The following is a 115,343-nucleotide window of genomic DNA, read 5'->3' as shown; positions in this document are numbered from 1 at the left end:
ATGGCTATGGGGGCTGCAGATATCGTTCCGGGTGTTTCGGGGGGGACGATTGCCCTGATTACAGGGATTTATGAGGAACTGTTAAGCAGCCTTAAAGGCTTAACACCTGCAAAGTTGCTTGTTCTCTTCAAAGAGGGGCCCGCTGCTTTTTGGCAAAGTATCAACGGTAACTTTTTACTGGCCCTATTTGTGGGTATTTTAATCAGTATTAAAACCTTTGCATCAGTCGTATCGTGGTGTTTGGAGCATCAGCCTCTTTTGGTATGGGGTGGGTTTTCAGGCTTGATTGTAGCTTCGCTCTATACGCTTTTTAGGCAGCAAGCTCGTTGGGCATGGATGCAATGGCTGCTGTTCTCTCTTGGTGCGGCCATGGTTGTCGCTTTGGCGTTAGTTAAATCTACGGAACTGCCTGGTCATTGGTGGATCTTATTTTTTGGTGGTTTTATTGCCATTAGTGCAATGATTCTACCAGGGGTTTCAGGTAGCTTTATATTGTTATTACTGGGTCTTTACCCCGTCGCACTAGAAGCTGTAGAAAACCTACAGTGGCTGTCTTTGTTTTCTTTTGCCGGGGGCTGCATAGCGGGTTTACTTATTTTTTCACGCTTTTTAAGCTGGCTTTTACTGCGCTGGTATCAGAATACCTTGGCTGTGATGTTAGGCTTTTTGTTGGGGTCACTGTATGTGACTTGGCCATGGAAGCAGGTCTTGGAGTCCATCATAGATCGTCACGGTGAGCCAAGGGCTATAAGCTTGGCAAATGTTAGCCCGTATGAGTATACAGCTCTTACCGGAGAGCCTAATCAATGGCCTTTGGTCGCCTTAGCTTTTGCTTTAGGCTTTGTTCTTGTTGTCGCAATTGAGCGCCTATCATTGGTGCGGAAATAGAATTGCCAGTGCCCTGTTTTTGACGTTGTCTCGGAAAAGCGCACATTTTTCATAAAAAATGTGCGCTTTTTTGTAATAAATGTAGATAAATTAGCAATGACTTTTGGGATGAATATTCCATGTAGTTCTAAGGTTCATAGATGTTGGCGATAATAAATGCTCGCATTAGGTAGAGAAATTCTAAGGCCGTTGTATGAAAAAGATATGGCTGTTTAATATATTGATCGCTTCCTGCGTATTTATGGGCTGTAGTTCAAAGCCTGTAATGGCGCCAGTTGTAGATAGGTCACAACCTCCTAGCTCTAAGATTAAACATCATGTTGTAGCGCAAGGTGACACTCTTTACTCGATTGCTTGGCGCTATGGTTTGGATTACCACGCTCTTGCCAAAGCCAATAATATAGGGGCCTCGTACACGATTTACCCGGGTCAACGCCTTAGCCTAAGTGGGGCCAAAAGTGTCGTTACGAAAAGCAATGCAACTAAAAGTAAAGTGGGTGTTAATAGTTCAAAAAGTAATACTAAAGTGCCACCTAAGAGCACTTCGACTCGTTTAAAAAATAAAGCGACGGGGAGTAAAAAACACACAGAATCTAAGGTTTATTCAAAACCTAGTTCTTGGCAGTGGCCGGCTCAAGGGCGAGTGGTCACTCGCTTTAACGCAAAAAGTGGCCTCAAAAAAGGTATTGATATCGCTTCGAATTTGAGAGAGCCTGTTCGTGCGGCTTCTTCGGGGACGGTTGTATATTCTGGGGAGGGGCTGCGAGGCTACGGCAAATTACTCATCATAAAACACAGTGATAAGTACTTAAGTGCTTATGCTCATAATCACCGATTATTGGTGAAAGAGGGGCAAGCTGTGAAGAAGGGGGAGAAAATAGCCGAAATGGGATCGACGGGTACAGATACAGTAAAGCTGCATTTTGAGATTCGTTATGACGGGAAACCTGTTGACCCCATTGCCTACTTGCCGCCGAGATAAGTACAGGAAGTGCTAAAGATCTGCTGGCGCTGCCGAAAAGCCTTATAAGGGGTGACCGGAAGCAAAGGTTTAACTCGGTGGGGGAAGAGATAGGAAGTGCAATCTCTTGGTTCACAACTAATAGCGGCCTAGAAGGGTACGCAATAAAACCAAACAAGAGGTACGGATCATGGCAGTTCAAGAGCTTGATACAGTATTTACCGACAATGCCAAAGCAGTAATTTCCTCCAAAACTCAAGCTAGTGTGGGGATGGATAAAACCCCACCAGCTAATGAAGCGCCAAAACGAAAGCGGACGCAGCGCGCTAATGTTATCGAAAGTGATATTGAAGATACAAATGAGCGCAGCTTAGATGCGACCCAACTCTACTTAAATGAAATTGGTTACTCACCATTATTAAGCGCTGAAGAAGAAGTTTATTTTGCGCGTAAGGCTCTTAAGGGCTGTGAAGCATCGCGTAAGCGAATGATTGAAAGTAATTTACGTCTGGTTGTAAAAATTTCACGTCGTTATATCAATCGAGGCTTGGCCTTATTAGATCTAATTGAAGAGGGTAACTTAGGCCTTATCCGTGCTGTAGAAAAGTTTGATCCGGAGCGTGGTTTTCGTTTTTCTACCTATGCAACATGGTGGATACGTCAGACCATCGAGCGTGGCATCATGAATCAAACGCGAACTATTCGCTTGCCTATTCATGTTGTAAAAGAATTAAATGTTTATTTACGTGCTTCACGTGAATTGAGTCAAAAGCTAGATCATGAACCAACCGCCGAAGAAATAGCTAACTTACTCGAACGCCCAGTGGCGGATGTTGAAAAAATGCTTGCCTTAAACGAGCGTGTTTCATCAATGGATTCTCCAATAGGGCCTTCTTCCGATAAGACTTTAGTTGATACGGTTCCTGATCAGCATGTAACAAACCCCTCGTCCATTTTGCAAGATAAGGACTTAACCGCAAGCTTAGATAAATGGTTGGATGATCTTAGTGAAAAACAACGTGAAGTGATTGCCCGTCGCTTTGGCCTTCGTGGCTATGAAACCAGTACTCTAGAAGAGGTTGGGCGAGAGATAGGTCTTACTCGTGAGCGTGTTCGCCAAATTCAAGTTGAAGCTTTACGTCGTATGAGAGATTTACTTGAAGCTCAAGGGCTAGATGCTACTGCATTATTTGGTATTGAATAAATGTGAGTGATCTAGTAGGTGTAAAAAAAGCCGCTAATGCGGCTTTTTTCGTTATATGGCAAAGCCTATTTTTCGAGGTACTGAAGCTTGCCTTCGACACCATCCCACTCCGCGTGGTCTTCTGGTGCGTCTTTTTTCTCTGTAATATTAGGCCAAACCTCAGCCAGCTCGGCATTCAACTCTAAGAAAGCTTCTTGATCTTCAGGTAGTTCATCTTCTGAGAAAATGGCGTCTACTGGGCACTCTGGCTCGCACAGTGCGCAATCAATACACTCGTCTGGGTGAATGACGAGGAAGTTTGGGCCTTCATAGAAACAGTCAACAGGGCAAACTTCAACACAGTCTGTGTGCTTACACTTGATACAGTTGTCACCGACTACAAAAGTCATTTTTCTACCTCTCGATCAATTTGAGGCGCGCATTTTATAGGATAAGGCGCGCTTTGTAACTAGGGCTCTAGGAATAAGCGTCATCGACAAGACTGATATAGTAAAAATTACTACCAGTCGCCAGTTACTAGGCGCTTTAAACGGTATAGCTCATCGAGAGCTGCACGAGGGCTCAAGCTATCTGGGTCTAATGTTTTTAATGCCTGCTCGGCAGGGCTGGGTTCTGGGCTAGCAAAGAGGTCAGCCTGCAAGGTTTGCGTGTTTGTTGAACTACTAACGGAAGGGCTGGCGGTTTGTGGCTGCGTATTCTCAGATGGTTGTGTTTCTAAGATACGTAGCTGTTGCTGTGCTGCACTTAAAATGGAACTTGGGATGCCTGCAAGCTTGGCAACTTGTAAGCCAAAACTTTTGCTAGCAGGCCCGCTTTTTATATTGTGAAGAAAAACAATATCATCACCGTGCTCGGTGGCATCTAGGTGAACATTGGCAACACCTTGAAGCTCGGTTGCCAAAGCGGTTAGTTCAAAATAGTGGGTGGCAAAAAGGGTGTAGGCTTTAATGCTATGGGCTAAGTGCTCGACGCAGGCCCAGGCTAGAGAAAGGCCGTCATAGGTACTTGTGCCTCGGCCAATTTCATCCATTAAAACCAAGCTTTGTTCGGTGGCATTATTAAGAATGTTGGCTGTTTCGGTCATCTCAACCATAAAGGTGGAGCGTCCGCCAGCTAGGTCATCAGAAGAGCCAATGCGAGTGAAGATTCTATCTACTAGTGGTATTGTCGCTGTGCTTGCAGGCACGCAGGCCCCTATTTGCGCAAGCAGTACAATCACCGCTGCTTGACGCATATAGGTCGATTTACCACCCATGTTGGGACCGGTAATGATGAGCATTTTTTGTGAATCATTGAGCTCAAGGTCATTTGGAACAAATGGCGCGTCTAAGACCTTTTCAACCACAGGGTGGCGACCTTCTTGAATATTTAGATCCCCCTCTTCAATGAGGTCGGGTCTGCAGTGGTTTAACGTTGCGGCGCGCTCTCCGAGACAGCAGAGTACATCGAGGTTGGCGACTGCGTCTGCACTGGTTTGCAAGGGCAGTAATTCACAGGCAAGCTTGTTAATAAGTTCTTCGTAGAGGGCTTTTTCTCGACTTAGCGCACGACTTTTAGCTGATAAGGCTTTATCTTCAAATACTTTTAATTCAGGAGTGATAAATCGCTCTGCGTTTTTGAGCGTTTGCCGGCGAATGTACTCTGTTGGCGCGTCAGCGGCTTGAGATTTGCTAATCTCGATAAAATAACCGTGCACACGGTTATAACCCACTTTGAGTGTGCTCAAGCCTGTGCGGGCTTTTTCCTCTTCTTCAAGTTTAACGAGGTAGTCCCCAGCGTTGGTGCTAATCGCTCTGAGTTCATCAAGCTCTTCATCGTAACCCTCAGCAATCACACCGCCGTCCCGAATTACAACGGGTGGGTTCTCAATAAGGGCACTCTCTAATAATGTTTGTAGTTTGGGGAATTCAGAAATACTTACAGCAAGATTTTTTAATAGCGGTGCTTGGTTTTGTGCAAGTAGCTGTTGCAGTTGAGGATAACTGCTGATGGAGCTGCACAGGCGGCTTAAGTCTCGGGGACGGGCAGAGCGCAGAGCAACGCGTCCAAGAATGCGTTCAAGGTCACCGATTAGCTTTAACTCATCACGTAGCTCGTCGGTATTAAGGGCTGACTTTAACTCATTGACGGCGTCTAAGCGTAAATTAAGTTCATCTAAGTTACGTAAGGGGCTGTTTAACCAGCGTCTTAAGGTTCTAGCGCCCATTGCTGTGTTACAGCTGTTCATGACATCAAAGAGGCTGTTTTCTTCAGTTCCTTGAGTGTTTTGATCAATCTCTAAGTTCTTACGGGTTGCGGCATCAAGTTGTACGTTGTGCTCAGGGTGGCTACGTTTGAGCGTGTTGACGTGGCTTAGCTCGGTGCGTTGAGTTTCATGGGCATAACTTAGTAGGCAACCTGCAGCAGATATTGCGCTTTGAAGTTGCTCACAACCGAAGCCTGCTAAGTCTTTTGTGCCAAAGTGACGGCAAAGTTCTCGTTCAGCAGTTTCAAAGTCGAAGTCCCAAGGGGGGCGAGCACGCATACCCGGTCGCTCTTGAAGTAGCGCTTTTTCATTGAGGTCTTCAGGTAGTAATAGTTCAGCAGGATTTAAGCGCGCTATTTGATCAAGCAACTGCTCTGAGCTTTCAACTTCAAAAACACTGAACTTCCCACTGCTCATATCCAAGCTTGCTAGGCCGTAGTGCTCACTGGTACGACAGGCTGCAACTAACAGGTTATCTCGCCTAGCATCGAGTAGAGCCTCATCACTAACGGTACCGGGTGTGACGATGCGCATTACTTTGCGTTCAACAGGCCCTTTGCTTGTTGCCGGATCGCCAACCTGCTCACAGATTGCAACTGACAAACCATATTTAACCAGTTTGGCTAAATAGCCCTCTGCAGCATGATGTGGCACACCACACATAGGAATTGGTTCACCACCGCTTTTTCCTCTTGCGGTTAAGGTGACATCTAATAGCTGAGCCGCGCGCTTTGCATCCTCGTAAAACAGCTCATAAAAATCCCCCATACGATAGAATACGATTTCATTCGGGTGTTCGGCTTTGATGCGGAAGTATTGTTGCATCATCGGTGTGTGTTGCTTCAAGGATGACCCGTCTAAGTCACTGTTTTTGCTCTTCTTATTTGTTAAATTGCTCATAAAATCAATAGTTTAGCTTTCTCTATGCTCTCGTTAGAGCTGTCTCAGGGCGTCTCAGCGAGTCTCAGGGGGTGTCACTGAATCTCACACTCTGGTATAGCTTCTGGTATAGCTTGAGCGTAAGAAGGTGGACAAATACCAGTCAAAATAACGTTGAATACTGGCCGATATATGAGCACTCGCAAGCAAATAGAAGTGATTCTTATTTCTATTTGCTGTCTAATTTTGAGGGCATTATATCAATGAAAACGATGAAGACAGCTTTAAACTCATCAATTGTCAAGAAACATAAAATTGGCGTACTTTCAGACAAATCACCACATGTTGGCTTGCGTCTCGTAGCAAACAAAAATGGCACAAAATCGTGGTTGTACAGATACCGTACACCTCACCCAGAAAATCGCCTTAAGCAGATGAAGCTCGGAGACTACCCGGCAATGAGTCTCGCAGAAGCAAGAGCAGAGCACGCGAAGCAGCGAGCAATAAGAAATAAAGAAGGAGATCCTGTAAAGCTCGCTCAAGAAGCCGAACGACAAGCGCAGGAGGCCAAGTTAAAAGAGAGTATGGCCAGCTACAAAGTAAGCCACCTGATACAGCATTATTTGGATGAACATATTGCCTCGCACAGACGGGAAAAAGGGCGCTTAGAATGTGCGCGCATGCTGAATGCGGATGTAGTTGATCATATTGGCGAGATGAAGGTGATGGAAGTGAAACGCCGCCATGTCCATGAGCTAGTGCAAAGGGTCGCAGCACGCGCCCCCAGAATCGCTACGATGGTAAAGGTTGAGCTAAATGGAGCCTTTGAGCTAGCTATATCAGCAGGCCGTGTAAGCGAGGACTTTGTAAATCCTACCTTCGGCGTTAAAACCCCCAAACATAAAGCGCGTACCCGCGTATTCTCGGATAAAGAAATCACTCGTTTTCTGAACTGGCTACCAGATTCAAAATTCACCCCCACCTGCAAGAATGTGTTGATGATCATGCTTTTGAGTGGGTGTCGTGGGGGTGAAGTCGTGTCGATGCGTTGGAAGGATGTGGATCTTAAACAAAGGGAATGGTACTTGCCCAAGACCAAGAACGGCTTATCTCATCGCGTTTATCTCTCGAAGCAACTAGTGGCACTCATCGAAGCGATACCCTCCAATGATACTGAATACCTGTTTCCGTCCCCTTTGCCCAAAAAGCACATACGCCAGCACGCCATTGTATGGCAGCTATCGAACCATCGCGATGGCTGTGGGCTAGACCACTGGACCAGTCATGACTTACGTCGAACAATGGGAACGGGTATTGCTCGTTTGGGTTGCTCCCGTGTCGTGCAAGACCGCATTTTGAACCACGTAGATGGCAGTGTTTCAGGTATCTACGACCGTTATTCATACGATCAGGAGGCCTCAGAATGGTGGCAGAAGTGGGCCGATCATTTAGATAGCTTGCAGTAACTAACGGCTCGTGAGGGCCTTTTTACTTACGATTATCCTCTTATTTATAGTGGTCTATTCTTTAATCAATATCTTTGAAAGCTATTGCCATCCCGGCGAAGGGGGTGAGTGAGCTAATAGTATTGGATAATTAAATGCCACTGAATGACCTTCAATGCCGACGCCATAAATATACCGACCCATCTACAACTAAGGGTCTGGTAAATGTGTTGGTTGATGAACCGCCATTTGATGGGCTTAGGTTAAAGGCCAACAAAAACGGTAGTAGAACATGGATTTACCGTTACCGAACAAAGCCACCCGAGTGCAAGCTTAAACAGATGAAGTTGGGCGCATATCCCCAAATGACTTTGAGTGAGGCAAGAGAAGAGATTCAAAAACAAAAGAGTGTGCGCTTTACACATGGCGACCCAGTCATATACAAAAAGGAGTGTAACCTTCAGGCCAAATTAGAACAGCAGCGAAAAGAACAAGAAATGATGCCGTTAGGTCAGTTAGTTGAGAAATACCTGACCATAGAGATTTTGAACAAAGACATTAAGGATAAAACGGAAAAAGAAATTCGCCGTATGCTGAGCATGCCGGAGCTTGATGCATTAAAAGCACAAAATGTTATCGCGATTCAGCGAGTTAACTTGTATGAAATGCTTGTTGATCTCATGAATACACGCACCCCCGGCATGGCCGAGAGAGTCCGTCAGCGTTTAAAAGATGTTTTTGAATTCGGCTTAAATAGCGGATACCTCCCCAATGATTTTCAGATACCCATTCCAACCAAGCAGCTTGCTAAAATAAGTAACAAAAGAGAGCGTGTGTTATCAGATCAAGAAATCAAGCTGTTACTTGCTTGGCTACCAGATTCCAAACTGCCAGAAACTGCACAAACAGTAATTATGATTGCTTTACTAACAGGGTGTCGTAGCGGTGAGATTGTGGCGGCACGTTGGCAGGATATCTGTTTTGACAGCGGTGAGTGGATTATTTTAGATACTAAAAATAAACGCTCTCACAAGGTGTTTTTATCAGATCAAGTGAAAGCTATATTTCAAGGTGTTTCGGAAAGTAAAAGTCCGTGGGTATTTCCATCAAGCTCTAAGTCTGGTCATTTAGGCCAAAAAGCAGTGGGCGATCCAATAGGTAAATTTCGTGATGAGTTGGGGCTACCTCATTGGTCCATTCATGATTTACGTAGAACATTTGCTACGGGAGTGGCTTCGCTTGGTGCGGAGCGGACTGTAGTTAGGCGATTGTTAAATCACACCGGTGGTAGTGTGTCTGATATTTATGACCGGCATTCATACGATGTAGAAGCTAAAAGATATTGGAAAATCTGGGGTGATTATTTGGGATGCTTTTATGAGTAATCTGTGTCGGGTTTACACACCTAGTTTATATTTGGGGTTAGCTTAGTAATTACTGGCTCCCTTTACCTATATATTTCTGGTATGTCAGATTGGGTCGCGTTTAATACTGTTAAAAAAATTTTAATCGTCAAAATCTTCAAAGTTATCATTTGGATCATGCTCAGATCCATAACCTAATTCGATATTTAAATCTGCCTCTTCGTAGAATGCACTTTCCCCCACTTTTAGAAGGTTAATATCTCTACCAAGTAATCGATAAAAACGTTCAAATGTTTTGGGTTTGGTGGAATCTATTGAGCGCTGGTAGTCGGCATATGATGAATCATATTTTTCAAGTGTGAGTCGTAAAGCTCTTAGATGTTTTTTGTCGGAGTGAAATGGGTACTTGCTGTTGAATTCCCTTGTGTCGATACATTTTGAAATAATATCTAACAACGTTTCGAAAGTGATTGTTTTATCAAAAGTCTCTCGTGAAAGTTTTCTGCACTGCTTCTTTAGGTTGTCCAGAAAACTATCCCTTTGGACTATTTGATCTATCAAGAATAATGTTATTTGAACGTTGTTGTTTTTTGTTTCACTGTCGTCATGGAGAGCTCTCCTAAGAGTCTTTAGTATCTTTGATTCAGGTTTATGTGTGGTTTCGGAAGTTTTCTTTTTTTTACTACCCTTTTTATTGCGAGAGATTTGTTGATGTATTTTGTCTTTTATCGCTATCCATTGTGCTTTGCTCTCTAATTTAGGCCTGAGAAAATGAACAAAATTGACGACTTTCGAGTGTATTAGGCTTATCTCGGTATCAGTAGCAAAATCCTCAGCATCATGAATTAGCTTAAATAGTCGGTCGAATTCTTTGCTGTCTTTTGGGTTTGTGTCTAGGTCTATATAGCTTTTTATGCTGTTAAGCAGTTCTTTTAGTTCAGAAAGTCCCGCCCCAGGGAATTTCGCTTTGCGCTCTCCCATTTTTGTTTCCTCTGATTTAGCGTAAGTCTTGTAGTTAGACTAGCGCAAAAAGTATTTTTTAGCTGACTTAAGCTGACAAAAAATTCCGTACCGGATTTTAGGCTGACCAATGCTGACGATGCTAGTGTTTATTAAGTTGTTGATAATTAAGGGTTTTAAAAAAAATAAATATATTTTTAGTCTTAGTTTGAGTGAAAAGTGTGGGAACTAAATGAATCCACAAGAAATTGGCAGATCGATGAGTTCAAGCTCTACCAGGTATATCACATTGTCAGAAGTATCCGATTTGACAACGCTCTCTAGAGCGACGGTCTACCGCCTCATCAAGGCTGGAGAATTTCCATATGGATTTAAGTTGACAGAAAATCGAGTGGTATACGATTTGGAAGAAGTGCATGACTGGGTTAGAAGTCGGAGACAGGAATCATAGCAAATGGTGAATCGAATGAATTTTAGAGACCTCAAAAAACAAAGTAAGACTGGACCATTATTGCCTGAAGGGTTTGAGCCCGAATGCTGGGCGGAAAAAAGGAAAGAGGAGATGGTGAAACTATTATATGCGGGTATGGATCCAGCATGTAGGGAACTAGCAGGAAGGCTCGAGATGTGTGGTTATGATGAGCCCTGTATAAGCCCCGCCTGCCCTGAGTGCATGAGGCGGAAAAGGATTTGGTTTATTGAGCAATTTATGAGACTAACCAATGACAAAAATTGGGTGTTTGTAACAGTAATATTTTATCCGGATGTAATGGATACGGAAGATCTAACCACTCTTGATCCTCGGAAGTTTTTTAACCGAATTCGGAAGCAATTTGAAAAGTGCGATATAAAGGGGAGGGCTTTAGGCGGGTTTGAAATGGACTTTCATCAGGAGTCGAAAAAGTGGATGCCGCATGTGCATTTTGTTCTGGAGTGTACGGACGAGAAAAAACTAGATAAATTTAAAGGTCTGTACCGAAAGTCAAAATACTTAAACACTCGGTCTGGGGTTGTAAATCGCCCAGTGCTTATTAAGCCCCTAGGTAATAGATTGAACCTTTCGGGCTATCTAGTTAAACACGAGTGGTCTCGAGTTGAACATTATGTTTTTAATGGGAAAAGAATTTCAAAGAAGAAATTCTTGCCTGATGTCCTTAGGAGAGAGTCCTTGATAACTAGGGACTGGTTGGGTCTTGCGAAGATGATGTTTTTATATCGGCTTAGAAGGTGCGAAGGAAAGCTGAAGAAAAATTCAACGACTTAAACAGCATGTTTTATTATATCTATACCGAATGGATAGAAATATTAGCTTTATAAGGGTGTTTTTTACTATTGTATTTACAACACTACTCAATTGTATATATCGATAAATTTGCAAGTAACCAAATCAATCAATAATTGGGTGATCTAGGTGATCTAGGTGATCCAATTCTTCACGAGTACTTATTATGAGCGACAATTTTTTAGTGAAAGTTAAATATCAAGGAACTTCATTGAATGGCGAAGTATCTGCTATTACGATACTTGAAGTGAAATCCGGAAATAAAACGTCGGCAGAGGTGCCGATACGAACCAAAGATATGCTGGAATCTAAGCCCTTACGTAATCTGCTGATTGATAATGGAATGCCCGCAGCAGAAGGTGTTGGAGGGAAATGGAAGCGCACACATGAACGTTTGATTAAGAGTGATCTTGATAATCTAATGGTATTAGATCGACCAGGCTTCCATCAGTCAAATTATGTAGATACATCACAAAATGCATTTGGCTTAGCCCATAAAAAACGGATGTATATTTCTGGCGACAGAGTGGAGCGTCTACACGAGTATAGTCAAGGCGAATTTCAGGAGTGGTCTGACAATGTTGCAAGGTATGCTAAATATAGCTCCCGACTTACGTTAGCACTATGTGCCGGGTTTTCTGGATTTACTTCGGAGCTACTGGGGGTTGAGAGTGGCGGAATTCATTTTTATGGAAATTCCTCTATTGGCAAGTCAACATGTTTACGTGTGGTAGCATCAATATTTGGCCCAAAAAAACGGGTTAATTCTTGGTTTGCAACTGAAACCGGCGTGGAGGAAATGTGTTTTTCCCACAATAACTCCACATTGATATTGGACGAATTTAAGCTTTTAGATAGAGATCCAAAAATAGCTGCCCAGAAAGCAACGGCAATAACGTACCTGATTTCGGAGGGCGGAGCAAAGAAGAGAGCGAGGTCGTACTCTGACTCAAGTTCCTCATGGAATTTATCGTTGGTGAGTGCTGGGGAATTAAGTTTGGGTGAAGGTGCCGTGTCAGGTGGAACGAAAAGGCTGCCGGGAGAAGGTGTTAGGTTTTTGGATATCCCTGCACAGTCGAGTGAAGAGCACGGAATCTTCGATTGCTTGCCAAAGGGATATAATAGTTCAGCTTCATTGGTTGAAAAAATCAGTCGAGGGACAGAGAAATATTTCGGTACCGCTCGTTTTAAGTTTTTAACTAGCCTATGTGACCAGCTAAAAAATGATAAAAGGAAATTGATCGGAGAAATGAAGTCCGATATGAAATTCTTTTTAGAAAAGGCGAATCCTAATACTGGGTGTGAACGAAGAGCGGCTAAAAGGTTTGCTTTACAGTATGCCTCGGGAAGTTTGGCTGCTAAGTTTAAAGTATTACCGTTTTCAAAAAAGGAAATATTGGACCAGATCCTAAAAGTTTACATGGACTACAAAAATGCTATCCCTGTATCTGAATCAGAGGTTTTAGAGGGGAAAATTCGAAATTTAAAAAAGGCAATCAAGTCCGCAAAAACGGTGGTTGTTGATAAGGTTAGGGATGTCGAAAAACGAAAGGATATGTTTGAGAAAGGAGTCATATTGTTAAAACACACCAGAAAAGGGAGGGCGGTGATTCTCGTGAGTAAGGTGTTTTTCGATAATGCTGTAGGTGGCAAGGGCGATAGTGCAAGTATTTTGAAGAAATTGGCTGCGGGTGATATCTTGATTAAATCTTCAGACGGAAAAAATTCGCTCAATGTTCCAGCCAAATTCAAAAAAATAGACCCTGCACTGAAATGCTTCTGTTTTGATAGAGAAAATTTAGCGTAATGGGATTGAGGAGCAGGTTTACTCCTGCTCCAATTTTGTATTTATATATGACCAATAAATCAACTCTACATCCTCAGCCGCGCGATGTTGTCGATACCTACCTGAATCTGCAAGTTGTGTTTTGGTATCGTCAAACTTGGTGTGTTGATCTGGCTCTAGCAAGTCGTAAAGCGATAGTATGTGAAAAAGCTGCGGCTCGTTTGCTGCGTGGTAGAGGGTGTTGATCCAGTCTGAATCCCACTGTGCGGCGTCGCTGTATATAAGGCCGTCCGTTTGGCTTAAGAATGCATTTAGCTCGCTTGCCACTTGCGAGGGTGGCAGGCCTGATGATGTTAGCTCGGAGCGGGATATTCCATGCAGGCTTTCTGCGGTATCGCACCAGTAGGTCCAGTTTGGTTCTGGACGTATCAGCCAAGATTTGGTTGCGCCATTTACCCTTGCGGCCACTTCAATTGGGTAAGAGTCGAAGTGTAAGCCGCTAGCTTCTAGGTCGATTATCGCAATATCACTCATAAGAAGAACATAAACTCTTTGGGTGCGAAGATGTTTCTCTTTTCAAATATTGGGTTGCTTGGCTCGTCCTCCCAAAAAGACTGCTCTTCAGGTTTAATGACTGAGAAAGGATCGCTTAAAGCTGGAACATTACTACACCACACTGGTGCCGTTTCCGCTGTGTTTCTCGGCGGTGCTGTCCATAGTTCAACCATACGCTCAATGATACATGCTTTAAGTGCGCGGCGTAGTTCAGAGTCATCAGAAGGTGTTGAAGCTGTGTCTAGCGACCAGCCCCTACGCCAAACATACTGAACCATGTCTAAAAAGGCTATCTCGTCGTAGGCGATTAGCTTATCTGTCATGTTGTCTAAAACGCTATCAAGATTTTCCATACGCTTCCTCCCATAGTTGATTGAAACGCTTCTCAAATAGAGCATCTGCAATCGTTGGTACGAATGGCTTGTACTTAACGGTCTTTTGATAGATCGCTGCTTTATCCTTTGGCTTAATCTCTTTTAGAAAGTGGATCGCGTCATTCTTATCTCTTGGCCCACGAAATGCCGTAATCTTATGTGCTAGCATCTCATGCCAATCGGCTGCTTTGAGGATTAAGTGAGAATGCCTAAATACGATGTTATTAGATTTTGACTGTAGGCCGATAAAACTAACGCTATCGTTAAACCATTTATCACGAGGGCCGTGTTCCAAGCCGAACTCAGCGCCCACTTGGTCTACTAGTTCTTTTAATATCTTTACAGCGCTTGGGTTGTTGGGGAATAGCACGTCTACATCATGAGTCATTTGCCGTGAGCCGTGAAATAAAACACTCACTATCCCTCCGCAGCAAATTAGCTCAAGGCGCTGGTTCTTCTGCTTTAGCAAGTCGCCAAGCTTGTTTAGCGCCTTGATAATAACGGGCTTGGTTATCTGCTTTCCTGATTCGCCGTAATACATATCTGTCCCCTTTAAATATAGAAGCCGCACATTTTCATTGTGAGGCTCAGTTACTTTGATCTTGCTGTATGTGATCCAGTGGTAGGGTCTCTGGTTCGTGCCGATGAGGTGTGATAAAGGGTAGAAGCTCACTTGGATTTGTTAAAATAAGCGGGTTTTTTTCAATCTGAATGAGTTGGTCTGTTGTTAGCACGGTAGAAACGACCTTAGTTTGCCCGTCAACACAAGCCTTAACAACAATAAGTGATCCAATACGGGTTGCAGCTTCTGGTATATCTTTGACTGCGTTAATGAATGCAGCAACAGCTTCCATATTGTTCTTGTTAACTTCTGACTGCAACTTCTCAATGGACGCCAGCTCAATGGCTTTTTGCCCCCTCTCATATATAGCTTTAAGCTCGTCAGAGTCTTTAACACTTGAAAATAGACTGATCCCTTTTCTGATCCACGACCCTTTATGAAATTCGCCTTTATTCCTTATCTCAAAGCCAAGTATTGATGCGAACTTTAAGTACGCATCAAAGGCGCTTTGCGCGGCTTGAAAATCATCAGTGTTAAAATACAGGTACCCCGGTACTTCAACCCCATCTTTCATACTTGTTTGATTTGTTGCGCTTCCTCGTATGATTGCTTCAAAATCGTCACAGAGTTTGTCAACGAGGTCTTCGGTTTCTTTAAAAAAGAAATTTCCAACTTTGCTTCTAAAGAGTGCTCTATACCGTCGGTAGATTTTTGAAAAATCATCGTAAATTTCATTTTCTGAAACATGAGATTTTATTTTAACAATTAGGCGCTTGCCTTCTGGTGACTCACTCACGTAGCTAAAAAAACTAGTAACCTTTGACTCAAAGTCTTTAATTAGTTCTGAAATCTTTTCTTCTTGTTCGTTTCTTGCTGCGATAATATCGAGAATGTCGTACTGTCCTCCAACTCCTGCTGGTTTGCCTGTTGCCACTTCAGTTGGTTTTTTCTTCTTGGCTACTGTCGCTTCAGCCTCAACTTCAACTATACCGATTTGATTGTCAAAATAGACTTCAATTGGATCCTTAATATCTTCACTACGGTGAAGCATGTTATACAGCGTGTTAAATTTTCGCCAAAAGAATAGAAAGCTTGATTCGCTATATTTGGCATCCAAGGATATTACAAATTCAATGCGATTGAGTATGGTGAAGTATTGTGCTGCTTTAGCTTTGGTGTCTGCAGTACGCTGAGGGTTCGCCTCAATGTATTTTTTAAGACTGCTTTCAAAGTCAAGGTATGACTTCGGCTGATCTCGTTTGACAGGGTCCCTATATATTCCCATAAACACATTGAAAAACTTATCGTACGTATCAGACTTGTTGAGCTCAGTAAGGAGAATATCGAGAACCTTTTTATCTCCGAAAGGATCAAAGTCGCTGACGACAACATCAGAGAAATGCTCAAACGCATCTTTGATGTTCTGAACGTTTACATTGTTATAAGAGAAATCAACAATTTTACAGTCGTTTTTATACTTGGCTGTTCTGTTAACACGTGAAATCGTTTGTATGGCGCTAATACCACGAATTTCTTTATCCAAAAACAGCGTATGCAGTTTTTTCTCGTCAAACCCTGTCTGAAGCTTCGCGACAACAATGATTAAGCCATTTTTCTTTAGGGCAAAGTTCTCCAATACTTTTTCTTCAGATAGGCCTTCGTTTAATCCCGTAGCACTTTGCTCGTCCTGATTGCTCGAGTAGACAATATGAATTGGAGCCTCTGCATACTTCTCATATTTTGGAAGCTTAACCAACTCGTTAAAATATTTAGTGACGGCTTCCTTGTAAGCGATGGCCGATTTAATGGAATATACGGCAAGCATGGCTTTACCTGTACCACGTATTTGGCGGTAAACATCTTTTACCAGAAGGTCGGCAACATACTTGGATATTGCGTCAATACGTTCTCGGTTCTCATAGATCTGCTTTTTCTGCGCATCTTTAAATTCCTTCTCCGTGAAACCTTCGAGTGGATTTGAAGGCAAATCAAATAGCATTTTAGATGCCACAGGCACAATGTTTTTAAGCGGGTTGAGGATGAAGCCATCTTCTATCGCTTCTTTCATGGTGAAACTATCAAATGGCCGCCACAGCTTTTCGCTTTCTGCATAGCCGCTAAATTCACCAAAGCGTGCCAGCGTGTGATCATCCGGTGTAGCGGTGAAACCGACAATTAAGTTCTTCTTAGTCGCCTTTCCAGTATAAGCTTCACCATCAAATGGGCTTTGCAGTTCATCAAAAATACTGACCATTTCTTCATGCTGGTCACCGCTGTTAGATCGATGTATCTCATCGATAAGAAAAACGATACGCATTTTGGCAAGCTTTGCTAAAACACTCGCATCCATCATCTCTTTAACAGCGCCGAACTTCTGTAAGTTAACAATCACAATTCGGTTGTCAGATGCTAAAGCATTTTGAAAGGTTTTCTTGTTTGTAGCTTCAACCACCAAACGCTTATCAATATTCATGTTCAGCATTAGTGAGTCTATCTGGCTACGCAGCTGCAATCGGTCAACGACTATCATGACCTTGTCGTACACGTACTGCATATTGCCATTTTCGTCTGGGCGGCGAAGGTCTTTTAGTTGTAGTGCCGACCAACCGATAATATTTGACTTACCAAAGCCTGCTGCATATTGCATTAATAACGAATAAACGTTTTTGTTATTCGAATAGGCTTTACGCTTTTGGAGAAGCTCTGCTTTTTTAGCCTCACTAACACCAACTAGTTGCTTTTCAAGGAGATTGTCAAAATAATTAGGGTCTTGCTCATGGTCTAAAAATTCATCAATCTTAGCCATGATTTTATCTGTACCAAACTTCTGTTTTGGCCTCGGCGAAATTAAGAATCCCGGCTCATTCTTAACCTCTTTAATGCCTTTTTTGACGTGAACGTCGCGTTCAATAAAGTTGTAGTATAGGATTTCTTTCTCAACCATGAACTTACTATAAAGAGCATTGAATAACTCTTTTAGCTTGGACTTTTTATCAGCATCCGGTTTAAGTAGAGGATATAGTTTAAATACGCTATGCGCCTTTTTTTCTATCTCTTCTCTGTCAAACTTGCCTTCACGACAAGTTGTGAGTATTTCATCAAAATAGTCTGCAATGGTGCGAATAACGTATGTTTCACCAATATCTGTTGTGGTGATATGTATAGCTTTTTCGAAGACCTTTAAGAAGTCTTTGCGCAGCGCAAGCTTTTCATTCTCACTCAACATATCATTACTGTCGATATGCTGATGATAGGCTTTTACCGCTTCAAAGTAGTCTTTTATCACCTTGCCGCGCCCGTTTTTACTGGCACTTTGACTAGTATAATTGCTTTTTAATTCGCTATAGCCAAGGTAAATACCATTTACAAAAAGCACGATGTCCGGGCGAAATGAGAATATTTGCTCGCCCTGAAATTTAAACTTATAAGGTAGTTCCTGTACAACAGAAAAGATATTCTGTTCAAACAGCTTGTTCCCATGAATCACACTATCACTGGGATAGAATAAATGAAGCTTGACGCCTTGCAAAGTGATGGACTTATTCGCATTAATAAACAATGCCATATTTCGGCTACTGCCGATTCGTTCATGAATCAGCTCGATTAATTCCTTTAGAAGTAGGCGGTTGTCACCTTTATACTTCTTTAGCAGCGTGCCGTAAGCCTTCTTGTTGAGGTCAGTTTCGCTTATAAAAGCCTCTAGATCTTCCTCTATCACTAAAGAGCAGGTTACTGTATTGGCTTTGACCTCATTGTAGCCAAGGTCATTGCAGAAGAAAGGGATTAAGAACTTGTCTTGCAGGTGAAGTTCATTCATGGGTTGCTCTCCTGGGGCTCTATTTTTATTTTTCCAGTTACAACCTCACTAACCACAGACAGCCGGAGCTCTTTCAGCTTTTCAAGCTTGCTAGTAATAGACTTAACAATGGAATCGATTGTTTTAACTTTATCGTCAAGATAAGTAGCAATTTCTATTTGTTCTTTTATTGGAGGGGCGGCAAGCTTAAATCTACTAACTTGAGGCCCTGTCACTCCCCAAAAGTTATCTTTCAACCCTGTTAAACAGGATTTAAATTGTGATGAGAATGAATGGGATCTTATATAAAAATGCAAAAACAGCGAGTTGACTTTGTCGTTACCTGAAATGCATAAAAGCTTATTGACGTAGCAAACTTCTCTTTTAACATAACTAATTTTTCTACCCGCACTACCACCTTCAATGCATAACAAAGTTGAATGTTTAGGTGCTTTTCTGTATTGGTGCTCAGTGCTAGGGATGTAGACACCGTTATCAATATTTAAAAAGCATGTTAATAAGTCTATATCTTTAGTAGATACATAGGGAATACTTTCAGGGTCTTTGACTGAATATAATTGTTTCAATTCGTCGTTGAGACTATTACCGGTTGCCATTTGGGCAACATCTTTAAGTCTCATTATGTTCCAACCTTCTGGAATTTCTTCAATCCATTCTTCATTAGTTGCTTTCATCGGTTTGGCCAAATTTAAGCCATATCGAATAGCGTCATTTATTAGTCGCTGCTTAAGTCTTCCATAAGCTTCAGACTTTTCATTGAGTAAACTTATTTCGGTGTCAATTTTTTTAGTAAAAGAGTCTAGATAGTCGGCTATCGCAGACTGTTCCTTGTAACTAGGAAGTGCTGTTTGGATTTGAAAAAAATCTTTAGGGTATAGCCGCAACCTAGAAGACACAATTCCCTTGGAATTTCGAGTCATCTCAGAGATAGCGTTAGGGATTCTATACAGATAATCAAAATATTTTGAATTATATGGGATGTCTTCCCTAGGGGCATAAACTCCATAAGCCGGACTACAAATACCATCTTGTTGAGTTGTACCAAGTGCCCCCATCCACGCCCACATAGTGTTGATTACTAAGTCGCCTTTCTTGCATTGTTTATAGCCTTCCATTGTTTCAGCCATAAACATGTTAACCTTCTTTTCAGATCTTTTGGTGACGCCGGTAATATGAGATACCGTAAGTAATGTTTCAGTTCCAGTGCTGCTTAAGCTGCCTCGTTCTTTAAAAATATCTTTGTTTCGAGTAAGGGTCCAGTTTGAGGGTGTTTCGCCAATCCAGTCCACACCTGATTGTTTGTAAGATGCATACCTCCCAAAAATTTTAGCTTTCATTAAATCATCCTCTTTTCGAGTTCGCTTAATGAGTCATTTAGCTGAGAAATTTCATTTAATATTTCAGTGGCTGATCGCAAGGGTTCGGACTTGTAAAATATCTTATTAAAGTTAAGTTCAACACCAATTGTGTTCTCTCCATATTTAAATGGCTTTTTAATGTATCGCGACATAAATTCTTCAATCGCAGAGAAATTTTCTTGTTCATCTTCGTGGTATGGGATTATTTCAAAGTCTTTTTGAAAGCTGGGTGTTAACTCAACACTTATAATTATGCGATTTGGTTGTTTTTTTGTTGCTTTTTTGAAGCTAGCCTTAATCACTATTTTTCCGCATCCAAGCGTTTCTTCAACTCCCTCTTTGTTATCAGACATATGTTTTTTAACTATAGAATTCTGATTAACATCAAAATAGTACTGAGCTCCTTCGGTACTAATAATTAGCTGCTGGTCTAAATAGTCTATTTGCGATATTTGTGCTTTTAACTCTTCGGTATAATAATCTAATAACGAAGCGTATTTAGCGATGTCGTATTCTGTTATGGTGAAATTGGATAATTCAAGGCTGCCGCATGTAATTGAGGTTGGTTCTAGTTTAATAGATTTGACTCTCTCTAGCTCGCCGGCTTTGTTGTTTTTAAGAGGAAGATTGCTTTCAAAGCTCAACCCACTTTTATCTGTATCTGTAAGTGTGATTGACTGCTTGTTAAAATAGAAAAAGGTTTTATCAAAAATCTTTGAATATTCGTAGTCTTCATATAATGAAAGTGTATTGACTATTTCATAGCGATGATTTTTGTCAATGTATTTTCGTTTAGAGCCTTTATTTCTATTTAGCGCACTAAATTTTTCAGCTGCATTAATCATCATTATTCTATTTTTCTGATTTGGATGTTTGTTTTTATTAAGTATCCAAAGGTATGTGTAAATAGCGGTGTTAAAGAACTCATCTGTTGGCAGTTGGATTATTGCTTCAACAATATCAGTATCTAACATCCATTTGCGGATGTTGCTTTCAGCTGAGCCAGCATCACCGCTAAATAGTGTTGAGCCATTGTGAACAACAACACCTATGCCATTTGAATCCAGCTTGGAGATTAAGTGCTGCATAAAGAGCAACTGGCCATCAGAGATTGATGGTAAGAATTTGAAACGTTCTGTTTTGTCGTTTTGAATGTCTTTAGCGTAACCAGACCAGCTCACTCCATAAGGTGGGTTAGCAATAACCACATCGAACTCTTCGTTGTCGAATTTATCGTCAACTAAAGTGTTGCCATGTTCGATTTTTGAATCAGGGCGAAAACGACTTTCGATCTTTGCTAGTGCGTAGAGCGCGTCATTCCAATCTTGCCCATAGGTTTGCGTTAAACGCTTAAACTTTTTATTTATGCGATCTTCAACGCCAAATAACATATTGCCGCCACCGCAGGTACAGTCATAAATTTTAAGAAGCTTGTCGGATTCTTCTATTTTCGAAGCGACAATATCACTGATAAGTGCAATTACATCATCTGGGGTGTACTGCTCCCCAGCTGTCTCTGCTGAGATATCAGCCCATTTACGTTTGATATGCTCTTCTAATGTGGTGATCTCAGAGTTATTAAAAGGCTTGAGGTCAATTTCAGCCCAAAGTTTGGTATAGCCAAGCAATACCTTTTTTGCTTTGAGTTTGGCTATCACACCTCGAATATCGAGAAACTTCTCGCCTTCAACGGCATCTACGCCAAGCAGGTCTTTCGTTTCACCATCAAAGCCATGAAGGTAGGCATCGAAGTCGATATCAAAAGATTTGTCGTTTTTACAAATATCGGATAACGATTGGTTTTTCTCAAAAATGAAGACGTTGTAGCCTTGGCCTTTATCTTTGATGAGATCATAGAGATCTTCTTGTTGAATCTCTTTAAATGCTTCTTCGCCTATTTCAGCTTTCAATTCATCAAACATTCGAATGAGCCGGCTCTCGATCATAACTAAGGCAAAGAATGGCATCATAAATGATGGCCATTCGGATTCTTTGATACCACTGCCACGGAGTAAGTCAGCTGTCGCCCAGATTTTTGATTCGTATTGTAGGATATTCATTTATTCTTCTCTTTATAGTTCTTGTAGGTCTATGCCGGGTGCGATTTTTAGGTTATCTACACCATATAGCGCTTGACGGTTACGTAGCCATAAGTGGTACTCATCGCCTTTGAGTGTGCCTTCTTTTGTGCAATCGATATTCCAGCGACGCAACAGGTATCCCGCTACAGCAGCGCGTATATTCAGGTTTAATACACCTTCTTGCATTCCGTAGTCGACCTCAATCGTTTCTTTGTGTTCGAGGTTTGGGTGGGCAATTATTTCAAGCTCGACAATGCGGTTCCATTGGATATCTAAATCTTTAGATTCGTGTTCGCTAGGTGTGAGTTGCTGCGGGGCGGCTGGGTTGCTTATTCGTGTAATCACTAAATCCATAAACTGCTCACGGCGGCGGTCGAAGGCTCTTACATGCCACCTTAAGCCGTTATCCACTAAACAGAAGGGTACGATCTCGCGCTCGGTATATCCGCTTCTCACCGAACGGTATTGAATAGCAAGGGCTTCTTTGTTGTAGATCGCTCTAGAAAGCCGAGCGAGGACATCAACATCAGGCTTATTGAGCTGTGAAGGCGTCTCACAAGGAACATAAGGCTTGGGGTTGTTCACAATATCCCCACCGAACCCTTTCGATAGTGCTGACAATATTTGGTCGGCGCGGTAGTCGAATAGTGGTTTGAATGCTTCAGTCGTTTTATAGAGCTTTGCTTTCGTATCGTATTCTAGGTTCTGTTCGGCTCTTTTTTTATAGTCTGTCAAATCCCGAGTGGCGGCGGCTTCCGCAATACCAAAGCGTGCCATTAGGTCGAGCCTGCCCACGTTACCTAGGAAATAAAGCCTGAAATCTATATGAGCAAGGCGCTCTTGTTTTGGCTGACTTATTTTGTCCACCCATTGTTCCCCTTAGCGATAATTCTTCTTTGAGGTGGATGATACCTTGGATTCGCGCATGCATTCAAATAAGACTGTTGTCATAATCAAAAAGATGATGGTATGCTGCATTAAAGATCGCTGTAGTGGGTCTGTATGGTTTTAAGTGTTCTGTTTTGAATGAGGATAAAAGTCATGGCTACTAACCCCCCAACAGGTGATGGCCACCGTAAAGGTGCCGTCCGAGATCGCTCTCAAACTAAAACACCGTCAGGTCATTACGTTAAGCGTGATGCGAATACCGGCCGGTTTATGGATGTGAAGACATCAAGTAAAAGCCCCTTTAAGGGCGTAAGGAAGGAGAAATAGTATGGCTAATGGCCCTACACACCAGCTTATTGGCGGTCTTACCGCCCTGGCTGTGATGACTGCTGACAAAGAAGAAAATCGAACAGTTTTACATCATCCATTAGTCGCATTGGCATGCGGGGCCTTGCTTGGGAAGTTGCCTGATGTGATTGAACCTGCGAATAACCCTCATCATCGGCAATTCTTTCATGGTTGTCTTTTTCTTACAGGGGTGGGCTATGGCGTAAAGCAGGTATGGGATATGAAACCGCAGACAGAAGTAGGGCGTTTAGCACGTGCCGCTGGGTTAATTGTAGGTGGGGCTTATATAAGTCATTTGCTGGCTGACGCCGTTACGCCTCGTTCACTTCCATTGATTGGCAAGTTGTAGCGAGGAATGAAGATGCGTTTAGCTGCTAAGCCAGCCCGAGGGATTAAGCAGACTACACAAAGTATGTTGTGGGGTGTGGCTGCGGGGCGTTGTGAATTTAGTGGTTGTAACAAGGTGCTCTGGCGTAATGAGGCGACGAACATTGAGGCAAACATAGCCCAGAAAGCGCATATATGGTCTTTTAGTGATGATGGGCCAAGAGGAAATGAGGGGATAGATGCTTCTCAGATAAATAGTATTGATAACTTGATGCTGGTTTGTCACGGCTGTCATACGTTAATCGATAACGACAAAAAAGGTGATGTGTTTTCAGTTGATACTTTGATGACGATGAAGAAGTCACACGAGCAGAGGGTTGAGCTTGTAACATCAATAGATGAGTGCAAACAGTCACAAGTGGTATTGTTCGGCGCAAATATCGGTGAGCATGGTACGGCGCTAAACTTTAATGACGCAGCCTTAGCGATGATGCCTGATCACTACCCCTCAAGTAAAACCCCCATCGAATTAAGCCTTAAGAATAGTCAGTTTTCGGACGACGAAGAAAACTATTGGTTAATCGAATCGCAGAGCTTAGAAAAGAGTTTCGGCAGTTTAGTACGACCAGAGTTGCAGTCAGGGCGATGTAAGCATTTGTCAGTTTTTGCACTAGCGCCTCAACCACTGCTAATCAAGTTCGGTAGCCTTTTGACTGATATTCCTGACGTTAAATTGTTTCAGAGGCACCGCGAACCCCAAACATGGAAATGGAAGCCCAGTGCCAGCCCATTGATTCTTGATGTTATTCCTCCTAGCGATGAATCTAAAACGGTAGCGCTTAATATTTCTCTGAGCGCATCAATTTCAAATGATCGAATTTATAACGTGTTGGGGCGCAAAGTTTCTATTTGGTGTTTGACAGTGGCGGTTCCAAATAGAGATTTGATTTGCACCGAAAGTCACCTTAAGGATCTGCGCGAGAGGCTGAGGTTATTACTTGATGAGATCAAGAAAAAGCACGGCAATGATTGCGTTTTACATGTATTCCCCGCGATGCCTGTTACCGCAGCAATTGAATTGGGGCGAGTCCATATGCCCAAGTCTGACATAAGAATGCAGATTTATGATCAAAACTGGAAAACAAACGGGTTTGTTAAGACCCTAAATATTAGTTAGGAGTTGAACATGCCCTTTGATGTAAATGATTCAAATCGATACCTAGAGCGGTTGGCTGAAGAGCTAGACATATCGCCTAGTAAGTATAAGCAATCCGTAGAGCGCTATAAGGCTGTTGGAACGTGGTTAGACGGTGGCGATTATGGCGGCGGGATTACGCTAACAATCTATGTTCAAGGGTCGTTTAGATTGGGGACTGTTGTTAGGCCTTACCGAAACCAAAAGGAGCAAGACTATGATATTGATCTTGTATCCGAATTTTCGATTCTTAAAAGTGAAACCAGCCCGGAATATATTAAGTCGATTGTCGGTGATCGTTTAAAAGCGAATGAAACGTATCGAGGGATGCTAGATGATGAAGGTAAGCGGTGTTGGACGCTGCTCTATGCCGAGCAAGATGGTGTAGGGTTCCACTTAGATGTTCTTCCTGCTGCCCTAGAATCTCAGAATACAAGCTGTATAGCGATCACGAATAAATGTGAAGATGAGTACTCATGGTTCTCTAGTAACCCAAAGGGTTATGCAGATTGGTTTGCAGAGAGAAATAAAGTTGCGTTTAACACCGTTTATTTGCGACAAAAAAGAGCTATCGCATTAAATTTTCGTGATTCGTATGCGAGTATCGAAGATGTGCCCGATTTGCTCGTTAGAACACCGTTGCAGCGAGTGGTTCAAATCCTTAAGCGCCATCGCGATATTCGATTTAGTGAGGCAAAAAATGAAGGTGCAGCGCCAATATCTATGATCATTACAACGCTGTCGGCACACTTATATAACAATGAAGAGGATGTTTTAAGTGCGTTGACCAATATAGTATCAGGATTAAATTCGCATAATGTTTTGTTGCGAGGCGAGACTCTTGCAAACTCAGATTTGTCTGAACAAGGCTTAATAAAACGGCTGAGTGACGGCACTTGGTATATCGGCAATCCCACTAACCCTGACGAAAACTTTGCTGATCGCTGGCATGAAGATGACAATGCGAGAGCTAAAGAATTTTTCCGATGGGTGTCTTGGTTACAAGAAGATTTCGTAGATTCTAGGCAGGGTGATGGCGTTGCGTTTAAGCGAAATATGGGGCGAACATTTGGTGCCGGTAGTGTTGATAGATTATGGCCAAGAACGCCTAAAGTAGTTAAGCCAAAGCCTAGAACTGTTAAATTAGATCAAGCACCAAAGCCTTGGAAGAAAAACTAGTTTGTTAGATGACGATATTGCTACCTTGCTGAGTGAGTATGAAGGGCTAGAGGAAATTAAACGATCGCCATTTGGTGTGACGCTTGCAGGAATGCTTTCGTTTGATGCTGCGCCCGACTCACACGAGCTGATAAGTGATTGCTTTGAAATAGAAGTATTTATCCCAAGTGAGTATCCAGAAAAAATGCCATTGGTGTGGGATGCTGGCGCTCGTATACGTGGTGATTTCGAACATATTAATAGCGATGGCAGTTTTTGTTTGGCTGTACCCGTTGAAGAGCGAATCATCTTTGATCAAAGTCCCTCGTTACTTGGTTTTATAGATAATCTTGTTGTCCCATTTTTATACGGTTACTCTTACTGGGAAAAAAACGCCGAGATGCCTTTTGATGAAAGGAGTCACGGCGCTAAGGGGCTCTTGGAGTATTATTTGGATCTTTATTCGTCTAGCGATAAGGTGGCTGTGCTAAAAGGTGTTTATGGCTTGGTGAAAGTGGGTTATAAGCCGCATGAGAAATGCCCATGCGGCAGTGGTAGGAAGGTATTGCGATGTCATAAGGAGCAGTCGAAGGCGATTGCTAAATCTCAATACAAGGAAAAAATAGCGGCAGAAATGTACCTTATTCTCGACGACCTGACTAAGCGATCTTATTGAGTTGGTCGAGTAGCTTGTGATGCCCTTTAAATAGGTTTCTCCATTCGCTTAATGTTTTTACCCTTGGGTCAAAATGCTTAGTGTCTTCTAGCGCTGATAGAAGCGCTTGCTTTGTTTCTTCGCTAGTTGTGGTGCTCAACAGTCCTCGCCGGTACGACCTTTCGATATGTGATCGACCCCAAACAAAACTGTTCAAATTGACCAAATGGAAGTCGAAGTTATTAAATGTCTTAAAAGCGTCTCGGGAAAAATCGCGGGTTGTTGTCATTTTGGGTTTGATAACGGATCGAATTTTGGTGTTTTTGTCATGCTTATTTAGTCCCTCAACAATATATGCAGAGTAGTTATGTTTGGGGTGTTTTAAGGAATGGGGGCAGAAGTCACTTTCGCTTTGAGGGTAATAGTCTTGGCCCAACTTTAAGAGTAACGTTTCCGGGAATATCAAGCCCGAAAAGGATGACTCTATCGTAACTCCGTAAAGCGTAGGTGTTTTTAGCCACTGAGTATGATTGTGTTTCATAACGCTGAGCAACAGCTCCATAGCATGTTGTATTGATTTACTGCTCGTATAGGGAGTAGTGAAAGTTGCTTTGAGGTTTGGCTTGTTTGTTGAGGTGTTAATGCTCAAGTCAATCTGATATTTACCGTCAGCGTAGTTCTTAATTGCTAAAAAACGACGGCTTGATATTTTTCTTAATACTCGTCGGTTAGCGCGATGTGTTTCTAGCAGGTGGTTTTGTATTTCTTTGAGGTGTGTGGGATTGATTTGATATTTATATGATTGGCTGTGAAGCTTTTGGTTGGAAGGGCGCATAAGTAATCTCCAAGGTTGTTTAATTTTCTTGGAGTAAATTAGTATTTAGATTTGATCTAATATCTTTCTATCGATATCCGATTCGTCTACTTGGAATCCGTGATAAACCTCTCTGTCGGTATGAGTTTTTTTGAAACGATATATTTTATTACTACTTTTGTGTCGTGCTATATAGTCATTATTTTTGTCTTGGATACCTGTTAGTAGTAAATGTTGTGCTTGCTCCTCGTTTAGAGGCATTGGAGCAACTGGTACACCTCGATCTTTGTCAATATATGCTTCTTTTCGATGTTTTGGGTTTGCCTCGTGGCGGGGAAGTAGTTCAACCAATCGGTCGGTGTTGTTAATGTTTTTAATTTTTCTGCTATTTTTCTGATGCTGAAGAATAAGGTCTTTCTCTGAAAATACGGGCTCAAAATGAAAACTCAGCAAGTTTTCAGCGGACGTTGCGAGGTCGCTATGGACGTCACCTTGCTCACACTTATCTACGCTCGTAGTGGCCGTAGTTACTTTAACCTCAGCGCCGTCCTCGTAGCTGAGTTTCTTTGCGCTTTGTCGAGTAACCGAATACCAGCGTGTAGCTAAATCTCTCAGTTTTCCATTTTTACTAAACCTAGAGATGGTGGTGGTTGATTGTTCGCCTGGAATTAGTTCATTTGTCTCGACTCTTTCATCGAGGTAGATCTGAATACGACGAGCTTGAATTGCTGGCGACATATAGCTAATAGACTCAAGCAAGGATCTGACTAAATCTGCCGCTTCTTTAGTGGTGGAGCATTGCCCTTTGACTGAAAGCGGATTTATATATATGTTCAAGAACCGTTCCTTTTTATTCACTCTCTTATAGTTTGGATAAATCGCTTTCAATTTGATCGAAAAAACCATCGGGCCACTGATCCATATAACCATCTTCGTCACAGTTTATCGACGTGACTCTAGCTGTTGTTCCATCGATAGGTTTATTGAAAAAATGGGTTTTTAGTTGAGTATGTGGCAAGTATCCCTTCGCAATCGCTAATCTAATCCCATTAACTACATGATCACTGTGTGTTTCGATAAATATTTGTTTGCCGAATGAAGCCATAATCGCCAGAAATACTCCGATTCGGGACTGACTGAATGGGTGCAGGTGAGCTTCAGGATTTTCTACAATCATAATGGAGTCTTTTGCTAGCATTAAGGCACCAGTGATGATTGGTAACGTATAGGTTAAGCCAAAACCAATATGGGTCGCTCTTACCGCAGTTCTTGTTTTCTCTGTGTCGCGAATAAACTTTAAAGTTGAACTGTCTGTATCGTTTTGCTTTTGGACAAGAAAACATGCCCCTGGAATAACCCATTTGAGGGCGCTGTTAGTCATTAAATCTAATCGGCCGCCGGAGTCTTTTAATTCTTGTTCAAGGTCTAAACCCTCAAGATCTTTTGCCGCCTCTATCAGCTTTGTAGCTACTTCCGTCCAGTCGGGCGCGATGTAAACATTACTTTCCGCATCTGCAAGTAAAGCTGCGGTATATTCGCCATGCTTACCCAGCTTTCCCGCTAATATTTTTTCTGTCGGCGGAAGGCCGTACGTGACTTTGGGCGAGGCACGTTCAGCATTTAAGTAGATGAACTGATCGCCAAGAAGAGGGGTTAAGTTTTGATTTTCTAGCGTTAGGTCATCAGATGGTGTATCTCTATCGAACACTCGGGCTTGAGTTGCGTCTTCTTTATCTCTGTTGTGCTTAAAGCGTATTTTGGATGAATTTATAGATATATCAATTGTGTGTTTGGAATCGGGGTGCAGCACGTCAGTGGCTAGGCCTCCTTCATAGAGAGGCCCACTTAATTTGAGGTTGTCAATTGATTGGCCTTGGCTTGATTGACGCAGCAGTAATAGTGTTTGCAAAAAGCTGGACTTTCCTGAAGCGTTTGCTCCAACGAAGATGTTTAGATTATCTACGTTCAAAGGGGTGTTTTTTAGGCACTTATAACCACTTACGCAAATTTTATTGATCACTGAGTACACTCTTTAAGTAGCTTTTTTATTTCTCCAAATCGTTTTTCGACTGCCCTATAGCTGGATGTGCTAGAGCTAATTGATTTTACAAAGTCGTAATCTATATTGAGTAGGAGACGAAACGATTTTTTTATTTTTTCCTTATTGTTAACTAAACTGTTGACATCATAATCTTGCACGGATACGGTCCATACTTCAAATAAAGCTTTGTTGATAGGGCCTCTTCGGCCGCCTTCTTCAGAATACTTTCGAAATGCATACTTTCCAAAAATTGCCCAAACTTTTTGAATTGATTCAATAAACGTATTTTCAATTTTTTTGAGATCGTTATTGTTCATAGAGTTCATTTCCTCCATCGCATGAATGAGAAAGGCATCCATTTCGCCGTGATACTTGTATACGTCGACTCCTAGCATGGAAAAAGATAGTGCTCTGAGTATTAATTCTCGATCTGCCATTCTGAGGTTAGGAATTGAGCCACATGTAGTTTTTTCAAACTCTCGTCGTTTAGACAGTGTTTGAAGCAGTTTGGTGGAGTTGCCCTGATTTAGAGCGTGGCGAACTTCTTGTGGGGTTAGTTGTAACCCTCCAGTATTTACTCTGGAAAATATCGTGTACTTTGCGAGTGTAGGCGTACCGGGCATCAAATTGTAAAATATTAAATTGGTATCATCTTCAATCAGAACTTGATAATTCTGGGGTAGGTCGTCAAATTTCATACCATCTAGGTCTGGTAGAAACTCTAAGTCTCTAAGCGCAAAGTTTTGCTTGGTACAAAACGCATCCAGTGTAGATAAGCGCTGCAATCCGTCTACGACGGTCCAGTTAACTTGGTCTGTAGCATCTAAATAGAACGCAGGGAGTGGAATTCGTATCAGCATGGATTCAATGAGTCTGCTTTTTTTAGTCTCGTCCCATACAAACGCTCTTTGGAACTCTGGGTTAAGGTTGATCTCTCCTTTTTTGATCTTCCTCAGGGCTTGAAAGACGCTCAGAGTTTTAGATTCCATTTTTAGCTTGCTAACCTCATAAGGGTGAGTAAGCGTGGAGTTTGGTGATTGCTCTAAATCGTGTTCAAAAATCAGATTGCTTTCAGGTTCTATCGATTGGCTTTCGCTTATTTCATGTAGCCATTCCTGCCCCTCTTTTGTTATGCGGTAATGGTTATTAACAGAATCGATGAATGGGGATTTAGCAATTTCATGACAAATTGCTTTTACAAGGGCGTCATCATCGAACTCGTTAGTAGCCCAGATTTTGAAACGATTGGAGGATGCAAGTGGGTTGGTTTTGATAAATCCCAAGGCCCTATATAAGTAACCTTCTTCTATGACGGAGGGAGTTGCGCTTGATTCCAAAGTTTTATTCTCTTTTTTAGTTGATGCCATAGTGATAAGTGATTATACGGCTTTTCGTTGCAATTTTCCTCTGGTTATGTATGTGACTTTCATTTTAGGTAAGTATATTGAAGGATATAGTCGAGACGGAGGCCCAAGGATTTCAAACGGATGAATATATTGAGTTGATATTGTACTTGGCACTATTGGAATGCGTAGAAGGTGGCTATAGCGGGAGTTTTACTGCGTTTCTAGGTGTCGAGAATCGACTTCTACAAGGTGACGATGGTTTGAGCACTTTCGGGTGAGACCACTTAAGACACTGATTTAGCCCCCTAAATCGCTCAGAATCGACCTGTTAGAACCAGTTGTACAACCAGTCAAAGCATGTGTTCAACGCTAGTGAGGGGCTTTTGAGAGCTTATTGCTCGGTTTTCTAAGAGGGGCTTTCAAGGCTAGCCATATCGTATAAAAACAGGCTTTTAGTGGTATAGCCTGCGGTATAGCTTCCAGATATGATGGGCGTAAGAAGTCAGTAAAATCAGTGCCTACAGAGCGATTAAATACTGTTGCATCATGGGAGTGTGTTTAGCGTTTTTACTAGAGTCAGTCATCGGTCGCGGTGCTGTTAATTGAAGTTGTAGGGGCGAGTTTTAAGGCGCGCGAAGCATAGCACTATCGACGATAAGGCTCTAGATTGTTGCAGCGAGGGAGTGGGTCTTTTTATGAGTCTGAGGTGTCTAATTACAGCGTTGTGTTTAGCATCGGGGTGCGTCTAGCTTTGGTCTTATTGGGCTTTTTCTAGCGCTTCATAGCGACTATTTAGTTTTTCTTGAACTCCTTTGGCATCGTTCATTAGTTTGTGAATGGTTTCTGGGTTGTACGGATTAGCGATAGGGGCCGTTTGCGCTTGTGGGCTTGCAGGTGTTTCTTCTTTAACGGCTACTTCAACGCTCTGAATAATATTCTGCTGTGGGTCTACTTCTAACACAGTCGCCTCTACGTTTTCAGTCGGCGCTTCAGAGCTGTAGTGAGTTGTTCCATCTTTATCAATCCACTTATAAGCTTTTTGTTTGCTCATCTTGGGCAAGCTCTTTGTGCTCGGTAGTTCAAACTCGCTAGAATTCAGAACGTTTGTGATTAATTCACTGTTAAAAGGGCTTTTTCCTGTCTTTATATAAAGTATGTAGTTGGATATGCCTATAGTAATCAGCAGCATGACGACAACTTTAAAAATAAGCCCTTTCATCTTTTATTCCTTGTATTGTTAGTCTCTATTTTAGAGGAACTAATAATAAAGATCTTGTTTTTATCGCTCATTGATTTTCTGTTTTGCATTGCCTATCGTGCTGCTCATGAATGAACGTATATCTGAGTTAAGTAAAAAATTAGGTGCAGCCCTAGACAGGGATGCTAGGTGTATTACCGCTGCTGAGTCATGTACGGGTGGATTAATTGCCGCAGCCATAACAGAGGTTGCGGGTAGTTCTAGCTGGTTTGAGCAGGGCTTTGTTACATACAGTAATCAGGCTAAGCAGGCGATGTTGCAAGTTTCTGCTGTTGAAATAAGTCATTCTGGTGCGGTTAGTGAACCTGTCGTTAGGGCCATGTTGTCTGGAGCCATTAAAGTCAGTGGTGCGGACCTAGGTGTGGCAGTTAGTGGTATTGCAGGACCAGGTGGTGGTACTGAAGCAAAGCCGGTAGGAACGGTTTGGTTGGCATGGGGCAGTGAGCTAGAGCTATATAGTAAGTGCTTTCTATTTAAAGGTGATAGGGCCTCCGTCAGAGAGCAGGCTTGTGAAATGGCTCTGGGCTTATGCTTAGAATATCTGCAAGCACACAGTAAAAGTACTGTATAAAATACTAGTACATGGTTGCATGTACAGTGTTTTTGTCTTAAGCTGTATATAAATCGAAAACGAGCTTCAAAAAGGTATAGAACAAATGGATGGCAATAAAGAAAAAGCTTTAGCTGCGGCCTTAGCCCAAATCGATAGGCAGTTTGGTAAAGGTACCGTCATGCGTCTAGGCGACAAGGAAAGTGTTGCGATTCCAAGCATTTCAACTGGCTCATTAGGTTTGGATGTTGCTCTTGGAATAGGTGGTTTACCTAAAGGACGGATTGTTGAAATCTATGGCCCTGAATCTTCCGGTAAAACGACCCTAACCTTACAAGTTATTGCTGAGGCTCAAAAGGCTGGCGGTACCTGTGCTTTTGTTGATGCTGAGCATGCGCTCGACCCAATTTATGCTGCAAAACTCGGTGTTAACGTAGAAGATCTTATTATTTCTCAACCGGATACCGGTGAGCAGGCTTTAGAAGTAGCCGATATGTTGGTTCGATCTGGTGCGGTAGATGTATTGGTAGTCGACTCTGTCGCAGCCTTGACGCCTAAAGCCGAAATTGAAGGTGAAATGGGTGATCACCATGTTGGTTTGCATTCTTGCGCGTTACCCCTTGCAGCTTAAAACTATCATATAGCGAAAGCTAAATGACTTCTAGTAGAATTATATAGTATTCATTAGTGATTTATTGAATGCAATGAGAAGAGACAGAATATTATGGACGCGAATAAAGAAAAAGCACTGGCAGCAGCACTGGCTCAAATTGATCGTCAGTTTGGTAAAGGCGCGGTGATGAAACTGGGCGATAACACCGGTATGCAAGTTGAGACTGTTAGTACGGGTAGTCTTGGTTTGGATATTGCTCTGGGAGCTGGTGGTCTGCCTTACGGTCGAATTTGTGAAATATATGGTCCAGAATCATCCGGTAAAACTACATTAACATTATCTGTTATTGCGCAAGCTCAGAGGGAGGGTAAAACGTGTGCGTTTGTCGATGCTGAGCATGCGTTGGATCCTGTGTACGCAGAAAAACTAGGGCTTGACGTTGATAATCTCATAGTATCTCAGCCTGATACTGGTGAGCAGGCAATGGAAATCGTTGACATGTTGACGCGTTCAGGAGCGGTAGATGTAATAGTTGTGGATTCGGTTGCGGCCTTGGTTCCTAAGGCTGAGATTGAAGGTGAGATGGGAGATTCTCATATGGGGCTCCAGGCTCGTCTCCTTAGTCAGGGTATGAGGAAGCTTACCGGTAATGTTAAACAAAATAATGTACTCTTGGTTTTTATTAACCAAATTCGTATGAAGATTGGGGTAATGTTTGGAAATCCAGAAACCACTACAGGAGGTAATGCACTTAAGTTTTATTCATCTGTTCGCTTGGATATTCGTCGTATTGGCTCGGTGAAAGAAGGTGATGAGGTAGTAGGTAATGAGACTCGGGTAAAAGTGGTTAAGAATAAAGTTGCCCCTCCTTTTAAGCAGACCGAGTTTCAAATTCTGTATGGGAAAGGTATTTACCATATGGGAGAGGTTATTGATCTGGGTGTTAAGCAAGGATTCATTGATAAAGCTGGAGCTTGGTATTCATACAATGGAGATAAAATTGGTCAAGGTAAAGCGAATGCAGCTAAATTCCTAGAAGATAACCCAGATATTGCATCTGAAGTTGAAAAACGTATTCGCGAAAAACTATTGTCTTTCGCCACTCCTGAAGCGAATGAAAAATCTGACGAAACGCTAGCTCCTGTTAAGTAATGTAAGCTAGAAATGGATGGGTTAGAAAATAAGCAGCTAATGAGGGAGATTCGGTTAGCTGCTATGACTTTATTGGCGCGGCGAGAGCAAGCGTATAAAGAGCTAGTTGTTAAACTGTTAAAAAAGTTTGATGACCTCGTTCAAATCGAACAGCAGCTTGATTACTTGGTGAGTGAAGGTCTGCAAAGTGATCAGCGCTTTGTTGAGATGTATATCCAGTCGAAGGTGGTCAAGTTGCAAGGTCCAATGCGCATTAGAAATGAATTGTTATCTAAAGGCGTATCAGATAATTTAGTTGATGACGGACTCAGGGAAGCCGATGTTGATTGGTTTGATGTTGCAAGGCGGCTTGTGGCGAGGAAGTACGGCGAACATTCAGTATCCGACATAGGTGCAAAAGAAAAAGCTAAGCGTATAAGGTTCTTGCAATATAGAGGGTTTTCAATGGATGAAATTGTAGCTGTGCTCAATAATTCTGATTAGTGGATTGAGTTTTATTGTAAGCAGCTTAGGAGTATAGTCTGGTAACTTTTCTCTTGAATCTTATGAATGTGCCTCGTGTTTCCTAGCTTGCCAAAATTTTCAGTGATAGCTGAACCAGATAAGTGGAATTTATTATAGAAACTGATGCATATATTGATCTGTAATGGGTTCTTTAAAGATGCTCAAAAACAATTGTTGATATAGCTGACTTCCTGTAGTTCCGTCTACAAAACTTCTTAATAGAAGCTCCTCTTGATGAATAACCTTGAAGATAGTTTAGCGCCCTTTGAGACACTGCCTTCAAAATATCTGATGGATCGTCTGAGGCCGATAAGAGTCTTAATTCATGGTTTTCCATGCTTTGACATGCGCGCCAAAGGAGCATAAGTGTCTCTCTAGGTTCGCATTCGGCCATAATTGCGAGAATTTCTTCTGGGGGCTCCAAATTTATCGCGTCGTATAGATTGCTAAAGCTGTCCATCTTGTCAAAAATAAACTCAATACTTTCGTGAACTTGAATGGTTTCTTTAAGATTGTCTAAACGTTCCTTGTCGTTAGAATCTAAAAACTCTTTTAATGTATTGAGCATTTCCCGAAACCTCTGATTAGAGTTTTCGTTTAACAAGGTAACGCTCTTTAAGGTGGTCAGGTTGGTACCGTTAAGGACTTTAACCTTTCTATTATCTTTCGTATGTATCAATATTGCCCCGCACTCAATCAAACTGTTGAGCATAGAAATTTTGAGAGATTGAGTGGGCGCTATTCTCTTTTTTAAAACATCTTGGGCGCTAAATGTGGTTTTATCTATAGGTAATTCAGAATAAAGCGCCACCAGGTAAAGTAACTGGGTGAATTGAAGTTCCATTGGATATAAGTTGTACGCTAGTGGGTGATATATGACGTGGTAATATAACACTCACAAGGTGATATTTCCTCCTTTTAAGGAGGTTTCATGGACTCTCGCTTAAGAGCTTTGGGCGCAAATATCCGAAAAATTCGTGAAGATAGTGGTGTATCCCAAGAGTTACTGGCCAACTCATCCGGTATCGAGCGTTCTCATATGGGGAAAATCGAGCGAGGCACGATGAATTTAACAGTAAATACCTTGTTTAAAATCGCCGATACACTAGGGGTGAGTGTGGTCGACGTATTGTATGGGGTTTGATCTAGATTCTCTTATTTTTACTGTTGATAGCTTAATATCCAACCTGGCTCAAATTTTTTATAGTATTCCGTCTTGCTGGGTAAATATGGTTCTGTTGGATGATTAATAGATAATTGATTTTCTGTACAAGATAGCAATAAAAATTTAACCGTGGTTAAAAAAGATAATAGTAAGAATAAGTAAAGCTTCGAAGAAGCTCTTTGGGGTAGCACAAAGAAATTACGCGCCGCAGTCGAGTCGAGCGAATACAAGCATGTTGTATTGAGCTTAATCTACCTTAAATTAATTTCCGATAAATTCAAACTTTCACATTAGAAATTGATTCCTGAAGGCATGGGGGCCTATACCAAAATGCAGGAGCTCTACACCAAAGGTAGCGTGTTCTACCTGCCAGAAGGTGCTTGGTGGAATACGTTGCTTATCTACGCCAAGCAATATGATATTGCCCTGCGTATCGATACCGCACAATATGCTGTAGAAAATAACAACAAATCCTTGGCTGGTACGCTGCCAGATAGCTATTGTTCTCGAGTAGGGTCGGAAGTAAACATTTTCAAGATGGGAGAAAGGTTACGCTCAATATGGCTGCGTTTGTTTTCTCGGATGGCTCTCCCTGTGCTGTCTACTAATTCCAAATCATTAAAGGGGGCGGAGGGATTGTTTATTAGCCAATCACCTATAATGGAGTGATTGGTGCTGCGCCTGCACATAAGGTTGGCTTACTGAATGATTTCCAGTAAAGACCGGATTTGGTCTACCGATGTTGGTTTGTTTCGGACAAGGTGCTTGGCTTTAAATCCAAACTCAATGGGTCCTTTGTAGTCAGCTTCATAGGTATCACCAATAAAAAGTGTCTTATTTCGACAGATGCCTGATTGGTCTTCAATCCATTGATAGATTCCGAACTCTGGTTTTATAAGTCCGACTTCGTAGCTTAGGAAAATAAGCGCATTTAAGTTGGGAAGTAATACATTCAACGCTTTTCCGTAGGGTTGTGCTAAGTTGGAGCAGATGGCAATCTTTTTTCCTTGATCTTGAAGTGCGGTAAGCGTCTCAGAGACATCATCGAAAAGAGATAGTCCCTCAAGCTCGAGCCCTACAAGTTGACTAAATTCATTTAACTGTTCCTTACTTGGTAATATATCTAGCGCAGCAAAGATGTCTTCAATACGACCACCGGTAGTCATCAAGATGCGAGCATCGTCTGCACGAGGTTTTCGGCCACCGTCTTTTGCTGCTCGAAGAATTTGGTCAAAGGGATGGTGCCGGACACTGTATTGAAAAAGGGTGCCAAATAAGTCGAAGACAACGAGTTCAATTTGATCATTCATGTAGCTATTCTACGGCATGAAGTGATACTCAACTAGAGGTATGCTTCGGTCGAGCGATTTTGGCGTCTTGGAGAAGGCTCTCGTAAAACCTTGAGATCGGGGTCATAAAACTACTTAGGTTGAGGTCGTAAAACTAGAGAGCGAGCTTAAAACCGTCTCTTCGATAAAAAACATCAATGGCACTTAGCCGAAACTATCAACCATACTCTCCGGAATACTTCGCGACCGGGCCAAGATTTAGCAATATTGAGGTCCGTGGTCGTTCATACCGCGCAATTCAAAACTTTTGAGCCACTTGAAGAACTTTGAACAAAGCATAAATAAGATCAGCGTCATCATTTACCGAGAGCTTCATGACACCTTCCTTAACGGCGCTATACACGTTTTCTTTTCGATCTAATCGCGAATTTTCTGAATTTCCAGCAGTTTCTTCCTGTATGAATTTCATACACTCCAGGAGGGTTTCTGCTTTTGGCCTTACAGCCCCACTTGCATAGCGTGAAACCAAGCTTGGATCTTTATTTAACCTATCGGCAAGACCTTTTTTCCCCTGCCCAAGCGCAGCAATGGCTTGATTAACAATTTTCGCGCTCTCTTCATGATGTACCGGACTCAATTATCCAACCTCAAAAATGCATTTTATGCATTCTATTATTGCACAGGATGCACTATAATGGGAATATTAGAATTTTCGCGTGCCAACCTTAAAACTGTTTGAGTTTAGTGAGGAAGGGACATTTTCGTTGGAGACCTACAATGGCTCGTTCAGACTTAGTGGTGAACCTAGTAAAAACCGGCATGAGCGGGGACTTACCCCTGTTTGTGAAAACGGCAGAAGCTATTGCTGAGGAAGCGCGCAGCCGTAACCACTACCACTTTGCCGACAAGCTCGTTTCGCTGATTAATGAAACCAAAAGTGAAGCGAAACAGCCAAGCAACAGCAACTCCAGCCTTCAAAATGCATTTTATGAGGTTTATACAGAAAAAACGCTTGCCGACCTCATCGTGCCTGATCACGTATTTAAGGCTTGCAATGAACTTATTGAAGAACACCAGCGAAGAGACCTACTGCGATCCTACAACTTAGAACCGCGCCACCGCATTCTCCTTTCTGGCCCTCCTGGTAACGGGAAAACGACGTTGGCCGAAGCCATTGCGAATCAGATGATGCTTCCCCTTTTTATTGTGAAATACGAAGGGATCATCAGCCGCTACCTTGGAGAAACATCAAGCCAGCTAGACAAACTGTTTGATCACGTGAAGTCTCGCCGATGCATACTGTTTTTTGATGAATTTGACGCAATCAGCAAAGAGAGAGGCGATGAAAACGATAACGGCGAAATCAAGCGCGTTGTTAACAGCCTTTTAAAGCAAATCGATAATCTACCAAGTCATGTCATTGTAATCGGCGCTACAAATCATGAGTCCATGCTAGACAAAGCGATGTGGCGACGTTTTCAAATTCAACTTACCCTTCCTCAACCTACTCGCGCCATGGCCATTCGCTGGTTTGAGGCATTTGTTGAGCGAGTTGGGCACCCTTTCGGATACGCTGCATCAACGCTTGCAGATAAATTGAAGGGGCTTAGTTTCGCAGAACTTCAAGAATTCGCGCTAGATGTGCAGCGCCAATACGTATTAGGACTACCTGAAAGCGAGAAGAGAATAAAAAACATTACGAAAGAACGACTTGAATTCTGGCAACACCGCATGCATGTTAAGGATTAATATCCAACAAAAAATTCACCCTTAGGGAATCTTCTGCCTATGGAACTGCGGCCTCACCTTACCTTCGCCCCACCCAAATCAGTATCCGAATTAGACCCCTTAAGTGGGCGCCCGCCGCGATTCAATACCCCCTCTGGCACCGATCAATTCCGCCTTTTCAAACCCAAAATCCAGCAACTACAAACTCATTTCGCCGAGCATATCTCCCTGTGCGAGAGCATTGAGGGCTTAAGCCCAGAAAAAGTTCTGGTTCTTGAGCTCGCAGGCAGCGTCAAGGACTTCGCCAATGCGCTCAGTAAAGTTCAGGGGTTTGAATATATGACCCACTGGCTAACCGAGGACCATGCCGATGAGGAGAAGATTTACGTCGGCAGGGAAAACGCCAGAAAGCCCGTCGAATGTGAAATTTACCTCACGATGAGCAACCAGGAGGGCTTAAAGCAATTGCTTACGCACTGGCAAAAAGCCACGGGGCCCGACGCAATGGATCGCGGCCTAGCACCTCTACGCCATGCACTAAAGCAACTCAACAATGTCCGGTTTTGGGATACTGAAGACAGAATCAAAAAAACCGGTATCCTCGAAGATTGGCAATACCGTATTGAAGATACCGAATCGTACGGTTCGGAAACAGTCCCATTTGAAATCGAACTATGGTTTCGTCCAACCAAAGCCGCACGACATCACGCAGAACAGAGCCTTAAAACACTAATTGAAACTCAAGGGGGAAAAATAACCAGCGCATTTGTCCATACAGGCATCGCCTATCACGCGCTACGAGGTGAATTACCGATTGAACGAGTTAAAAGTGTGATCGAAAAAGGGGCTGTCCACCTTCAGCTAATGCGATGCGACGACGTCATGTTTTTCAGACCTCTGGGCCAATGCGGCTTCTCGCTTCCTGATGATGGAAGTGAGTATTTAGTCGAAGAAACATCACCAGGCGCGGAACCCTTAGCTTCCAATTCTCCTGTTGTAGCGCTATTTGACGGTCTCCCTCTGGAAAACCATGCTTCGATAGCTGGAAGAATTATTATCGAAGATCTTGACGACTATTCCGAACTATATCAAACACCAGGGGAGCAGCTTCACGGAACAGCCATGGCATCACTAATTATTCATGGCGATAAAAATGCCCAAGAGCGACCTCTCGACTCCCCCCTTTATGCACTACCCATACTTGCTCCCGGAAACCCTGGCTTGGATGGGAAACGCCTAGAATGCATCCCCGAGGGAGTATTACCGTTAGACTTGATACATCGCGCAGTGAAACGCCTGTTTGAAGGAGACGGTGACTCACCACCGACAGCACCCGATGTAAAAGCAATCAACTTATCGGTTTGCGACCCTAGACAACTTTTTGATAGAAATATGAGCCCATGGGCCCGAATGTTAGATTGGTTGTCACATCGCTATAACGTTCTTTTCATCGTAAGCGCAGGGAATCACTCCGACGATATCGACCTAGAAACCAACCATGAAGATTTTCAGGCGCTAGATCCTTCAGAAAGGGAGAAAGTGATAGTTGAAGCCCTCGATAAAAACCGTTGGTCACGCAGACTTATGTCGCCAGCGGAATCAGTTAACGCCTTAACGGTGAAAGCTGCACACCATGACCACAGCGAAGACAACAGTATTCCAAACATTATCGACCCCTTCAGTACGAATGGGATGTTTTCACCAATAAACCCAATCTCATTAGGCAAGGCAAATAGCATTAAGCCGGAGATAATGGCATCCGGTGGTCGGGTCACCTACCGAAATACCTCTTACCACGACAAAGACCCGATGACCTTGAGTGTCATAAATACACCAAAATCATTTGGCCCAGGGCACAAAGTTGCCACCCCAGGAAACAACCCTGGAGACATCAACGGGTATGCCTTTAGCTATGGCACCAGTAATGCGGCAGCACTCACCACCAGACGCATTGCCATGCTGCATGAAACAATTAACTCAATGAGAGAATTTCAAGAGGATGATGCACTAAACCACGCTCCAGAAGCACTGATACTAAAAGCACTCGTCACACATGGTGCGGAGCTATCGAATGACGCCCAAGAGGTTTGCGAAAACGCCCTTAAAACGGTTAAAAACAGCCGCACGTACAAGGGGAATGAAAGCCAATTATTCGGTTACGGGCAGATAAACGAACAACGAATTCACGCCTGCACAACCAACCAAGCAACACTTATACATACAGGAAAAGTAAAACTCGATGACGCCGACATCTACAGTTTCCCTCTACCTGAATGCCTCTCTGCGGTAGAAGAAGGTAGAAGAATGATTATCACCCTGGCGTGGTTCTCCCCCATAAATCCAATGCATAGCGAATACCGACAAGCCCAGCTTTGGGTTTCCGACCCCAAGCAATCCAGCCCTCTCGATTTTGATACTCGTGATTATTATCACCACCATCAAAAGAAAGGGACGGTTTATCATGATGTGATTCGAGGCGATAAGGCGAGCCCCTTTTTGTCTGGTGATGAGATTCAGCTCAAAGTTAACTGCAAAGCGCGAGCAGGAGGAAAAAAATTGGTTATTCCGTATGCCTTGGTAGTCACGCTAGATTCAAGCAATATCGAGCTGCCCATTTATGAAGAAGTTAAATCGATCCTTGAACAACATGTAGAGCAAAAGGCTACGGAGAAAATTTCTCTATAATAATTCGAATACGAAACGCTACCAACGGTAAAGGAGTCATCGTGAACACCTACCCAAAGAGAGTTGCCAACAACATCCTCCCGCTATCTATAGCCGGAAACTTGCCCGAAGCGTTTCAGGAGTGGTATTTCACCGACAACATGGAAGACCATTTGATAGCAAAGGAAGACTGTGAGCTTTGCGATCAGGAAAAGCTACGCTACCACTTTGAAATCGAAAACAGGAATACACGAAAGCGCCTCTGGGTCGGATCCAGCTGCATCGTAAAATTCCAGGTCCAGGTATTCGATGACGCGGGTAAAGTGCTTGATAAAAAAGGCGCAGAGAAAAAGCTAAATGAGCTACAAAGAAAAATGTGCTATGAGTCTTGTATCAACGCACTTAAAAAACTTGCTCAAGCGGAATCTAACGAGATATTAAGCAACGCATTGAATTACTATCTTAAAAATAAATATTTAACACCCAAGTTTGCTTTCGTCGTTTTTTGGCGATTACAAAAAAATAATATCGACCATAGCCCTTCATTCTTCAAAGTCACACTCAATCGCAGAAAATACAAGGATGACTTGAAAGAAATGGATACTTTTAAAGTGCACAAATTCTGGAAAGCGTTATCGAGTGGCCAAAAGAAAACTGCGGAACGATTAGGCCATAGCGCACCTATCGAATAGGCGTCGACAAATCGACCATGTGATAATCAATCATCAACTCCCGGCGCTTTCAGAGTTTTTATTATTCCGCACTGATTAACTGTAAGGCTTTTTGTACAATCCTCTCGCAGTCGTCTTAGCTGACCATGCAAATGTTGAAGATCAGCAATTCTCGCTTCCACTAGCTGAATATGCTTATCGACAATTTGGTTAACCTCATCGCACGCAGTATCGGGCTCAAGACTGAGCGTTAACAGCTGTTTCACTTCGTCCAGAGAAAGATCTAAGTTCCGGCAACGCTTAATAAATATCAGCCTCTCTTCAGCTTGTTGGTCATACAATCGAAAATTACCCTCAGAGCGCGAAGGAGCCGAGATGAGCCCCTCTTTTTCGTAATATCGGATTGTTTGGACAGAACAACCACTTGATTTAGCTAATTCACCAATTTTCACTATCACACCCTTGACTCTATAGTGGCTATAGAGTCTATACTGTGCCCATTGACTAAAACAAGTGCTTTGAAATCCTGTGAAACTACGCGCCTTTACATATCTACTACTCCTACTGATGACGTTACAGTCAGCGGCAGGCTTGGCAGATATGCACACGGAGCATCAATCGGGGTTAGGGCACCTGACTTTTGAAGATCATCATCACACAGAGACAGAAGATAAGCACTTCGTGGACGCTAATCATCAATCCGAAATCGGTGAGCGTGATTGCCACCATTGTTGTCATTGCCACGGCCATTCTACGACAGCCATAGTTATCACGATTGACCGCATATTCATGGCGAAAAGTTCTTCTCTAATTCCAGATTATTCTGATAAAACCATTCCAGACACTTTCGAAACCTTCCTACGCCCTCCAATTGCCTAAGTCCTAAGCACTGTTTTTTACCCCCATTAGCGGAAACACGACTTAACTCAGGACTTTTCCATGAGATATACACTATTTTTTAGGTGCAAACGCACCTGCGTGCTGCTTGCGTTTTTACTCAGCAGTACAACACCTGTCGTTGCAGCAGAAAACACTGGCACCACGCTGACCTTAAAAAAAGCGCTGGCCTCGACGCTTGCTCAAAACCCTCAACTTTACCAATACCGCTTCTCAACAGAAGTGTTGAATGCTCAAAAGCAAAGCAGTGCCTTGCGACCGGCGCTAGCACTTGAGCTTGAGGTCGAAAATTTCGCCGGTTCAGGCAGTAACCAAGGCCTTGATGCAGCGGAAACCACGCTGGCGTTGTCTTCAGCGATCGAGCTGGGCAGAAAACGCCAGGCACGCCTTTCTTATGCGGATGCCCGTATAAACCAGATGGAGTGGGAACAGCAAGCCGCGACCCTCGACGTGCTCGGAGCATTAACCGAGATATACATCGAAGGGCTGGCGACGCAGGCCAATATTCAACTAGCCGAAGAATCTTTGGCCTTATCTCAATCACTGCTTAAGACAGTGAAAACACGGTCTGCACGAGGCGCCACACCGGAAGCGGAAGTGATGCGAGCCCAAGCGGCGCTCACTCGCGCAGAGATCCGACTCGCTGCATTACAAGAACATTTTAAACGACAAAAAGTGCAGCTCGTAAGATTCTGGGGAGAAACCACCGCAAAATTTGCCACGCTGGAAGGCAATCTTTATAACTTTGGGGCTACCAACAGTTTTGATCAGCTGTACGCACGCGTCCAAACATCGCCCGCCATTCGGGTACTGGCCAGTGAAGCGCGCATCCGGGATGCGCAAGTCACACTGGCCCGCGCAAATGGCCGTAGTGATTTAAGCTGGCGAGTTGGCGTAAAACGTTTTGAAGAAACGGGTGAATCGGCATTCACCGCCGGGCTTTCCATTCCACTATTTTCCGGTAAACGCAGCAACGGCGAAGTAAAGGCTGCACTTGCTAACCGTAACGCTGTGGATTACGCCCAAAAAGATCGACTATTGCAACTGCATGCGCGGCTTTTTGAGGCCTGGTCACTTCGAAAGCAAAGTATCACTGCGGCAAATCTTACCCAAAAGGTTGCCATCCCCGCATTGGAGAAAGCGCTAAGACTGACGACTGAAGGTTTTGAGAACGGGCGTTATCGCTACCTCGATTTAATCGCCGCCCAGGAAGAATTGCTCGCCAGCAAACAGGCGCTCATCGATGCCGCTACAACCGCCCTCGTGAGTCAGGCCTTGATTGAAAAGCTGACCAGCGAAGCACTCAACCCATAATTTAATAACCTTTTTGTTCAGGTTTGATCAAATCAGACCTTAGGAATCTATGACTATGAAAACCGTATTCATCATATTAATGACCGCTTTTGTTTTTACCTTAAATGCCACAGCTCTCGCAGCAGAGGGCCATGGCCATAAACATGAAAAAACCGAAAAACATAACGAACATCATGCTGAAGGCGATCACGTAGAACACGATGGGCATGAAAAGTCCAAAAAACATAAAGCACATCAGTCAAAAGGTGATCAAGTGAAACACGACGATCATGTGGACCACGAAGAAAATGCCGATAAAAATCATGACGATCACGCGCACGACCATTCACAAGACAAATCTAAAGGAGACAAATAATGAAGCGCTCAACAACATTGTTTCCCTACAGAAAACCCAAAAATCAAAAAACTTTTTTAACTGTGTTCTTCGCCCAAGTTTTGCTATTCAGTATCTTACCTTTAAATGCTTGGTCTGAGGATGACCATGACCACAAGCATGAAGCCACGGAACAACATGCATCGCATCATGAAGACGGTGATCATGATGAGCACGAAGGCCATGTTGATCACGACCAAGAAGGGCATGACCTGAAACATGAAGCCACGGAACAGCACGCATCGCATCATGAAGATGGTGATCATGATGAACACGAAGGCCATGGTGAAAAAGATACACATGGACACGACGAGGAAAATACGAGCCGCATCGAAAATGGGATGGCCAAACAGGTAGGTATTGTCACGGCCACCGCAGGCTCGCAAGAGCTTCACCAAACCATCACTGTCTTCGGCTCGATTGTTTCCGCACCTGAACAGCTGAGTCATGTGCGTGCGCGTTTTGAGGGTATGGTTAAGTCAGTCAAAGTCACGCTTGGCGATCGTGTAGAAACTGGCGATGTATTGGCTGAAATTGAATCCAACGAAAGCCTGAAAACCTATGCAATCCGCTCGCCCATTGCCGGGAGGATCGTTCAGCGTCATGCCAATATCGGCGAAGTGACAAAAGACCAGGTTCTGTTTTCCATCGCCAACTTCGACACCGTTTGGGCGGAACTGCGTGTTTATCCCGCGCAGCAGTCTTCGGTCACAGAAGGTCAAGCGGTTCACTTACTAGCAAGCAATACCAGCGTGGAATCCACGGTGGACCATATTGTACCGTCAATGGAATCCCCTTATCTGGTGGCGCGCGTCAAGTTGGCCAATGGTAAACAGGCTTTATCTCCGGGCTTAATGATCGAAGCACGCGTGGAAACCGGCCGCTTTTCGGTTCCTTTGACGGTAGTAAAAGATGCGGTGCAAACCCTGGGGGGGCGCCAGGGTGTGTTCGTTAAGGCGGGGGATGAATACCGCTTTACGCCACTTGTACTGGGTAAAAGTGATGATCATTTCTATGAAGTTATCGATGGGCTTGAAGTGAACAGTCAATATGTCAGTGAAAATAGCTATTTGATAAAAGCTGATATCGAAAAATCCGAAGCAGAACACGAACACTAATCGAGGCGCGCTATGATTGATTCAATTTTACGCCTCGCTATTGAGCGGCGTTTACTGGTTTTATGTTTTATTTTTCTCATCGTCGGTGTCGGTGTGTGGAGTTATCAAAAACTCCCCATCGATGCCGTTCCTGATATCACTAACGTCCAGGTACAAATTAATACGGCAGCACCGGGTTACTCACCACTGGAATCGGAGCAACGTATTACCTATCCAGTGGAAACCGCGTTAGCTGGCTTACCCAATCTTTCTTATACACGCTCGCTTTCACGCTACGGCTTGTCGCAAGTGACCGTGGTGTTTGAAGAAGGTACCGACATTTACTTTGCGCGCAACTTGATAAACGCCAGACTTGGCGCAATAAAAAGTGTCCTCCCGCCAGGGCTTGAGCCTGAGATGGGGCCTATCTCCACCGGCTTGGGTGAGATCTTTATGTACACGGTGCAAGCCGAACCCAACGCAAAAATGGCCAATGGCGAACCCTATACCGCGACGGCATTACGGGAAATCCAAGACTGGATTATCAAACCGCAGCTTGCGCAGGTGAAAGGTGTTATTGAGGTCAACAGTATTGGCGGGTACAACAAGCAATACCACGTGATGCCAGATCCCGCAAAGTTGCTCGTTTATAAGGTCAGTGTCGAAGATGTCGTACACGCACTACAAACCAACAATGACAATCGCGGGGCGGGGTACATTGAACGTAACGGTCAACAACTACTGGTACGCTCACCTGGCCAGCTCGGTTCGATCGAAGACATCGGTAATGTCATTATCACCGAACATGACACCGTGCCCATTAAAATTAAAGACGTGGCCGATATCGGTATTGGTAAGGAATTACGCACCGGTGCCGCAACACGAGACGGCGTAGAAACTGTTTTGGGCACCGCGATGATGTTGATCGGTGCTAATTCGCGGACCGTTGCTCAAGACGTGGCGAGCAAGCTCGATGATATACAAGCGTTCTTACCTGCAGGGGTGATCGCCGAGGCTGTATACGACCGTACTGCATTGGTCGATAAGGCAATTGCCACCGTTTCCAAAAACCTGATGGAAGGGGCACTTCTGGTCATCGTTGTGCTGTTTTTGCTATTAGGAAACTTTCGCGCGGCCTTGATCACGGCCGCTGTGATTCCCCTTGCGATGTTGATGACCATTACCGGTATGGTGAAAGCGGGGGTATCGGCGAATTTAATGAGTCTTGGCGCATTGGATTTTGGTTTGATCGTCGACGGTGCGGTGATTATTGTCGAAAACTGTGTTCGCCGCTTGGCCGAGTATCAACATAAAAACGGTCAACAAGATTTACGTGAACGATTAAGCACCGTTTTTGATGCAACCTCAGAAGTCATTCGACCCAGCTTGTTTGGTGTGGCCATTATTACCATCGTTTACATTCCAATATTCAGTCTCACCGGGGTTGAAGGCAAAATGTTTCACCCTATGGCTGCAACCGTGGTCATGGCATTGCTTTCGGCCATGGTACTTTCGCTCACAATAGTTCCAGCTGCCGTTGCCGTGTTTATGAATGGCAAGATCAGTGAAAAAGAAAGCATTGTCATCACCAAGGCTAAATTGGCCTACCGCCCGTTACTTAAACTTGCGCTTAAATTCCGCTGGGCTGTGGTGAGTTTTGCCACCTGCTTAGTGGTGTTTTGTTTGTGGTTGGCTTCAACCATGGGATCTGAATTTATTCCGCAACTGAACGAAGGCGACATCGCTCTTCACGCTATGCGTATCCCCGGTACAGGGCTTGAGCAAGCGGTGGAAATGCAGGAAATCCTTGAAAAAAGAATTAAATCCTTTCCAGAAGTCGATAAAGTTTTTGCGCGTATCGGAACCGCTGAAGTGGCGACCGACCCCATGCCACCTAATGTAGCCGATAACTTTGTAATTTTAAAACCACGAAGTGAGTGGCCCGACACCTCCAAGACCAAGGATGAACTTGTGGAAGAAATTGAGCGTGCACTGGAAAAGTTACCCGGTAATAACTACGAGTTTACCCAACCGATTCAGATGCGTTTTAACGAATTAATTTCGGGCGTGCGCGCGGATTTGGGCATCAAGATATTTGGTGATGACCTGGATCAACTGGTACTGACGGCAAACGATGTGCTTAAGGTTGTGAATGGCATTGATGGAGCGGCGGATTCGCGCGTCGAGCAAGTCACCGGCTTGCCGACTCTCTCTGTGATACCCAACCGCACTGCCTTAGGCCGCTACGGATTAAATGTGGCTGAATTGCAAAACTGGGTCTCCGCAGCCATTGGCGGAGAATTGGCAGGCATTATCTATGAGGGCGATAGACGTTTTGAGCTCATTGTACGCTTGCCAGAGACCACACGCCGAGATATTGATCGATTGAAGTTTCTGCCTGTCCCGCTTAAAAACGGCGATTATGTTCCGCTGGAAGAAATCGCAACTTTGGATATCTCGCCAGCTCCGGCACAAATTAGTCGCGAGAACGGCAAGCGCCGGATCGTGGTCACAGCAAATGTACGTGGTAGAGATCTGGGCAGTTTTGTCAAAGAAGTCCAAGAGGCTATTCGAGAAAAAGCGGACATACCTCCGGGGTATTGGCTGGATTACGGTGGCACTTTCGAGCAATTGGAGTCTGCAAGTCAGCGATTGTCCATCGTCGTTCCGCTTACACTTCTGGTGATCCTCGGCATATTGGTGATGGCATTTTCATCATTCAAAGATGCATTGATTATTTTTAGCGGCGTGCCATTGGCCCTCACCGGCGGCGTGTTGTCTTTGTACTTACGCGAAATGCCGCTATCCATTTCAGCGGGTATTGGTTTTATCGCGCTTTCCGGTGTGGCAGTACTAAATGGTTTGGTGATGCTCGCGTTTATTCGCCAACTTTGGCAAGAGACAGGGGAATTAACGACATCCATTATCGAGGGCGCAATGACTCGTCTTCGACCGGTATTGATGACAGCCTTGGTCGCCAGCCTAGGTTTTGTGCCCATGGCGTTGAACATTGGTACGGGCGCAGAAGTTCAGCGACCACTCGCCACCGTCGTGATCGGCGGGATCGTCTCATCAACAATTCTAACGTTATTTGTGCTGCCGATTTTATATCAGTGGGTACATAGAAAAGAGAACTAAATCATAAGGAGGAGCCCCTCTTTTTTGGGAGGGGCTAATACAATGAATCAGCTGATCATTTATTTTTTGTCCGTTTATTTTGCTTTATTTTTTGGTGTTGCAGTTGTTTGGAGGAATTATACCGTTGCAAAGAGCACCGGAGTTAATGCCTTTAAACTTAACCAAAAGTCAGGGCCTGAGGCGATCACAGGCATCTATTTTAAATGGTTACCCGTATTATCTATTTTAATATTTATCGTTTATTCATTTTTTCCAAATCTATATATGTTGCTGGGGTCCATCGAATTGCTCATCAGCACCTCGGTTAAATATGCGGGTATGGGAATTATGACGATTGCGCTAGTTTGGGTGGCAACGGCCCAATCTCAGATGGGAGCCTCTTGGTGCATTGGTATTGATCATGAGCAAAAAACGGAATTTGTTCAGCGAGGCCTATTTCGGTACTCAAGAAATCCGATTTTTGTCGGCATCATTTTTATATCGCTTGGTTATTTCTTGCTTTTGCCAAATCCAATCACATTCGCGATTTTGGCTCTTGATATTGCATTGATTCAAATACAGGTAGCGATGGAGGAGGAGTATCTAACGAGATTGCACGGACAACAATATCGGGATTATTGTCAGCAAGTTAGACGCTGGCTATAGGAGATTGTCATGCACAGTCACAATCATCATCACGAAAATGCTTCCTCCAAAAGAATCGCATGGGCTTTCTTTTTGAATGTGAGCTTTACGATCATCGAATTTATCGGAGGCTGGCTTACTAACAGTACCGCCATCATGGCCGATGCGGTGCATGATTTAGGGGATAGCCTTTCAATTGGCTTGGCCTGGCTGCTTGGAAGACTCAGTGAAAAAGAGGCAACGACTAAATTTAGTTATGGCTACCGCCGGTTTTCTTTGCTGGGAGCGCTGATCAATGGCGTGGTACTTGTTATTGGTTCGGTCTGGGTGTTAACAGAAGCTATTCCAAAGCTATTTAATCCAGAAATGCCAGTTGTCGAGGGAATGCTAGGCTTGGCGATTATGGGCGTCATGGTAAATGGCTACGCAGCCCTTAAGTTAAGCGCAGGGAAAACATTGAATGAGAAAATTCTAAATTGGCACTTACTGGAGGACGTACTGGGCTGGGTAGCCGTATTGATTGTTTCGATTATTTTGATGTTTGTCGAGTGGCCGGTTCTTGACCCCATTCTCTCTATCGTATTTACGCTTTTTATTCTAGCTAATGTGGTTCGTAACTTATGGACTACCATCAAATTGTTTCTTCAAGCCGCTCCAAGTACCGAAAGTTACCGAGGCATCCGATCATCACTCTTAAGATTTAATGAGATTAGTGAAATTCATCACCTACATCTTTGGTCGCTTGATGGTGAGCACCATGTGATGACGGTGCACTTGGTACTTAATAAATTTGTCCTGCCTGAAGCACAACTTAAACTAAAAAAAGATATTGCCAATAGCTTGGAAGCATATGGCTTGCAGCACACAACCATAGAGTTTGAATTCCCAAACGAAGCTTGCCGAGATCAAAACCATGACGAGAACAATTAGTCACCTTGCTAAAGCGCTCAACATCAACGTTGAAACCATTCGTTTTTATGAACGGAAGGCCCTCATCCAACAGCCGCCAAAACCGGACGTGGGTTATCGGCATTACCCTGATGAAACTGTAAATAGAATACGTTTTATTAAACGTGCTCAAGAACTCGGTTTTACACTTGAAGAGGTGTCACGTCTACTGAGTCTTGAGGATTTCCCATGTAGTGACGTACAAGCGCTTGCTGAAAATAAACTCGAAGCAGTCCAGACAAAGATGAGGGACTTGAGGCGCTTGGAAAGTGCACTAAAAGCGTTGCTTTTACAATGCAATACGAATGAAGACGAAACCCGATGTCCAATCATCAATTCACTTCAGCCAAAGTGATGCCATGCCTTGACTCCGTATCTAGGTACGGAGTCTATACTCTACTCGTCATTCACTTTACTTGGAGAGGGCTGTGCAGAAAACATCATGGTCACTTATCGCAGGAGTTGCTGCCGCGTTTGGTGCTAGCCTTTGCTGTGCTGGTCCCCTCATTCTTTTGAGTGTTGGCATCAGCGGAGCCTGGATAGCCAATTTGACCGAACTTGAACCCTACCGGCCACTCTTTATCGCCGTCGTTGTCGCTTTGTTTGGATGGGCTGGTTGGCGAATATTTAAGTCCGATCTTACAAAGCAAGATTTCTGTATCCCCGGGGAAGCCTGTGCACAACCAAGGGTACAAAGAAACCGTAAGCTTTTGTACTTTGTTGCTGTACTGGTCGCAATGATCTTAATTTTCAGCCCATATTGGGTTTTATTTTTTGCGTAAGGGTTAAGCCATGAAAAGAGCAATGATATTGACACTCTGTTTCCTGTATACCAGTTTTGCGTTTGCCGTAGAGCAACAAGTCACATTGAGCGTACCGACGATGAATTGTGCGACCTGTCCTATTACGGTTAAAAAGGCGCTTAAAAACATCGATGGTGTGATCTCCGCTGAGGTGAGCTATAAAACCAAGCTGGCAATTGTAATTTTTGATGATGAAAAAACGGGAGTCGCCTCATTGGTAGAAGCCACTACCAACGCAGGTTACCCGTCGAAGCTAGAGTTGAGCGATACAAATGAGTAAGAGTGTTGAACTAGAATCTGTACTTACTTGCCCAGAGTGCGGACATGAAAAACAGGAAACAATGCCAACTGATGCCTGTCAATGGTTCTACGAGTGTGGATCTTGCCACGTTGTCTTGAAACCAAAACACAGAGACTGTTGCGTGTTTTGTTCGTACGGCTCGATTCCTTGCCCTCCAATTCAACAGGATCGAACATGCTGTTCGTGAGTCATTTCAAACAAACATTTAAACTACATATAAACTACATATAAACATCAAGGCTTGAGTAACCGCAAGCGATTAGCATTTGACACAACCGTCACCGAAGAAAAAGCCATTGCAAGGCCCGCGACAACAGGATTCAAAAGCAATCCTATTACTGGGTAAAATACTCCGGCCGCCACGGGTATGCCCAGCGTATTGTAGATAAATGCGCCCCACATATTCTGCTTAATATTTTTGAGGATGGCCTTGCTAACCGAAATTGCATCTACTAAGCCATGAAGAGAACCTCGCATCAAAGTGATATCTGCACTCTCAATGGCAACATCCGTCCCAGTACCAATTGCAAACCCGACATCAGCTGAGGCCAACGCTGGTGCATCATTTATACCGTCACCCACCATGCCAACGATTTCCCCTGATGATTGTAGGCTTTTAACGGTATTCGCTTTTTCTTCTGGAAGAACTTCCGCTACAAAATCTTTAATTCCTACCTTTTTCGCAACTGCCTCGGCAGTTAAATGATTATCACCCGTTAGCATCACCGGTTTGATACCCAGGTTTTTAAGCCTCTGTATCGCAGAGATTGAGTCTTCTTTAATAGGATCAGATACCGCGATTATTCCTGCAAGCTTATTATCTACCGCTAGAAACATTGGCGTTTTAGCTTCGGACGCAAGGCTGGAGGCAAGTTCATGAGAATTTTTAGCATTATCCATTTGAAGGGGTATGTTGTTTTCCTTCATGAGTGCAATATTTCCAAGCAATACTTTTTTGCTGTCTAGTGTTGCCACTATGCCCTTACCGGAGACTGCATCAAAGTCGTGAGCATCAACTGTTGTAATTCCGCGCGCTTTAGCGCAATCAATAATTGCTTGAGCAAGTGGGTGCTCGGATCGAAGCTCTACACTCGCCGCTAGTTTTAGCAATTCCTCTTCATGAAACTGACTGCCAGTAATAATCTCCGTTACATGAGGTGCGCCAACAGTAATTGTCCCCGTTTTGTCGAGCACCATCGTGGTTATTTTCGATGTCGTCTGAAGTGCTTCACCGTTACGGATCAGCACACCATACTCTGCGGCCTTACCAACACCAACCATAATTGACATTGGCGTCGCTAACCCGAGTGCACAGGGGCAAGCAATAATGAGCACAGTTGTTGCTGCCACAAGCGCATAGGCATACGAAGGCGACGGCCCCCAATTAAGCCAGACAATTGCGCTTAAAAGCGCAATAACCACGACAGAGGGAACAAAGTAAGCGGATATCGTATCGGCAATTCGCCCAATCGGAGGTTTAGAGTTTTGTGCTTGCTTGACCAAACTGATGATATTAGAAAGCGCTGTATGCTCACCAACGGCGGTCGCCTTTATGACAATCGATCCTGTTTTGTTAATACTTCCTGCCGAAACAGAATCACCACATTTTTTTTCAACAGGGATGGGCTCTCCTGTCAACATGGACTCATCAATTGAGGTAGCGCCTTCAGTCACATCCGCATCAACAGGAATTTTTTCTCCGGGACGAACGCGAATGAGGTGACCAATTTCAACTTCAGCGATGGCGACATCAATTTCTTCACCTTCTAATAATCGCCTTGCCGTTTTTGGTTGTAGTCCAATGAGTCTTTTAAGCGCATCACTGGTTCGTCCACGCGCTTTAACTTCGAGTGCCAGCCCCAAATTAATTAGTCCAATAATCATGGCGCTTGCCTCAAAGTAAATATGGCGAGCGAGTTCGGGGATGAGTGAAGGCACAAGTACAACGACGATTGAATAGAGCCAAGCAGCGCCTGTACCTAGCGCAATAAGCGTGTCCATTGTGGCAGATTTGTTTATTAAAGAACGCCAAGCCCCAATGTAGAATCGGCCTCCAGCGATATACATCGCCGCAAGGGTTAACAACCCTACGATTAACCAAGATACCTGTTCTTGTGGTGAGTTAATCGTCATCGAACCGCCAGCCAAACCATAGAGCATAAGAGGGATGCCTAGCCCTAAAGCCAACCACATATCGCGTATCAACCGCCTATAGTAGATGTGATCTGACTTGTCACGATCTTGCTGTGCTTGGTTTAGATCACTAGCATTGGTTACTTGTGCCGTATAGCCAATCGCTTCGATCGCATGAATAAGTTGCTCAGAACTCGCATCGCCTTCCACTGCAACAGTTCGCTCAGCAAAGTTCATTTGCGCCTTAGAAACACCGGGGACATTGTTTAGGGCAGACTCAATTTTGCTGATACAGCTAGCGCAACCTGCACCACCAATCTGCAATTCAGTGGAAGGTATTGAAGCGAGGTGACTATTCATGGGAACCCCCTTTCAGCTGCCACGCGAGCATGAAAATTTGGTTAACTTGATTTAATAAACGCTGATATATCTCCTCTCTATCAGGTGTACAACAAGTCACATGCATACTGCCTACAATGCCGCCCGTTTCTTCGACGAATTCGATTAAACGATCAGCATAGGAATCTTCCTCATTCGGCTGGCTTACCAACTTGTATGAACGCAACAAAGCTTGCATGCGCTCGCTTTTATTCGGCTGGCAACAGGTCGCGCTTAGCCGTCCGATATCGCTCCCCGTCGACTCGAGTAGCGATATCAGCTTGTCCTGCAATGAACTTTCCATATTATCTTCGTGTGACATTAGACCTCCGATATAAGTGAGTAACCATACATAATCAAATACTGGGCATAGTTAAACATTGGAGCTGACTCCAGAGTCAAGGCCTTGCCGAGTCAGTTATCGTGCTCTTGCTCTGGAGCATTACCGGATTTTCCCTCCGCATTAAAGCTATCGATAATCGGGCAATCGGACTCGCCACTGCGAACACATTGTTCAATTAACCCTTTCATCTCTTCTCGGAGAGCGATTAGGTCGTTTATACGCGCTGTTAGCTCTGATACCTTGATCTCTGCGAGACCTCGAACCTTGGGTTTTGCATTTATCGGCGATGCTCTAAATTTAATCAGTTGGGCAATCTCATCAAGGCTAAAGCCTGAGTGTTGGGCATTGCGTATGAAGCGCACTTGCTCAACATTGCTTTGATCATAACTACGGTACCCACTGCTGCTTCTCTTTACACCATTTAGCAAACCGATTTTTTCGTAGTATCGCAGCGTATCAACCGTGACATCTGCTTTCTTGGCGAGATCTCCAATTTTCATTTGCCCCCCCTAACCGATCACTAATTATCGTCACTTAGCTTTAAGATATGATTCATTCCCGCTTCAAAATGCCCTGGAATGTTACAAGCAACCATTACAGTGTCGAGTTTCCCAAATGTCCAAATTAGAGTTTTCGTCTCTCCCGGAGGAACAGTAATTGTATTCCCATCAACATGCTTCATATTGGGGTGTTTACGCATCATTGTTCGATGTTGTTTATGCTCATCTTCAGTGCCTATTGAAAACTCATGGGGTAACTTGCCCAAGTTATTCACAACGAACTTTATAGTTTCTCCCGTTTTTATTTGGGGTTCGTTTCCAAATTTGAATCGCATGGAGTCCAAGAGATCGACCTTTATCGTTTTCGCTATTGCATTAATTTCACCGGGTTTTCCGGCGGGGCTTTCATGGTGGTGGTCATGATGATTGTGATTATGTGTCCCTTCAGCAAAGACTGAGGTAGGGAAAATGAAGACCAACAAATAAAATATCCTGCTCATATCAAGTACCTTTAGATTTGGTTATTTACCATTTTGGATTTAAAAATAAGAAAATAAACAGCTGGTAAAACAAGGAGGGTCAAAACCAAGGCGCTGACCATCCCTCCAACCATAGGTGCTGCCAAACGTTGCATAACCTCTGATCCTGTTCCATCACCGTACATGATCGGAAGCAGTCCAACGATAGTTGCACCCGTTGTCATCAGCACTGGACGAACGCGTAAAACAGCTCCATCTAAAACGGCTTGTTTAAAGATGGCTAGTGGAAGATGCGTCGAATTTTGCTGGCTAGATTTAGCTTGCTCTACAGATTGATTGAGATAGACCAACATGATCACGCCTATTTCTACGGCGACACCGGCTAAAGCAATGAGACCAACCCCTACAGCGATTGAAAAATTAAATCCGAGTAAATACATCAGCCAAAAACTGCCAATAACGGCCAACGGCAGGGTTCCCATAATGATGGCGACCTCAGTAAAACTCCTGAAATTTAAGTAGAGAAGTACCACGATAATAGCGAGAGTTAGCGGTATAACATAAGTCAATTTGGCTTTCGCTCGCTCCATATATTCGTATTGCCCAGACCAACTAATCGAATAACCAGCGGGTAAGTCTAATTCACTATCGACAATGCTTTTTGCTAGCTCTACGTAGCTGCCGACATCAACGCCATCAATGTCAATAAATGTCCAGCCATTAATACGTGCATTTTCACTTTTAATGCCTGGCGGGCCATCGACGATATCAATTGTTGCTACATCACCAAGCGCAATTCTTCCTCCTCGAGGCGTAACGATGGGTAAAAGAGCGAGTTGCTTTGGAGAGTTTCGGTACGCTTGTGGGTAACGAATATTAACGGGATAACGCTCTAGGCCTTCCACCGTATGAGTAACATTCATTCCACCAATGGCAGAAGCAATCACTTGCTGAACATCGGCAATATTAAGACCAAAACGTGCGGCTTTCTCACGGTGGATATCAATATCAAGATAGCGGCCACCGGCAACGCGTTCCGAATACACCGATGCAGTACCCTCAACGTCACTTAAAATAGTTTCTAGTTGCTGGCCGATAGATTGGATAACGCTTAAATCTGGGCCTGCCACTTTAATACCCACTGGAGTTTTAATGCCCGTCGCCAGCATATCGATTCGCGTTTTTATTGGCATTACCCAAGCATTGGTCACGCCAGGCAACTTCACTAAATTATCGAACTCTTTCTTTAGCGATTCTGTCGTGACGCCTTCTCGCCACTGATCCCGAGGCTTCAGTTGAATAAATGTTTCAATCATTGTTAGGGGAGCAGGGTCAGTCGCTGTCTCTGCACGGCCAATTTTCCCGAATACGTTTTCAACTTCTGGCACTGTGGCGATCAGCTTATCGGTTTGCTGTAGCAGTTCCCTTGCTTTACCAATCGATATCCCAGGATATGTGGTCGGCATATACATTAGATCCCCTTCATCAAGGGGCGGGATAAATTCACTACCAATTCTTTGCATCGGCCATAGTGTGCTCAATAAGATTAATACCGATCCCAATACAGTAGTTTTAGGGAACCTTAAAACCATTCTTAAAATTGGCGTATAGGCTTTAATTAATACCCGATTAATAGGGTTGCGATTTTCTGGTAAGACTTTCCCTCGAATAAAATAACCCATTAACACGGGCACCAAAGTTACAGCTAACGCTGCTGATGCCGCCATCGCATACGTTTTGGTAAACGCCAGCGGGCTAAACATTCGTCCTTCTTGTGCTTCTAGTGTAAATACAGGAACGAAACTTACAGTAATAATCAGTAAACTAAAAAATAATGCTGGCCCAACTTCTGTGGCCGATTTACTGACAATTTGCCATCGGTTCTCTGGCGTTAAGGGTGTGCGTTCCATGTGTTTATGCATATTTTCAATCATCACAATTGCACCATCGATCATCGCGCCGATCGCAATGGCAATTCCGCCTAGGGACATAATATTCGCGTTAATGCCTTGAAAGTACATCACAATAAATGCCGTTAATATCCCGATGGGCAGACTGACAATTGCTACGAGTGATGAACGGACGTGAAACAGAAAAATAATGCAGACAAGTGCAACGACGATAAACTCTTCAAGGAGTTTTTCCCAAAGGTTGCTGATCGCGTTTTGTATAAGGCCAGAGCGGTCATAGACGGTGACGATTTCAACACCTTCGGGCAACCCTTTTTTAAGGGCCTCTAATTTTTCTTTCACACCGTCAATGGTAGTTTGTGCATTTTCACCAAAACGCATCACGACGATGCCGCCAACGGTTTCCCCCTCGCCATTTAATTCAGCAATGCCTCGTCGCATTTGTGGCCCTAATTGAATGTCGGCGATATCCTTGAGGAGCAACGGCGTACCGGTCGGATTTACTTTGATTGGAATATTGGCCAGATCATTTTTGTTTTGTAGGTAACCCGAGGCACGTACCATATACTCGGCTTCGGCCATTTCGATGACGGATGCGCCGACCTCCTGGTTCGCTCGTTTGATAGCCATCTGTACATGAGCAAGGGGGATATTAAATGCTCGTAATTTTTCAGGATTAACCGTGACTTGGTATTGTTTGACCATCCCGCCAACGGCTGCAACTTCAGATACGCCGGGAACTGTTTGCAATTCGTATTTTAAAAACCAATCTTGCAAACTACGCAGTTGGCTGATGTCGTGTTTCCCTGACTTATCGGTAAGTGCATATATATACACCCAACCCACGCCAGTCGCGTCGGGCCCAAGTTGAGGCTTGGCCGATTCAGGCAAAGTTGGCGCAACTTGGCTTAGGTATTCCAATACACGGCTACGCGCCCAGTATAAATCTGTTTTTTCATCAAAAATTACATAGACATACGAGTCGCCAAAAAAAGAAAAACCCCGCACAGTTACAGCACCAGGAACGGACAACATAGCTGTAGTGAGCGGGTACGTCACTTGGTCTTCGACAACCTGCGGGGCTTGCCCAGGATAGGATGTTTTGATGATGACTTGAACATCGCTGAGATCGGGTATCGCATCCACTGGCGTTCGTTGAACGGAAAACAAACCTAATCCGACCAAAATGGCCGTGGAAAGCAGAACGAAAAAACGATTACCAATGGACCAACGGATAATGGAAGCGATCATTAGTGGTGTCCCTCCATATTGTGAAGCTGATGGTCTTCCTTGCTAGGACTTTGATGATCCTCAGGGCTATTCTGTTTATCGTTGATTGAAAGATCATCCGATTTAATTATTCGAGTGATAACAAAATCACCGTCATTAATTATGAATTCAAATGTAAACGCATCACCTTTTGACAATTCAATAGCGGTAAGCGAATCATCAACCAAGAAATCTATCGTTGCGGCTGGGCGATTCCATTTTTCTATCGGTCCACGCGTGATATTGATAACACCCTGCTCACTATCAATACTATTGACTACACCGCTCACAATCGCTGATTGAGTCTCATGATGAGGCTCTGACATCCCCATAATATGGGTACCAATAATTTCATACAGTCCATCATCACCCATCTTGATTTGCATGTGTAATTCGGTGTTAGGCTGCAAGCTATTAAAATCAATATCGTCATCCACGCTGAAGTTCATCGTCATGGCCATCATGCCCCATTCGTCGATAGCATCGTGACTGACTTTCACTTGTCGTTTTTCGGTGATTTGTTCATCGATTACTGCAGACACCCATACAAATTCCACCTTATCGCGTTCAGTGCTCATGCGTTTAAAATCTGATGTTTTACTCGATTCCGAATCAAGTAAAAATTGTGCAGAAGAAACAATACGTTCGCCTTCAGCAAGTCCTTCAAGTACTTCGATTGAGTCTTGATTTTCTCGCCCGACTTTTACCGCAATGGATTTAAAACTACCTTCACCCAAAGCCAATACCACCCGATCTTGGTTGCCGGTGCGAATAAGTGCTTCACGAGGAATAACAAGAAGTTGTTCGGCGCTGTCCGAATGCACCGCAACTTGTGCAAACATATTGGGCTTAAGTGCTAGATCTGGATTATCAAATCGTAACCGTAATCGGACCGTACGCGTTTTGCTGTCGAGTGTTGGATAAACGTAATCAACCCTGCCTGACCAGGTCTTCCCAGGTAAATAATCCAGCGTCATCGTGACAGAGTCACCTGATTTCACTAGCGCAGCTTGTCGCTCAAATATCTCAGCTTCTACCCACACTTGATCCAATGCGCCAATGCTTAGCATGGTAGTTCCAGGCTTTACAAAAAATCCTTCGCGAATATTCAAGTTGTCCACGACACCGGACTGAGGTGCGTAAAACGTCACTGTTTGTTGAATTTTTAGTGTTCTTTTGAGTGTTTCGATAGATGCTTCAGGAATTTGCAATGCTTTAAGCCTATCTTCCGCGGCTTGAATTAAACGTGCGTTTTTTCGGTTTAATGCAAGCACCAACTCTTCTTGTGCATTTACTAGCTCTGGCGAATACAACGCGTAAAGTGGCTCTCCTTCTATTACCGGGTCACCCGCTGCTTTAACGTGGAGTTTTTCCACCCACCCGGATACACGAGGATGAATATGGATAAGCTTGTCTTCATCGTACTTAACATAACCTACCGTCACAATCTCACTATGCAGAGGTTTACGCTCTACCAAGCCCGTACGCACACCGAGATTGTTAATCACGTCTGGTGAGATACTAATCGTACCGGGGCCCTCATCATTGGATTTTTCGCCCTCGTCATAAACAGGGATTAAATCCATACCCATGGGCGATTTTCCAGGTTTATCACGTCGGTAATTGGGATCCATCGGCGCCACCCAATACAGAGGCTCCTTTTTAGTACTTGCCATTGGGTCAGAATTCGACGTTCCGCCACCAAAGGAATACATTAATACACCACCGACAAGTGCACCTGAAATAGCCGCAATCAATGTCGCAGGCTTGAAAATATCTGATTTATTCATGATTTCTCCTGTCGTCACACTTTTCTAAAAAATGCAACGCTGCTAAATTCGTTTTCGATTATTTTCCGGCTTGAAAATAATTGAGTTGGGCGATGTTCTTTTGGATCTCGATATCAACGTGTAACGCTTCAATGCGAGCATTGATCTCTGCAATACGCGCACGCACGACTTCAGCAAAATCACCGTCATCATTTGTGTAGGACGACAAAGACGCTTCCGCCTGTTCTGCCATTTCCTTTAATAAACGCGTATCAAATAAAGACTTTCGTTCAGAGAGGCGGACATGCTTGGCTTCTGCCGCGTCATAGCCGGACTTCAATTGACGCAAAATTAGGGCTCTCTCTGTCTTTACTGCTTCTAACTCTGCGTTGGCCGACTGAACTTTTTTGTCTTGGCGTTTACCTGTAAATAGGGGAACATCGAAGCTAACCCCCACAGAAAAGAAGTCTGACCGATCATCGCCCATCGGGGTTTGATCGCGGTATCCGTAACTGGCATTTACGCCCCATTGAGGTTTGTAGCTTTGTTTGGCAACCCGAACACCCGAATCAAAAGCTTTGATTTTTTTATCAAGGCTTTTAATTTTCGGGTGCCGGCTTAAGCTTTCAGAGAGCTGACGAAGCTTTTGTGAGAGATCAGATGCACCAATTAATTCTGGTGCGCTGAGTGGTATAAGATTGCCTAACGACGTATTTTCAGAAAGTGAAATGCTAGGATTGCCCAGCCACTCGCCGAGACGCGCGAGGGCCATATCCCGTTGCTGACGCAAGCGTGTTAAACGATCATCAAGGCGCGTCAGCTCTAACTGCGCTCGCACGAGATCTTGCTGGCGTGTTTTACCGGCTGCGGTGGTATAACTGGATTGAGCTACATCCACTAAATGCTCAAAAAGCGCTCGATCATCTTCGATCAATCGGATCGTCTGTTCACTTTTGTAGGCATCCAACCACAACTGAGAAACAGTAACAGCCACTTGGGCATTGCGATCCTCTCTCGCATGGGGCTGCATCTCACTCAAGTTTTGCAGTTTCTCTCGCTTTAACGAAAGCGTCTTTCCGCGTGGAAACATTTGGCTGACCCCGACTTTAAACTGGGTCATCCCCTCTTGAGAGAAATCCAAAGTATCTATGGGGAGATTGGCGATGCCCAGACTGACGGATGGATCTGGAAGCGAGCCACTCTCGATACTCAAAGCCTCAAGGCTTTCTTGGCGTTTCATACTGCCGATCAACCAAGGATCTTGAACCTGGGCATCCTTAACAGCACGCTCGAGTGTATAGCTTTCCGCCTGGGCAAAGCTTGCTGATAAAGCGAGTACCGAAACGCATAGGAACATCTCCCATATTTTTCTTTCAAGGCCCATTAGTATTGCTCCTCTAGACTAGAGACGGCGGCAAAAGGCTCGGTGCTACCATCAGCTTTGACCAGCAAAACCTCATAGGGCGTAAAACGATCTCCCATTTCCATACCTGGGCTACCTGCTGGCATACCCGGTACCGCTAGTCCAATAGCACCTTCCGGCGGGTTCGCTAAAAACGCCGTGATATGCTTGGCGGGAATATGACCCTCAAAGAAATACCCCTCTGCAGTCACTCCTGTATGGCAGGACTGAAGTTCGCGAGGAATATTGAATTTCTTTTTAATGGCATCGAGAGAGTTGCGATTACGAATCGTGGGGTCAAATCCATTCTCTTGGATATGTGAGACCCACTTTCCACAGCAACCGCAAGTCGGGCTCTTAAATACCTCTATTGCTAGCCCTTTTGAAACACCGGCGTTTTCATCCGGCAATGAAGAGTCCGAACAAGCCGCAAGGGCTACCAATACGAACGATAGGAAGCTAAAAGTGATAACTTTCATTGATTAATCCTCATAACTTCACAAGCAAAAACTGCTTGTGAAACTGAATAACGGTGAGGATCAAAAGGATCCTCGGCTTAATAGCGCCTTATTTCGGGCGCAACAGTAGTGTGGTTAGCCGAGAATGGGTGGACGATAGAGAGAACGAGCAGGCTCTAAAACAGCAGCTTGTTTCAGGAAGAAGTTGAAGGTGTTGTGGAAGCCAAGGGTTGGGAAGCTGACAGACGTTAAAATCATGTTAACTGAATGACATGCCGTCATGGGACATCCATCCTCGCAGCACTCTGCGCCCGGAGTGGATGATACTAGCGGATCTGACTCATGGTTTTCCTTTGTCATTGAATGATCCATATCACCGTGACAATGCGAACCAGCAGACTCTTGGCCACCAGAACTGGATTGACCCGCCTTCATGTTCGTATGAACACCCGCAAACGCCCCTTGCCCAATGAAGGCCAAGAGGAAAAAAATCACCCATTTGCGAGCGTTTTTAGTGGTTCGGAACGAATTCATACAAAACATACTGTCAGATTATAGGTTTAACACTAACATTTCGCACCCACTTTTCCAAGAATGTCCGCTTATAGGTTGACCTAAGTCATATAGGACGTGCAGCACTCAATCTTTCTAATGGGCTGTTAGCAGCCTTCAAGAGGTAAAAGAGGCCTCCGTTTGGCCTCCCCAAATTGATAGATGAATAACATTCTGTCATTTGGTGTTGGTAGGTACGCTTGATACCTACCATACCGTTCAAAGAGTCGTTACTAGCCCCTTTCCTTGCAACTCGAAACATAACGTATACTCGAACACTATCTCTCAGCTTCGGAAAATAGTTTTCAATGCAACATGCCGACCCTAATAAATAAAGTAGTTCAACACCTTGAGCGGCTCGAACGTGGTATCCTATTCTATATTGATGAGCTTTACGGGCTCGCCTCCGTTGGTTCCGTTCACAAAGCGGTAGCCAAACTAGTCCAGTCTGGCAAAGTTATTCGCGTTAGCCGGGGGATGTACGCTGCCCGAAAACCGCTTCCCAGCATCCCAAGTATTACTGTCACCACCAGCCCGGAAAAAATCGCCAGACTTTGGGCAAGAAAGCGTGGATATCGCTTAGCGAGTCAAGGGCTTTATGCTGCCTACAGAGTCGGGTTTCAAACACAAGCTCCAATCCGAACCGTTTATTGGAGTGACGGGCCTACGAGGGAATTTAGGTTAGACAACGCTATCGTATTTATTTGTAAAACTTCTGCGAAAAAGCTTAGGTGGGCAGATCAAACTTTGGGTATGTTGTTACGAGCTATCTACGTCACAAACGCAGATTACGTTGAGCTTAAAGATTTACACATCGCGTTTTACCGACTGTCTATTCACAATGCAGAGATCGTAAAGACTCTTAAATTACTACAAGAAGAGCCCTTGCCTAAGAAGTGGATCAGTAAGCTTAAATCTTTCGAGAAGCAGTCTACTCAAAGCTCTGTTGATTTAGGTCCTCAGTAAATCCATTGCTGTTTACATTGAAAGCTATGGAACGCCAATTATCCGGCTTGGATTATTCTTTCCCTGACATAGACTGAATCATTACCTGTAACCCCTCTTGGGGGGCAGCGCCAATGACTTGGCAATATTGGATGAACTCCAATAGAGCCCGTCTTTTACGAAACGTATAAAAATCTAAAACTTGTGAAGCGCGGGGGAAGTACATTAGCTATAGATTACATGGCCTGTATTATTGGATTGGCTCATGAGGCTTGGGAGATGTCAATACGATTCAGCTACCAGGTGATGTTCGAGTGTTTGCTGAGGGTCTTATGCAACAGGGCGCGCTCTCGCGACTTCCTGATTCGCTCTTCCTTTATGCGGACCTTGGTGGAAGCTCTCTCTGCAATAGAGGCTCATAAGGTGGTTTTTGCTTAACTGTATAGACTTACATTGATGGACCACTAGCCGACTTATTAAGGAATTAATTGGCGGGTGCTACGGGCAGGTTCTGCTTTTTTATGGGGTAATGGCTCAATCTACGTACACGAATTATCGCAGATACGAGACTAACTAACCTACGCGCCAATCGGAAGATTGTTTATCCAACAAATAAGGAGCTAACGGCAGTTGAAACTGATCCCTGAGACCAATCGCTGCGAGTGCATAAATATGAAAAAAACATGTCGTTTCACGCAAGGAAACAGTTCTTGAAAATAACTCTTCGGTCGATAGCCTCCTTCGCTTAAAAGAAGACAAACAAGAAAAACAAGAAAAACATTATCGAAGCGTCATTCATCCTTCGCCCAACAACCCTCCTGGATTGGCTCCCTTCGCGGTGCTTAGCTTAGAAAAACAACGAATCACTATTGATTTTTCTTAGGAAGCATCTATTCCAAAGGCTGGGCATAGGTGCAATAACTGTGTTTCTTTAGGTTAGGCCACCAGCGTTGGGCTGATTAGAACGCGTTTAAGTAAGACTCATGCATAAATCGGTATACTCCACTTCCGTTGATCATCTGATCTAGATCCGCTGAATACTGAGCCTCCAGAATAGCTTGTAATTCTTTTGTCAAAGTATCGTAGGTGTATATATTTACGAACTTAAGGTAAAACGGATCAATCTTGCGCTCGAGATACTTATAGAATTCGTCTTCGCCTTCAAAATACCCGCCAGCTATATTTGTAAACCTTCCTTCACCTGTTGCGAAGTAGTCAACCAAGGAGAAATATTTAGCCATTCTGGGCCCCGATAAAAATTTAATAGTAGCTCTCTTAGTTTATGAGCATTGGAGGGGCTCTTAACAACCGGCATAAACCTCTTAGCCGAGCCAACGATATAAACTTCTGTTCCTACTCAATGACTGGGGTATTTTATCCGCTAAGCGGTTTTCCACACCCCGCACGAAATTCTACAGAAAAATCGACCCTATGTCTTAATACCAACAGCGATCCAGTTGCAGGAGTACCTTCAATATACAACCTTTCAAGTTCCGACAAAGTACTTCGCTTAATACTCTCGAACAAAAAGCCTGAGCTAAGCGTCTAAGGCTTTACACTAAATTAAGTAAACTGTAATCGGAACTCGAGGTAAGCCTGCCTCGTGTTACTATTCTAACCGATTCAAAAAATACTATGGAATAGGTTCATGCCGTCGATTAGGAGAGTTGAAATATCGAGATTCAGAGGAATTAACGCTCTAAGCTGGTATCCCAAGCCGGGACTTAACTGCCTTATCGGTCCGGGAGACTCATGTAAATCAACAATACTCACGGCCATTGATTTCGCCTTAGGCGCTAGGCGTAACATATCGTTCTCGGATGCCGACTTCTTTTGCACGAATACCGAAGATCCTATTGAGATCACTGTAACTCTGGGAGATCTCCCTGATGAGCTACTTCACCTTGATAAATACGGCTTGTTTCATCGAGGTTATGACGCAACAAATTACACCCTTTATGACGAGCCTGTCGTTAACCTCGAGACCGTCATCTCCGTAAGACTTACTGTTCGGAATGATCTTCAGCCCGAGTGGGGACTTTATTCTGACCGCGCATTAAATGAGGGGGTTGAGAGAAGCATTCCATGGGCGCAAAGAGAACTAATAGCGCCAATCAAGTTGGATACAACTAATGATAGGCATTTAACTTGGGGTGTCCGCTCTCTACTAAACCGGCTATCTGATGACGCAATTGATATATCCGGAACGTTAGCCTCGGTCGCACGACAAACGCGGAACGCATTCAACACTCAACCTATTCCCGAATTCACACCCGTTCTTACACGCGTAAAACAGATTGCTGACCGCCAGGGCGTGGAGCTAGGTGAATTGAAAGCATTGCTAGACGTTAACGGAGTCTCATTGAGCAACGGCTCCGTATCCCTTCATAACCAAGACAACACACCATTGCGTCAGCTGGGCACTGGATCTACTCGGTTGCTGGTGTCAGGCATCCAATATGAGACGTCAAATGCAAGCATCCTTCTCATTGATGAGGCGGAGTATGGCTTAGAACCCTTCCGTATCACAAAGCTGTTAAATAACTTAGGAGCCAAGTCGGAGCCACCTGGCGCTCAAGTTTTTATCACGACTCATTCACCAGTTGTTCTGCGGGAACTAAAGGCTGAGCAGGTTTGGATCGTCAGAAAGCAAAACATACCAAATCCTCCAGTCACCGGTGTTCCGCAGCCAGCAGTCGCGCCGCCCTCAACCTTAACTCACACGGTTAAACAAGCTTCAAGCGTCGCTGGGGCTCAGGCAACCCTTCGGTCAAACCCCGAAGCTTTTTTTGCGAGAAAAGTACTTGTATGCGAAGGCAAAACAGAGATTGGTTTATGTAGGGGCATAGACCTTTTTAGAATGGATAGTAATAATATAACGTGGCTTGAAAAGGGAGTCGCTTTCGCAGATGGTGGCGGAGACCGTATGTTCGAGCGGGCAACGGTCTTCCAAGTATTGGGATACCGAACAGCCATTTTTAAAGATTCTGATAAGCCAAACGAGCACCTTGCACACAGCCAGCAAATGGCTGTGTTGCAGATACCGGTAATTGAGTGGGGTAATGGTTTTAAGATCGAGACCGCATTGTTTAGCCAAGCCAATGCTGCACTTATTCCGCGACTCCTTCAAGCCGCAGTCGCTTGGAAAGGCCAGCAAAGAATCGACGCTCACTTGATGAATGCATCAAACGGCCAGCAAAACTATAGCTCATATTTAACAGGCTTTTCTGAAGTTAACCGTTCCTTGCTAGGTGAAGTCGCAGGTTCCAAGGGCTGGTTAAAAGACATTGAACCCATGGAGAGTGTCGGTAGAACCATAGTTGGCCCGTATCACGCTCAATTTTCTGCTTACTTTCAGCAGATATTGAATTCCCTGTTTGGGTGGTTAGACGCGCAATGACCAGTCCAGAAGCGATCCTATCAAGCGGTAACGGCCTTATCGTTGCTCCTGCAGGGTGCGGAAAAACACAATTAATCGTTGAAACACTTAAGCTATCCCCTCCAAAGCCTTTCTTGGTACTTACCCATACGACTGCGGGAGTTGCAGCGCTCCAGGCACGCCTAAAGAAGGAGCGGGTGCCTAGGCAAAACTACCAATTGACTACGATAGCAGGCTGGGTAATTTCGACGGTATTAAAATTTCCTGGTACTACAGGGGTCACTCGGGAAAATCTAAACAACCCAGATTACACCACCTTACACAACGCCGCCGCAATACTGATCGGTAGCGGCCACATCGACCGAATCCTAAGAGCTACTTATTCCCGACTTTTAGTCGACGAATACCAGGATTGCACAAACAGTCAGCACAACCTCGTAGCTCAACTATCAAGATTGCTACCAACCACTGTGTTTGGTGATCCTATGCAAGCTATTTTTAACTTCGGCGATGATCCTCTACCTTGCTGGAGCAATGTTGTCCAAAGTCATTTCCCTCTCATTGGGGAGGTGAATACACCATGGCGATGGAATAACGCAGGTTGCCCCGACTTAGGAAATTGGCTGTTAAGTGCACGGGAGATTTTAGGGTCGGGTAGAGCCATTGACATCAGCACTGGCGGGCCAAATATTAACTGGGTTCAGCTCACAGGTAATCCTGCGAGCGATCAAGAGATACAGATCGAGCATCAATATCAAATTAACAATCAAACACCTAACGATGAATCAATCCTAATAGTTGGTGACGCCAGGCGCCCCCAAAACCGGCACGGGTTTGCCCAGCGCACAAGGGGAGTTGGAGTTGTTGAACGAGTCGATATGATCGACTTAAAAGGATTCTTTGAGGCTTTTCAGAATGAAGATAAAGCCATGCTTATTTCTCAAGCCTTAAACACTGCATCATTAGTAATGAGTGGCGTAGGAAAAGCAGCACTGCAGAAACGTATCGCTACCATAGTGGCCGGAAGATCCAAGAAAGAGTCTTCCCCTATAGAGATTGCGGCTGCCAATGCCGCCACGACCGGTGACGCAGAAAGTTTTCTTCATCTATTCAAAGAATTCGAGCACGCGGAAGGCACCAGAATATTTCGTCACGCTGCCTTGGCAGTGATTAAAGACTCTCTACTCTTAAGTAAAACAACAAAGACGCCCCCCATAGACGCCTTTATACGTATTATCGAAAAAAGGCGCCACTCCGGAGAAAAGAAAATTCCTACAAAAGCTATTGGCTCAACACTACTACTCAAAGGGCTAGAGGCAGACCACGTAGTCATACTCAACGCAAACTGCGACTCTATGAATGCTCAGAACCTTTATGTCGCCCTAACTAGAGGAGCAAGGTCAGTTACGATCCTTGCATCCAATCCGCACATTGGGTTATAGAAATCACGAATCCCCACCGATATATTCCTATTGCAGGCGCTGCACCAATTTGCAGGCGAAACCTGAAAACCCAAACTAGTTTAACTTGCAAGTATTGGGCGTAAAAAAGCCCTGAGCGTAAAGAGATAAAATCCAAGATTTACTAATCATGAGTAACGCAAAATACTACATCTTGAGATTTTTGAGTGCGTGTCCTAGTTACTTCTTCTTAACTGTTTCCTCATAGGCAGGAAACATTTTTCGACCATAGTATACAGTATGCGCCTTATCCTCAGACTGACCTTCAACATCGAAAAAGCATCGCACTGATAGCCGAGATTATCAATTTTTAAGGCTATTTTTTCTGTGTCAATCGAGCTTAAATCCATCAGCCATTAACATTTTCTCTAATAATTGATCGAGAGCTTTGGCTTTTACTTTAGGTGATTTATGTGACCTGGCTTCTGATAGCATTTTGGTTACTTTACGCTTTTTTGCTTCAGATGTTGATTTTGAGTAGACCCGTTCTTCCACCTCTTTAAATGTATTAAGCTCTTCCATTGCATTATCTACATAACCCCACAGGGCAGAATCAGAAACATGACCCGAAAGAAGTTTAACCTTTTTGATCACAAAGCTCTCGATATCTGCAGTGTAGTAATTTTTCTCATCCAGAAAAATTTTTAATCGGTTACGAACTTGTTTAGTAATAAACCTATGGCGAAAAAGATGTGGTGACGCGTCTGTGCTTTTTAGATATGTGCTGTCTCTGACTTCTTTAAAGTGGTCATATATACGTTTTTCGCTTAGGGGTCGTCCGTCGTCAGTAGTAAGTAGGCGACCGTGATCGTTGCTAATTATTCCTTTATTCTTTGCCTCAGATACCAACGGGTTACGATGAAATAGAATATAGTTGTAGATTTCTTCTATGACGGTATCTGGTATCGGAATCACACGTTTTTTGGTTTTATTTTTACCCTTGGTAGTAACAATTTCCAGTTTCGCAGTTTCTCCTGAGTCAATAAGTTTCTTTGCCTTTATCACGCTATGAATTGTGATTTTTGCAATTTCTGACTCTCTTGCTCCAGTAAATTCCATTACTGAAAGTAAACAGCACCATCGTTGATGAATAAATTCGTTATCAGTGAAGTCATATATGGCCTCTATCAATGTATCGATTGCATCGTCTTGGATTGGTCGTCGCTTGCCTGGAGATTTGCTTTCTAGTCGAGCTGGATGACTGTAATAACTAACCTCTCTGTTTGTTCCGCGAGGGCGGTGTTTAGAAATAGTGACATTGATTTGCGCTCTAATTTTTGGGTTGTCACTAATAATTTTCGTGGAGGTAGTGTGTCCTTTATTCTGTAAGTAAAATAATAATGAGAATAATCGATTTAGTATTTTGTTGACTTGGTTGTTATCTGCAGCTCTTCCATTCTTCGAGTGTTTAGGGGTCTGAAGAAACGTCACTAGCCCAGAGTGCCCTAATAAGCTCGAATCGAGTAAATCGGAAAAAGATAGCCTGGTATATTCTATATATTGAATAATTCTTGATAAGTGCCTTGCATAGGTTCCCAGTGTGGATTTTGCTATGTTGGGCTTTGTGTCGTATAGATCCAGAAGATAGTCAGTTGCTTCCCAGCAGATACTTCCGTTGGCATAGCATATAAGCGGGATGTCAGAGAAATCGTCACCTGTCTTACCTTTCATCAGATGAGGGTATTTGAAGGTTAAGTCGCACTCGCTATCTGTTTTTAATATAAGATGATTTCTCATTCTTGATCACTCAGGGCTGTTTGCAGCCCATGATGTTGGTGATGTCTTTTGATTGCATCTTGTATAACTTTGCTCTTTCTTTTTTCTTGTTTTAGAGTATTGAGTAAATCTAGGTAGGCATGGCGTACCATGATTAGTTCGTTAGTGAGTTTTTTTACCAGCCTTTCTTTTTCTCTTTTCTTGTTAAGTATTTCATGTTTTGTTTTTGATTTAATCTTTTTCTTTGCTAAGTCTGCTCCTCTCTCTAGGTTTTTTAAACTTTTTCTAAGGTTTTGGAGTTGTTCCCATAGCTCGGGGTGTTTGTCTCGTGCAGTATTAACCCCGACTTTACAAATGCCGATTTTATTGTCTTCCCATTTTAATAGTTTTTCATCAGATCTATGATATTCAAATCCTTTTGGAATTGATCCGCTTGTAACTATTTCCGTCATTGTTGTTATTCTGGCTTCGAGACTTAAAGCCGTTTTTCTACGTCTTTTGTTAGAGACATGATTATCAGTTATCATCGTTGCTCCTCCAGGTAAATTATTTGTGCATTGTGGCCATGCTTAATAATTCGGTAACCTTCTTCAAATTTTAACTTCAAATAACTCTCTAAATCTTGCTGGTTTATAATCTTAAGATTTTCGGTGTCAAAGTGTAATTCTGCAGATTTTTCCAATTTTTCTAATCCAGGTATGATAGGAGTGTCATCCTCTTGCATAATAAATGCTGTATATCTTGCTTCTTCCTCTGGTATTTCACTTGCTGCAATCTCCTCAGTGACGTAATGCATGGTTGCATCTATGTCGTTGTGCCCCATGAACCAAGAGAGTGCTGGAAGACCAGAAAATTTATCGTGCCAGAAGTATGTGATTGCAAAAAAGCGACGACATTCATGGCTTCGTAGATACCATCTCCTGCCTTCTTCTGTGCTTTTTATCTGTACGACGTCAGCAAAAAGCTCAATGGATGCATACATTTTTTGAGCTTCACGTTGAACTGCTTTTCTGGTTTTTTTTGTTGTGTTATATGAGGTTAAAAAAAGCGGTTCTAGTTCAGGATTCTCTTCAAGATATAAAAAATCATCAGGTCGTAGCTGAACTAGCAGATCAATAGCTTGTTCAGCTGCATCAGGGATCGGTCGTCCTATGAATGAAAGTGCTTCTACAGGGCTGGCTTTTCGCAGTCCAAAAACTATCTCCCAGCCTCCATCCAGCGCTGGACGTGTACAGTTGACTGTTAATCCGAGAGTTTCACTAATTCGCTTGCAGCTAAAAGTACTAATAATTATGAAGCTAGCGGCAACTAAACACTCGACAGCTTCTTCAATAGAAAGATGATCTCTAATGTAGGCATTATTCTTGTTTGTCGGGTTCGAATTGTACCGGGTGATACTGAGGCCTTGTGCTTTGAGGTTGTTCGTTAGTTCCTGTGTTAGATTTATATCAATTTGCTTGGCATAGTGATCTTTTCCTGACGTCTTTCCTTTCATCAAACTTTTTAATTGAGCATCGCAATCGTGTTTTGCCTTGACTAGATCAGGTCCAATTTGTGTAACCCATGCTAAGGATTTGTCTAGATATTCTAATGCAGTATGAATAGGAACTGTCGGTGTGCGTTCTTTATTCTTGTAGCCATATTTTTTTCCAAAGTCTGCAGCATTTAGTTCGGCGCACCAGCCTAGCCCTTCAAGCTCTTCAGTTAAAATACTGGCGAACCGCCCAATGATGCGAAAGCCGATCAGCATTCCACTAAGATTGCTGATGCTAACAGTGTCGGTGCCGGCACTTTTAAATTTCTTGGCTCGATTCGAAGGTAGTTCTCGTCCTGTACTATACTTTTGGTCGAGCCATTGAGGTAATTCAGCGGTCTCGAATGCGTTATTTATTACAGTTTGTAATCTTGCCGATGGCGCAATTGGCTTTTCATTTCCTTTCGTTATCCCTATTTCTTTGCATATTTTTGGATAATTAACTCGGCCTTTGTTTAGATAATTATTTAGTAAGTTATTATTTCGAGCCTGTCTCAGGTGCGATTCTATAAGATAGTACGTGCCATCAATCATCTGGCTGCCAAACCGGGCCTCAGAAATAAATTGCTCAATATCATGTTCGGTTAATATTCTGAATCCATACAGTTCAGGTTGATAGCCTTTTGTAATCATCCACTTGATGATTAGTATTAGGCTCCTAGCAATATCTGCTTGCTGTTGTGATCGTGTCGTCTCTTTATGTTCTCCGCCTTCACCTGATAGAAATGCATAACCTTGTCTTGCAAGAAAAACCATTTTTTGAATGGTTATTAGCAGCTGTTTGTAAATCTTGTCTGTTAATTTTTTCCCGTTTGGAAGTTTAATATTCCAATATATCTGTATTACTTTTTCCCATTTTTCTGAGTCAAGATTAAAGTAACTTCCGTGTTTTTTTAGTTTCCAGCTTGGAGATCTGAAATCAGATAGTAGCCAGTCTGCTTGCCATGATTTGTCAATACTTAGATTCGGTATTGTAAATTCGTCAATAGCTGTTGATTCGCTTTCAGTTTTTTTCAGAATAGCTTCTGTATAATCTTTCATGAACTAAACTCCAGAATTAGTGGATTGTTTAAGTTTTTATCAATCCCTTTGACCATTGTCCTTTTCTGAGCACGAGTACCTTGTATTCGAATAAACTGGAAGATTAATGTCGCTATATCAGCCCATTCTTTTAGTATTGGTGTGTGAGTTAATTCTGTGTTTATTTTGTGGTTTTCTTGTGCTGCGTGTAAAAAGGCGATGTTGTTTTCACTAATAATAAAGGTGAACTCCGTGTTGTCTTTTTCAATCTTATCTGTTTCCCGGATGGTTGCTTTTGCGCGCTTATATAGATCGCTGTCTACGATATTAGTGGAAAGGTACTCGTTAAGTTTTTCAACAGATGTGATATTCATGGCTGATTGTTGATAAGGTTTCTGATCTGTTGCTACTGCGATTAATAGGTGTTGAAATTGGCGGATTTTCTTTCGGTAAAAGAATTCTTGGAGTTCTTTAGGGATATAGTTTTTTATGGATACTTGGGTGCTATTTCCTAGAAAGCGGGATGCTGCTCTAGGGTCACCGCCGGATTGGTACCAAGCGAGGATGCCTCCAGTTACCCTAAGTTTCGAGAGGTTGGGTTCAGATAGGATAAGGTCTGGGCTATTTGAGCGGGAAACTAAGCGACGAAATCCGCTTTTAAATGCAGTGTGAGACATAATCTCTATCTTTCCCTCCGTGCGGACCCCGTCATGAATGAATAGATGTCGAGCTACTTTATTTGGTGCCTTTTTTCGAAGTGGGGCTGTCATTTTTTCTATCAGCCTTAAACAGTATTCGGCGTTGATCGTTGTTGTGTCTCTTTTAATTAATCTGTTTATTGGGCCCCCTGCGCGAGGTTTGTCATAATTTAAAAAATATGCTTCTAATGAATCATGGGGTGTGATAGTTTTAGTGTTCGGGTTGAACTCTAATCGATATAGGCTTTCTGGATTTATACCGGTCTCGTTTACAATAACTATTGCGCAAGCGGCAGCTAAGTCTGTTGACAAGCCTAAATGTTCCTGCAAAACTATTCGCCCACCAAACCTGTACAAGTGGTTATTGGCCCCAACGAAATCTCTTTGGACGAATCCATTTCTTTTGTAGTACAAAAAACCTACTAAGTTTCTTAAGCCTTCTTGGTTTGGAAGATATCCCGAGAAAAGGCTTAAATATTGACCGCTTCCGTTTGCTTTTAATTCAGTGTGCAATAACTCCGTACTCTCAAACATTGAGGGATCTGTATCTTGTATGTATCGTCTGCCGTCGGCGAAACGGTTTGCAGCTGCGCTGATATAATTTCGTGCCTGGTTGAGAAGTTGATTACGGTAGATCAATTGAGAATCCATGAATGCTTCGAGATATTCATTATCATCCATGGCCTGAAGGCTAGGTAGGTCCTTGCTATGCATTTCCTGTCTCCATTTTTTAGGGTTCATCGTGCCCAGGCAGGAAATGATTGATGAATCTTTGAGCAGCTTGTGGTTCGAAGGTAAGCCTTGGGGGATTGAGCTGGCAGGCAAGTAACCGACTTGTATTAAGTCCCGCATTAGTGCTGCCCATGCTAGGTAGTCGGAGTGGGCAGTGATGACGGTATTATTTCCGCGCTCGGAATATACGTATGACCTGAAGTGGGCACAGATGGGCTCGATATTGTCATGGGTCAGCGTGCCATATAGCGACTCGACGAACCCGGTAAACGTATTAAATGTATTAATTTTTCGTTTTTTTGCACTGTATTCATACTTTTCAGTCAGTATTTCTAAGCCGTTTTCTATGTTTTTCCCGAGGTCGCCAAAAGCCAGTTCATAGTTCATTGTCATTTTCGTCCAGTAAAAGCTATCTGATAACTATAATATAGAAAAGCCCATGTTTATAACTTGAATGCTGGACTATAAATCCATATAAATCAATTGATTAGATCTATCTGATAGGATCTAAGCAAAAGCGTGTGGCAAGTAAGAATTTGCAAGCAAGGTTGATGTCACAAGCTTTACGAAAAATCACCGGCAATATTAAAAATGCTAATTGTCTAGCCATCTTTATTAACCAAATTCGCATGAAAATTGGTGTGATGTTTGGTAACCCTGAAACAACTACAGGTGGTAATGCCCTCAAGTTTTACTCTTCAGTGCGCTTAGATATTCGCCGTATCGGTGCTGTTAAAGAGGGCGACGAGGTGGTGGGTTCAGAAACTCGTGTCAAAGTCGTTAAGAACAAAGTCGCTCCGCCGTTTAAGCAAACGGAGTTTCAAATCTTGTACGGTAAGGGAATTAACCGTATGGGAGAGATTGTCGATTATGGTGTGAAGCTAGGTTTTGTCGATAAAGCTGGCGCTTGGTATAGCTATAACGGAGATAAAATTGGTCAAGGTAAGGCTAATGCAATGCAATATCTGCGTGAGCACCAAGATATTGCTGAGTTTTTAGAGCAAAAAATCAAAGCCGAATTGTTAGGTTCTGAAGAAGAGCAGGGTGAAGATCCGCAACCTGAGCAAGCACCCTCTGACGCCTAGCTTAGAGTCGTAGGCCTGAGTCTATTGATAGGTGTATCACTGTCATGTTGGAAACTGAAAAGTCACAGGAACTATATCATGCGGCTGTGGCTTTACTTGCTCGGCGTGAATATAGCAAAGGCGAGCTTGAGGAGCGTCTGTTAAAGAAAACAGACGCTTATCATGAGGTTGAAGCTGTTGTAGAGCGTCTGAGTGAGCAAGGTTTACAGAGTGATGAACGATTTTGCGAAAGCTTTGTTCGTTATCGTATTGAGCAAGGGAAGGGGCCTTTGAAAATACGTCAGGACTTAAAGTTCAAAAAGATCAGTGAAGAGCTGATCTCGTTACACTTAGACATTGCTCGAGAGTTGTGGTTTGAGCGTGCTGTGTCCGTGCTCTTACGTAAGTTTCCCGCTTTGCCTCAAGAATCAGGTCAATTAGAAGCCAAAGAGAAAGCGAAGTGTTTACGTTTTCTGCTTTCGCGAGGCTTTAGCTCCGATATTGCCTATGATGCCTTAAATAAGGTATTTATGTCCTCACAAGCCTAATCTAGCGGCTGTTTTCCTCCTTTGAGACTGGTTCTCAGTCCAGAAAAGTATAATAACGTGACAATTTACTCAGCCTTGAGTGTTGTTTTAGGCGATAATAAGCCATGTTGTTAGATTACTTTCAGTTTCCTCCATGGATAAAGACCTACTAAGTAAATTTACCCCCTTTGATGGCCTTCAAGATGAGTACTTGCTAGAAGCTTTAAAGCAAACTCAAGTAGAGCAGGTTGCAAAAGGGCAGATGCTGTTTAAGCGAGGGCGAGCCATCTCTGCACGCTATTTTTTGCTTGAAGGGCATGTCGATCTTATAGACAGTCAATACAACTCAATGGCTGTTAAGTCTGGTACTGAACAAGCCCAGTCTATGTTGAACCCTGAGAGTCCAACTCGCTGCTCTTGTGTTGTTAAGTCGGTTAATGCCAAGGTTTTTAGTATTGATGCAGAAACCTTAGATCGTTTAACGGCTTGGTCTGAATCTGCTGAATCGGCCTTTGAAGCTGAGATGAGCGCGCGAAATCCTGTCTTTGATCCAACAGCGACAGGCAAGTTTGACGTAATTCAAGTTGATGAAGTACATGAAAATGAAGCGGGAGACTGGATGTCGGCGTTGTTAAAGTCGCCACTATTCAGCCGAGTCCCTTTAACCCATGTACAGGATTTATTTGCGCGTTTTGAAGATAGAGAAGTAAAGGCAGGCGATGTAATTATTAAAGAGGGTGAAAGGGGAGATTATTTTTATGTGATCGCTTCTGGTCGCGCTCAAGTCTCTAATCATTCAAATAGCGTTAATGTGCTTCTTAAACCAGGTAATCACTTTGGTGAAGAAGCTTTACTCGGTGCGACCTTGCGTAATGCTTCGGTGACGATGCTTGAGGATGGTGATCTGAAGCTACTTAATGCGGATGATTTTCAAGCTTTGCTTAGTGAACCGGTGCTTCAATATTTAGATGAAGATAGTTTCGCCCGAATTGAAGAAACTGCGGTGTTGATTGATGTGAAGATGCCCCTTGAGTTTCGCGTAAGTCATAGAAAAGGCTGTGTTAATGTGCCGCTATCACGTCTACGGGCAAGTATGCCTAAGCTTTATAAAGAAAAGCCCTATGTGATTCCTGCTGATGCGGGGAGTCGATCTAGAATTGCGGCCCACTTATTATGCCAAGAAGGTTTTGACGCCTACATATTAGAGCTGCCAGAAGCCGAGCCTCAAAATAGCGCACAAGCATAGTCATGCGTGGCTTGTTACTGTCTGCCTATGATGCAGCCAGTCATCAAAGCTGGCGTGAAGGGCTTGTTTCTAGCTTAAATCATATCGACTGGACAGAGCTTATTATGCCGGCCCGCCATTTCTCATGGCGCATTCGGGGTAATTCCCTTTATTTTGCTGAAGAAATTCAAGCATTAGATCAAAATTTTGATTTTATTTTAGCAACATCCATGGTCGATTTAGCGACACTTAAAGGCATGGTTCCTAAGCTGGCATCCATTCCGTGCCTTGTTTATTTTCATGAAAATCAATTTTCATACCCGCTTGGTAGTTCGGCCAAATTCAGCTTAGAGCCTGCAATGGTGAATTTTTATACGGCAATGGCTGCGGATCAACTTTTGTTTAACAGCGAATTTAATAAGGCGACATTTTTTGCAGGTTTAAGTGATTTATTAAAGCGCTTACCAGACTATGTTCCCAATGATATTTGTGAGAACTTGTCAGGAAAAAGTTCTGTTGTGCCAGTTGGTTTAAATAACGATGTATTTATAAAGCCACAAGTGACCAATGTGGGCGCTGCAAAAGCGCCAAGACAAGTGGTTTGGAACCATCGCTGGGAGTACGATAAAGGTCCTGAGCGACTGCTGGCTTTGGTGGCGGCTCTACCCGAGTCTTTAGATCTCCGCTTTCATATTCTTGGTCAGCGCTTCAGGCGTGAGCCAGAGTGTATGGCAAAGTTGCACCACTTGCTTTTATCGCGTGCTTGGTTAGGTGAGTGGGGGCCTATAGAGCAGCGCTCAGATTACTTGAAGGTATTAGCTTCAAGTGATTTTGTACTTTCTACTTCTTTGCATGACTTTCAAGGGTTGGCTGTTTTAGAGGGGGCGGCATTAGGTTGTACCCCTATCGTGCCAGATCGCCTTGCGTATAAAGAATTTATACCAGAGCACTTACGCTATAAAACCTGCCTTGATGTTGACGCTGAAGCTCAGCATGCAGCAGCATTGCTTACTAGCTTGTTGACATCAGGTGAGGGCAGGCCGCAGGTGGCTCAGGCTTGTTTACGCTGGGCTGAACTTAAACCACTTTACGAAGCGGCGATAATAAAAAGCCTTGAAAAGCCAATAAGTTAATATGAGTGGCCTGTTTGCAATGCTGCTTGCTTGGATTTAAATATCTGTCGGCAAAGAGTATGATTGTCGCCTTTTTATTAAGGTCGGCGTTTTCTGTTCAGACCTTCCGTTCGCTAAGAGAGAGAGCATGACTAAAGCACGTATTCTTACTGGTATCACCACTACTGGAACACCCCATCTAGGTAATTACGTTGGCGCCATTCGTCCGGCCATTCGAAGCGTAAGTGATGATGCTGAGACTTACTTTTTTCTTGCCGATTTACATGCACTGATTAAGTGTCAAGACCCTGAAAAAATTCACCAGAGCACCAAAGAAATAGCTGCTACTTGGTTGGCGCTAGGTTTGGACTGCGATAAAGCGGTTTTTTATCGTCAAAGTGATGTTCCTGAAATATCAGAGCTTAATTGGGTGCTGAGCTGCATGACAGCTAAGGGACTTATGAATCGTGCTCATGCGTATAAAGCTGCAGTTGATCAAAATACCGCTGACGGCCTAGATGCAGATGCTGCGGTTACTATGGGCCTGTTTAGTTACCCTGTGCTTATGGCGGCAGATATCTTGATGTTTAATGCATCGGATGTTCCTGTTGGTAGGGATCAAATTCAGCACGTAGAGATGGCTCGTGATATTGCGGCTCGGTTTAACCATCATTTTGGTGAAACATTCACTTTACCCAAGGCTCGAGTAGACGATAACGTTGCTGTATTGCAAGGTTTAGATGGTCGAAAAATGAGCAAAAGTTATAACAACACCATTCCTCTTTTCTTACCGGAAAAGAAACTGCGCAAGCATATTAACAAGATTAAAACGAACTTGTTGGAGCCTGGCCAAGCAAAAGACACTAATGACTCGACGGTGTTTCAGCTGTGGCAAGCCTTTGCTAACGAGGCTCAAATTGCTGATATGCGTCAAGCATTTGCTGATGGTATTGCTTGGGGAGAAGCTAAAAAGCAGCTTGCGGACCTTATCAATACTGAGCTTGCCGAGCCTCGTGAGCGCTACGAGGAGCTTTTAGCTGATACGGCTAAAATTGAGTCTGTTTTAAAGCAAGGGGCAGAAAAAGCACGTGATTTAAGTGCCCCTCTATTGGCGAACGTAAAGAAAGCTATTGGTATTCGTTGCCTTTAATCCCCGTTTTTCTTGTATTTGGCGTGATTTCGTAACACCGACTAGGCTTAGATTGTTACTATATTTAAGCTAGTCGGGGGCTTGTGTGCGTTCAACGCTATCAAATTATGCTTTTCTTTCTAGTGCGTCCCTGTTTTATGGCGCGCTTATCTTCTTTGTCGATAGCAAGCTTCTTCTTTTGCTTGGTTTTATTTTTGTCGTTGTTTGCTGTGCTTGGCTGCTTTTTCGTTCCAGCTTCGAAGAGACCGAAAATGCCCATGTGCTTGCAGACGATACTGCCTGTCTAAAGCATTTTGATGAAGAGTTTGAAGCCTTGAGTCGTCCTTTGAGTGATGACTTAGATGATCTTTCTACAAATATTCAGTCGCTTAGTGAGAATGCTAGCTTACAGCTTCATAAAAGCTTTCAAATGTTGTCAGAGTCGTCAGAGCACGGCAAAGATCTGCTCGCACAAATTGTAAAAAGGTTATCAGCAGAAGGTGGCGATGAGGTTTCACTTAAAGGTTTTGCCAATGAGGTCGGTCATATTCTTGATGATTACGTCAAACTCTTTGTTGATATCAGTGATAAAAGTGTCCAAGCCGTTCATAAAATTCAGGATATGGTACTGCAGTTTGATGAGATGTTTGGCTTGATTAAAGATATTCGAGGCATTGCAGATCAAACGAACCTACTCGCCTTAAATGCAGCTATTGAAGCTGCTAGAGCGGGGGAGTCCGGTAGGGGCTTTGCCGTGGTTGCAGATGAGGTAAGAAAGCTTTCTCAGGATTCGAACACGCTTTCAGAGCAAATACGTGAGAAAGCAGAAGCTGCTAAAAATACCGTAAGCAGTGTTGAAAGTGTGGTGGGGGAAATAGCGTCGTTGGATATGAATATTGCCATTGATGCTAAGGGGCATTTAGATGCGATGATAAATGAGTTGGAACAAGTTAACGTGCAAGTTGCTCGTAGTGTTAAGGAAGGCGCTCAGGTTGGCAGTGAAATTAATCAAGAAATATCTGAAGCCATGACGGCGCTGCAAACTGGGGATCAGGTGGCGCAATATGCTCTTAAAATAAACCACATTGCTAAACATATACAAGGCTTGTTAGAGGCGGTTCTACAACACAGTAATGGGGATTTAAATGAACAGATTGAGCAGCGTGTCGAGCGCCTTCAAACTTTGCCTCGCTATCAAAATAAACAAAGTGGCGGCCATGGCCAAAGTCACGATATAGAGCTGTATTAGGAGCACTTCATGCAATTAACAAAAACGGATGCGATGACTTATACCTTAAGCTTAGATGAGAGGTTTGATTTTAGTTGCGTAGAAAACTTTAGGCGTTCTTATGAGGATGTTGATTTGAGCTCGGTTAATACACTGATTCTTGACTTTTCCTTAACCAAGTATATCGATAGCTCTGCTTTGGGCATGTTGATCAACGCCAAAGGTTATTTTTCAGAAAGTTCGGTCACTATTATTCTTTCAAACTGTAATGCGCAGATACGAAAACTTTTTAGTATCTCTCGTTTTGATCTCAAATTTATAATTTCTTAGTTAATGGCACATAGCAGTGGATGCATAGTATGAAGATCTTGGTGGTTGATGATCACGCTTATAATAGGGAGTTACTTGGATTTATTTTAGAGGACCATAATTATGAGGCGATTTATGCTGAAAATGGTAAGCAGGCGCTAGAGACTGTTTTATCAGACACAAGTATTGCTTTGGTGCTTATGGATGTGATGATGCCCGTAATGGATGGTATCGAAGCGACTTTAGAAATTAAAAAACACTGTGAAGATCGTTTTCTTCCCGTGTTGTTTGTTACTGCACTTGATGATGAAAAAAACATTACTAACTGTCTTAATGCTGGCGGTGATGATTTTGTTCCAAAACCTGTGAGCGAAAGTATCTTAGTGGCTAAGTTACAGGCACATAAGAGAACCAAGGCTATTTATGATCAAGTTAAAAAGGTGAATGAGGAACTGACTTATCACAGGCAGTTAGTAGATCGAGAGCACAGCATAGTTGAACACATTTTTGAAAACGCCTCTAAACGCTTGCAGACCGAATGCGATAATTTAGCTATTTATACGTCTCCGATGTCTATGTTTAACGGCGATTTGGTACTGAGCTCACCATCACCGTCGGGCGGGCTATATCTTCTGGTTGGGGATTTTACTGGGCATGGTCTTGCGGCATCTATTGGTACTTTACCAGTAACGGAAATATTCTTTCAGCTTGTAAAGGAGCAGGCAAGTGTTGGTTATGTAGCCACTCAAATGAATCAGCGTCTATCAATGTTATTACCTTGTAATATGTTTTTTTGTGCTGCTATCGCTGAGCTCGATCATTCTGGCAAAAATTTAACGCTGTGGCTGGGTGGAATGAATGATGTTTTATGTAAAAAGGCAGGCAAGAGTGTGCACTCTATTTCATCTAGGCATATGCCACTGGGCATATTAAGTGATGAAGAGTTTGATGATAGCCCTGAGCTGATTGAGATGCAGCAAGGTGATCGTCTTTATGTTTACACCGATGGCGTAACAGAGGCGCTAAATACTTATGGTGAGGAGTACGGCCAAGAGAGGCTTGAGGCCTTCATTCAAAGTGCCGATGGCGATGCCTTAGAAAGTATTATTGCTAGTGTTTATGATTTCTCAGCTCAAGGTGAGCAAACTGATGATGTAAGTATTGTTGAGCTGTATAGCTCTGAGTTGATACATAGAGATAAAGGCAGCGGTGAGATAGTAGAAATTGGGGCGGATTATCACTCACTTGATTCTATCCCTTGGAGTTTGAGTTTACATCTTGCAGATGAAGACCTTAAACGCTGTGATGTGGTGAGCCAGCTTATGGCCGTACTAAGTGCTATTAAAGGAATAGAGGCGCATCAGGATAAGGTTTTTACCATTGTTAGTGAGCTCTACAATAATGCTTTAGAGCACGGTGTATTGGGGCTAGATTCGTCAATGAAGTCCGATGCGGAAGGCTTTGAGCGCTATTATAAGCTCAGGCAAGAAAAGCTTGAAAATCTAGACGGGGAGTACATAGATATTCGTTTTGCTTTTATTCGTGCTCAGCCTAATCGTATCGAACTTGAGATTATTGATAGTGGCTCAGGCTTTGATATTGAGGCACTACAACATCGACCAGGGCAAGAAGAGCAGAGTCATGGCCGAGGGGTGTCCTTACTTCAACAGTTGTGCTCATCGATTCAGTACAGCTCTGGTGGTCGGCAAGTGAATGCTTGTTATGACTTTGTTTAACTCCAGAGTGTAAGTTACTTTATTTATAAGCTTGGCTTAAGCTTTTAAACAAACCGCTGCAAAGTTGTTGCAACTCTTCCTTGGAGCTTATGTAAGGAGGCATGCAATACACAAGCTTTCCAAAGGGCCTAAGCCAGATACCGTGCTTCACAAATAAAGGCTGAAGAATTCTTAAATCTACTTGTTCTTTCATTTCAACTACGCCAATTGCTCCAAGTACACGAACATCTTCAACGGCGCTCATAGTTAAGCAAGGTGCTAAGCCTTCTTTAAGCACCTGCTCTATTTGGCTAACTTGTTGCTGCCAGTTATTTTCCGAGAGTAGATTTAAACTTCGCCCAGCGACGGCACACGCAAGCGGGTTGGCCATAAAAGTTGGGCCGTGCATAAAAACACCGGCTTCACCTTGTTGGATCACCTCAGCAATGTCACTACTGCACAGTGTTGCAGCTAGGGTGATATAGCCTGCTGAGAGCGTTTTTCCAAGGCACATAATATCCGGAGAAATAGCTGCGTGCTCACACGCGAATAGCTTGCCTGTTCTACCTAATCCCGTTGCTATTTCGTCCGCAATAAGAGGAATGTTGTAGTCTTGGCTTAACTTTCGAACTTGCTTAAGGTAGTTGCTGTGGTAGAAGCGCATACCGCCAGTCCCTTGCACAATGGGTTCTAGAATGATGCCAGCTATATCGTCATGGTGCTTTTCCAATAAGTCCTTAAAGCTATCTAGATCATCTTCATCCCAGCTATCTGCAAAACGGCTCTGTGGGGCCTCTGCAAAGAGTTGCTCTTTTATTGCATCACTAAATAAGCTGTGCATGCCCGTAATGGGGTCACAGACTGACATCGCCATAAAGGTATCGCCGTGGTAACCCTTTTTCAAAGTTAAAAAACGGCTGCGTTGTTGGCCTTTACTTGCCCAGTATTGAATAGCCATTTTCATAGCGACTTCAACAGCAACAGAGCCAGAGTCACTAAAGAATACATGCTGCAAGGGGGCAGGGCTTATATCAACAAGCTGCTTTGCTAGCGCTACAGCAGGTTCATGGGTTAGCCCTCCGAACATAATGTGAGCCATTTTTTGGCTTTGTTCTAGTAGTGCTTTATTGAGCTCGGGGTGATTATAGCCGTGAAGAGTGCTCCACCAAGAGCTCATGCCATCAATGATCTCAGGGCCTTCTTTGAGTTTCAGTTTGACACCTTGAGCGGATTCCACAGCAAAAAGTGGCATGTCATTATTGAGTGCAGAATATGGGTGCCAGACATGTTTACGATCTAGTTCGATTAGCTGGGCGAGGTCAAATTGAGTCATCGTGCTGTGAATATGCTAGGAAAGGGCGCAGTTTGAGTTACTTGGTGCTTATGAGCAAGTTTATGCGGCAAACATGGGTTTTTGACTGTACTCAATGTGTTCTAGCAGGGTGTTAAGTTGGCTCAGTGCTAATTCTTGCTCTTGCTTGAATAAGAAGCGAGCGCGTTGATGGAAGCTGGGTTTTCGCTCTGTACTTTGTTCTAGAAGCTGTGCTTTCAAGTTGATGTCAAAGTGCTGGTTGAAGTAGAGTCTTAAGTCATAGTCTTGAGTGCGTGATAAAGGTGTTGTTAATTCAGCCCCCCAAAAGTCAATTGCAATGCCTCGACTATTGATATTGCGAAGATGGGCATTTAAGCGAAGGTGGTTAAAACGAGTACTTTGTGTTGTTAGTTGAACTTCGGGGCCTTTGTAATCGGCAAAGCGCAGTCTGTTTTCCCAGCGGCGATTAGTACTCCATCGGCACTGTTCTAAAACACAGTTAAGTAGTCCTTGCTGGTAACTCTCGACATAGAGTCTACAGATAAGATCTTCGTCGTCATGGCGTAAACGAATGAATACCGTACGCTGACCACGTAAGTCGATGTTTGAGCTAAGAAGAAGTTGTTGGCCTTGTTTTAACTCTAAGTCAGCGCCTAATAGCAGGGCAGGTGCTGGGCTTTGCAGTTGGGCTTGCCATAGCTCCAGTTGACGCTTGTGATTGATTGCGTTTAATAAACATTGAAGTTGAGCACGTTGCAATTGCATAGTTACTTTACAAAGAATGAAGGTTACTTATTGGTTTCTTTGCAAAGGCTTTGCCATAACGCTTGAGCAGGGCTTAGTTGCTCTAAGCTCGCCTAAACATCGTGTTTGTGACTGGTCTTTAAGGTGAGTCGCAGTAGCTAAAATAGGCCAAGCTTGTGTGTTTTAGGAAGTATCTTGCCGCTTCTTTCCTGTCTGGCCATATTTAGTCGATATGGGTGACATCGATAAACATACTGTCTTTGATGGTATTTGCTTCTTTATCAATATTAGTTGAACTAACCGTTGCTTCATTAAACTCGTATTCTGGCTTTTCGGCGCTACGGTCGACATGTAGGTTTTCAAAGTCAAACAGCTCGGTATCAGCAAGCTGGCTTGCTGATACATTTTGGATGGAGCTAAATATACTTTCTATACGCCCAGGGAACTCTTTGTCCCATTGTTTGAGCATCGCTTTGATATTTTGGCGCTGTAAATTTTCTTGTGAGCCACAAAGGTTACAAGGAATGATCGGGAATTCACGTTGCTCCGCATAGCTGATAAGGTCGCTTTCTTTACAATAAGCAAGCGGTCGAATAATGACATTGCGCTTATCGTCAGAAAGTAGCTTTGGCGGCATGGCTTTTAAACGAGAGCCAAAAAACATGTTTAGGAATAAAGTCTCAACAATATCATCACGATGATGGCCCAAGGCAATTTTATTAGCGCCTATTTCTTCGGCGAAGGAGTACAGTGTGCCGCGTCGTAAGCGTGAACAAAGTCCGCAGGTTGTTTTTCCTTCCGGGATTTTAGATCGAACCACCGAATAAGTGTCTTTATCTACTATATAGAAAGGAACGCCTATCTTACTTAGGTATTCGGGAAGTATATGCTCAGGAAAACCAGGCTGCTTTTGGTCGAGGTTGACGGCGATCACTTCAAAGTTTACTGGTGCCGTTTTTTGTAAATGAACCAAAATATCCAACATGGCAAATGAGTCTTTACCGCCAGATAGGCAAGCCATAATAACATCACCCTCTTCGATCATGCTGTAGTCGGCAATGGCTTGGCCCACGTGTCTACGAATACGCTTCTGAAGTTTATTATATTCCGTTTTACTTTTAAGTTGCTTAGACATTGATAGGGGCCACGCTAGTAATACAGGCAGGGTTAGTTTAAAAAATGATTGCCCTGTAGGTTGAATAGGTACTTACTTTACTAACCTCAGCTGCTGGTATGCGCCATACCTGTTCATCTGAGTATAATTAAGCGGCGCGATTTTAACTTAAAGCAAGTACTAAGGGCATGGTTTTTTCTGGTCTTATTGCCCGTCTTGGTTTGATAGTTATTTTTTATAGTCAAATCCGATTAGCTTGAGACACTAAGGCCTCTTATACTGCATAAGTGGGGCGAAGAAGTAAGTCGGTATTTATTTATTACTAGTTTACTGGTTTGTTACTAGCTTACTGGTGGTGTTTGGTACTATTGAGCCGTACTTATACTGCTGTGCACATGTTAGTCTGTGCATGTCGCCTAAATAAAAACAAAAGGATGCGGCTTAGTGCAGGGCTACTTTGAGGGCATATCGTTTAGACTCGCTAAAGTTGGGGTAATACTGGCCCTGATGATCGGCATTGTTATGAGTGCCGTACAGATCTATATCGATTATAAAAGCCAGCTTATTCAAACTGAAGCGATGATTAATCGCATCATTAAAGTGGCTACGCCCCCAGCTGAACGCGCAGTATATACCTTAGATAGCGAGCTTGCTGACGAGGTGGTCACAGGGCTCATGCAATATGATTTTATTGTGGAGGTTGCCTTAAAAGATGAGCTTGGTGGTGTGGTTGCCTCACAAAAGCGTGAAGCAATTAGCTCTCGTACTCGCTGGTTAACAGACCTTATTCAAGAGCAGTTTGTAAGCTTTGAGGCGGCACTATCAGTGAGCCGTCATGACAGTAGCAATGGCCATATTAGCTTTGTTGTTGATATGGACGCTGCTTTTGCCCGTTTTTACCAATTATCTGCTGTTGTTATTGGTATTGGTCTTATTCGAAGCTCTGTTCTTGTTCTATTGCTTTTTATTGTTTTTTACCATTTGTTGACCAAACCCCTCATACGTATTGCAAGCGAAGTCAAAGCGATTAACCCTGGTAGTCCGGGTGAACAGCGGGTGAGCCCCCCTAAATCTGGCCGCAAAGATGAGCTGAGCCAGCTTGTAGCAAGCACTAACACATTATTAGATTCGGTTGATATTGCTCTGGGTAAACGCCGTGCAGTTGAAGTGGTGTTGCGTAAGAGTGAAGAGCACGTTCGCCAAATTATCGACAGTTTACCTGTATGGGTTGGTGCGCGAAACCGAGATGGGCATTACATTTTTGCAAATAAGGCCTTAGCCAGCTTTTTAAATACTTCAGCAGAGGCCATGCGCGGAGCTCACGTGGGAGACTTTAAAGAGTTTTTTGCCACAGATGCGCATGAGGTTATTCGTTTAGATGCTGAAGTTATTGATTCTGGTGTGAATGCGCAGATATGGGAAGAGACTTGGTTTGATCACAACGGTAAAGAGCGTCATATGCATACGCATATCATGCCGATGGAATTTTATGATGAAACCGTAGCCTTGGTAGTTAGTTCTGATATCACCGAGCTGAAGGTGACTCAAGAGCTAATGGAGCATATGGCCTATCATGACGCTCTTACGGATTTGCCTAATCGCAGCTATTTGGTTGAGCGCCTTGAAGAGGAGGTTAAAAAAGCCTCTAGACGAGGGACCTTTGGCGCTTTGTTATTTATCGATCTGGACCAGTTTAAAAATATTAATGATTCCCTAGGTCACCCTGCTGGTGATGCTGTCTTGAAGCATGTTGCGGCTCAACTACAAGAAAGTATTGGTGACAATGATATTGTGGTGCGTTTAGGTGGCGATGAATTCGTTGTGGTGTTGACCGAACTCTCAAGCAATATGAAGACGGCCATACTTTGTGCGGAGGACTCTGCAAATCGTCTTCGCGCCTCTGTCGCCCAACCTTATTACCACAAAGAGCTGGAGCTGCATGTCACAGCCAGTGTTGGCATTGTCATGTTCCCAGAAGAAGATGTCAGTGTACATGAGTTGCTTCGTTATGCTGATACGGCAATGTATCAAGTGAAGGCTGCAGGCAGAAACGACGTAGAATTTTTTAATAAGCGCATGGCCGAAAACGCTAGGGATGTGCTTGTGATGGAGGGGGAGCTGCATAAGGCCTTAGATGAAGGGGCTTTTGACCTTCATTTCCAGCCTAGAGTAGATACTGAAACAAGTACTATTGTCGGAGCAGAAACACTTTTACGCTGGCAGCACCCCGAAAAAGGCATGATTAGCCCTGCAGAGTTTATTCCCGTGCTTGAAAACTCTGGCCTGATAGTCAACGTTGGTTTATGGGTCTTAGAGCGGAGCATGAAGCAAGTCTTGCATTGGCGAGAAACGGGCCTGTGGAGTGACGATATGCGCTTGGGGGTGAATATAAGCCCAAGGCAGTTCCGTAGTGTGAACTTTGTTGACGATGTTTCTGCAATGCTAAAACGCTTAAACTTTCCAGCTCGTTTGCTTGAAATGGAAATTACTGAGGGAATTGCGATTCATAACTTGGACGTAACTATTGAGACAATGGCCACTTTAAGGGAGTTGGGGGTTGTGTTTGCACTCGATGATTTTGGTACTGGCTACTCATCGATTAGTTATTTGAAAAAACTGCCTGTGGCAGTATTAAAAATTGATCAGAGTTTTGTTCGTGATATTTGCGATGATAGAAATGATCGTGTATTGGTCGAAACCATTTCTGCAATGGGTAAGATGCTAGATCTTGATGTGGTTGCTGAAGGGGTTGAGACCAAAGAACAATTAAACCTTTTGACTCAATACGCCTGTCGTTATTATCAAGGCTATTTATGCAGTAGGCCAGTGGTTGCTGAGCAGTTCTCGGAATTACTTCGCAAAGAGCATGTCGATTGGGTGTGAAATTTCAGTAAGCACTAAAGACAACGGCCTAATAAAGCCGTTACCGCTGTTTCGACCTTTAAAATTCGCTCACCAAGCTGCCTTGTTTCAAACCCCTGTTCTACGAAACGCTCAATTTCATAGTCACTAAAACCGCCCTCAGGGCCTATAGCAATGATTTTGGGTGTTTCTCGTTCGGTTTCAAACAAGGGATAAGGGCCGGGATGGGCAACGGTGGCTTTTTTGTTTCTGATAATCTCAGGGGCATAATCTTCGATAAACGTTTTAAAGCGACGATGTTTACTTACTGTGGGAAGCTGGCTGGCTTTTGCTTGTTCTACTCCCAGTATTAGCTGCTCTTTTATGGCTTCGTCAGTCGCGCTTGGGCTTTGCCAAAAACTTTTTTCGACTCGGTTACTATGAATTAAATGTAAATGCTGCACGCCAAAGCAGGCAACGGTTTGCAATATGCGTTTAAGCATTTGTGGGCGAGGCAAAGCAAGGATCAAGCTAAGAGGGAGCTGTCTAGGTGCATCGCTTTCCAAGCGGATGTCAGTCAGTATTAATTGGCCTTGTTTTTCTGCAAGACACGCTGTACCCATGGCACCGTTCAATTTAGCAACGGTTAATTGATCACCTAAGTGACTTTTTAATACATTTTGAATGTGCTGGAGCTGCCTGACACTTAATTGACATTGAAACTCAGAGATAAATGCTTCTTGTTCGAGTATTAATGTGTTCATAAGTAATGGTTGTGAAGATGATCGGTCTGATAACTAATTTGAAGAGATGAGCGCTGATGAAATGGCGTCCCCACCAGGACTCGAACCTGGAGCACGGGCTTAGGAGGCCCGGGATTTATCCTGTTAATCGACGGGGACGGCGGGCGCTACCTTGCCACAGTGATTTTTAAAATTCAATCACAGGCGACTTAAGGTGATAGGAGTGGGGGGATGGATTTTTTTAAGCTTCGCCAATGTTGTTGCTATTGGCTTGTGATGAAGAGTAACCCGATGATGTATAAAGGTTGGGTGTGGTGGTCTTACCCCTAACAATATCAAGCAGGCGGCTAACGGTTTTTTGATGCCGAGAAAGCAGCTTACCGTTGATCTCGTTTTGAGCTCTTACTTTTTGATACAGGTCTTTCACGCTCTGCCACTGCTCTTTTAGCTGTGGAGCACCATCGATATTGAGTTGTTCCAGCCAGTTTTCTGAGCGCAGATCTGCTGACAAGGCTTTGGCTATATGCTGCTGCTCTTTTGCGCTGTTTTCAAGTTGTTCGAGTAGAGGGGCTTTTTGTTTTAGGATCTGATCTATAGTATCTGCATCCCTTTCTTTTAAGGCATGCTGTTCTTTGTAAAGTAAGTCGAGTAATTGCTCACAGCACGCACTATCACTTGTGAAGCGCTGGCTTAGATACTGGGCGTTTAAAGCTTGTGACATAAGGTTTCCCGTCAAACAATTGAACCGTTTAGCGCAGATAACTGGCTTAGCTTAAAATAAGCGAAAAACGTGCCGCATTGTTATTAAGCCACTTACATACCTTGCTCGAGCATTTTACTTGCAATCGCATCAGCATCTATTTTGTATTGCCCGTTCTGCAAGGCTTCCCTTATTTCAGCCACCCTAGCATTGTCTATCTCAGGGACTTCAGCGAGAGCAATTTCTAACTTGCTCATAGACTGAGCTGTATTGCTTAAGGTGACACTGTCACTGGCTGTTTTAGCTTCTTTCGGGGCCGAACTGGCTGCCGAAGAGCTTGCGTTAGTTTCTTGGCGTTGTACACCACTTGAGCGGCTTTTGGGGCCGCCTGAGGCGTTGTTGATACTGTTTGGGTCAATAACCATAATAATCTCAGCAACCGGCTTGGCCGGGATTATCTACATAAAAGCACATAAAGCAGTGCATGTGATCGAGTGCAAATTGGTTTGCTTACTACAGTCTTCGGCCGATAAATAAGGATCTTTAGCAAATATATTCTACCAGTTTGATACCAGCGCTTCGCCAGGAGCACTAATTCTGGCATCTACTACACGATTTGAGCTTAAGTTGCGTACTCGTAATTGTTGCCCCATAGCGGCATCGGCTAAAGCAATGCCTTCGGAGCTGACGGTCAATGCCCCCGATTTTGCAAGTAAGCGGACAATTTCGCCCTTATAGACTAATTTGGCATCACGAATATCCATTGGTGTGAGGATATGACCTGTACCAACACTGCGCTTTAACTCAACGTTTTTGAGTAAGTTTGCTTGGTCTATATAGTGCTGACCCACCTCACTGATCAATCGTCTTTCAAAGCGAATATCAGAAAGGCTTAGATGCTCACTTCGGCTAAGGGCCCTTGATGTGATGGCTGCTTCGACGTAATAGTCAATTTTAACGGGAACATACATACTCCATCGACTACCGCTTAAGCATTGTACTTTGGCGCTTAAGTTTCTATGGCTTACTCGGTTTTTTTGGAGTTGAATACTTAAGCCCCGTTCACAGTTTTTGATTCTTAGTTGAGAGTGAAGGTTACTTAATTTGATCGTAACGTCATTTTCCAGTTCTTCCTCAGTAAAACGATCACTTAAGGCCTCTTTGACTCGCTCATGGACCATAGCGCTTAATTCAGAAACTTCGATAGCAAGTGTATCCACACTTATGGAGCTAAGCATAAGTAATAAAAAAATACGTAGTCTCATAGATCTTGACCTATTCTGTAGGTATCTCGATGGCTAATAGACCCTTTAAAGTGTCAAAATGCTAACGGTTTTGCAGTAAGGGTCGACTTAGTTAGAAATATAGCAAAGCCTGTACCGATGGTTTGCTTATTTTTTAAATATGCCAATAAATGCGGAATAAAGAGGTCTAAATGGCTAGTGTCCTAGACAGCGTTAACCAGCGAACTCAGTTGGTTGGGCAAAACCGCCTAGAGCTGCTGCTCTTTAATTTAGGTGGTCATCAGCTCTATGGTATTAATGTATTTAAAGTTAAAGAGGTGCTTCAGTGCCCTCAATTAAGTGAAATACCTAAGCGGAACCCCGTTGTACGTGGTGTCGCTCATATTAGAGGCGGCACGATCCCGATTATGGATCTACGTCATGCGACAGGTGGTAGGCCATTAGAAAATCTAGAAAACTGTTTTGTCATCATTACTGAGTACAATCGAAGCACTCAGGGTTTTTTAGTTAAAGGTGTTGAGCGAATAATCAACATGAACTGGGGGGATATTCATCCACCACCAAAGGGCTCAGGAAAAGAGAACTATTTGACAGCGGTGACTGAAGTTGAAAATAAACTCGTTGAGATTATTGATGTAGAAAAGATTCTAGCCGAGGTGAGCCCAGTTGCAGAAGAAGTCAGTGCTGAAATAATTGAAAATGTTGTAGAAGATGCAACAGTGCAAAAACATGTATTAATTGTTGATGATTCGGCTATTGCTCGTAAACAGGTGCAAAAAGTAGTGGAGTCATTGGGTTGTAAAACAACAACACTTAAGAATGGTGCCGAGGCTATTCAGTATCTCAAAGATTTAATTGATTCAGGTAAAGACCCGTATCATGAATTACTAATGATTATTTCTGATATTGAAATGCCGGAAATGGATGGCTACACCTTTACTGCAGAGGTTCGAGGTGATCCTGCACTAGCTAATTTACATGTTGTGTTGCATACCTCACTAAGTGGTGTCTTCAATGAGGCAATGGTGAAAAAAGTAGGTGCAAACGACTTTTTAGCAAAATTCCATCCGGACGAGTTGGCTAGACGCGTTAATGAACGTGTTGATGCCTTAACAAGCATGTAATAGTAAGTATGGAACTTAATACGTGAGCTTAAATCCAGAAGAGTTTGCTGATTTTAGAGCCTTTTTAAAAGAAGTGGCGGGCATTGATCTTGGTGACAATAAACAATATTTAGTCACAACTCGTATTCGTCGAGTCCTTCTTGAATATGGTTTAGATAGCGTATCGGAACTCACTCAACGTATAAAGAGATCAAGTGAACGTGAATTAAGGCAACGGGTCATTGATGCTATGACCACAAACGAAACCTTTTGGTTTCGTGATATATACCCATTTGAGTATTTAAAAAGCACAATTTTTCCCGAGCTAAAAGCAAAAAAAGGCCCTGGTACAATCAAGGTTTGGAGTGCGGCTTGCTCATCTGGGCAAGAACCTTATTCTATCTCTATAACTGTGGATGAGTTTATCCGTGAGACCTTAGGGGTGAGTGCATTAGGTTTAGATGTTGTTGCTACTGACTTATCTAGCGAGATACTGGCTCAAGCTAAGCAAGGAGTGTATGACAAGCTGTCTATTAGTCGAGGCATGTCTGATAAGCGTTTACGTGAGTATTTTAAAGCCACTGATGATAAACAATGGGCTATTAATAGTGATATTAAGCAAAGAATACGGTTCAGGCCCCTTAATTTACAAGACAGCTTCTTGAGCTTAGGGAAATTTGATATCGTGTTTTGTCGTAATGTACTCATTTATTTTTCATCTGATCTTAAAACAGACATCTTAAAGCGTATTCATGCCACCCTAAAACCAGGGGCCTATTTGTTTCTTGGAAGTTCAGAAAGTCTTGCTGGTGCTAGTGACTTGTTTGAAATGGTACACTGTAAGCCTGGTGTGGTTTACCGAGCAAAATAATTTAAATGTTCCTGTCTAATTCGAAGCGGAAGGGCTTTTCCTCTACTTTCCGGTTTTTCTGTTCTATTTATCCTGCCTTTTAAAATATTCATATAAATCAATTGATTATATCCCTTGTTTTTGATGGCACGCCCTTTGCTGTTATCTATATGTAATTTATAAAGCGGCAAGGTTAGGTAGATAAAGATGGCTATTAATTTTGATTCAGCACTTGGTGTAAAAGAACACGCAATGCGTCTAAGGGCACATCGTGCGGATGTTCTGTCTTCTAACTTGGCCAATGTTAATACTCCTAACTATAAAGCCCGAGACATAGATTTTACCGCGGAGCTAAAAGCTCAGATGGACGGTGGCGTGAGCCGCCACTTAAGTACACGCCATCAAGGACATATTAATTTAGCTGATACACAGGCTGGCGCTTACGAGAAACTGTATCGCGTACCTCATCAGCAAAGCATTGATGGCAACACGGTTGAAGAGCATGTAGAGCACGGTGAATTTATGAGGAACTCGCTTGAGTTTCAGGTTGGTTTTACCCTGTTAAACAGCTCTTTTAAGGGCTTAAGCAAAGCATTGCGCGGAGAATAATATGAGTTTAACAAATATTTTTGATGTGGCTGGCTCTGGCATGAATGCGCAAAGTGTGCGTCTGAATACAACAGCCTCAAATATTGCTAATGCTGAAAGTGCGAGCTCAAGTACTGGTGATGTTTATCGTGGTCGTCATCCTGTATTTCAAACTCAAATGCTGAATGAAATGAATGGCGGCATAAATTCGCCGCAGGGGCAAAGTGTGGGCGTTGAAGTAACGGGGATTATAGAAAGTGATGCTCCCTTACAGCGACGTTATGAGCCAGATCACCCTCTATCTGATGAAGAAGGTTACGTCTTTTACCCAAATGTAAATGTGGTCGAGGAGATGACCAATATGATCTCGGCTTCACGTGCTTTTCAGATTAACGTTGAAATGATGAACTCAGCTAAACAAATGGTTCAGCGCGTGCTTACCTTGGGGCAGTAGGAGTCATTATGAGTGAAATAAGTAGTGTCGATAATGTCCTTTCCGGTCTAAATATTGACAAGAAAAAAGAGCAAGCAGAGCCTAGCCAAGAGCTTGGTCAAAGTGCTTTTTTGGAGCTGATGATTACCCAGATGGAGAATCAAAGTCCACTGGATCCTCAAGATAATACACAGTTTATTGCTCAGCTTGCTCAATTTAGCTCAGTTGAAAGTCTGGACAAACTGAACAAGCAGTTTGATAGCTTCAGTAGTAACTTTGTTGCTAACCAAGCCTTACAGGCCTCTAGCTTGGTCGGGCGCTCAGTAACGGTTCCGGCTACTCAAACAGGGCTTAGCTCTGGTGGAATTGTCAGCTTGAGTAGTCATGTACCGGCCAGCACTGGGGATTTGAGTTTGAATATCTATAACGAAAGCGGCTCCTTAGTTGAGCAGTTAAGTTTAGGTGCCCAGCCTGAAGGAGAGGTCTTACTGCGTTGGGATGGCATGTCGATGGAGCTAAATGGCAAGCTACTTGATTGGCGAAGTAGCAAAGAAAATGGACAGCCGCCTGGTACTTATAGCTTTGAGCTTAGTGCCACGAATGACGGTCAACAGACCGCACTTGAAACAGCCTTAAGTGCCAATGTAAATAGCGTAACCGTTGCCCAAGATGGCAGCTTAGCGTTGAATCTAGCGGGTATAGGAACGGTAAACCTTGCTGATGTTAAACAGTTTAATGAGTAGGAGGCCCCATGCCTTTTGATACAGCCTTAAGTGGTATCCGTGCAGCATCAAGTGAGCTTGAAATAACCGGCAATAATATCGCCAATGCCTCGACAACTGGATTTAAGTCATCCCGAGCTGAGTTTGGTGATGTTTATGCAACCTCTGTGCTTGGTGCGGGTTCTAATGCCATCGGAGCAGGGGTGGAAATTCAAGATATCAGTCAAAAATTTACCCAGGGTAATATCGCTTTTACCGAAAATGCTTTGGATTTAGCCGTAAACGGCAATGGCTTTTTTATCCTAAGTGAGGATGGCGGGCGTACGTATACACGCTCTGGTGCCTTTGGTATGGATGCCGAAGGTTATGTGGTTGCTAATAATGGCGGACGATTACAGGGCTACAGTGCTGATACAGCCGGTAATATTAATAATGTTTTGGGCGATTTACAGATTAACCAAGATATTATCGACCCACGGCAGACAACTGATGTTGACCAGCAATTGAATTTTGATGCGACAGCAGATGTTTTACCCAGTCGTGGTAATAACTTCATCTCTACTGGGGCAGAAATAGGTGTAGCCCAAGCGGGGGCGCTGAATGGTTATTCTCCTCAGAGTATAGATATTACTAACCCAGATGGCTCTGTGGTGACTTACACATCCGACCAAGATGCGTCTGCAGCAACCATTGCCGGTGAAATGAACTCGGTTGTTGGTCTAACAGCAACAGCCAGCGCATCAGCAACACTATCTGGTTTTAGTAATGGGGCGGGCACTTCAACAACGGTGACGATTAATAATGTTGCCTTAGATGTAGCTTCATTAGCCGAGTTGGAAACCACCATTAATAGCTTAAGTAATTCTGCTTTACCGGGTATTACCGCCGTGCATGATGCTGTTGCTGGCACCCTTGAACTTAGTTCAACCGTTGGTACAGACTTAATAATCAACATAGCCGGGGACCCTGCTGCAACTCTAGGCGTGGCGGGGCCAGCTGGAGCTAACATTCCACTGGTTGTTGGCGGAGCAAACCAAACAGCAAATGTCGGTGGTCGCCTTGATATCGTTGTAGAAGATGGTTATATCGTGGGTAATGAAGTACCGAGTGGTACGGGCATTTTTCAAGCACTCGGTGATATGACTGACCCTGCTAACCCAGAATTTACTCAAGTTGAAGTCAATTCTTTTGACCCTGATGACCCTGGCACATATAACTCAGCGACCTCAACCACTATCTATGACAGTTTTGGTGTGCCGCATGTTATGACTCAATATTTTGTTAAGCAGCCCTTTAATCCAAGTGATGCCACCGCTCCACCAAACCACTGGGAAATGCACGTGCTTGTTGATGGTCGTGATGTTGGCAACCCAGACCCTACGGCTGCCGATCCAACCATTGCGACGCGAGCCACATTTGATATTTATTTCAATCCTAATGGTTCGTTAGATGATTTGAGAACCTCAGAGTTTTTAATCACAAACTGGACGCCACTAAATGAAAATGGTGAATCTACTGGGGCACTTGGGCCGAACGTAGGCGGCACGGTGCCGATTCCTGAGCCGCCTATCAGTTCTAATTTTTTAATTAGTGTTGATGGAAGTACGCAATTTGGCACCCCGTTTGCAGTTAATTCTGTGTATCAAAACGGTTTTACCGCAGGGCAATTAAGTGGTTTAACCGTTGATGAGGGAGGGGTTATCTTTGCTCGATTTACGAATGGCGAATCTCTCGCTCTAGGGCAGGTGTTGCTTGCTGACTTTGCCAATCAACAAGGTCTGCAGCCGATAGGTGATACCTCTTGGGCGCAAACATTTGAATCGGGAGAGCCTGTTATTAATGAGCCCGGTACTTCATCGTTAGGAGCCATTCAAAGCGGCGCATTAGAAAACAGTAATGTGGACTTATCTGAACAATTAGTTCAACTTATTATCGCTCAACGAAATTTCCAAGCCAGTGCCAAAACGATTGAAACAGCGGATCAAACTACACAAACGATTATTAACCTTCGTTAATCCGTCAATTAAGCCAGCCTTCTAAGCGAGCATTGCTCGCTTTTTCTTTATTTGGCACCGCTTTTGCAGTTTTCTAATTAACATAAGTTAAGTGACAGAAAACTAGCGATGGATAAAGCACTTTATATATCAATGACCGGCGCTAAACATAATATGTTAGCGCAAACAGCTAGGGCTAATAATTTAGCTAATTTAAATACCGTAGGCTTTAAGTCCGAATTCTCTCAAGCTCGTTCTATGGGTGTTTATTACGGTGATGGTCATGCATCGCGCGCTTATGCTTTAACAGAAAACCAAGGCACTAATTTTAAATATGGTGCGATGACTCAAACAGGTCGAGATTTAGATATCTCTGTTGATGGAGATGGCTTTATTGGGGTTCAAGGCCCAGATGGGCGTGATGGTTTAACACGTGCAGGCTCCTTACATATCGACGCTCTTGGTGTACTTCGTAACGGCAGCAACTTGCCGGTGCTAGGCAATGGCGGTCCAATTTCTGTCCCTCCTTTTGAAAAAATCGACATAGGTATTGACGGTACAGTAACCATTGTCCCCACCGGTGCTCGAGCAAATGAAACGGTTCAGGTCGACCGTATTTTGCTGGTTAACCCTGAGTTAGAGAGCATACGTAAAGAAGAAGATGGTCTGTTTCGCCCTAGAAACCCAGAACAAGAATTAGAGCCCGACGCAGCTGTACGAGTGGTTTCAGGGTTTCTTGAGGGTAGTAATGTTAATGCGGTTGACGAGCTGGTTTCGGTTTTGAATCTATCTCGCCAGTATGAGATGCAGGTAAAACTCATGCAAACCGTTAAAGAGAATTCAGAGACATCGGCGCGTATGTTGCAAATGTCTTAGATGAATTAAGCTCGTTTTTATAGTGATTTAATAGTTAATGACGTAAAGACTTTCGTAGTCGAGTAGGAGAATTACAATGCATTCAGCCTTATACGTAAGTAAAACAGGCCTTGCAGCGCAAGATATGCAATTAACAACCATTGCAAATAATTTGGCCAATGCATCTACTGTCGGCTTTAAGCGTGATCGAGTTGTATTTGAAGATTTACTTTATCAAATCAACAGACAGCCAGGTGCGCAAGCTAATGAAGACTCTCAAGTTCCTTCTGGTCTGCAACTTGGCACAGGAGTCCGTGTTGCCGGTACGCAAAAACAATTTAATTACGGCAGTTTACAGATTACAGACCAGCCTTTAGATATGGCCGTTGATGGGCGAGGTTTTTTCCAGATCCAGCAAACAGATGGCACGATAGCTTATACCAGAGCTGGGCAGTTACATTTAAATGGAGATGGTGAAGTTGTAACCGCTAACGGTTTATTGCTAGAACCCAATTTAACCTTGCCTGAAGATGCTGAACGTTTAACTGTTGGCACTGATGGTATTGTTTCGGCATTTATCCCCGGCACGCCAGATCCTCAGGTACTCGGTAATATTCAAACAGCTGATTTTATTAATCCTGCTGGTTTACAAGCGATTGGTAGTAACTTATTTGTTGAAACTGCAGCAAGTGGTGATCCTATTGTTGGAACTCCAGGTGAAGACGGCTTAGGTCAAATTAAGCAGGGCATGCTTGAGAATTCCAATGTCGATATTGTTGAAGAAATGGTAAACATGATTACCACACAACGAGCCTATGAAATGAATTCTAAGGTGGTGAGCACAGCGGATCAGATGTTGCAATTTGTGACTCAGAATCTATAGGTGATGCTATGAAATGCAGCTTCACAACGTGCTTAAATATCTTTTTGTCTGCACTAAGCTTTGTAGCAATATCAGGCTGTGTGATACAAGCGCCCCCCAAACCCGATGATCCTTATTACGCTCCTGTTCTAAGGCCATCAGATATCCCTGATTCAGCTAACAATGGTTCGCTTTACCGAGAAAATGTCGCCATTGATTTATTTGGTGACCAAAAGGCTAAGCGCGTTGGCGATATTATAACCGTTGTATTGAGGGAAAGTACTCGCTCAAGTAAATCAGCGAATATAGATATCGCTAAAGATAGCGAGTTTACAACAACAGCACCTGGTGGCGGAACTATTTTAGGCATGACTCCTGGTGCAGGTAACGTAAGTTTAACAACCGACATGGGCTTAGAGCGCAGCTTTGTTGGTGAAAGTGATGCTGATCAAAGTAACTCCTTAAACGGAAATATCAGTGTGACGGTTGTTGATGTTTACCCTAACGGGACATTGGTTGTTCGTGGTGAAAAGTGGATTACCTTAAATCGAGGTGATGAGTTTATTCGTATAAGTGGTCTTGTTAGGCCTGAAGATATTAGCCCTTCAAATACAGTCGTTTCTACCAAGTTGGCGAACGCTAGACTTCAGTATGCAGGTACGGGAGAGTTTGCTGATTCACAACAAATGGGTTGGATGAGTCGCTTCTTTAATAGTCCAATTTGGCCTTTCTGATGAGTCGTGTAATTGTCTTTTTCCTTTGTTTCTTTTTCTGTTTTCTTGGCAATGAGTTACAAGCTGAGCGTTTAAAAGACATTGCCTCAATAGCGGGTGTTAGAAGTAATCAACTGGTTGGTTATGGCTTGATTGTTGGCTTGGATGGAACGGGCGATAAAACGAACCAAACCCCTTTTACAACCCAAAGTTTTAGTGCAATGTTAAGTCAGTTAGGCATTACTTTGCCTCCAGGTTCTAATTTTCAGCTTAAAAATGTGGCTGCGGTCGCTTTACATGCTGAGCTTCCGCCTTTTGCTAAACCGGGTCATAAAATCGATGTTACAGCATCTTCTATTGCTAACGCTAAAAGCTTGAGAGGAGGGACTTTGCTAATGTCGCCACTTAAAGGTGTTGATGGCAAGGTTTACGCAATTGCTCAAGGTAATTTAATTGTTGGTGGTTTTGGTGCTGAAGGTAAAGATGGGTCAAAAATTACGGTAAACGTGCCTAGTGTTGGGCGGATTCCCGATGGTGCAATTGTAGAACGTTCAGTTCCTACGCAATTTGGTGGTGATAGTCAGATAGTATTTAATTTACGTAATCCAGATTTCACAACAGCTAAACGTGTTGCGGATAGTATTAATCAGTTACTTGGCCCTAATGTGGCTTTACCACAAGATGCTGCGAGTATTTCTGTGCAAGCACCACAAAACCCTGCGCACAGAGTTGATTATTTATCCTTACTTGAAAATGTTGAAGTCACACCGGCTGAAGCTTCAGCCAAAATTATTATTAATTCAAGAACCGGTACCATTGTGGTTGGCAAGCATGTAAGGGTGTCGGCTGTTGCAGTTACCCACGGCTCATTAACCGTGACCGTCAGTGAAACGAGCAGTGTGAGCCAGCCAAATGCTTTTGCAGATGGTGAAACAGTGGTGGTTCCTGAAAGCGATGTATCGATTGAAGAAGAAACAGGGCAAATGTTTAATTTTGCTCCGGGGCCGAGCTTAGATGACATTGTTCGTGCAGTTAATGAAGTAGGAGCTGCACCTGGTGATCTTATGGCTATTCTTGAGGCCTTAAAACAAGCTGGCGCTCTTAAGGCCGAAATTGTGGTGATCTAATGTCAAATAATACTTTAGGACATAGCAGCGCGGCCTTAGCTGTCAACGATGTTTATACAGATCTGAGCGGTTTACAGCAGTTGAAACATGATGCAGATAAAGAAGAAGCATTAAAAAAAGTTGCTAAACAATTTGAATCGTTATTTGTTTCTATGCTGATGAAGTCGATGCGTCAAGCTAATGATGTCTTTGCTGAAGGCTCTATGTTTGATAGCAATGAAAGTCGATTTTATCGAGACATGTATGATCAACAGCTTTCGTTAAGTCTTTCATCGGGACGAGGTATTGGTATTGCCGATGCGTTATATCGCCAATTATCACCCCAGTCTTCTAATAAAGCTCTTAACTTGGATCCCCTTGGGGATAGAAATAAAAACTTTTCAAACGCTATCACTTTCAATACTGGCCCTAGCTTAGAGTCTACAGAGTCCGCTATTAGCAAGGACTTGCAATTTGAACAGAAGCGCAGTTTAGATACCGTTTTATTAGATACGGGCTCTGAACATAAGAGTCAAAGCCCAGAGCTTAGTTTCATTTCTAAGTTTGAACAGCTTGCTCGCAATACGGCAGAGAAACTAGGTTTAGATGTCGATATGCTACTAGCCCAAGCGGCTTTAGAGACCGGTTGGGGGGAGAAAATAATAAGAGGGCTTGAAGGTCAAAGTACTCATAACCTATTTAATATTAAAGCTGATAAACACTGGTCTGGTGACTCGGTATCTAAAGCCACTCTCGAGTTTTTTGGCGGCGTTAGTAAAAAGATCAACGAGCCATTTCGATCTTATTCTTCTGCGTCACAGTCATTTGAAGATTATCAACGACTGATTACCGAAAGCCCCCGTTATCAAAAAGCGGTGGCCCTCACTGATAATGCCCGAGATTATATAAAAGAGCTTCACAATGCCGGCTATGCTACAGACCCTCATTACAGCAGCAAAGTCCTGTCAGTTTACGATCGAATTAAATCCCTACGCAGTGCCGTTTCAGATGTTTCGATCTCAGGCCTTCCTAGTCAATTAGGGCTAGACGAGAGCGGCCAAAGGCGTAGTAGAGGTGGTGGATTATGAGCGGGGGATTATTAGGAGTTGCGGTCACAGGCTTGCGTGTTAGCCAGACCGCACTTAACACCACCGGTCATAATATTGCTAATGCCGGTGTTGATGGTTATAGCCGCCAGAAGGTTTCATCGGAAACCATGCCAGCGTCTCCTGATGGTGGTTTTTATGTTGGCAATGGGGCAATCGTTGCTTCAGTAGAGCGACAAGTTAATGAGTTTTTAGTTCAGCAACTTCGAGTTGATACAACCTTGGCACATGAGCTTGAGGTTTTTCACAGTGAAATATCTCAACTCGACTCCTTATTATCCGATGCTAACACGGGGCTATCAGGTGCATTTGAAAGCTTTTTTGCTTCTATGCAGAACGGCGCGGATGACCCGACTTCTATACCTGCTCGTCAATTAATTATTAGTGAGTCCGTTAATCTTGCCGATCGATTTAATACCGTTCACTCTCGCTTAGTTTCGATTAATGAAGGCATTAATACTGCGTTGGAAACCGCTGTTGCTGAAGTCAATGCGCTATCTGGCAACATAGCCGAGTTAAATAAAAAGATAGCCGATGCCTATGGTACTGGTAATGGGGAGCCTAATGATCTTCTTGATCAGCGTGATCAAGCACTTAAAGAGTTGGCAAAATATGTAAGCTTTCAAACCTATGATCAAGGTTTTGGCGAAGTTAATGTACTTATCGCTAGTGGACAAAACCTTGTTGTTGGCACAGAGGCGAGGCAAATCACAGCGGTTCAAAGTGCGGATAACCCAGCCGAATTAGAGCTTGTATTCGACGGTGATGCGGCTTTACGAGCGCTTCCCACAATCGCCTTAGGAGCTGAAATAGGGGGCTTGTTTCGCTTTAGGGATGACGCACTCGCCGACACGTATAATCAAGTAGGGCGAGTGGCTATAACTCTGGCGGATACCTATAACGATATGCACCACCTTGGTTTAGATTTAAATAGCAATTTTGGTGGTGACTTTTTTCTAGACGTTAATGATCGTACCGCTACATTAGAGCGGGTTATTGCAAGCAGCGATAATGCGCAACCAAATGATCGCGTTATGAGCCTTTATATTCGGGAGGCGGCACAGTTAGGAACCAGTGATTATCGAGTAGATATGGTCAATGATGGTCTTTATACCGTAACTCGTTTAAGTGATAACACTGAGCTTGTACGAGAGTTACTGCCTGGATCTTACCCGTTTAGCGCTGAATTTGATGGTATGGAGTTGTATTTTGAAAGTGGCTCTTTTCAAGGTGGTGATTCGTTTTTAGTTCAGCCTGTTAGAAATGGGGCTCGTGATTTTGAGTCGGTATTAGTTAGCCCGGATGAATTAGCCTTTGCTTTGCCTTTAGTGACGGACGCCTCTTTGGGAAATCTTGGTACGGCTAGTATCAGCCCTGGAGAAGTGCTGTCTTTAACCGATGTAAATGGCAATGCTCTGCCTCTTTTTGCGAATACCGGTCAGATGTCTCCGCCCCTCTTAGTAAATTTTATTTCAGATACCATGTATGAGGTGCTAGATAATAGTGATCCTGCCAACCCTCAGCAACTGAGTCCACCAATGGCGTTTCAGGATTATATCCCAGGTACAGATAATTATTTATTTAGTAACGACCCGGGTGAAACACAAGTACTGATGAACGGTTCAAACATTGGTTTACCAGCCGGTAGTACAGCAATAGTTAGCCCAGCTCCTTTAATCAATGGTTACCCGAGTGAAACCATTACTTTTACGCGTCCTGGAGAAACGCCTGCTAGCCCTCCAGTTGTTGATAGCATTACTACAAATGCCAATGATTCTGCGCGTACGATTGCGAGCCAACTCAGTAATATTGATGGAGTTAGTGTTAATGCGAGTAGTTATGCTGAGCTAAGTGGCATTTCAAGCCTAAGTTTGACAGTGCCCCTGCAGATCACCCTTAACGGTGAAGCTTTAATCGCCTACGAGGGGGCAGCTATTGCCACTAATGTCCCTGATCCTGCGACAGATGAACTGGGTTTTAATGAGTATTTAGCGAATCAAATTAATGAAAACTCGACGCTTCAGGCGCTAGGTTTCTATGCTAAATCGGCTTTTGATGCCGCTCTTCCTGGCGAACAACTGCGAATTTATGCCGCTCACGGTGATGATATTCAAATTAGCTTAGAGGCGGATAACACTGGCCCAGATACTGTAAATGTGAGCGATGGTACAAATCCTGTGGTTGCATTAAGTGGGCAAGGGGCCGGTACAACAGAGAGCGTTGCTGTAGGTGGAACACTTGAATTATTAATCGCCGATGGCATTAGTGCATCAACGACACCTGCGACAAGCTTATTGTTTGGCGACTCAACAGCTGCTAATTTTGCACAATCAACGTATTTAGGTATTCAAGCTTTTCTTCGAGGTGTGCCCTCTGCCAATGATACTTTTCAGTTAGATTTTAACCAGGACGCGGCCTCGGACAATCGAAATGTTATTAGCTTAGTTGAACTAGAATCGAGCAAAACAGTGGGTAATGGCTTATCTAGTTATTCCGAAGCCTACGCGTCTTTGGTTGAGCACATTGGCATTGAGACCTCTTCAGCAAGTATTAACCGTGACGCTGCGGAGCAGGTCTTAGAGCAAAGCCAGAAGCTACGAGACAGCACTTCAGGTGTTAACCTTGATGAAGAGGCCGCCGATCTTATTCGTTTCGAGCAAATGTATGCGGCAAATGCACAAGTGATCAGCGTGGCACGGGAATTGTTTAATACTCTTATAGGTTCCTTTTAACGGAAATTGATTGCCGCTATGCGAATTTCAACTCAGCAAATATTCAATATTGCCAATACCAGTATGGCTGATGCAAATCAGGCCATGATTAAAACACAAGAACAATTATCGACAGGTAAACGAGTTCTTGAGCCTTCCGATGATCCGGTCGCTTCGACTAAGATCTTAGCTCTAAATGAAGAATTAGCAGGCACCAAACAATATCAAACCAATATTAGTATTGCTAAAAATGATTTGACCGGTGAAGAAGCGGTGTTGGACGGTGTGCTTAATATTATTCAACGCATCCAAGAGCTGGCCGTTAGGGCAGGTAACAGCGCAACACTCAGTGATAGTGAGTATAGATCTTTAGCAAATGAAGTTGATGCGCGAGTTGAAGAGCTTCAGAGTTTAATGAATAGTAAAAACTCGAATGGTGATTTCATCTTTGGAGGTTATAAGAGTACGACCGAACCTTTTATAGGCAGTGTGCAAACGGGGTTTAAATATGTGGGGGATGAAGGCCAAAAGTTTATTAAGGTAGCCAATAATACTGCGGTCGCTTCTGGTGACTCTGGTAAAGACTTGTTTGTAGATATACAAAGTAATAGGCCCGAAGTGTCAACGTCGGTTTCTGCAAGCAATCGCTCTGACCCTGCTGCACAAATATCCATTGGTACGGTTGTCGATAGGCAAGTATTTAATGACTTTTACCCAGAAGATCTCGTTGTTAGTTTTAATGATGATAGTGCTTTATTACCCGCACCTCCTGGTAAAAACTTTACAATAACAGAGCGCTCGACAGGCCGAGTTGTGCTTGCCAATGAGCCTTATGTTTCAGGTGCTGAAATTAATGCTGCTGGTTTAAGCTTTAGAATTATTGGTGATCCTGCATCTGAAAACCTGCCTCAGGCTGGAGATAAGTTTATTGTCGAGTCTACAAATAAGCAGGATCTATTAACGACGGTCGCCCGCTTTAGTGAAGCGATGAAAAACTTTGACGGAGAAGCCGGTAATCGTGATGTCTTGGAAGATACCATCGGCGATACCTTAGCTAATTTATCTAATGCACAAACCAGCGTGTTAGAAGTAAGTTCTAAAATCGGTGCTCGGCTTAATACACTTGAAAGTACCGAAAGTATTCACTCTGATGCAACTCTAATCATTCAAGAGCTTATTTCTCAGCTGCGTGATGTTGATTACGCTGAAGCATCCACACGACTTGCAGCAGAGTCTTTAATTTTACAAGCGGCACAAACAGCATTTACGCGTGTTAGCCGCTTAAGTTTATTCGAACGTCTATGAAATTGCTTGCCGCTTAAGCGGCAAGCTTTTGTCCCCCTCCCTTTTTTATCTTTGTTTATTCGCCTTTTTTATTGTTATCTTGTTGTTTTTATTATCTTTTTTGTGTTTGGCACGGGGTCTGCATTAATCAATTCAAACCCATCTGTGGGTAGAAACTGATTAAGGTTATAGGAGAGAACTATGCCTCTTGTTATTAATACCAACGTGGCTGCGTTAAATTCACAACGTCAGTTGATTCAATCTGGCAATGACATGAGTCAGGCGATGGAGCGTTTGGCATCGGGGCGTAGAATTAATACTGCAGCCGATGATGCCGCAGGCCTGGCTATTTCTAATCGCATGACTTCACAAATTCGTGGGCTTAATCAGGCCGTTCGAAATGCGAATGATGGCGTGTCGCTGATCCAAACCGCGGAAGGCGCTATGGATGCGACAACCAATATTTTGCAGCGTATGCGAGAACTGGCCATTCAATCTGCTAACGGAATTTATTCGGATACAGATAGAAAAACCCTTGATGCTGAAGTTCAGCAGCTAAAAGCCGAACTGGATCGTATTGCAACGTCGACCTCTTTTAATGGCCAATTCTTATTAGATGGCAGTTTAGGCGAGGTTGATTTACAAGTCGGCTCACAGGCTTATGAAACTATTACCATGAGTATTCCAGCAATGGACATTAAAACGCTCGGTGGGGATGCCGGTGGGGATATCGTGGGTACAACAATGGGGGTTGATCCTGCAAACGTTACATTGATTACTGGCGCCACTGCTGCGACAACAATGGAAGTCAATGGCCAGAATGTGGGGGATCTTACCTCTGCTACAAACATGGAAGAGCTATTAGATTTATTCAATAGTAATGTAAGTGGAGTTACAACTACTGCCTTTACTGAGATTACCGCAGCAACAGCAGGTACCGGCATATTACGTGGTGCGGATACTATGGATTTAACTGTCCATCAGCTCGATGGAACGGTTAATACTTACCAGATCGGCGATACAGGAAGCATGGAAGAGCTAGTTGCTCGTATCGAAGAGGTGACTGGTGGCAATGTTAGTGCTGAGTTAAATGATGCGGGCTTACTTGTCATGTCTCATTCTTCTGGGGCTGCCATTAGTGTTGAATACGGTGGCGCAGCAACCGTTGCTAATACCGGTATTACCGCTTCAGCAGATGCAACCTTGGCAAATGCTTACCAAGCATCGTTGGACTTTAAGTCTGATGATGGTAATGGCGTAACGATTACGTATGGAGCGACAGCAGCACCTAATGCCACTCAACTTGGGGTGAACTCTCGTACTGCCGTGGGTGATATTACTGCTCTTGAAGTAGCAGATGGTACTGAATCTGCGTTAGCTGAAGGCGACGTAATGATTAATGGCGTTAGCATTGATGCTACGGCTATTGGCACGGACGCATTTGATACGATAGCTAATTTGGTCACTCAAATTAATGCGAAATCAGCAGAGCATGGGGTTGTGGCGACGGTAGCCGCTGGTGGCACTGCCGCAGATGGAGTACTTTCTTTAAACTCCGTTGATGGAACTGAAATAACAATTGAGTTAACTGGCGCAGCAAATGCTACGACTACAGGCTTATTGGAAACCAATAATTCGGCGACGCAAGGTAATTCTGTCGCGGATATTCAAATCGCAACAGTCGATGGTGCTCAAGAAAGCCTAGCCATTATCGATGTGGCACTGGAGACGATTAATGATACCCGCTCCCAGCTAGGTGCGATTGCTAACCGTTTAGAGTTCACTATGGGTAATCTACTCAATGTAGTTGAGAAAACTGAAGCTTCACGCTCACGTATTATGGATGCCGATTTTGCAGCAGAGACATCCGAGTTGAGTCGAGCTCAGGTATTACAGCAGGCGTCACAAGCCATGTTGGCTCAGGCTAATGCTCAACCTCAGCAAGTGTTGCAATTACTGCAGGGCTAGAATCAAGCCTGAGGTGAGTATAGATAGAACAGTACAACGCATGTTTTTCTATTGTGCTGTTCTATCAGTTTATATTTTTATCATACCCATCTAGATATAGAGCATCTTATTCTATAAATGACTATATCAAATGAAATGATTCTATTAATTAGTAGGTTAATAATAGATTGTTCTAATAGTTTTATTTTTATCTTTATTTATTTACCCCGTTTGAGAAAAACTAAAGTGTTTTTTATTTTGTAAGTCTTTGTTTTTTTATATGCATTATATTGCCTTAGGGCTGATTTGTATTTTCTTTTAAAGTTCCTCCCCGCTGTGCCGAAAGATTAAGTCAGGAAGGGTTGATTGTTATGGTCGCCTTTCAACTTCACCGGTCTTATTAGATCGGCGTTCGACAGACTTACATTGGGAGGCTCATCATGCCTTTAGTAGTTAATAGTAATATCGCGTCACTAAATGCTCAGCGCCAGCTGATGTCATCAGGTGGTGAGCTAGATAAAGCGAGTGAACGTTTAGCATCTGGTAAGCGTATCAACTCAGCGGCAGATGATGCTGCGGGTCTCGCAATTTCAAATCGTCAAACATCAGCTATTAGAGGCCTTGATCAGGCTATTCGAAATGCGAATGACGGTGTCTCATTAATTCAAACCGCTGAAGGTGCTTTAGACGAAACAACCAATATTCTTCAGCGTATGCGAGAACTATCTGTTCAGTCTGCCAACGGAATTTATTCCGATACAGATAGAGCCTCACTCAATGCGGAATCACAGCAGTTAATTGCAGAGATTGACCGTATTGCTGAAACCACTTCGTTTAATGGCCAGAATATTCTTGATGGTTCGCAAGGTGATGTAGCACTACAGGTTGGTTCTAATGCAAATCAAACTATTACCTTTAGCATTGGAGAGTTAGATGCAAATAGTTTAGGTGGAAGTGCTGGCGGCGATATTGTTGGTTCTGCGGTTGATTTAGTAGGAATAACTTTAGCCGATGACGTAACAATAAATGGCCAAACTATTGATGACGCAGATTTAGAAGCTGCAACCAATGTCGATGAGTTTCTTGCCGTATTGAATGACGGTGTGTCTGGAGTAGATTTTACAGCAACGACACGATTTGAAGCTGCAACAGTTGGTACCGGTGTCCTCCGCGGCGGTGACACTATGGAGATTGATACTGTTAATGCAGATGGTACTGCTACATCACTTGTTATTACTGATACTGGTAATCTTGATGAGTTGGTCGCGGCTATTAATGAAAAAGGTGGGGATGATATATCCGCAAGCTTAAGTGATAGTGGTAAGTTAGTGATTGAAAGTGCTAGTGGCGCGCAAATTACTGTGGGAACTGCGGCTACAGCTGAGCAGGATGCAGTGGGTACTGGCGGTGCAGCTACAGTACAAGAAGCTCAATTGTCGCTAACATCAACTGACGGTAATGAAATTACTGTTGCGTATGCGGATGCTACGGATGCAGATGATCTTGGAATAAACGCTCGTGCTGAAGGCGGAATTTTGAGTAGCAGTGCGACTCTTCTTGATGCAGATGCGACCGTCCTTTTGGAAGGCCAACTTGTTATCAATGGTGTTGAAATTGGTGCTGCTGATGGGACGGCAGTTGCAGATATCATAGCTGCAATTAATGATAAGGCTCCAGAAACAGGCGTAGTCGCTTCAGGTGCGACTGCTCAAGTTCTTCAGCTTAATTCTGTTGATAACTCAGCTATCAGTATCGAGGCTGGAACAACTACTGGTGCTGATGCATTACTAACGGCTTTGCATTTAGTGGAAACAAATACCTCAGCAACATCAGGAGATTCTGTTTCTGATATTGATATCTCAACCGAAGCCGGTGCTCAATCTGCCATTGATGTTATTGATACGGCGCTAGAGCAAATCAGCACAACACGTTCAGAACTCGGTGCTGTTAATAACCGCCTCGACTTTACAGTTTCAAACTTAAGTAACGTAAGCGAAAAAACATCGGCTGCTCGTTCTCGAATTGTTGATGCAGACTTCGCCGCTGAAACTGCAAATTTAAGTCGTGCACAGGTATTGCAACAGGCGTCACAAGCCATGCTGGCCCAAGCGAATGCTAGGCCTCAGCAAGTGCTTTCGCTTCTGCAGTAATAGCTTAAAGCAACGTTGGAGAGAAATAAGCTGGTGGCTGATCCACCGGCTCTTTTTCATAGAGAGGTGACCCATGAATGAAGTAAGACTCGCACAGCCGGCGGTACACGCTGCGCAGGCCTCTTCTTCATCTAAGGGGGACGTTAACGCAAGCGAAGAGATCAAGCCCTTAAGTGCAAGTGATAAGGCCGAAACGACAGAGGCCGAACAGGCGCCAAAAGCGCCAAACCCAGCAGACCTAAAACAGCAGGTTGCTAAGGTGAATGACTATGTACAAAGCGTGCAGCGAGATCTTCAATTTAGCGTGGATGAAGACTTAGATCGCACTGTTATTAAAGTGATTGATAGTGATTCAGGAGATGTAATCCGGCAAATACCTGAGGATATCTTTTTAGAGATTGCTCGGCGTTTGCAACAAGACGGAGAAGTCCACCTGTTGAACGCACTCGGTTAATAACAGTTCTCTTACTCTAGCAGGGACGTGGTGTAAGCCACGTCCCTTTTGTCGTTGGCGCAAATTCCCCCACTGTTTTCATATTAGTGCCTGCTGTAGCTGGCATTAATATCGCATATGTCTCTTACGAACTCTTAAACTCTTACTTTTGAGTCGTAGATCGGCATATAAAGGTCGTTCAAACCCTGTATTCAATGTCATTAGGGTATAAGTTTTGCCGTTTTGCAAACCAATGGTTCCTATAGCTCTGCTTGAATCAGGCGATACTTAAAAGTAATAAACGTAATGAGTGCATATGGACTGTGTTAGACAACGTAGCCTAAAAGGCCTGTTTTTCGGATTAGCTAATGATTGACAACAATATTATTCAAAGCCTTGGCGCAGGCTCCGGTATTGATAGCCAAAACCTAGTTAAGCAGCTGGTTGAAGTCGAGCGCATGGCGCCTCAACAGCGTATTGATTCTAAGGTTGAGCTCACCGAAAGCCGTATCTCTGACTTTGGTTTATTGACTAGCGCGCTATCAACCTTAAAAGATGCCGCTAATGCTTTATCCGATCCCGAAGCGTTATTCAGTAAAAGTGCATCGTTTACAGACAGTACGGCGTTGGTTCCTGTTGAGCTTGATACTGATGTACAAGCGGGTTCGTATGCGTTTACGGTTGAAGGTGTGGCCTCGTCACATACTTTAGCTTTTTCAGGCTTTAATGACCCGAGTGCTGAAGTGGGCGAAGGTACGTTAAGCTTTAATTTTGGTGCTTGGGATAGATCGGGCACGCCACCCTTAACCCCCAGTTTTACACAAGACACTGAAGCAGAGAGCTTTGATGTTGTTATTGATAGTGAAAATAACAGTTTAGAAGGTTTGCGTGACGCAATTAATGCAGCAGATAAAGGTGTGTCGGCATCGATTGTTTTTGATGGTGATGCTTATGTGCTAAGTGTTGTGTCGGAATCTGGCTTAGAGAATGAGCTAGAAATTATTGCCTCCGAAGCTGGCGGTAGCCCAAGTAATAATGATGCATCTGACCTCTCTCGATTTTCTTATAACGCAAGCAAAGATGGTTTTTCGAATGATGGGTATCTGAGCTATGAAAAACAAGTTGGTGCTGATGCAGAGCTTACCTTAAACGGTATTAGCATTAGCCGTGAATCCAATAATATTGATGATGTGGTTGCTGGTTTGAAATTGGATGTACTCAGTCTGACCGACCCAGGTGAAACAGTCACTATCACCATTGAAGATGATAAAAACTTTGCGGAGCAAAATGTAAGGGCTTTTGTTGAGTCTTATAATGCATTTATCGATGCCGTTGATCCTATTTTTGGTGTTAATGATGTTGAAAATGAAGATGGTACAACAGAAACTGTTATTGGATCGTTGTCCAACGATGCGTTAGCTAAATCGATATTAAGCCAAATTCGTACGGTCATCTCATCATCGATACCTGGGCTTTCGGGAGAAGAATCGGGCTTTACATCGTTGACCAATATAGGTATCCGTACAGATTTAGACGGTAAATTCACCATTGATGAGGATGACTTTGATAAGGCCTTTGATGAAAACTTTGAAAGCGTTCAAAAGCTACTAGCGCCTTTTACTTCATCCTCAAACGATGATGTATTTATTAATAGTTATAATGATTCCACCACTGCAGGCCAATATGAGGTGGTTGTGAGTCAGGCGCCATCTAAGGGGTATTTTAATGCTGCTACCGATACCTTTCCTATTGATACCTCGACTAAGAATTATGATTTTACAATTACGGTTGATGGTGTTGAATCAGCTAGCTTAAGTTTACCCGATGCAAGTTATGCAAGCCAAAGTGAAATCGCAAGTGCGTTGCAGAGTTTGATTAATAATGATTCTGCTATTAGCGATGCAAACAAGGAAGTGTCCGTAAGCTATAACGCCACAGATAATCGCTATGAATTTACCTCATCATCGTATGGAGCGGCTTCGAGTATTGCTTTTTCTAATGTTTCAGGCGATGCAGGTGAGCTAGGTTTAAGCAATGCCAGTGGAATTAATGGTTTAACCGCTGCAGGCACCGTAAATGGTGTTGCAGGTTTTGGTTCTGCTAATGTCTTATTGCCAGCCTTAGGTGAAGCGGGTGAAGGCCTTGCACTTATTCTTAGTGAGTCGGCAGCAAGTGCAACAGTTAATTTCAGCCGAGGATTCTCTGGAGAGCTAGAACGCTTGATAGATACTATGCTCTCTAGCCAAGGTGTGATCGCAACAAGAACAGAAACCTTGGAAAACCGTTTAGATAGCTACGATACCGAACAAAGTAGTTTAGATCGGAGAATTGACGCTTATGAAGAGCGCCTATTAAATCAATTTATTGCAATGGAACGTATTATATCGTCTCTTAATTCATCTGGTAGTTTCTTAGATAATTTAATTAATACCCTTCCTTTTACCGCTTCAAAAGATAATTAATAGAGCTAAAGTTATTGCCTGAAAAGCCGATCAATATAAAGGCTATATATGAATTCGAGGTTATTATGAACTACCAAGCAGCTGCAGCATCATACTCTCAAGTGAAAACCCACAGCGGGGTAGAGGATGCAAGCCCGCACCAACTAATTTGTATGCTGTTTGATGGCGCTTTAGAACGTGTTGCACAAGCTAGAGGGGCAATGGTTCATGGTAATGCCGAGTTAAAAGGAAAAAAAATAAATAGTGCCATCAATATAGTGAATGGCTTGCGTGAAAATTTGAATCACGAACCCTCAGAAGATCTATCTGCTAATTTAGATAATTTATACGAATATATAACCCGTGTTCTAACTCAATCCCACATCAAAAATGATGTTAAACTACTTGATGAAGCAACAACACTGCTAACTGATATTTCTTCCGCTTGGAGACAAATCGCTTAATATTTACTTTCCCTCTATACATCTTGGCATTTCTTTTGCTCTATTCACTTTAACAGTCATTATCATGACTTAATTGTTAATGTGAATTTGCCGCCAAGCGGCAAGAAGGAGCCTCTTATGGCAGTTGATGTTACCTCCGCCTCTTTACATGTTGATGAATGCGCTAATGATCCGCACAAGCTAATAAGCTTGCTTATGGCTGGAACTTTAGAGCGTATCAGCCAAGCAAGACAAAGTATAAGTTCAGAAAATAAAGAAGAAGCAGATATTCTTCTAGGAAAAATAATTTCAATTATAAATGGCTTAAGAGCTAGTTTAGATTTTAATAGTGGTGGAGATATTGCTGTTAATTTAAATTCACTTTACGAGTACATGCTTGAGCGCATTCCTAATTCTAAAGATTCCGATCAAGGGCTAGTGGCTCTAGATGAGATATCTAACTTAATGGCTCAAGTAAAAGATGGTTGGGATGCAATGCCAAAAGGGCAGGCTGCTTAATTGTTCGATTTTTGAGTGATCATGTTTGTCCGCTTCAAGATTTATTTAATTAAAGCTTTGGTTTGTTTGGCCGTTAGCTTCTTAAACAGGTAAAGGTTTAGGAGAGTTTGCGTGTCATTAATTAGTTGTTCGCATGTTGACCTTGTTCGTACTCGTAAGTCCTTAGAGTTTGCTTTTGATAATAAACAGTGGGGGGCTTTAAAAAGGCATGATCTGTTGATGGGAGAAGCCTTAGACAAAGCCTTTGACGATAAAACCTTAAATGCTAAAGAGCTGATGTCTGAATTAGAAAGAGTACTGGCCCTTTATGCTCGAATTGTTGCTGAATTACCCGCTTCTGAATCTGAGTTTGTTGCGAGCTTTCCCTTTTCAAGGTGAAGCGGTTGTCTAAAAAACAAACAGGGGCTGCTGTTTAACTTTATAAAGTACTCGTCATATATCAAAGTGATCTTCGACGGTAATTTGACTATGGTCATTTTTCTGACTATACAAAAGATACCGCTGCTGCTTTTTCCGACAGCACATGGATGTCAGGACTGAGCGGTGCCTACGCTTTACTTTGGGATGAGTTGTTTATGTCAGATGTTCAAAACATTGCCGTTGTATGTGATGAAGAAATAGTCCGTCACGATATCGTTACCGTTCTTAACTTTGTTGGTGAGAATGTCCAAGAATTTAGTTTTAAGCAGTGGCTTAGTGAACTTACAGATGTAGATAAAAAGGAATTTAGCGCTGCTTTTTTATGTGCTCAAGGTCAGCATAAGCTAGTCTCTGATTTCCTAAAAAATACGGCTCAAGCTCATATCGATATGGCCGTGGTCAATATTGGCAATGAACCTGAGTTGGCTGAGGGTCTCGATGAGCGCACCAAAGCCATGCTGGTTGCCAGTTTTGAAAAAATGCCCGGTTATTGTGGTTTAAACGATGCTTTGCATCGAGCTCAGGCTTTTGTACATGCTTTACATGCTCGCAGGGCACAGCACCAGCGCCGGCCAATACACCTGTTTAGCTCTCTAGTTGGAAATAGCCAAAGTATTGAACAAGTACGAGATATGATGACGCAAGTGACGGATAAAGACGTCACTGTATTAATCGAGGGTGAGAGCGGTACCGGTAAAGAGGTTGTTGCGAGAAACCTTCACTACCACAGTGATCGCCGAGATGGGCCTTTTGTTCCTGTAAACTGTGGTGCTATCCCAGCAGAATTATTAGAAAGCGAGCTCTTTGGCCATGAAAAAGGCGCTTTTACTGGGGCTATTAGTGCAAGGGCGGGGCGTTTTGAGCTTGCCGAAGGTGGTACCCTGTTTTTAGATGAAATCGGTGACATGCCGCTTCATATGCAGGTCAAGATACTTCGTGTGCTGCAAGAGAAGAGCTTTGAACGAGTAGGAGGCAACAAAAGTTACAAAACAAATGTGAGGATTATTGCTGCTACTCATAGAAACCTTGAAGATATGATTGCTAAAGGCGACTTTCGAGAAGATCTATATTACCGCTTGAATGTTTTTCCTATCGAAATGCCCTCGCTAAGAGAGCGCTCTGAAGATGTTCCCTTACTAATAAATGAGCTGATTAAGCGCTTAGAGTCTGAAAAGCGCGGTTCCGTTCGCTTCAGCTCTTCAGCCATGCTCTCTTTGTGTCAGCATCCTTGGCCGGGTAATGTTCGAGAGTTAGCTAATTTGGTTGAACGAATGGCCATTATGAGGCCTGGTGCGGTGATAGGCGTGGCTGAACTACCTGAAAAGTACCGCCATGTTGATATTGAAAATGACTTTGA

102 protein-coding genes, 1 tRNA gene and 3 pseudogenes (2 of these 106 running past the window's edge) are annotated in these 115,343 nt (G+C 43.4%); 66 read left to right on the top strand and 40 right to left on the bottom strand.

The window, feature by feature from the left end:
* From AB1S55_RS15180 to rpoS, 3 genes are all read left to right on the top strand, one after another.
* Positions 1-888 carry the 3' portion of a DUF368 domain-containing protein gene (locus tag AB1S55_RS15180; protein ID WP_370979027.1) on the top strand. The gene continues 48 nt to the left of window position 1, outside the view, so 888 of the gene's 936 nt are visible here — the last part of the coding sequence; the start codon falls outside the window, past its left edge; the stop codon is at positions 886-888.
* A gap of 193 nt (positions 889-1,081) precedes the next feature.
* Positions 1,082-1,870 (top strand): peptidoglycan DD-metalloendopeptidase family protein, encoded by a 789-nt coding sequence (locus AB1S55_RS15175; RefSeq protein ID WP_370979026.1) that lies wholly within the window; start codon positions 1,082-1,084, stop codon positions 1,868-1,870.
* Positions 1,871-2,039: 169 nt separating this feature from the next.
* Entirely contained in the window at positions 2,040-3,053 is a 1,014-nt protein-coding gene (rpoS, locus tag AB1S55_RS15170; RefSeq protein ID WP_370979025.1) for an RNA polymerase sigma factor RpoS, read from the top strand.
* Positions 3,054-3,118: 65 nt separating this feature from the next.
* Here the strand turns inward: rpoS and fdxA are convergent, their stop codons facing one another.
* Together fdxA and mutS are read right to left on the bottom strand one after the other, a co-directional pair.
* Complete coding sequence (gene fdxA / locus AB1S55_RS15165; protein ID WP_370979024.1) at positions 3,119-3,442, bottom strand: ferredoxin FdxA; 324 nt, start codon at positions 3,440-3,442, stop codon at positions 3,119-3,121.
* A gap of 110 nt (positions 3,443-3,552) precedes the next feature.
* Complete coding sequence (mutS, locus tag AB1S55_RS15160) at positions 3,553-6,198, bottom strand: DNA mismatch repair protein MutS (protein ID WP_370979023.1); 2,646 nt, start codon at positions 6,196-6,198, stop codon at positions 3,553-3,555.
* 242 nt (positions 6,199-6,440) lie between these two features.
* On the opposite strand from mutS, the gene AB1S55_RS15155 reads away from it, so the two are divergent.
* Complete coding sequence (locus AB1S55_RS15155; protein ID WP_370979022.1) at positions 6,441-7,643, top strand: tyrosine-type recombinase/integrase; 1,203 nt, start codon at positions 6,441-6,443, stop codon at positions 7,641-7,643.
* A 134-nt stretch (positions 7,644-7,777) separates the two neighbouring features.
* A complete protein-coding gene (locus tag AB1S55_RS15150; RefSeq protein ID WP_370979021.1) occupies positions 7,778-9,007 on the top strand; it encodes a tyrosine-type recombinase/integrase in 1,230 nt (409 codons plus the stop codon).
* Between the two features lie 120 nt (positions 9,008-9,127).
* On the opposite strand, the gene AB1S55_RS15145 is transcribed toward AB1S55_RS15150, so the two are convergent.
* Positions 9,128-9,967 (bottom strand): hypothetical protein, encoded by an 840-nt coding sequence (locus AB1S55_RS15145; protein WP_370979020.1) that lies wholly within the window; start codon positions 9,965-9,967, stop codon positions 9,128-9,130.
* Between the two features lie 211 nt (positions 9,968-10,178).
* Between AB1S55_RS15145 and AB1S55_RS15140 the strand changes: the two genes are divergently transcribed.
* The 3 genes from AB1S55_RS15140 to AB1S55_RS15130 all read left to right on the top strand — a co-directional run bounded on the left by AB1S55_RS15140 (position 10,179) and on the right by AB1S55_RS15130 (position 13,035).
* The gene (locus AB1S55_RS15140; protein ID WP_370979019.1) at positions 10,179-10,397 is read left to right on the top strand and encodes a helix-turn-helix transcriptional regulator; all 219 of its coding nucleotides are present in this window, start codon (positions 10,179-10,181) and stop codon (positions 10,395-10,397) included.
* Between the two features lie 15 nt (positions 10,398-10,412).
* A complete protein-coding gene (locus tag AB1S55_RS15135; RefSeq protein ID WP_370979018.1) occupies positions 10,413-11,210 on the top strand; it encodes a hypothetical protein in 798 nt (265 codons plus the stop codon).
* A gap of 184 nt (positions 11,211-11,394) precedes the next feature.
* Positions 11,395-13,035 carry a DUF927 domain-containing protein gene (locus tag AB1S55_RS15130; protein WP_370979017.1) on the top strand — a complete coding sequence of 547 codons (1,641 nt, stop codon included), beginning with the start codon at positions 11,395-11,397 and terminating at the stop codon, positions 13,033-13,035.
* 18 nt (positions 13,036-13,053) lie between these two features.
* Here AB1S55_RS15130 and AB1S55_RS15125 read toward each other — a convergent pair whose 3' ends face one another.
* From AB1S55_RS15125 to AB1S55_RS15095, 7 genes are read right to left on the bottom strand one after another with little or no spacing between them, the layout of a single operon-like run.
* On the bottom strand, positions 13,054-13,548 hold the full coding sequence (locus tag AB1S55_RS15125) for a hypothetical protein (RefSeq protein WP_370979016.1): 495 nt from the start codon (positions 13,546-13,548) through the stop codon (positions 13,054-13,056).
* Positions 13,545-13,922, bottom strand: coding sequence for a hypothetical protein (locus AB1S55_RS15120; RefSeq protein WP_370979015.1), 378 nt, complete (start codon positions 13,920-13,922; stop codon positions 13,545-13,547). The genes AB1S55_RS15125 and AB1S55_RS15120 overlap by 4 nt, the downstream gene beginning before the upstream one ends.
* Complete coding sequence (locus AB1S55_RS15115; RefSeq protein ID WP_370979014.1) at positions 13,909-14,484, bottom strand: hypothetical protein; 576 nt, start codon at positions 14,482-14,484, stop codon at positions 13,909-13,911. Before AB1S55_RS15115 ends, AB1S55_RS15120 begins: the two co-directional genes overlap by 14 nt.
* Before the next feature lie 46 nt (positions 14,485-14,530).
* A complete protein-coding gene (locus AB1S55_RS15110; protein ID WP_370979013.1) occupies positions 14,531-18,322 on the bottom strand; it encodes a DEAD/DEAH box helicase family protein in 3,792 nt (1,263 codons plus the stop codon).
* On the bottom strand, positions 18,319-19,659 hold the full coding sequence (locus AB1S55_RS15105; protein ID WP_370979012.1) for a restriction endonuclease subunit S: 1,341 nt from the start codon (positions 19,657-19,659) through the stop codon (positions 18,319-18,321). Before AB1S55_RS15105 ends, AB1S55_RS15110 begins: the two co-directional genes overlap by 4 nt.
* The gene (locus AB1S55_RS15100) at positions 19,659-21,740 is read right to left on the bottom strand and encodes a class I SAM-dependent DNA methyltransferase (RefSeq protein ID WP_370979011.1); all 2,082 of its coding nucleotides are present in this window, start codon (positions 21,738-21,740) and stop codon (positions 19,659-19,661) included. The genes AB1S55_RS15105 and AB1S55_RS15100 overlap by 1 nt, the downstream gene beginning before the upstream one ends.
* 12 nt (positions 21,741-21,752) lie before the next feature.
* Positions 21,753-22,628, bottom strand: coding sequence for a WYL domain-containing protein (locus tag AB1S55_RS15095; RefSeq protein ID WP_370979010.1), 876 nt, complete (start codon positions 22,626-22,628; stop codon positions 21,753-21,755).
* Between the two features lie 174 nt (positions 22,629-22,802).
* Here AB1S55_RS15095 and AB1S55_RS15090 point away from each other — a divergent pair, with 174 nt between their 5' ends.
* The 5 genes from AB1S55_RS15090 to AB1S55_RS15070 are packed head-to-tail and all read left to right on the top strand — an operon-like array spanning position 22,803 to position 26,353.
* Complete coding sequence (locus AB1S55_RS15090; RefSeq protein ID WP_370979009.1) at positions 22,803-22,976, top strand: hypothetical protein; 174 nt, start codon at positions 22,803-22,805, stop codon at positions 22,974-22,976.
* A 1-nt stretch (position 22,977) separates the two neighbouring features.
* A complete protein-coding gene (locus AB1S55_RS15085; RefSeq protein WP_370979008.1) occupies positions 22,978-23,346 on the top strand; it encodes a metal-dependent hydrolase in 369 nt (122 codons plus the stop codon).
* A 6-nt stretch (positions 23,347-23,352) separates the two neighbouring features.
* On the top strand, positions 23,353-24,501 hold the full coding sequence (locus tag AB1S55_RS15080) for an SAVED domain-containing protein (RefSeq protein ID WP_370979007.1): 1,149 nt from the start codon (positions 23,353-23,355) through the stop codon (positions 24,499-24,501).
* A 9-nt stretch (positions 24,502-24,510) separates the two neighbouring features.
* The gene (locus tag AB1S55_RS15075; protein WP_370979006.1) at positions 24,511-25,698 is read left to right on the top strand and encodes a nucleotidyltransferase; all 1,188 of its coding nucleotides are present in this window, start codon (positions 24,511-24,513) and stop codon (positions 25,696-25,698) included.
* Between the two features lies 1 nt (position 25,699).
* On the top strand, positions 25,700-26,353 hold the full coding sequence (locus AB1S55_RS15070; RefSeq protein WP_370979005.1) for a hypothetical protein: 654 nt from the start codon (positions 25,700-25,702) through the stop codon (positions 26,351-26,353).
* Here the strand turns inward: AB1S55_RS15070 and AB1S55_RS15065 are convergent.
* From AB1S55_RS15065 to AB1S55_RS15045, 5 genes are all read right to left on the bottom strand, one after another.
* Positions 26,337-27,167, bottom strand: coding sequence for a hypothetical protein (locus tag AB1S55_RS15065; protein WP_370979004.1), 831 nt, complete (start codon positions 27,165-27,167; stop codon positions 26,337-26,339). The two genes, AB1S55_RS15070 and AB1S55_RS15065, sit on opposite strands and share 17 nt — an antisense overlap.
* Before the next feature lie 45 nt (positions 27,168-27,212).
* Positions 27,213-27,983: a hypothetical protein gene (locus tag AB1S55_RS15060; protein ID WP_370979003.1), complete on the bottom strand. Its 771-nt coding sequence runs from the start codon at positions 27,981-27,983 to the stop codon at positions 27,213-27,215.
* Between the two features lie 25 nt (positions 27,984-28,008).
* Entirely contained in the window at positions 28,009-29,166 is a 1,158-nt protein-coding gene (locus AB1S55_RS15055) for a DUF3696 domain-containing protein (RefSeq protein ID WP_370979002.1), read from the bottom strand.
* Complete coding sequence (locus tag AB1S55_RS15050) at positions 29,163-30,554, bottom strand: DUF262 domain-containing protein (protein ID WP_370979001.1); 1,392 nt, start codon at positions 30,552-30,554, stop codon at positions 29,163-29,165. The genes AB1S55_RS15055 and AB1S55_RS15050 overlap by 4 nt, the downstream gene beginning before the upstream one ends.
* Before the next feature lie 736 nt (positions 30,555-31,290).
* Positions 31,291-31,752 (bottom strand): DUF4124 domain-containing protein, encoded by a 462-nt coding sequence (locus AB1S55_RS15045; protein ID WP_370979000.1) that lies wholly within the window; start codon positions 31,750-31,752, stop codon positions 31,291-31,293.
* Between the two features lie 106 nt (positions 31,753-31,858).
* On the opposite strand from AB1S55_RS15045, the gene AB1S55_RS15040 reads away from it, so the two are divergent.
* From AB1S55_RS15040 to AB1S55_RS15025, 4 genes and pseudogenes are all read left to right on the top strand, one after another.
* Positions 31,859-32,362 (top strand): CinA family protein, encoded by a 504-nt coding sequence (locus tag AB1S55_RS15040; RefSeq protein WP_370978999.1) that lies wholly within the window; start codon positions 31,859-31,861, stop codon positions 32,360-32,362.
* 85 nt (positions 32,363-32,447) lie between these two features.
* Positions 32,448-32,948: pseudogene (locus AB1S55_RS15035) on the top strand (ATPase domain-containing protein); the annotation flags it as partial.
* Positions 32,949-33,065: 117 nt separating this feature from the next.
* Positions 33,066-34,106 carry a recombinase RecA gene (gene recA, locus AB1S55_RS15030; RefSeq protein WP_370978998.1) on the top strand — a complete coding sequence of 347 codons (1,041 nt, stop codon included), beginning with the start codon at positions 33,066-33,068 and terminating at the stop codon, positions 34,104-34,106.
* 12 nt (positions 34,107-34,118) lie between these two features.
* The gene (locus tag AB1S55_RS15025) at positions 34,119-34,589 is read left to right on the top strand and encodes a regulatory protein RecX (RefSeq protein ID WP_370978997.1); all 471 of its coding nucleotides are present in this window, start codon (positions 34,119-34,121) and stop codon (positions 34,587-34,589) included.
* Positions 34,590-34,761: 172 nt separating this feature from the next.
* Here the strand turns inward: AB1S55_RS15025 and AB1S55_RS15020 are convergent, their stop codons facing one another.
* The gene (locus AB1S55_RS15020; RefSeq protein WP_370978996.1) at positions 34,762-35,454 is read right to left on the bottom strand and encodes a hypothetical protein; all 693 of its coding nucleotides are present in this window, start codon (positions 35,452-35,454) and stop codon (positions 34,762-34,764) included.
* A gap of 87 nt (positions 35,455-35,541) precedes the next feature.
* On the opposite strand from AB1S55_RS15020, the gene AB1S55_RS15015 reads away from it, so the two are divergent.
* From AB1S55_RS15015 to AB1S55_RS15005, 3 genes and pseudogenes are all read left to right on the top strand, one after another.
* Positions 35,542-35,754: a helix-turn-helix domain-containing protein gene (locus tag AB1S55_RS15015; protein WP_370978995.1), complete on the top strand. Its 213-nt coding sequence runs from the start codon at positions 35,542-35,544 to the stop codon at positions 35,752-35,754.
* 201 nt (positions 35,755-35,955) lie between these two features.
* Positions 35,956-36,069: pseudogene (locus AB1S55_RS15010) on the top strand (type I restriction-modification system subunit M N-terminal domain-containing protein); the annotation flags it as partial.
* Positions 36,070-36,072: 3 nt separating this feature from the next.
* Complete coding sequence (locus tag AB1S55_RS15005; protein ID WP_370978994.1) at positions 36,073-36,444, top strand: hypothetical protein; 372 nt, start codon at positions 36,073-36,075, stop codon at positions 36,442-36,444.
* A 29-nt stretch (positions 36,445-36,473) separates the two neighbouring features.
* On the opposite strand, the gene AB1S55_RS15000 is transcribed toward AB1S55_RS15005, so the two are convergent.
* Together AB1S55_RS15000 and AB1S55_RS14995 are read right to left on the bottom strand one after the other, a co-directional pair.
* Positions 36,474-37,085 (bottom strand): HAD family hydrolase, encoded by a 612-nt coding sequence (locus AB1S55_RS15000; protein WP_370978993.1) that lies wholly within the window; start codon positions 37,083-37,085, stop codon positions 36,474-36,476.
* A gap of 277 nt (positions 37,086-37,362) precedes the next feature.
* Positions 37,363-37,701, bottom strand: a complete 339-nt coding sequence (locus tag AB1S55_RS14995; protein ID WP_370978992.1) for a hypothetical protein — start codon at positions 37,699-37,701, stop codon at positions 37,363-37,365.
* Positions 37,702-37,841: 140 nt separating this feature from the next.
* Between AB1S55_RS14995 and AB1S55_RS14990 the strand changes: the two genes are divergently transcribed.
* Genes AB1S55_RS14990 through AB1S55_RS14980 form a run of 3 tightly spaced genes read left to right on the top strand, consistent with a single transcriptional unit; the run spans position 37,842 to position 42,148 of the window.
* Positions 37,842-38,813 (top strand): AAA family ATPase, encoded by a 972-nt coding sequence (locus tag AB1S55_RS14990; RefSeq protein ID WP_370978991.1) that lies wholly within the window; start codon positions 37,842-37,844, stop codon positions 38,811-38,813.
* 39 nt (positions 38,814-38,852) lie between these two features.
* Positions 38,853-41,477: a S8 family peptidase gene (locus AB1S55_RS14985; RefSeq protein ID WP_370978990.1), complete on the top strand. Its 2,625-nt coding sequence runs from the start codon at positions 38,853-38,855 to the stop codon at positions 41,475-41,477.
* 41 nt (positions 41,478-41,518) lie between these two features.
* Positions 41,519-42,148 carry a hypothetical protein gene (locus tag AB1S55_RS14980; protein ID WP_370978989.1) on the top strand — a complete coding sequence of 210 codons (630 nt, stop codon included), beginning with the start codon at positions 41,519-41,521 and terminating at the stop codon, positions 42,146-42,148.
* Positions 42,149-42,174: 26 nt separating this feature from the next.
* On the opposite strand, the gene cadR is transcribed toward AB1S55_RS14980, so the two are convergent.
* Entirely contained in the window at positions 42,175-42,579 is a 405-nt protein-coding gene (gene cadR, locus AB1S55_RS14975; protein WP_370978988.1) for a Cd(II)/Pb(II)-responsive transcriptional regulator, read from the bottom strand.
* A 487-nt stretch (positions 42,580-43,066) separates the two neighbouring features.
* Here cadR and AB1S55_RS14970 point away from each other — a divergent pair, with 487 nt between their 5' ends.
* From AB1S55_RS14970 to AB1S55_RS14925, 10 genes are all read left to right on the top strand, one after another.
* Entirely contained in the window at positions 43,067-44,338 is a 1,272-nt protein-coding gene (locus tag AB1S55_RS14970) for a TolC family protein (protein ID WP_370978987.1), read from the top strand.
* 55 nt (positions 44,339-44,393) lie between these two features.
* Positions 44,394-44,693 (top strand): hypothetical protein, encoded by a 300-nt coding sequence (locus tag AB1S55_RS14965; RefSeq protein ID WP_370978986.1) that lies wholly within the window; start codon positions 44,394-44,396, stop codon positions 44,691-44,693.
* On the top strand, positions 44,693-45,829 hold the full coding sequence (locus AB1S55_RS14960) for an efflux RND transporter periplasmic adaptor subunit (RefSeq protein WP_370978985.1): 1,137 nt from the start codon (positions 44,693-44,695) through the stop codon (positions 45,827-45,829). The genes AB1S55_RS14965 and AB1S55_RS14960 overlap by 1 nt, the downstream gene beginning before the upstream one ends.
* A gap of 12 nt (positions 45,830-45,841) precedes the next feature.
* Positions 45,842-48,946: an efflux RND transporter permease subunit gene (locus AB1S55_RS14955; RefSeq protein ID WP_370978984.1), complete on the top strand. Its 3,105-nt coding sequence runs from the start codon at positions 45,842-45,844 to the stop codon at positions 48,944-48,946.
* A 24-nt stretch (positions 48,947-48,970) separates the two neighbouring features.
* On the top strand, positions 48,971-49,591 hold the full coding sequence (locus AB1S55_RS14950; protein WP_370978983.1) for an isoprenylcysteine carboxylmethyltransferase family protein: 621 nt from the start codon (positions 48,971-48,973) through the stop codon (positions 49,589-49,591).
* Between the two features lie 9 nt (positions 49,592-49,600).
* The gene (locus AB1S55_RS14945; RefSeq protein ID WP_370978982.1) at positions 49,601-50,500 is read left to right on the top strand and encodes a cation diffusion facilitator family transporter; all 900 of its coding nucleotides are present in this window, start codon (positions 49,601-49,603) and stop codon (positions 50,498-50,500) included.
* A complete protein-coding gene (merR, locus tag AB1S55_RS14940; RefSeq protein ID WP_370978981.1) occupies positions 50,484-50,873 on the top strand; it encodes an Hg(II)-responsive transcriptional regulator in 390 nt (129 codons plus the stop codon). Before AB1S55_RS14945 ends, merR begins: the two co-directional genes overlap by 17 nt.
* 73 nt (positions 50,874-50,946) lie before the next feature.
* Positions 50,947-51,300 carry a mercuric transporter MerT family protein gene (locus AB1S55_RS14935; RefSeq protein ID WP_370978980.1) on the top strand — a complete coding sequence of 118 codons (354 nt, stop codon included), beginning with the start codon at positions 50,947-50,949 and terminating at the stop codon, positions 51,298-51,300.
* A gap of 10 nt (positions 51,301-51,310) precedes the next feature.
* Entirely contained in the window at positions 51,311-51,601 is a 291-nt protein-coding gene (gene merP / locus AB1S55_RS14930) for a mercury resistance system periplasmic binding protein MerP (protein WP_370978979.1), read from the top strand.
* Complete coding sequence (locus AB1S55_RS14925; RefSeq protein ID WP_370978978.1) at positions 51,594-51,809, top strand: GDCCVxC domain-containing (seleno)protein; 216 nt, start codon at positions 51,594-51,596, stop codon at positions 51,807-51,809. Before merP ends, AB1S55_RS14925 begins: the two co-directional genes overlap by 8 nt.
* Positions 51,810-51,856: 47 nt before the next feature.
* On the opposite strand, the gene AB1S55_RS14920 is transcribed toward AB1S55_RS14925, so the two are convergent.
* The 9 genes from AB1S55_RS14920 to AB1S55_RS14880 all read right to left on the bottom strand — a co-directional run bounded on the left by AB1S55_RS14920 (position 51,857) and on the right by AB1S55_RS14880 (position 62,797).
* Positions 51,857-54,115, bottom strand: coding sequence for a heavy metal translocating P-type ATPase (locus AB1S55_RS14920; RefSeq protein WP_370978977.1), 2,259 nt, complete (start codon positions 54,113-54,115; stop codon positions 51,857-51,859).
* Complete coding sequence (locus AB1S55_RS14915) at positions 54,108-54,455, bottom strand: hypothetical protein (protein ID WP_370978976.1); 348 nt, start codon at positions 54,453-54,455, stop codon at positions 54,108-54,110. Before AB1S55_RS14915 ends, AB1S55_RS14920 begins: the two co-directional genes overlap by 8 nt.
* Before the next feature lie 92 nt (positions 54,456-54,547).
* A complete protein-coding gene (locus AB1S55_RS14910) occupies positions 54,548-54,976 on the bottom strand; it encodes a heavy metal-responsive transcriptional regulator (RefSeq protein ID WP_370978975.1) in 429 nt (142 codons plus the stop codon).
* A 20-nt stretch (positions 54,977-54,996) separates the two neighbouring features.
* Entirely contained in the window at positions 54,997-55,476 is a 480-nt protein-coding gene (locus tag AB1S55_RS14905; RefSeq protein WP_370978974.1) for a hypothetical protein, read from the bottom strand.
* Between the two features lie 11 nt (positions 55,477-55,487).
* Complete coding sequence (locus AB1S55_RS14900) at positions 55,488-58,616, bottom strand: efflux RND transporter permease subunit (protein WP_370978973.1); 3,129 nt, start codon at positions 58,614-58,616, stop codon at positions 55,488-55,490.
* The gene (locus tag AB1S55_RS14895; protein WP_370978972.1) at positions 58,616-60,391 is read right to left on the bottom strand and encodes an efflux RND transporter periplasmic adaptor subunit; all 1,776 of its coding nucleotides are present in this window, start codon (positions 60,389-60,391) and stop codon (positions 58,616-58,618) included. The genes AB1S55_RS14900 and AB1S55_RS14895 overlap by 1 nt, the downstream gene beginning before the upstream one ends.
* Positions 60,392-60,482: 91 nt before the next feature.
* On the bottom strand, positions 60,483-61,787 hold the full coding sequence (locus AB1S55_RS14890) for a TolC family protein (RefSeq protein ID WP_370978971.1): 1,305 nt from the start codon (positions 61,785-61,787) through the stop codon (positions 60,483-60,485).
* Complete coding sequence (locus AB1S55_RS14885) at positions 61,787-62,284, bottom strand: DUF411 domain-containing protein (protein WP_370978970.1); 498 nt, start codon at positions 62,282-62,284, stop codon at positions 61,787-61,789. The genes AB1S55_RS14890 and AB1S55_RS14885 overlap by 1 nt, the downstream gene beginning before the upstream one ends.
* Positions 62,285-62,398: 114 nt before the next feature.
* On the bottom strand, positions 62,399-62,797 hold the full coding sequence (locus AB1S55_RS14880; RefSeq protein WP_370978969.1) for a hypothetical protein: 399 nt from the start codon (positions 62,795-62,797) through the stop codon (positions 62,399-62,401).
* Between the two features lie 333 nt (positions 62,798-63,130).
* Between AB1S55_RS14880 and AB1S55_RS14875 the strand changes: the two genes are divergently transcribed.
* From AB1S55_RS14875 to AB1S55_RS14865, 3 genes are all read left to right on the top strand, one after another.
* Positions 63,131-63,781, top strand: coding sequence for a DUF6088 family protein (locus tag AB1S55_RS14875; protein WP_370978968.1), 651 nt, complete (start codon positions 63,131-63,133; stop codon positions 63,779-63,781).
* Positions 63,782-65,408: 1,627 nt separating this feature from the next.
* Positions 65,409-67,160: an ATP-dependent endonuclease gene (locus AB1S55_RS14870; protein ID WP_370978967.1), complete on the top strand. Its 1,752-nt coding sequence runs from the start codon at positions 65,409-65,411 to the stop codon at positions 67,158-67,160.
* A complete protein-coding gene (locus tag AB1S55_RS14865; protein ID WP_370978966.1) occupies positions 67,157-68,581 on the top strand; it encodes a UvrD-helicase domain-containing protein in 1,425 nt (474 codons plus the stop codon). Before AB1S55_RS14870 ends, AB1S55_RS14865 begins: the two co-directional genes overlap by 4 nt.
* Positions 68,582-68,929: 348 nt before the next feature.
* On the opposite strand, the gene AB1S55_RS14860 is transcribed toward AB1S55_RS14865, so the two are convergent.
* From AB1S55_RS14860 to AB1S55_RS14845, 4 genes are read right to left on the bottom strand one after another with little or no spacing between them, the layout of a single operon-like run.
* Complete coding sequence (locus tag AB1S55_RS14860) at positions 68,930-70,336, bottom strand: tyrosine-type recombinase/integrase (protein ID WP_370978965.1); 1,407 nt, start codon at positions 70,334-70,336, stop codon at positions 68,930-68,932.
* Positions 70,333-70,842, bottom strand: coding sequence for a hypothetical protein (locus tag AB1S55_RS14855; RefSeq protein ID WP_370978964.1), 510 nt, complete (start codon positions 70,840-70,842; stop codon positions 70,333-70,335). Before AB1S55_RS14855 ends, AB1S55_RS14860 begins: the two co-directional genes overlap by 4 nt.
* On the bottom strand, positions 70,839-72,890 hold the full coding sequence (locus AB1S55_RS14850) for a hypothetical protein (RefSeq protein WP_370978963.1): 2,052 nt from the start codon (positions 72,888-72,890) through the stop codon (positions 70,839-70,841). Before AB1S55_RS14850 ends, AB1S55_RS14855 begins: the two co-directional genes overlap by 4 nt.
* The gene (locus AB1S55_RS14845; protein WP_370978962.1) at positions 72,887-74,686 is read right to left on the bottom strand and encodes a hypothetical protein; all 1,800 of its coding nucleotides are present in this window, start codon (positions 74,684-74,686) and stop codon (positions 72,887-72,889) included. Before AB1S55_RS14845 ends, AB1S55_RS14850 begins: the two co-directional genes overlap by 4 nt.
* A 149-nt stretch (positions 74,687-74,835) precedes the next feature.
* On the opposite strand from AB1S55_RS14845, the pseudogene AB1S55_RS14840 reads away from it, so the two are divergent.
* From AB1S55_RS14840 to AB1S55_RS14805, 8 genes and pseudogenes are all read left to right on the top strand, one after another.
* Positions 74,836-75,384: pseudogene (locus tag AB1S55_RS14840) on the top strand (DNA recombination/repair protein RecA); the annotation flags it as partial.
* Positions 75,385-75,428: 44 nt separating this feature from the next.
* The gene (locus AB1S55_RS14835; protein WP_370978961.1) at positions 75,429-75,911 is read left to right on the top strand and encodes a regulatory protein RecX; all 483 of its coding nucleotides are present in this window, start codon (positions 75,429-75,431) and stop codon (positions 75,909-75,911) included.
* Positions 75,912-76,044: 133 nt separating this feature from the next.
* Positions 76,045-77,136, top strand: coding sequence for a cyclic nucleotide-binding domain-containing protein (locus AB1S55_RS14830; protein WP_370978960.1), 1,092 nt, complete (start codon positions 76,045-76,047; stop codon positions 77,134-77,136).
* 2 nt (positions 77,137-77,138) lie between these two features.
* Positions 77,139-78,248 (top strand): DUF3524 domain-containing protein, encoded by a 1,110-nt coding sequence (locus AB1S55_RS14825; protein ID WP_370978959.1) that lies wholly within the window; start codon positions 77,139-77,141, stop codon positions 78,246-78,248.
* 127 nt (positions 78,249-78,375) lie between these two features.
* The gene (locus AB1S55_RS14820; RefSeq protein WP_370978958.1) at positions 78,376-79,377 is read left to right on the top strand and encodes a tryptophan--tRNA ligase; all 1,002 of its coding nucleotides are present in this window, start codon (positions 78,376-78,378) and stop codon (positions 79,375-79,377) included.
* A gap of 409 nt (positions 79,378-79,786) precedes the next feature.
* The gene (locus AB1S55_RS14815; RefSeq protein WP_370981604.1) at positions 79,787-80,605 is read left to right on the top strand and encodes a methyl-accepting chemotaxis protein; all 819 of its coding nucleotides are present in this window, start codon (positions 79,787-79,789) and stop codon (positions 80,603-80,605) included.
* Between the two features lie 9 nt (positions 80,606-80,614).
* Positions 80,615-80,914 (top strand): STAS domain-containing protein, encoded by a 300-nt coding sequence (locus AB1S55_RS14810; protein ID WP_370978957.1) that lies wholly within the window; start codon positions 80,615-80,617, stop codon positions 80,912-80,914.
* Positions 80,915-80,943: 29 nt separating this feature from the next.
* A complete protein-coding gene (locus AB1S55_RS14805) occupies positions 80,944-82,629 on the top strand; it encodes a SpoIIE family protein phosphatase (RefSeq protein WP_370978956.1) in 1,686 nt (561 codons plus the stop codon).
* Positions 82,630-82,648: 19 nt separating this feature from the next.
* Here the strand turns inward: AB1S55_RS14805 and bioA are convergent, their stop codons facing one another.
* From bioA to ttcA, 3 genes are all read right to left on the bottom strand, one after another.
* On the bottom strand, positions 82,649-83,941 hold the full coding sequence (gene bioA, locus AB1S55_RS14800; protein WP_370978955.1) for an adenosylmethionine--8-amino-7-oxononanoate transaminase: 1,293 nt from the start codon (positions 83,939-83,941) through the stop codon (positions 82,649-82,651).
* 60 nt (positions 83,942-84,001) lie between these two features.
* Positions 84,002-84,685 carry a hypothetical protein gene (locus AB1S55_RS14795; protein WP_370978954.1) on the bottom strand — a complete coding sequence of 228 codons (684 nt, stop codon included), beginning with the start codon at positions 84,683-84,685 and terminating at the stop codon, positions 84,002-84,004.
* A gap of 202 nt (positions 84,686-84,887) precedes the next feature.
* Positions 84,888-85,799: a tRNA 2-thiocytidine(32) synthetase TtcA gene (ttcA, locus tag AB1S55_RS14790; protein ID WP_370978953.1), complete on the bottom strand. Its 912-nt coding sequence runs from the start codon at positions 85,797-85,799 to the stop codon at positions 84,888-84,890.
* Between the two features lie 423 nt (positions 85,800-86,222).
* Between ttcA and AB1S55_RS14785 the strand changes: the two genes are divergently transcribed.
* A complete protein-coding gene (locus AB1S55_RS14785; protein WP_370978952.1) occupies positions 86,223-88,661 on the top strand; it encodes a putative bifunctional diguanylate cyclase/phosphodiesterase in 2,439 nt (812 codons plus the stop codon).
* Positions 88,662-88,675: 14 nt separating this feature from the next.
* Here AB1S55_RS14785 and AB1S55_RS14780 read toward each other — a convergent pair whose 3' ends face one another.
* The 5 genes from AB1S55_RS14780 to flgA form a co-directional block, all read right to left on the bottom strand.
* Positions 88,676-89,383: a 16S rRNA (uracil(1498)-N(3))-methyltransferase gene (locus AB1S55_RS14780; protein WP_370978951.1), complete on the bottom strand. Its 708-nt coding sequence runs from the start codon at positions 89,381-89,383 to the stop codon at positions 88,676-88,678.
* A 62-nt stretch (positions 89,384-89,445) separates the two neighbouring features.
* A tRNA-Arg gene (locus AB1S55_RS14775) sits at positions 89,446-89,521 on the bottom strand.
* Between the two features lie 82 nt (positions 89,522-89,603).
* Positions 89,604-90,083, bottom strand: coding sequence for a flagella synthesis protein FlgN (locus AB1S55_RS14770; RefSeq protein ID WP_370978950.1), 480 nt, complete (start codon positions 90,081-90,083; stop codon positions 89,604-89,606).
* A 92-nt stretch (positions 90,084-90,175) separates the two neighbouring features.
* Positions 90,176-90,487 (bottom strand): flagellar biosynthesis anti-sigma factor FlgM, encoded by a 312-nt coding sequence (flgM, locus tag AB1S55_RS14765; protein ID WP_370978949.1) that lies wholly within the window; start codon positions 90,485-90,487, stop codon positions 90,176-90,178.
* A 132-nt stretch (positions 90,488-90,619) separates the two neighbouring features.
* Positions 90,620-91,327, bottom strand: coding sequence for a flagellar basal body P-ring formation chaperone FlgA (gene flgA, locus AB1S55_RS14760; RefSeq protein ID WP_370978948.1), 708 nt, complete (start codon positions 91,325-91,327; stop codon positions 90,620-90,622).
* 170 nt (positions 91,328-91,497) lie between these two features.
* Between flgA and AB1S55_RS14755 the strand changes: the two genes are divergently transcribed.
* From AB1S55_RS14755 to AB1S55_RS14655, 21 genes are all read left to right on the top strand, one after another.
* Complete coding sequence (locus AB1S55_RS14755) at positions 91,498-92,430, top strand: chemotaxis protein CheV (RefSeq protein WP_370978947.1); 933 nt, start codon at positions 91,498-91,500, stop codon at positions 92,428-92,430.
* 22 nt (positions 92,431-92,452) lie between these two features.
* Complete coding sequence (locus AB1S55_RS14750) at positions 92,453-93,280, top strand: protein-glutamate O-methyltransferase CheR (RefSeq protein ID WP_370978946.1); 828 nt, start codon at positions 92,453-92,455, stop codon at positions 93,278-93,280.
* 186 nt (positions 93,281-93,466) lie between these two features.
* Positions 93,467-93,868, top strand: coding sequence for a flagellar basal body rod protein FlgB (flgB, locus tag AB1S55_RS14745; RefSeq protein WP_370978945.1), 402 nt, complete (start codon positions 93,467-93,469; stop codon positions 93,866-93,868).
* Position 93,869: 1 nt separating this feature from the next.
* Positions 93,870-94,301, top strand: a complete 432-nt coding sequence (gene flgC / locus AB1S55_RS14740) for a flagellar basal body rod protein FlgC (protein ID WP_370978944.1) — start codon at positions 93,870-93,872, stop codon at positions 94,299-94,301.
* An 8-nt stretch (positions 94,302-94,309) separates the two neighbouring features.
* Positions 94,310-95,023, top strand: a complete 714-nt coding sequence (locus tag AB1S55_RS14735; protein ID WP_370978943.1) for a flagellar hook assembly protein FlgD — start codon at positions 94,310-94,312, stop codon at positions 95,021-95,023.
* Between the two features lie 8 nt (positions 95,024-95,031).
* Entirely contained in the window at positions 95,032-97,017 is a 1,986-nt protein-coding gene (locus AB1S55_RS14730) for a flagellar hook protein FlgE (RefSeq protein ID WP_370978942.1), read from the top strand.
* A 108-nt stretch (positions 97,018-97,125) separates the two neighbouring features.
* On the top strand, positions 97,126-97,872 hold the full coding sequence (locus AB1S55_RS14725; protein ID WP_370978941.1) for a flagellar basal body rod protein FlgF: 747 nt from the start codon (positions 97,126-97,128) through the stop codon (positions 97,870-97,872).
* 76 nt (positions 97,873-97,948) lie between these two features.
* Positions 97,949-98,734, top strand: a complete 786-nt coding sequence (gene flgG, locus AB1S55_RS14720; RefSeq protein WP_370978940.1) for a flagellar basal-body rod protein FlgG — start codon at positions 97,949-97,951, stop codon at positions 98,732-98,734.
* An 8-nt stretch (positions 98,735-98,742) separates the two neighbouring features.
* Positions 98,743-99,447 carry a flagellar basal body L-ring protein FlgH gene (gene flgH, locus AB1S55_RS14715; protein WP_370978939.1) on the top strand — a complete coding sequence of 235 codons (705 nt, stop codon included), beginning with the start codon at positions 98,743-98,745 and terminating at the stop codon, positions 99,445-99,447.
* Positions 99,447-100,553, top strand: coding sequence for a flagellar basal body P-ring protein FlgI (locus AB1S55_RS14710; RefSeq protein WP_370978938.1), 1,107 nt, complete (start codon positions 99,447-99,449; stop codon positions 100,551-100,553). The genes flgH and AB1S55_RS14710 overlap by 1 nt, the downstream gene beginning before the upstream one ends.
* Entirely contained in the window at positions 100,553-101,620 is a 1,068-nt protein-coding gene (gene flgJ / locus AB1S55_RS14705; RefSeq protein ID WP_370978937.1) for a flagellar assembly peptidoglycan hydrolase FlgJ, read from the top strand. Before AB1S55_RS14710 ends, flgJ begins: the two co-directional genes overlap by 1 nt.
* The gene (flgK, locus tag AB1S55_RS14700; RefSeq protein ID WP_370978936.1) at positions 101,617-104,370 is read left to right on the top strand and encodes a flagellar hook-associated protein FlgK; all 2,754 of its coding nucleotides are present in this window, start codon (positions 101,617-101,619) and stop codon (positions 104,368-104,370) included. The genes flgJ and flgK overlap by 4 nt, the downstream gene beginning before the upstream one ends.
* Positions 104,371-104,388: 18 nt before the next feature.
* Entirely contained in the window at positions 104,389-105,654 is a 1,266-nt protein-coding gene (gene flgL, locus AB1S55_RS14695) for a flagellar hook-associated protein FlgL (RefSeq protein WP_370978935.1), read from the top strand.
* Between the two features lie 180 nt (positions 105,655-105,834).
* On the top strand, positions 105,835-107,601 hold the full coding sequence (locus tag AB1S55_RS14690; protein ID WP_370978934.1) for a flagellin: 1,767 nt from the start codon (positions 105,835-105,837) through the stop codon (positions 107,599-107,601).
* A 419-nt stretch (positions 107,602-108,020) separates the two neighbouring features.
* On the top strand, positions 108,021-109,730 hold the full coding sequence (locus AB1S55_RS14685; RefSeq protein ID WP_370978933.1) for a flagellin: 1,710 nt from the start codon (positions 108,021-108,023) through the stop codon (positions 109,728-109,730).
* Between the two features lie 73 nt (positions 109,731-109,803).
* Positions 109,804-110,184, top strand: a complete 381-nt coding sequence (locus AB1S55_RS14680; protein WP_370978932.1) for a flagellar protein FlaG — start codon at positions 109,804-109,806, stop codon at positions 110,182-110,184.
* A 347-nt stretch (positions 110,185-110,531) separates the two neighbouring features.
* Entirely contained in the window at positions 110,532-112,625 is a 2,094-nt protein-coding gene (gene fliD, locus AB1S55_RS14675; RefSeq protein ID WP_370978931.1) for a flagellar filament capping protein FliD, read from the top strand.
* A 65-nt stretch (positions 112,626-112,690) separates the two neighbouring features.
* A complete protein-coding gene (gene fliS / locus AB1S55_RS14670) occupies positions 112,691-113,068 on the top strand; it encodes a flagellar export chaperone FliS (protein ID WP_370978930.1) in 378 nt (125 codons plus the stop codon).
* A 117-nt stretch (positions 113,069-113,185) separates the two neighbouring features.
* Positions 113,186-113,566, top strand: coding sequence for a flagellar export chaperone FliS (gene fliS, locus AB1S55_RS14665; RefSeq protein ID WP_370978929.1), 381 nt, complete (start codon positions 113,186-113,188; stop codon positions 113,564-113,566).
* A 111-nt stretch (positions 113,567-113,677) separates the two neighbouring features.
* A complete protein-coding gene (locus AB1S55_RS14660) occupies positions 113,678-113,944 on the top strand; it encodes a hypothetical protein (protein ID WP_370978928.1) in 267 nt (88 codons plus the stop codon).
* A gap of 197 nt (positions 113,945-114,141) precedes the next feature.
* On the top strand, positions 114,142-115,343 hold the 5' portion of the coding sequence (locus AB1S55_RS14655) for a sigma-54 dependent transcriptional regulator (RefSeq protein WP_370978927.1). It continues 238 nt past the right edge of the window; 1,202 of the gene's 1,440 nt are visible here — the first part of the coding sequence; the start codon lies at positions 114,142-114,144; its stop codon lies off the right edge, out of view.

Origin of the sequence: Agaribacterium sp. ZY112 (assembly GCF_041346925.1) — a bacterium.
Classification (GTDB): domain Bacteria; phylum Pseudomonadota; class Gammaproteobacteria; order Pseudomonadales; family Cellvibrionaceae; genus Agaribacterium.
Note: the sequence above shows the minus strand (reverse complement) of the source record. Positions and strands in the feature narration are given on the sequence as shown.

Bases quoted from the DNA above. Each gene is read 5' to 3' on its own strand.
- AB1S55_RS15175 (WP_370979026.1), top strand. From the start codon at position 1,082: ATGAAAAAGATATGGCTGTTTAATATATTGATCGCTTCCTGCGTATTT.
- rpoS (WP_370979025.1), top strand. From the start codon at position 2,040: ATGGCAGTTCAAGAGCTTGATACAGTATTTACCGACAATGCCAAAGCA.
- fdxA (WP_370979024.1), bottom strand. From the start codon at position 3,442: ATGACTTTTGTAGTCGGTGACAACTGTATCAAGTGTAAGCACACAGAC.
- mutS (WP_370979023.1), bottom strand. From the start codon at position 6,198: ATGAGCAATTTAACAAATAAGAAGAGCAAAAACAGTGACTTAGACGGG.
- AB1S55_RS15155 (WP_370979022.1), top strand. From the start codon at position 6,441: ATGAAAACGATGAAGACAGCTTTAAACTCATCAATTGTCAAGAAACAT.
- AB1S55_RS15150 (WP_370979021.1), top strand. From the start codon at position 7,778: ATGCCACTGAATGACCTTCAATGCCGACGCCATAAATATACCGACCCA.
- AB1S55_RS15145 (WP_370979020.1), bottom strand. From the start codon at position 9,967: ATGGGAGAGCGCAAAGCGAAATTCCCTGGGGCGGGACTTTCTGAACTA.
- AB1S55_RS15140 (WP_370979019.1), top strand. From the start codon at position 10,179: ATGAATCCACAAGAAATTGGCAGATCGATGAGTTCAAGCTCTACCAGG.
- AB1S55_RS15135 (WP_370979018.1), top strand. From the start codon at position 10,413: ATGAATTTTAGAGACCTCAAAAAACAAAGTAAGACTGGACCATTATTG.
- AB1S55_RS15130 (WP_370979017.1), top strand. From the start codon at position 11,395: ATGAGCGACAATTTTTTAGTGAAAGTTAAATATCAAGGAACTTCATTG.
- AB1S55_RS15125 (WP_370979016.1), bottom strand. From the start codon at position 13,548: ATGAGTGATATTGCGATAATCGACCTAGAAGCTAGCGGCTTACACTTC.
- AB1S55_RS15120 (WP_370979015.1), bottom strand. From the start codon at position 13,922: ATGGAAAATCTTGATAGCGTTTTAGACAACATGACAGATAAGCTAATC.
- AB1S55_RS15115 (WP_370979014.1), bottom strand. From the start codon at position 14,484: ATGTATTACGGCGAATCAGGAAAGCAGATAACCAAGCCCGTTATTATC.
- AB1S55_RS15110 (WP_370979013.1), bottom strand. From the start codon at position 18,322: ATGAATGAACTTCACCTGCAAGACAAGTTCTTAATCCCTTTCTTCTGC.
- AB1S55_RS15105 (WP_370979012.1), bottom strand. From the start codon at position 19,659: ATGAAAGCTAAAATTTTTGGGAGGTATGCATCTTACAAACAATCAGGT.
- AB1S55_RS15100 (WP_370979011.1), bottom strand. From the start codon at position 21,740: ATGAATATCCTACAATACGAATCAAAAATCTGGGCGACAGCTGACTTA.
- AB1S55_RS15090 (WP_370979009.1), top strand. From the start codon at position 22,803: ATGGCTACTAACCCCCCAACAGGTGATGGCCACCGTAAAGGTGCCGTC.
- AB1S55_RS15085 (WP_370979008.1), top strand. From the start codon at position 22,978: ATGGCTAATGGCCCTACACACCAGCTTATTGGCGGTCTTACCGCCCTG.
- AB1S55_RS15080 (WP_370979007.1), top strand. From the start codon at position 23,353: ATGAAGATGCGTTTAGCTGCTAAGCCAGCCCGAGGGATTAAGCAGACT.
- AB1S55_RS15075 (WP_370979006.1), top strand. From the start codon at position 24,511: ATGCCCTTTGATGTAAATGATTCAAATCGATACCTAGAGCGGTTGGCT.
- AB1S55_RS15065 (WP_370979004.1), bottom strand. From the start codon at position 27,167: ATGCGCCCTTCCAACCAAAAGCTTCACAGCCAATCATATAAATATCAA.
- AB1S55_RS15050 (WP_370979001.1), bottom strand. From the start codon at position 30,554: ATGGCATCAACTAAAAAAGAGAATAAAACTTTGGAATCAAGCGCAACT.
- AB1S55_RS15045 (WP_370979000.1), bottom strand. From the start codon at position 31,752: ATGAAAGGGCTTATTTTTAAAGTTGTCGTCATGCTGCTGATTACTATA.
- AB1S55_RS15040 (WP_370978999.1), top strand. From the start codon at position 31,859: ATGAATGAACGTATATCTGAGTTAAGTAAAAAATTAGGTGCAGCCCTA.
- recA (WP_370978998.1), top strand. From the start codon at position 33,066: ATGGACGCGAATAAAGAAAAAGCACTGGCAGCAGCACTGGCTCAAATT.
- AB1S55_RS15025 (WP_370978997.1), top strand. From the start codon at position 34,119: ATGGATGGGTTAGAAAATAAGCAGCTAATGAGGGAGATTCGGTTAGCT.
- AB1S55_RS15020 (WP_370978996.1), bottom strand. From the start codon at position 35,454: ATGGAACTTCAATTCACCCAGTTACTTTACCTGGTGGCGCTTTATTCT.
- AB1S55_RS15015 (WP_370978995.1), top strand. From the start codon at position 35,542: ATGGACTCTCGCTTAAGAGCTTTGGGCGCAAATATCCGAAAAATTCGT.
- AB1S55_RS15000 (WP_370978993.1), bottom strand. From the start codon at position 37,085: ATGAATGATCAAATTGAACTCGTTGTCTTCGACTTATTTGGCACCCTT.
- AB1S55_RS14990 (WP_370978991.1), top strand. From the start codon at position 37,842: ATGGCTCGTTCAGACTTAGTGGTGAACCTAGTAAAAACCGGCATGAGC.
- AB1S55_RS14985 (WP_370978990.1), top strand. From the start codon at position 38,853: ATGGAACTGCGGCCTCACCTTACCTTCGCCCCACCCAAATCAGTATCC.
- AB1S55_RS14970 (WP_370978987.1), top strand. From the start codon at position 43,067: ATGAGATATACACTATTTTTTAGGTGCAAACGCACCTGCGTGCTGCTT.
- AB1S55_RS14965 (WP_370978986.1), top strand. From the start codon at position 44,394: ATGAAAACCGTATTCATCATATTAATGACCGCTTTTGTTTTTACCTTA.
- AB1S55_RS14960 (WP_370978985.1), top strand. From the start codon at position 44,693: ATGAAGCGCTCAACAACATTGTTTCCCTACAGAAAACCCAAAAATCAA.
- AB1S55_RS14955 (WP_370978984.1), top strand. From the start codon at position 45,842: ATGATTGATTCAATTTTACGCCTCGCTATTGAGCGGCGTTTACTGGTT.
- AB1S55_RS14945 (WP_370978982.1), top strand. From the start codon at position 49,601: ATGCACAGTCACAATCATCATCACGAAAATGCTTCCTCCAAAAGAATC.
- merR (WP_370978981.1), top strand. From the start codon at position 50,484: ATGACGAGAACAATTAGTCACCTTGCTAAAGCGCTCAACATCAACGTT.
- merP (WP_370978979.1), top strand. From the start codon at position 51,311: ATGAAAAGAGCAATGATATTGACACTCTGTTTCCTGTATACCAGTTTT.
- AB1S55_RS14925 (WP_370978978.1), top strand. From the start codon at position 51,594: ATGAGTAAGAGTGTTGAACTAGAATCTGTACTTACTTGCCCAGAGTGC.
- AB1S55_RS14920 (WP_370978977.1), bottom strand. From the start codon at position 54,115: ATGAATAGTCACCTCGCTTCAATACCTTCCACTGAATTGCAGATTGGT.
- AB1S55_RS14915 (WP_370978976.1), bottom strand. From the start codon at position 54,455: ATGTCACACGAAGATAATATGGAAAGTTCATTGCAGGACAAGCTGATA.
- AB1S55_RS14910 (WP_370978975.1), bottom strand. From the start codon at position 54,976: ATGAAAATTGGAGATCTCGCCAAGAAAGCAGATGTCACGGTTGATACG.
- AB1S55_RS14905 (WP_370978974.1), bottom strand. From the start codon at position 55,476: ATGAGCAGGATATTTTATTTGTTGGTCTTCATTTTCCCTACCTCAGTC.
- AB1S55_RS14900 (WP_370978973.1), bottom strand. From the start codon at position 58,616: ATGATCGCTTCCATTATCCGTTGGTCCATTGGTAATCGTTTTTTCGTT.
- AB1S55_RS14890 (WP_370978971.1), bottom strand. From the start codon at position 61,787: ATGGGCCTTGAAAGAAAAATATGGGAGATGTTCCTATGCGTTTCGGTA.
- AB1S55_RS14885 (WP_370978970.1), bottom strand. From the start codon at position 62,284: ATGAAAGTTATCACTTTTAGCTTCCTATCGTTCGTATTGGTAGCCCTT.
- AB1S55_RS14880 (WP_370978969.1), bottom strand. From the start codon at position 62,797: ATGAATTCGTTCCGAACCACTAAAAACGCTCGCAAATGGGTGATTTTT.
- AB1S55_RS14875 (WP_370978968.1), top strand. From the start codon at position 63,131: ATGCCGACCCTAATAAATAAAGTAGTTCAACACCTTGAGCGGCTCGAA.
- AB1S55_RS14870 (WP_370978967.1), top strand. From the start codon at position 65,409: ATGCCGTCGATTAGGAGAGTTGAAATATCGAGATTCAGAGGAATTAAC.
- AB1S55_RS14865 (WP_370978966.1), top strand. From the start codon at position 67,157: ATGACCAGTCCAGAAGCGATCCTATCAAGCGGTAACGGCCTTATCGTT.
- AB1S55_RS14860 (WP_370978965.1), bottom strand. From the start codon at position 70,336: ATGAGAAATCATCTTATATTAAAAACAGATAGCGAGTGCGACTTAACC.
- AB1S55_RS14855 (WP_370978964.1), bottom strand. From the start codon at position 70,842: ATGATAACTGATAATCATGTCTCTAACAAAAGACGTAGAAAAACGGCT.
- AB1S55_RS14850 (WP_370978963.1), bottom strand. From the start codon at position 72,890: ATGAAAGATTATACAGAAGCTATTCTGAAAAAAACTGAAAGCGAATCA.
- AB1S55_RS14845 (WP_370978962.1), bottom strand. From the start codon at position 74,686: ATGAACTATGAACTGGCTTTTGGCGACCTCGGGAAAAACATAGAAAAC.
- AB1S55_RS14835 (WP_370978961.1), top strand. From the start codon at position 75,429: ATGTTGGAAACTGAAAAGTCACAGGAACTATATCATGCGGCTGTGGCT.
- AB1S55_RS14830 (WP_370978960.1), top strand. From the start codon at position 76,045: ATGGATAAAGACCTACTAAGTAAATTTACCCCCTTTGATGGCCTTCAA.
- AB1S55_RS14825 (WP_370978959.1), top strand. From the start codon at position 77,139: ATGCGTGGCTTGTTACTGTCTGCCTATGATGCAGCCAGTCATCAAAGC.
- AB1S55_RS14820 (WP_370978958.1), top strand. From the start codon at position 78,376: ATGACTAAAGCACGTATTCTTACTGGTATCACCACTACTGGAACACCC.
- AB1S55_RS14815 (WP_370981604.1), top strand. From the start codon at position 79,787: ATGTTGTCAGAGTCGTCAGAGCACGGCAAAGATCTGCTCGCACAAATT.
- AB1S55_RS14810 (WP_370978957.1), top strand. From the start codon at position 80,615: ATGCAATTAACAAAAACGGATGCGATGACTTATACCTTAAGCTTAGAT.
- AB1S55_RS14805 (WP_370978956.1), top strand. From the start codon at position 80,944: ATGAAGATCTTGGTGGTTGATGATCACGCTTATAATAGGGAGTTACTT.
- bioA (WP_370978955.1), bottom strand. From the start codon at position 83,941: ATGACTCAATTTGACCTCGCCCAGCTAATCGAACTAGATCGTAAACAT.
- AB1S55_RS14795 (WP_370978954.1), bottom strand. From the start codon at position 84,685: ATGCAATTGCAACGTGCTCAACTTCAATGTTTATTAAACGCAATCAAT.
- ttcA (WP_370978953.1), bottom strand. From the start codon at position 85,799: ATGTCTAAGCAACTTAAAAGTAAAACGGAATATAATAAACTTCAGAAG.
- AB1S55_RS14780 (WP_370978951.1), bottom strand. From the start codon at position 89,383: ATGAACACATTAATACTCGAACAAGAAGCATTTATCTCTGAGTTTCAA.
- AB1S55_RS14770 (WP_370978950.1), bottom strand. From the start codon at position 90,083: ATGTCACAAGCTTTAAACGCCCAGTATCTAAGCCAGCGCTTCACAAGT.
- flgM (WP_370978949.1), bottom strand. From the start codon at position 90,487: ATGGTTATTGACCCAAACAGTATCAACAACGCCTCAGGCGGCCCCAAA.
- flgA (WP_370978948.1), bottom strand. From the start codon at position 91,327: ATGAGACTACGTATTTTTTTATTACTTATGCTTAGCTCCATAAGTGTG.
- AB1S55_RS14755 (WP_370978947.1), top strand. From the start codon at position 91,498: ATGGCTAGTGTCCTAGACAGCGTTAACCAGCGAACTCAGTTGGTTGGG.
- flgB (WP_370978945.1), top strand. From the start codon at position 93,467: ATGGCTATTAATTTTGATTCAGCACTTGGTGTAAAAGAACACGCAATG.
- flgC (WP_370978944.1), top strand. From the start codon at position 93,870: ATGAGTTTAACAAATATTTTTGATGTGGCTGGCTCTGGCATGAATGCG.
- AB1S55_RS14735 (WP_370978943.1), top strand. From the start codon at position 94,310: ATGAGTGAAATAAGTAGTGTCGATAATGTCCTTTCCGGTCTAAATATT.
- AB1S55_RS14730 (WP_370978942.1), top strand. From the start codon at position 95,032: ATGCCTTTTGATACAGCCTTAAGTGGTATCCGTGCAGCATCAAGTGAG.
- AB1S55_RS14725 (WP_370978941.1), top strand. From the start codon at position 97,126: ATGGATAAAGCACTTTATATATCAATGACCGGCGCTAAACATAATATG.
- flgG (WP_370978940.1), top strand. From the start codon at position 97,949: ATGCATTCAGCCTTATACGTAAGTAAAACAGGCCTTGCAGCGCAAGAT.
- flgH (WP_370978939.1), top strand. From the start codon at position 98,743: ATGAAATGCAGCTTCACAACGTGCTTAAATATCTTTTTGTCTGCACTA.
- AB1S55_RS14710 (WP_370978938.1), top strand. From the start codon at position 99,447: ATGAGTCGTGTAATTGTCTTTTTCCTTTGTTTCTTTTTCTGTTTTCTT.
- flgJ (WP_370978937.1), top strand. From the start codon at position 100,553: ATGTCAAATAATACTTTAGGACATAGCAGCGCGGCCTTAGCTGTCAAC.
- flgK (WP_370978936.1), top strand. From the start codon at position 101,617: ATGAGCGGGGGATTATTAGGAGTTGCGGTCACAGGCTTGCGTGTTAGC.
- flgL (WP_370978935.1), top strand. From the start codon at position 104,389: ATGCGAATTTCAACTCAGCAAATATTCAATATTGCCAATACCAGTATG.
- AB1S55_RS14690 (WP_370978934.1), top strand. From the start codon at position 105,835: ATGCCTCTTGTTATTAATACCAACGTGGCTGCGTTAAATTCACAACGT.
- AB1S55_RS14685 (WP_370978933.1), top strand. From the start codon at position 108,021: ATGCCTTTAGTAGTTAATAGTAATATCGCGTCACTAAATGCTCAGCGC.
- AB1S55_RS14680 (WP_370978932.1), top strand. From the start codon at position 109,804: ATGAATGAAGTAAGACTCGCACAGCCGGCGGTACACGCTGCGCAGGCC.
- fliD (WP_370978931.1), top strand. From the start codon at position 110,532: ATGATTGACAACAATATTATTCAAAGCCTTGGCGCAGGCTCCGGTATT.
- fliS (WP_370978930.1), top strand. From the start codon at position 112,691: ATGAACTACCAAGCAGCTGCAGCATCATACTCTCAAGTGAAAACCCAC.
- fliS (WP_370978929.1), top strand. From the start codon at position 113,186: ATGGCAGTTGATGTTACCTCCGCCTCTTTACATGTTGATGAATGCGCT.